The 113,051-nt window shown below is 73.2% G+C and carries 102 protein-coding genes, 1 pseudogene and 1 riboswitch (2 of these 104 running past the window's edge); of the genes and pseudogenes, 31 read left to right on the forward strand and 72 right to left on the reverse strand.

The genetic code is table 11. The features are described from left to right. Positions 1-2,351: the 5' portion of an SseB family protein gene (locus ACSNOA_RS00655; RefSeq protein WP_436655120.1), read on the reverse strand. It extends 931 nt beyond the left edge of the window; only the first 2,351 of its 3,282 coding nucleotides appear in the window; its start codon is at positions 2,349-2,351; its stop codon lies beyond the left edge, outside the window. A 152-nt stretch (positions 2,352-2,503) separates the two neighbouring features. Here ACSNOA_RS00655 and mycP point away from each other — a divergent pair, with 152 nt between their 5' ends. Next, positions 2,504-3,847 (forward strand): type VII secretion-associated serine protease mycosin, encoded by a 1,344-nt coding sequence (gene mycP, locus ACSNOA_RS00660; protein WP_436655122.1) that lies wholly within the window; start codon positions 2,504-2,506, stop codon positions 3,845-3,847. A 95-nt stretch (positions 3,848-3,942) separates the two neighbouring features. Here the strand turns inward: mycP and ACSNOA_RS00665 are convergent, their stop codons facing one another. Together ACSNOA_RS00665 and ACSNOA_RS00670 are read right to left on the reverse strand one after the other, a co-directional pair. Then, the gene (locus tag ACSNOA_RS00665; protein ID WP_436655124.1) at positions 3,943-4,236 is read right to left on the reverse strand and encodes a WXG100 family type VII secretion target; all 294 of its coding nucleotides are present in this window, start codon (positions 4,234-4,236) and stop codon (positions 3,943-3,945) included. Between the two features lie 30 nt (positions 4,237-4,266). Then, complete coding sequence (locus ACSNOA_RS00670; RefSeq protein ID WP_436656162.1) at positions 4,267-4,587, reverse strand: WXG100 family type VII secretion target; 321 nt, start codon at positions 4,585-4,587, stop codon at positions 4,267-4,269. A 247-nt stretch (positions 4,588-4,834) separates the two neighbouring features. Here ACSNOA_RS00670 and eccE point away from each other — a divergent pair. The 4 genes and pseudogenes from eccE to rarD all read left to right on the forward strand — a co-directional run bounded on the left by eccE (position 4,835) and on the right by rarD (position 8,657). Then, positions 4,835-6,659 (forward strand): annotated as a pseudogene (gene eccE, locus ACSNOA_RS00675) (type VII secretion protein EccE). Positions 6,660-6,761: 102 nt separating this feature from the next. Continuing rightward, positions 6,762-7,148: a phage holin family protein gene (locus tag ACSNOA_RS00680; RefSeq protein WP_436655126.1), complete on the forward strand. Its 387-nt coding sequence runs from the start codon at positions 6,762-6,764 to the stop codon at positions 7,146-7,148. An 88-nt stretch (positions 7,149-7,236) separates the two neighbouring features. Further along, positions 7,237-7,734: a GNAT family N-acetyltransferase gene (locus tag ACSNOA_RS00685; protein ID WP_436655128.1), complete on the forward strand. Its 498-nt coding sequence runs from the start codon at positions 7,237-7,239 to the stop codon at positions 7,732-7,734. Further along, on the forward strand, positions 7,731-8,657 hold the full coding sequence (gene rarD, locus ACSNOA_RS00690; RefSeq protein ID WP_436655130.1) for an EamA family transporter RarD: 927 nt from the start codon (positions 7,731-7,733) through the stop codon (positions 8,655-8,657). Before ACSNOA_RS00685 ends, rarD begins: the two co-directional genes overlap by 4 nt. Before the next feature lie 12 nt (positions 8,658-8,669). Here rarD and ACSNOA_RS00695 read toward each other — a convergent pair whose 3' ends face one another. Beyond that, positions 8,670-9,359 (reverse strand): anti-sigma factor family protein, encoded by a 690-nt coding sequence (locus tag ACSNOA_RS00695; protein ID WP_436655132.1) that lies wholly within the window; start codon positions 9,357-9,359, stop codon positions 8,670-8,672. Further along, positions 9,356-9,871: a sigma-70 family RNA polymerase sigma factor gene (locus ACSNOA_RS00700; RefSeq protein WP_436656164.1), complete on the reverse strand. Its 516-nt coding sequence runs from the start codon at positions 9,869-9,871 to the stop codon at positions 9,356-9,358. Before ACSNOA_RS00700 ends, ACSNOA_RS00695 begins: the two co-directional genes overlap by 4 nt. 245 nt (positions 9,872-10,116) lie before the next feature. On the opposite strand from ACSNOA_RS00700, the gene ACSNOA_RS00705 reads away from it, so the two are divergent. After that, on the forward strand, positions 10,117-12,243 hold the full coding sequence (locus ACSNOA_RS00705; protein WP_436655134.1) for a PhoX family protein: 2,127 nt from the start codon (positions 10,117-10,119) through the stop codon (positions 12,241-12,243). A gap of 80 nt (positions 12,244-12,323) precedes the next feature. Here the strand turns inward: ACSNOA_RS00705 and ACSNOA_RS00710 are convergent, their stop codons facing one another. Next, positions 12,324-13,106: an IclR family transcriptional regulator gene (locus ACSNOA_RS00710; protein WP_436655136.1), complete on the reverse strand. Its 783-nt coding sequence runs from the start codon at positions 13,104-13,106 to the stop codon at positions 12,324-12,326. A gap of 154 nt (positions 13,107-13,260) precedes the next feature. On the opposite strand from ACSNOA_RS00710, the gene ACSNOA_RS00715 reads away from it, so the two are divergent. After that, positions 13,261-14,442 carry an MFS transporter gene (locus tag ACSNOA_RS00715; protein WP_436655137.1) on the forward strand — a complete coding sequence of 394 codons (1,182 nt, stop codon included), beginning with the start codon at positions 13,261-13,263 and terminating at the stop codon, positions 14,440-14,442. A 141-nt stretch (positions 14,443-14,583) separates the two neighbouring features. On the opposite strand, the gene ACSNOA_RS00720 is transcribed toward ACSNOA_RS00715, so the two are convergent. The 25 genes from ACSNOA_RS00720 to paaA form a co-directional block, all read right to left on the reverse strand. Further along, entirely contained in the window at positions 14,584-15,657 is a 1,074-nt protein-coding gene (locus ACSNOA_RS00720) for a polyprenyl synthetase family protein (RefSeq protein ID WP_436655139.1), read from the reverse strand. 143 nt (positions 15,658-15,800) lie between these two features. Further along, positions 15,801-17,354, reverse strand: coding sequence for an NADH-quinone oxidoreductase subunit NuoN (gene nuoN / locus ACSNOA_RS00725; protein ID WP_436655141.1), 1,554 nt, complete (start codon positions 17,352-17,354; stop codon positions 15,801-15,803). 61 nt (positions 17,355-17,415) lie between these two features. Further along, entirely contained in the window at positions 17,416-18,951 is a 1,536-nt protein-coding gene (locus ACSNOA_RS00730) for an NADH-quinone oxidoreductase subunit M (protein ID WP_436655143.1), read from the reverse strand. Between the two features lie 64 nt (positions 18,952-19,015). Next, positions 19,016-20,974: an NADH-quinone oxidoreductase subunit L gene (gene nuoL, locus ACSNOA_RS00735; RefSeq protein WP_436655145.1), complete on the reverse strand. Its 1,959-nt coding sequence runs from the start codon at positions 20,972-20,974 to the stop codon at positions 19,016-19,018. 12 nt (positions 20,975-20,986) lie between these two features. After that, complete coding sequence (gene nuoK, locus ACSNOA_RS00740; RefSeq protein ID WP_436655147.1) at positions 20,987-21,286, reverse strand: NADH-quinone oxidoreductase subunit NuoK; 300 nt, start codon at positions 21,284-21,286, stop codon at positions 20,987-20,989. A gap of 57 nt (positions 21,287-21,343) precedes the next feature. Continuing rightward, complete coding sequence (locus tag ACSNOA_RS00745) at positions 21,344-22,114, reverse strand: NADH-quinone oxidoreductase subunit J (RefSeq protein ID WP_436655149.1); 771 nt, start codon at positions 22,112-22,114, stop codon at positions 21,344-21,346. Further along, positions 22,111-22,752, reverse strand: a complete 642-nt coding sequence (gene nuoI / locus ACSNOA_RS00750) for an NADH-quinone oxidoreductase subunit NuoI (RefSeq protein ID WP_436655151.1) — start codon at positions 22,750-22,752, stop codon at positions 22,111-22,113. Before nuoI ends, ACSNOA_RS00745 begins: the two co-directional genes overlap by 4 nt. A 1-nt stretch (position 22,753) precedes the next feature. Continuing rightward, on the reverse strand, positions 22,754-24,100 hold the full coding sequence (nuoH, locus tag ACSNOA_RS00755) for an NADH-quinone oxidoreductase subunit NuoH (RefSeq protein WP_436655153.1): 1,347 nt from the start codon (positions 24,098-24,100) through the stop codon (positions 22,754-22,756). Beyond that, positions 24,097-26,577, reverse strand: coding sequence for an NADH-quinone oxidoreductase subunit G (locus tag ACSNOA_RS00760; RefSeq protein ID WP_436655155.1), 2,481 nt, complete (start codon positions 26,575-26,577; stop codon positions 24,097-24,099). The genes nuoH and ACSNOA_RS00760 overlap by 4 nt, the downstream gene beginning before the upstream one ends. Next, the gene (nuoF, locus tag ACSNOA_RS00765) at positions 26,577-27,893 is read right to left on the reverse strand and encodes an NADH-quinone oxidoreductase subunit NuoF (protein WP_436655157.1); all 1,317 of its coding nucleotides are present in this window, start codon (positions 27,891-27,893) and stop codon (positions 26,577-26,579) included. Before nuoF ends, ACSNOA_RS00760 begins: the two co-directional genes overlap by 1 nt. Then, a complete protein-coding gene (gene nuoE, locus ACSNOA_RS00770; RefSeq protein ID WP_436655159.1) occupies positions 27,890-29,071 on the reverse strand; it encodes an NADH-quinone oxidoreductase subunit NuoE in 1,182 nt (393 codons plus the stop codon). The genes nuoF and nuoE overlap by 4 nt, the downstream gene beginning before the upstream one ends. 52 nt (positions 29,072-29,123) lie before the next feature. Next, on the reverse strand, positions 29,124-30,452 hold the full coding sequence (locus ACSNOA_RS00775) for an NADH-quinone oxidoreductase subunit D (protein ID WP_436655161.1): 1,329 nt from the start codon (positions 30,450-30,452) through the stop codon (positions 29,124-29,126). Positions 30,453-30,504: 52 nt separating this feature from the next. Beyond that, the gene (locus ACSNOA_RS00780; protein WP_436655163.1) at positions 30,505-31,242 is read right to left on the reverse strand and encodes an NADH-quinone oxidoreductase subunit C; all 738 of its coding nucleotides are present in this window, start codon (positions 31,240-31,242) and stop codon (positions 30,505-30,507) included. Positions 31,243-31,297: 55 nt separating this feature from the next. Further along, positions 31,298-31,978, reverse strand: a complete 681-nt coding sequence (locus ACSNOA_RS00785) for a NuoB/complex I 20 kDa subunit family protein (RefSeq protein WP_436655165.1) — start codon at positions 31,976-31,978, stop codon at positions 31,298-31,300. 14 nt (positions 31,979-31,992) lie between these two features. After that, positions 31,993-32,358: an NADH-quinone oxidoreductase subunit A gene (locus ACSNOA_RS00790; protein ID WP_436655167.1), complete on the reverse strand. Its 366-nt coding sequence runs from the start codon at positions 32,356-32,358 to the stop codon at positions 31,993-31,995. A gap of 133 nt (positions 32,359-32,491) precedes the next feature. Then, positions 32,492-33,769, reverse strand: coding sequence for a geranylgeranyl reductase family protein (locus ACSNOA_RS00795; RefSeq protein ID WP_436656166.1), 1,278 nt, complete (start codon positions 33,767-33,769; stop codon positions 32,492-32,494). Positions 33,770-33,976: 207 nt separating this feature from the next. Then, positions 33,977-34,201: a hypothetical protein gene (locus ACSNOA_RS00800; RefSeq protein WP_436655169.1), complete on the reverse strand. Its 225-nt coding sequence runs from the start codon at positions 34,199-34,201 to the stop codon at positions 33,977-33,979. An 85-nt stretch (positions 34,202-34,286) separates the two neighbouring features. Next, the gene (locus tag ACSNOA_RS00805; RefSeq protein ID WP_436655171.1) at positions 34,287-34,997 is read right to left on the reverse strand and encodes a demethylmenaquinone methyltransferase; all 711 of its coding nucleotides are present in this window, start codon (positions 34,995-34,997) and stop codon (positions 34,287-34,289) included. A gap of 106 nt (positions 34,998-35,103) precedes the next feature. Further along, on the reverse strand, positions 35,104-36,354 hold the full coding sequence (locus ACSNOA_RS00810) for a cell wall anchor protein (RefSeq protein ID WP_436655173.1): 1,251 nt from the start codon (positions 36,352-36,354) through the stop codon (positions 35,104-35,106). Positions 36,355-36,777: 423 nt separating this feature from the next. Then, positions 36,778-37,968 carry a cyclic dehypoxanthinyl futalosine synthase gene (gene mqnC / locus ACSNOA_RS00815; RefSeq protein WP_436655175.1) on the reverse strand — a complete coding sequence of 397 codons (1,191 nt, stop codon included), beginning with the start codon at positions 37,966-37,968 and terminating at the stop codon, positions 36,778-36,780. A gap of 303 nt (positions 37,969-38,271) precedes the next feature. Beyond that, positions 38,272-39,381 carry a 1,2-phenylacetyl-CoA epoxidase subunit PaaE gene (gene paaE / locus ACSNOA_RS00820; RefSeq protein ID WP_436655177.1) on the reverse strand — a complete coding sequence of 370 codons (1,110 nt, stop codon included), beginning with the start codon at positions 39,379-39,381 and terminating at the stop codon, positions 38,272-38,274. Then, on the reverse strand, positions 39,378-39,854 hold the full coding sequence (gene paaD, locus ACSNOA_RS00825) for a 1,2-phenylacetyl-CoA epoxidase subunit PaaD (RefSeq protein WP_436655179.1): 477 nt from the start codon (positions 39,852-39,854) through the stop codon (positions 39,378-39,380). Before paaD ends, paaE begins: the two co-directional genes overlap by 4 nt. Beyond that, entirely contained in the window at positions 39,848-40,573 is a 726-nt protein-coding gene (gene paaC, locus ACSNOA_RS00830) for a 1,2-phenylacetyl-CoA epoxidase subunit PaaC (RefSeq protein WP_436655181.1), read from the reverse strand. Before paaC ends, paaD begins: the two co-directional genes overlap by 7 nt. After that, on the reverse strand, positions 40,570-40,857 hold the full coding sequence (paaB, locus tag ACSNOA_RS00835; protein WP_167999671.1) for a 1,2-phenylacetyl-CoA epoxidase subunit PaaB: 288 nt from the start codon (positions 40,855-40,857) through the stop codon (positions 40,570-40,572). Before paaB ends, paaC begins: the two co-directional genes overlap by 4 nt. Then, entirely contained in the window at positions 40,854-41,921 is a 1,068-nt protein-coding gene (gene paaA, locus ACSNOA_RS00840) for a 1,2-phenylacetyl-CoA epoxidase subunit PaaA (RefSeq protein ID WP_436655183.1), read from the reverse strand. The genes paaB and paaA overlap by 4 nt, the downstream gene beginning before the upstream one ends. A gap of 372 nt (positions 41,922-42,293) precedes the next feature. On the opposite strand from paaA, the gene ACSNOA_RS00845 reads away from it, so the two are divergent. Both ACSNOA_RS00845 and ACSNOA_RS00850 read left to right on the forward strand, forming a co-directional pair. Beyond that, positions 42,294-43,277, forward strand: coding sequence for a hypothetical protein (locus ACSNOA_RS00845; RefSeq protein WP_436655185.1), 984 nt, complete (start codon positions 42,294-42,296; stop codon positions 43,275-43,277). Next, entirely contained in the window at positions 43,277-44,221 is a 945-nt protein-coding gene (locus ACSNOA_RS00850; RefSeq protein ID WP_436655187.1) for a serine hydrolase, read from the forward strand. Before ACSNOA_RS00845 ends, ACSNOA_RS00850 begins: the two co-directional genes overlap by 1 nt. A 463-nt stretch (positions 44,222-44,684) precedes the next feature. Here the strand turns inward: ACSNOA_RS00850 and ACSNOA_RS00855 are convergent, their stop codons facing one another. Genes ACSNOA_RS00855 through ACSNOA_RS00865 form a run of 3 tightly spaced genes read right to left on the reverse strand, consistent with a single transcriptional unit; the run spans position 44,685 to position 47,481 of the window. Then, a complete protein-coding gene (locus tag ACSNOA_RS00855) occupies positions 44,685-45,539 on the reverse strand; it encodes a menaquinone biosynthetic enzyme MqnA/MqnD family protein (protein ID WP_436655189.1) in 855 nt (284 codons plus the stop codon). Positions 45,540-45,572: 33 nt separating this feature from the next. Beyond that, complete coding sequence (locus tag ACSNOA_RS00860) at positions 45,573-46,859, reverse strand: MFS transporter (RefSeq protein WP_436655192.1); 1,287 nt, start codon at positions 46,857-46,859, stop codon at positions 45,573-45,575. A 40-nt stretch (positions 46,860-46,899) separates the two neighbouring features. After that, positions 46,900-47,481, reverse strand: coding sequence for an ArsR/SmtB family transcription factor (locus ACSNOA_RS00865; RefSeq protein WP_436655194.1), 582 nt, complete (start codon positions 47,479-47,481; stop codon positions 46,900-46,902). A gap of 466 nt (positions 47,482-47,947) precedes the next feature. Here ACSNOA_RS00865 and ACSNOA_RS00870 point away from each other — a divergent pair, with 466 nt between their 5' ends. From ACSNOA_RS00870 to ACSNOA_RS00885, 4 genes are all read left to right on the forward strand, one after another. Further along, on the forward strand, positions 47,948-50,038 hold the full coding sequence (locus ACSNOA_RS00870; protein WP_436655196.1) for a HelD family protein: 2,091 nt from the start codon (positions 47,948-47,950) through the stop codon (positions 50,036-50,038). Between the two features lie 145 nt (positions 50,039-50,183). Continuing rightward, entirely contained in the window at positions 50,184-51,104 is a 921-nt protein-coding gene (locus tag ACSNOA_RS00875; protein ID WP_436655198.1) for an ABC transporter ATP-binding protein, read from the forward strand. Positions 51,105-51,117: 13 nt separating this feature from the next. Next, complete coding sequence (locus tag ACSNOA_RS00880; protein WP_436655200.1) at positions 51,118-51,855, forward strand: ABC transporter permease; 738 nt, start codon at positions 51,118-51,120, stop codon at positions 51,853-51,855. A 95-nt stretch (positions 51,856-51,950) separates the two neighbouring features. After that, on the forward strand, positions 51,951-52,718 hold the full coding sequence (locus ACSNOA_RS00885; RefSeq protein ID WP_436655202.1) for a VOC family protein: 768 nt from the start codon (positions 51,951-51,953) through the stop codon (positions 52,716-52,718). A gap of 9 nt (positions 52,719-52,727) precedes the next feature. Here ACSNOA_RS00885 and ACSNOA_RS00890 read toward each other — a convergent pair whose 3' ends face one another. The 4 genes from ACSNOA_RS00890 to ACSNOA_RS00905 all read right to left on the reverse strand — a co-directional run bounded on the left by ACSNOA_RS00890 (position 52,728) and on the right by ACSNOA_RS00905 (position 57,810). Further along, entirely contained in the window at positions 52,728-53,513 is a 786-nt protein-coding gene (locus ACSNOA_RS00890; protein WP_436655204.1) for an ABC transporter ATP-binding protein, read from the reverse strand. Then, positions 53,510-54,604 (reverse strand): FecCD family ABC transporter permease, encoded by a 1,095-nt coding sequence (locus ACSNOA_RS00895; RefSeq protein ID WP_436655206.1) that lies wholly within the window; start codon positions 54,602-54,604, stop codon positions 53,510-53,512. The genes ACSNOA_RS00890 and ACSNOA_RS00895 overlap by 4 nt, the downstream gene beginning before the upstream one ends. A 28-nt stretch (positions 54,605-54,632) precedes the next feature. After that, positions 54,633-55,568: an ABC transporter substrate-binding protein gene (locus ACSNOA_RS00900; RefSeq protein WP_436655208.1), complete on the reverse strand. Its 936-nt coding sequence runs from the start codon at positions 55,566-55,568 to the stop codon at positions 54,633-54,635. A gap of 81 nt (positions 55,569-55,649) precedes the next feature. Further along, positions 55,650-55,776, reverse strand: a riboswitch (cobalamin riboswitch). Positions 55,777-55,932: 156 nt separating this feature from the next. Continuing rightward, positions 55,933-57,810 carry a M14 family zinc carboxypeptidase gene (locus ACSNOA_RS00905; RefSeq protein ID WP_436655210.1) on the reverse strand — a complete coding sequence of 626 codons (1,878 nt, stop codon included), beginning with the start codon at positions 57,808-57,810 and terminating at the stop codon, positions 55,933-55,935. Between the two features lie 211 nt (positions 57,811-58,021). Here ACSNOA_RS00905 and ACSNOA_RS00910 point away from each other — a divergent pair, with 211 nt between their 5' ends. Continuing rightward, entirely contained in the window at positions 58,022-59,386 is a 1,365-nt protein-coding gene (locus ACSNOA_RS00910; RefSeq protein ID WP_436655212.1) for a C39 family peptidase, read from the forward strand. 68 nt (positions 59,387-59,454) lie between these two features. Here ACSNOA_RS00910 and ACSNOA_RS00915 read toward each other — a convergent pair whose 3' ends face one another. The 3 genes from ACSNOA_RS00915 to mqnE all read right to left on the reverse strand — a co-directional run bounded on the left by ACSNOA_RS00915 (position 59,455) and on the right by mqnE (position 61,531). Beyond that, positions 59,455-59,805 (reverse strand): DUF4229 domain-containing protein, encoded by a 351-nt coding sequence (locus ACSNOA_RS00915; protein WP_436655214.1) that lies wholly within the window; start codon positions 59,803-59,805, stop codon positions 59,455-59,457. A 111-nt stretch (positions 59,806-59,916) separates the two neighbouring features. After that, positions 59,917-60,339 carry a hypothetical protein gene (locus ACSNOA_RS00920; RefSeq protein ID WP_436655216.1) on the reverse strand — a complete coding sequence of 141 codons (423 nt, stop codon included), beginning with the start codon at positions 60,337-60,339 and terminating at the stop codon, positions 59,917-59,919. 22 nt (positions 60,340-60,361) lie between these two features. Beyond that, the gene (gene mqnE, locus ACSNOA_RS00925; RefSeq protein WP_436655218.1) at positions 60,362-61,531 is read right to left on the reverse strand and encodes an aminofutalosine synthase MqnE; all 1,170 of its coding nucleotides are present in this window, start codon (positions 61,529-61,531) and stop codon (positions 60,362-60,364) included. Positions 61,532-61,767: 236 nt separating this feature from the next. Here mqnE and ACSNOA_RS00930 point away from each other — a divergent pair, with 236 nt between their 5' ends. From ACSNOA_RS00930 to ACSNOA_RS00945, 4 genes are all read left to right on the forward strand, one after another. After that, a complete protein-coding gene (locus ACSNOA_RS00930) occupies positions 61,768-63,327 on the forward strand; it encodes an NlpC/P60 family protein (RefSeq protein ID WP_436655220.1) in 1,560 nt (519 codons plus the stop codon). 114 nt (positions 63,328-63,441) lie between these two features. Next, entirely contained in the window at positions 63,442-64,962 is a 1,521-nt protein-coding gene (locus tag ACSNOA_RS00935) for a hypothetical protein (protein WP_436655222.1), read from the forward strand. Positions 64,963-65,323: 361 nt separating this feature from the next. Beyond that, entirely contained in the window at positions 65,324-67,093 is a 1,770-nt protein-coding gene (locus tag ACSNOA_RS00940; protein ID WP_436655224.1) for a DEAD/DEAH box helicase, read from the forward strand. A 107-nt stretch (positions 67,094-67,200) separates the two neighbouring features. After that, positions 67,201-67,821, forward strand: coding sequence for a putative glycolipid-binding domain-containing protein (locus tag ACSNOA_RS00945; RefSeq protein ID WP_436656168.1), 621 nt, complete (start codon positions 67,201-67,203; stop codon positions 67,819-67,821). A 30-nt stretch (positions 67,822-67,851) separates the two neighbouring features. Here ACSNOA_RS00945 and ACSNOA_RS00950 read toward each other — a convergent pair whose 3' ends face one another. The 3 genes from ACSNOA_RS00950 to ACSNOA_RS00960 form a co-directional block, all read right to left on the reverse strand. Next, complete coding sequence (locus tag ACSNOA_RS00950; protein WP_436655226.1) at positions 67,852-68,943, reverse strand: PLP-dependent cysteine synthase family protein; 1,092 nt, start codon at positions 68,941-68,943, stop codon at positions 67,852-67,854. 22 nt (positions 68,944-68,965) lie between these two features. Continuing rightward, the gene (locus ACSNOA_RS00955; RefSeq protein ID WP_436655228.1) at positions 68,966-69,796 is read right to left on the reverse strand and encodes an SDR family oxidoreductase; all 831 of its coding nucleotides are present in this window, start codon (positions 69,794-69,796) and stop codon (positions 68,966-68,968) included. Between the two features lie 146 nt (positions 69,797-69,942). Then, positions 69,943-70,401, reverse strand: a complete 459-nt coding sequence (locus ACSNOA_RS00960) for an Lrp/AsnC family transcriptional regulator (RefSeq protein WP_436655230.1) — start codon at positions 70,399-70,401, stop codon at positions 69,943-69,945. 268 nt (positions 70,402-70,669) lie between these two features. Here ACSNOA_RS00960 and ACSNOA_RS00965 point away from each other — a divergent pair, with 268 nt between their 5' ends. After that, positions 70,670-70,936 (forward strand): BldC family transcriptional regulator, encoded by a 267-nt coding sequence (locus ACSNOA_RS00965; RefSeq protein WP_436655232.1) that lies wholly within the window; start codon positions 70,670-70,672, stop codon positions 70,934-70,936. A 171-nt stretch (positions 70,937-71,107) separates the two neighbouring features. On the opposite strand, the gene ACSNOA_RS00970 is transcribed toward ACSNOA_RS00965, so the two are convergent. From ACSNOA_RS00970 to ACSNOA_RS00985, 4 genes are all read right to left on the reverse strand, one after another. Continuing rightward, complete coding sequence (locus tag ACSNOA_RS00970; RefSeq protein WP_436655234.1) at positions 71,108-71,737, reverse strand: UbiX family flavin prenyltransferase; 630 nt, start codon at positions 71,735-71,737, stop codon at positions 71,108-71,110. Between the two features lie 17 nt (positions 71,738-71,754). Continuing rightward, the gene (mqnP, locus tag ACSNOA_RS00975) at positions 71,755-72,666 is read right to left on the reverse strand and encodes a menaquinone biosynthesis prenyltransferase MqnP (protein WP_436655236.1); all 912 of its coding nucleotides are present in this window, start codon (positions 72,664-72,666) and stop codon (positions 71,755-71,757) included. Beyond that, positions 72,666-74,126: a menaquinone biosynthesis decarboxylase gene (locus ACSNOA_RS00980; RefSeq protein WP_436655238.1), complete on the reverse strand. Its 1,461-nt coding sequence runs from the start codon at positions 74,124-74,126 to the stop codon at positions 72,666-72,668. The genes mqnP and ACSNOA_RS00980 overlap by 1 nt, the downstream gene beginning before the upstream one ends. Before the next feature lie 131 nt (positions 74,127-74,257). Continuing rightward, positions 74,258-74,812, reverse strand: a complete 555-nt coding sequence (locus ACSNOA_RS00985) for a carboxymuconolactone decarboxylase family protein (protein WP_436655240.1) — start codon at positions 74,810-74,812, stop codon at positions 74,258-74,260. A 74-nt stretch (positions 74,813-74,886) separates the two neighbouring features. On the opposite strand from ACSNOA_RS00985, the gene ACSNOA_RS00990 reads away from it, so the two are divergent. Next, positions 74,887-75,363 (forward strand): MarR family winged helix-turn-helix transcriptional regulator, encoded by a 477-nt coding sequence (locus ACSNOA_RS00990; protein WP_436655242.1) that lies wholly within the window; start codon positions 74,887-74,889, stop codon positions 75,361-75,363. 73 nt (positions 75,364-75,436) lie between these two features. Beyond that, complete coding sequence (locus tag ACSNOA_RS00995) at positions 75,437-75,631, forward strand: hypothetical protein (RefSeq protein WP_436655244.1); 195 nt, start codon at positions 75,437-75,439, stop codon at positions 75,629-75,631. 40 nt (positions 75,632-75,671) lie between these two features. Here ACSNOA_RS00995 and ccsB read toward each other — a convergent pair whose 3' ends face one another. The 6 genes from ccsB to hemL are packed head-to-tail and all read right to left on the reverse strand — an operon-like array spanning position 75,672 to position 81,722. After that, positions 75,672-76,664, reverse strand: coding sequence for a c-type cytochrome biogenesis protein CcsB (gene ccsB, locus ACSNOA_RS01000; RefSeq protein ID WP_436655246.1), 993 nt, complete (start codon positions 76,662-76,664; stop codon positions 75,672-75,674). Continuing rightward, positions 76,664-78,316 (reverse strand): cytochrome c biogenesis protein ResB, encoded by a 1,653-nt coding sequence (gene resB / locus ACSNOA_RS01005; RefSeq protein WP_436655248.1) that lies wholly within the window; start codon positions 78,314-78,316, stop codon positions 76,664-76,666. Before resB ends, ccsB begins: the two co-directional genes overlap by 1 nt. Then, positions 78,316-79,158 (reverse strand): cytochrome c biogenesis CcdA family protein, encoded by an 843-nt coding sequence (locus tag ACSNOA_RS01010; protein WP_436655250.1) that lies wholly within the window; start codon positions 79,156-79,158, stop codon positions 78,316-78,318. Before ACSNOA_RS01010 ends, resB begins: the two co-directional genes overlap by 1 nt. Beyond that, a complete protein-coding gene (locus tag ACSNOA_RS01015; RefSeq protein WP_436655252.1) occupies positions 79,158-79,730 on the reverse strand; it encodes a TlpA family protein disulfide reductase in 573 nt (190 codons plus the stop codon). The genes ACSNOA_RS01010 and ACSNOA_RS01015 overlap by 1 nt, the downstream gene beginning before the upstream one ends. A 1-nt stretch (position 79,731) precedes the next feature. Beyond that, a complete protein-coding gene (locus ACSNOA_RS01020; RefSeq protein WP_436655255.1) occupies positions 79,732-80,379 on the reverse strand; it encodes a histidine phosphatase family protein in 648 nt (215 codons plus the stop codon). Positions 80,380-80,384: 5 nt separating this feature from the next. Next, positions 80,385-81,722 carry a glutamate-1-semialdehyde 2,1-aminomutase gene (gene hemL / locus ACSNOA_RS01025; protein WP_436655257.1) on the reverse strand — a complete coding sequence of 446 codons (1,338 nt, stop codon included), beginning with the start codon at positions 81,720-81,722 and terminating at the stop codon, positions 80,385-80,387. Between the two features lie 124 nt (positions 81,723-81,846). Between hemL and ACSNOA_RS01030 the strand changes: the two genes are divergently transcribed. Continuing rightward, the gene (locus ACSNOA_RS01030; protein WP_436655259.1) at positions 81,847-82,182 is read left to right on the forward strand and encodes an STAS domain-containing protein; all 336 of its coding nucleotides are present in this window, start codon (positions 81,847-81,849) and stop codon (positions 82,180-82,182) included. 163 nt (positions 82,183-82,345) lie between these two features. Here the strand turns inward: ACSNOA_RS01030 and ACSNOA_RS01035 are convergent, their stop codons facing one another. Further along, a complete protein-coding gene (locus ACSNOA_RS01035; protein ID WP_436655261.1) occupies positions 82,346-82,900 on the reverse strand; it encodes a response regulator in 555 nt (184 codons plus the stop codon). After that, entirely contained in the window at positions 82,897-87,261 is a 4,365-nt protein-coding gene (locus ACSNOA_RS01040; protein ID WP_436655263.1) for a HAMP domain-containing protein, read from the reverse strand. Before ACSNOA_RS01040 ends, ACSNOA_RS01035 begins: the two co-directional genes overlap by 4 nt. A gap of 228 nt (positions 87,262-87,489) precedes the next feature. Between ACSNOA_RS01040 and ACSNOA_RS01045 the strand changes: the two genes are divergently transcribed. Next, entirely contained in the window at positions 87,490-89,574 is a 2,085-nt protein-coding gene (locus ACSNOA_RS01045) for a SpoIIE family protein phosphatase (protein ID WP_436655265.1), read from the forward strand. Positions 89,575-90,149: 575 nt separating this feature from the next. On the opposite strand, the gene ACSNOA_RS01050 is transcribed toward ACSNOA_RS01045, so the two are convergent. Further along, positions 90,150-91,508 carry an FAD-binding oxidoreductase gene (locus ACSNOA_RS01050; protein WP_436655267.1) on the reverse strand — a complete coding sequence of 453 codons (1,359 nt, stop codon included), beginning with the start codon at positions 91,506-91,508 and terminating at the stop codon, positions 90,150-90,152. 100 nt (positions 91,509-91,608) lie between these two features. Here ACSNOA_RS01050 and ACSNOA_RS01055 point away from each other — a divergent pair, with 100 nt between their 5' ends. After that, complete coding sequence (locus ACSNOA_RS01055) at positions 91,609-93,705, forward strand: S9 family peptidase (RefSeq protein ID WP_436655269.1); 2,097 nt, start codon at positions 91,609-91,611, stop codon at positions 93,703-93,705. Positions 93,706-93,818: 113 nt separating this feature from the next. On the opposite strand, the gene ACSNOA_RS01060 is transcribed toward ACSNOA_RS01055, so the two are convergent. Next, positions 93,819-94,760, reverse strand: coding sequence for a threonine ammonia-lyase (locus tag ACSNOA_RS01060; RefSeq protein WP_436655271.1), 942 nt, complete (start codon positions 94,758-94,760; stop codon positions 93,819-93,821). Between the two features lie 46 nt (positions 94,761-94,806). Between ACSNOA_RS01060 and ACSNOA_RS01065 the strand changes: the two genes are divergently transcribed. Next, the gene (locus ACSNOA_RS01065; RefSeq protein WP_436655273.1) at positions 94,807-94,986 is read left to right on the forward strand and encodes a hypothetical protein; all 180 of its coding nucleotides are present in this window, start codon (positions 94,807-94,809) and stop codon (positions 94,984-94,986) included. Between the two features lie 31 nt (positions 94,987-95,017). Here ACSNOA_RS01065 and ACSNOA_RS01070 read toward each other — a convergent pair whose 3' ends face one another. The 6 genes from ACSNOA_RS01070 to ACSNOA_RS01095 all read right to left on the reverse strand — a co-directional run bounded on the left by ACSNOA_RS01070 (position 95,018) and on the right by ACSNOA_RS01095 (position 101,070). Further along, positions 95,018-97,150, reverse strand: a complete 2,133-nt coding sequence (locus ACSNOA_RS01070; RefSeq protein WP_436655275.1) for a bifunctional polysaccharide deacetylase/glycosyltransferase family 2 protein — start codon at positions 97,148-97,150, stop codon at positions 95,018-95,020. After that, positions 97,150-97,581, reverse strand: a complete 432-nt coding sequence (locus ACSNOA_RS01075; RefSeq protein WP_436655277.1) for a hypothetical protein — start codon at positions 97,579-97,581, stop codon at positions 97,150-97,152. The genes ACSNOA_RS01070 and ACSNOA_RS01075 overlap by 1 nt, the downstream gene beginning before the upstream one ends. Before the next feature lie 112 nt (positions 97,582-97,693). Next, complete coding sequence (locus ACSNOA_RS01080) at positions 97,694-99,208, reverse strand: FtsX-like permease family protein (protein ID WP_436655279.1); 1,515 nt, start codon at positions 99,206-99,208, stop codon at positions 97,694-97,696. Then, positions 99,205-99,903 (reverse strand): ABC transporter ATP-binding protein, encoded by a 699-nt coding sequence (locus ACSNOA_RS01085; RefSeq protein WP_436655281.1) that lies wholly within the window; start codon positions 99,901-99,903, stop codon positions 99,205-99,207. Before ACSNOA_RS01085 ends, ACSNOA_RS01080 begins: the two co-directional genes overlap by 4 nt. Continuing rightward, complete coding sequence (locus ACSNOA_RS01090) at positions 99,900-100,436, reverse strand: PadR family transcriptional regulator (RefSeq protein WP_436655283.1); 537 nt, start codon at positions 100,434-100,436, stop codon at positions 99,900-99,902. The genes ACSNOA_RS01085 and ACSNOA_RS01090 overlap by 4 nt, the downstream gene beginning before the upstream one ends. Positions 100,437-100,497: 61 nt before the next feature. Next, on the reverse strand, positions 100,498-101,070 hold the full coding sequence (locus tag ACSNOA_RS01095; protein ID WP_436655285.1) for a TIGR03086 family metal-binding protein: 573 nt from the start codon (positions 101,068-101,070) through the stop codon (positions 100,498-100,500). 31 nt (positions 101,071-101,101) lie between these two features. Between ACSNOA_RS01095 and ACSNOA_RS01100 the strand changes: the two genes are divergently transcribed. Then, complete coding sequence (locus ACSNOA_RS01100; protein ID WP_436655287.1) at positions 101,102-101,917, forward strand: AraC family transcriptional regulator; 816 nt, start codon at positions 101,102-101,104, stop codon at positions 101,915-101,917. 25 nt (positions 101,918-101,942) lie between these two features. Here ACSNOA_RS01100 and ACSNOA_RS01105 read toward each other — a convergent pair whose 3' ends face one another. The 6 genes from ACSNOA_RS01105 to ACSNOA_RS01130 are packed head-to-tail and all read right to left on the reverse strand — an operon-like array spanning position 101,943 to position 107,543. Further along, on the reverse strand, positions 101,943-103,478 hold the full coding sequence (locus ACSNOA_RS01105) for a SpoIIE family protein phosphatase (RefSeq protein ID WP_436655289.1): 1,536 nt from the start codon (positions 103,476-103,478) through the stop codon (positions 101,943-101,945). A gap of 1 nt (position 103,479) precedes the next feature. Beyond that, positions 103,480-104,841 (reverse strand): sensor histidine kinase, encoded by a 1,362-nt coding sequence (locus ACSNOA_RS01110; protein ID WP_436655291.1) that lies wholly within the window; start codon positions 104,839-104,841, stop codon positions 103,480-103,482. After that, positions 104,838-105,809: a SpoIIE family protein phosphatase gene (locus ACSNOA_RS01115; protein WP_436656170.1), complete on the reverse strand. Its 972-nt coding sequence runs from the start codon at positions 105,807-105,809 to the stop codon at positions 104,838-104,840. The genes ACSNOA_RS01110 and ACSNOA_RS01115 overlap by 4 nt, the downstream gene beginning before the upstream one ends. Positions 105,810-105,847: 38 nt before the next feature. Continuing rightward, positions 105,848-106,267 carry an ATP-binding protein gene (locus tag ACSNOA_RS01120; RefSeq protein WP_436655293.1) on the reverse strand — a complete coding sequence of 140 codons (420 nt, stop codon included), beginning with the start codon at positions 106,265-106,267 and terminating at the stop codon, positions 105,848-105,850. Continuing rightward, on the reverse strand, positions 106,264-106,683 hold the full coding sequence (locus ACSNOA_RS01125) for an STAS domain-containing protein (RefSeq protein ID WP_436655295.1): 420 nt from the start codon (positions 106,681-106,683) through the stop codon (positions 106,264-106,266). The genes ACSNOA_RS01120 and ACSNOA_RS01125 overlap by 4 nt, the downstream gene beginning before the upstream one ends. Further along, entirely contained in the window at positions 106,683-107,543 is an 861-nt protein-coding gene (locus ACSNOA_RS01130) for an STAS domain-containing protein (RefSeq protein ID WP_436655297.1), read from the reverse strand. Before ACSNOA_RS01130 ends, ACSNOA_RS01125 begins: the two co-directional genes overlap by 1 nt. A gap of 168 nt (positions 107,544-107,711) precedes the next feature. Here ACSNOA_RS01130 and ACSNOA_RS01135 point away from each other — a divergent pair, with 168 nt between their 5' ends. Then, positions 107,712-108,068: an STAS domain-containing protein gene (locus ACSNOA_RS01135; RefSeq protein WP_120328034.1), complete on the forward strand. Its 357-nt coding sequence runs from the start codon at positions 107,712-107,714 to the stop codon at positions 108,066-108,068. Positions 108,069-108,078: 10 nt separating this feature from the next. On the opposite strand, the gene ACSNOA_RS01140 is transcribed toward ACSNOA_RS01135, so the two are convergent. Beyond that, a complete protein-coding gene (locus ACSNOA_RS01140; protein WP_436655299.1) occupies positions 108,079-109,374 on the reverse strand; it encodes an MFS transporter in 1,296 nt (431 codons plus the stop codon). Between the two features lie 50 nt (positions 109,375-109,424). On the opposite strand from ACSNOA_RS01140, the gene ACSNOA_RS01145 reads away from it, so the two are divergent. The 4 genes from ACSNOA_RS01145 to ACSNOA_RS01160 all read left to right on the forward strand — a co-directional run bounded on the left by ACSNOA_RS01145 (position 109,425) and on the right by ACSNOA_RS01160 (position 111,390). Next, complete coding sequence (locus ACSNOA_RS01145; protein ID WP_436655301.1) at positions 109,425-110,108, forward strand: FadR/GntR family transcriptional regulator; 684 nt, start codon at positions 109,425-109,427, stop codon at positions 110,106-110,108. A 38-nt stretch (positions 110,109-110,146) separates the two neighbouring features. Continuing rightward, positions 110,147-110,620 (forward strand): large conductance mechanosensitive channel protein MscL, encoded by a 474-nt coding sequence (gene mscL, locus ACSNOA_RS01150; protein ID WP_436655303.1) that lies wholly within the window; start codon positions 110,147-110,149, stop codon positions 110,618-110,620. Positions 110,621-110,701: 81 nt separating this feature from the next. Continuing rightward, on the forward strand, positions 110,702-110,953 hold the full coding sequence (locus tag ACSNOA_RS01155; RefSeq protein WP_436655305.1) for a hypothetical protein: 252 nt from the start codon (positions 110,702-110,704) through the stop codon (positions 110,951-110,953). A 65-nt stretch (positions 110,954-111,018) separates the two neighbouring features. After that, complete coding sequence (locus ACSNOA_RS01160) at positions 111,019-111,390, forward strand: hypothetical protein (RefSeq protein WP_436655307.1); 372 nt, start codon at positions 111,019-111,021, stop codon at positions 111,388-111,390. A gap of 788 nt (positions 111,391-112,178) precedes the next feature. On the opposite strand, the gene ACSNOA_RS01165 is transcribed toward ACSNOA_RS01160, so the two are convergent. Next, positions 112,179-113,051 carry the 3' portion of a benzoate/H(+) symporter BenE family transporter gene (locus ACSNOA_RS01165; RefSeq protein WP_436655309.1) on the reverse strand. The gene runs 423 nt beyond the window's last position, so 873 of the gene's 1,296 nt are visible here — the last part of the coding sequence; its start codon lies off the right edge, out of view; the stop codon is at positions 112,179-112,181.

Raw genomic sequence — 113,051 nt, forward strand, 5'->3', positions numbered from 1 at the left:
AGGTCCTCCTCGACCACGTTGGCCGGCTGGAAGTCCGCCGCCGGATCCTCCGGGCGGACCCCGGCCTCGGGGCCGCTGCCGGCTCTGGCGGTCCAGGCGCCCGTGGCACCGGCCACGCCGGGCGTCCCGGTCTCCGTGCCGGCCACCCAGGAGCCGGCCGCGCCAGGCGTCCCGGTCCCCGTGCCGGCCACCCAGGAGCCGGCGGCACCGGCCGTCGGGGTCTCCGTGCCGCCGGCCACCGGAGCGTCCGCGCCGCAGGCCGCCCGGTCATCGGTGGTGTCGGCCGCGTGCGGCTCGGCGGCTGCCGCCGGCTCGGCGGGCGTGCCGTCGTCGCCGCCGGAGGACGGCTCGAAGAAGTTGGCCGCCGGTCCCCCGGGAACGGTCGACCCGTCCGGCATGTCGGCGGTGTCTCGCGTCCGGCTCGATCGCGGCGTCCAGAGATCGGTCGCGTCGCTCGCCGTCTCCGCGCCGCGCCCAGCACCGGTGGATCCGGCCGGGGCGTCGCCGGCGGTGGCCGTGCCACCCGCTCCGGAGCCGCCCCACGGATCGGCGCCGGCCGGTGCTCCCCCGGCGTCGGTCGCACCGCCCGCCCGCAGGTCACGCCACGGATCCGCGCCGGGCTCCGCGGCCGCGCCGCCCGCGCGCAGGTCACGCCACCGATCCGCGCCGGCGTCGGTGGTCGCGCCACCCGCGGGATCGCCCCAGGAATCCGCGCCGGCACGTCCGTTTCCGGGCGGGGCATCGGCCGCCGTGGGCTCCGCGCCGAACCGGCCGGATGTCGCTGCGCCGAACCTGCCGGGCGCCGCGGACCCCGCCGCGCCGAGCGGGCCGGGTGCGGGCGCGTCCTCCGCCGGGTCGGTGAGGTCCCGCGACTCGACGATGGTGCCCTCGATGACGATGGGCGTGAAGCCTCGGCGGGGCGCCGGCGGCGCGGACACCGGCTCCGCGATGGACGGTGGCAGCTCCTCGACGGGATCCAGGTCCTCGGCTCGCGTACGGCGATCGCCAAGCGGCGGCTGGGTCGTGTCGGCAGCCGCGCCGGGACCGGGTGAACCGCCCGACGAGCCGGTCAGACCGAACGGGCGCGTGGGCTCGTCGGCATCGGGGGTGGGACGACGTCTCGGCAGCGGTTGCGTGGTCTCCGCGCCGGAAGCCGGGAACGCGCCCGGCCACGCGTCGTCGACCGGCGGCCGCGGCGCGGGAGTGGGCTCCCGGTCGGGCGCGAAGAACGCCTGCGTCGGCTCGGAGTCCTGACCCCGCCGCGGGAACGGCTGGCCGCTCCGACCGAACCGGGAGGGCGGCGTGGCCCGGTCGGCCGGCCGCAGCGGTGACCGGAAGGACGCCCCGCGCCCGGACGCCGGTTCGAAGAACGAGCGGCGGGCGGGGTCGCCGGACTCACCCGCGGCACGGGACGCGTCGCCTCCGGCCATCGTCCTGCCGTTTCCGGTGGTGGCCCGCGCCGCGTCCTCGCTCGCCCCGGTACGGACCGACGACGGCCGCCCGGTGGTGGGCCCGGGCCCGACGCGCGGCGCGTCCGGCGGGGCGAACGGTGGCGGCGGGGACCAGCCGGGACGCCCCTGCTCCGCGCCGGCGGCCCGGCCGAGGTCGTTCGGGTCACGCCCGGCGGCCGGGCGGGCCGGGTCGGCGGGCGGCGGCGGCCAGCCGCTCGGCGTCGCCTCGCCGGGCCAGCGGTTCGGGTTGCTCTGGCCGGGGCGGAGCGGCAGCGCGGCCGGCGCCGGAGCGGGCGCCGGCACCCGGGACGCCGGGCCGGTCGCGTCGGGCGCGAGCGGCGTCTTGGCGGCGGGGTCGACACCGTGGAACGGGGCCCGGCCGGACAGCCCGGCCGCCGGCGGGCCGGTCTCCGGGCGGCCGGCGGCCGGCGACGCGTCTCGACCGGCTCCGCTGGCGCGAGCGCGGGCCAGCGACTCGGCACGTTCCAGGCGGGCGCGCGCGCCCAGCGTGCGACCGGGCAGCCGCACGTCGCCTCGGGAGAGCTGAGCCACGAACCAGGCCGGCAGGTAGCCCTCGACGGGCAGGCCCGGGTTGACGGCGAGCCACCACTCAGGATTCGGCCAGGCGGCGGCGAGGTCGGCGTAGGGGAGGCGGCGGTTGCTGCCCGCGTGCTCGCCGAGGCACGTCCGCAGCGCGGTGGCGGAGGTGAACGCGAGCACGTGGGTGCGGCCGCCGCTCGTCCAGGTGCCCCATCCGGCGGGCGCCTGCGCGGTGGCCTGCGTGACCGGGAGAAGGAGGTCGGTGCGGGCCAGGATGCGGAAGTATCGCTCCTGGTCCTGGGCGCGTAATGCGTCCCGCATCGCCGCCTCGGCCTCCGTGGCCGGCTCCCATTCGGTCACGGCCACCTCTCCTCCCGAGAACAGGCCACAGGCATCGCCTACAACCTACAAGGTAGTAACAAGATCACAATGGCACCCCGGCGGCGCCCCGCCGGTGCGCCGTCGAGGCGATAGCATCCCGTCCCGGAGCCGACACGATACGGAGGCTGTCGATGTCCCGGCCGACGACGCGGCCGTTCCTGGCGGCTCTGAGCGCCGTGGTGCTGGCCGGCGCACCTGCCCCGCTCCCAGCGCCGACCGGGATGGGCACGGCGACCGACCCCGGCGTGCCGGCCCGGGTCACGGCGCTCGGCGGGGTCGCAGCACCGGCCACGTCCGGAACGGCGGGCGGGCCGGTCGGCGTGCCGGCGCGACGCCCCGTCCTGTCGGCCCGGAACGCCCGGGCGACGCCCGGCTGTTCCAGCGTGCCGGCCCAAGCCCGGACCGTCACGGCGACGCCCTGGCCGCAACAGCGGTACGCCCCCGAACGGCTGGCGCCGCTCGCCACCGGGGCTGGTGTGACGGTGGCGGTCGTCGACTCCGGAGTCGACCGGAAGCATCCGCAGCTCGTCGGGCGGGTGCGCGACGGCACGGACCTGCTGGACGACGGCGGTGACGGCACCCGGGACTGCGCCGGCCACGGCACCGGCGTGGCGAGCATCATCGCCGCGGCGGCGCGACCGGGCGTCGCATTCCGCGGTCTGGCGCCGGACGCCCGGATCCTGCCGGTGCGGGTCAGCGAGCAGCAGGTGGTGGAGGGCCGGGAGTCGGGGCGTACCGTCGGCGCCGCCGAATTCGCCCGGGCCATCCGGTGGGCGGTGGACGAGGGCGCCGACGTGCTGAACCTCTCCGTCGTGCTCTACGCGGACGACCCGGCCGTACGAGCCGCGGTCGACTACGCCGTGACGCGGGACGTCGTGGTGGTGGCCGCCGCCGGCAACCTGTACGAGAGCGGGAATCCCCGCCCCTACCCGGCCGCGTACGACGGGGTGCTCGGTGTCGGTGCGATCACCGCGGCGGGCACCCGGGCTCCCTTCTCCCAGACCGGCCCGTACGTCGATCTGGTGGCCCCCGGCAGCGACGTGCTCATGGCCGCGCCCGGTCAGGGTCACCAGCGCGCCGAGGGGACCAGCTACGCCACGCCCTTCGTCGCCGCCACCGCGGCGCTGCTGCGGCAGTACCGCCCCGAGCTGACGGCCGCCCAGGTGGCCGAGCGCATCACGGCCAGCGCCGACCCGGCGCCGGGCGGCGGGTACGGGGCGGGCGTGCTCAACCCCTACCGCGCGGTCACCGAGACCACCGGCGGCGCGACCGGCCGAACCCGCCCGGTGGCCGCCCTCGCCGACGAGCGGGCCGACCCGGCGCGGCTGGCGCAGCGGGCCCGGCGGACGGCCGCCCGGGACCGCGCGTTCGTCGTGGCGGCGGCTGCCGGTGGCGTCGTCGTCGTGGTCACGCTTGTCGCGCTGGTGCTGCCGCGAGGTGCCCGCCGGCGCTGGCGGCCGGGCGACGCCGACTGACCCGGCGGCGACGCCGGCCCGGGACAGGTCGGCGCCGCCGTCGGCGTGGCTCGCCGCAGGGCCCGGTCGCGGCCGTGCGTCCCGCGGCCGCGCGGTCACTGGAACAGGCCGACGTTCTTCTTCTCGGTGTCGAGATAGTCGGCCGCGGAGTCGTCCACCGCGAGCTTGATGTCGCGCAACATGGCCTGCAGGTCCTGCGAGGCGGCACGCCACCGCGACTGCCGCTGCTCGTACGCCTGCCGGGCCTCGCCCGTCCAGCCGGCCACCAGCGGCGCGGCGTCGCGTTCCAGTTGGCCGAGCTGCGAGTCGAGCGTGTTCAACGCCTTCTGGATGTCCGCGCCGGCCTGTTGCAGCGCGGCGAAGTTGACGACCAGTACACCGTGGTCCACCTGCGGAATCCCTCCCCTGGATCGGATCGGTCAGAGCGGAAGCTGGATGCCGCCGCGGTTGGTGCCGGAGACGCGGCTGGCCGCCTCCGTGTCGGAGGCGTCGTACTGCCTCCCGGCGGTGCGGATCGCGCCGGCGGTCTCCCGCAGGGCTCGTTGCAGGGCCGCCTGGTCCTGGGCCCACTGCTGCTTGACCTGCTCGAAGGACCGCCCGCCGGCGCCGCGCCAGGCCTGCTGCAACACCTCCAGCTCGGCCATCAGGCTGCTGAGCATCGACTGCAGCGACCCGTCGACCTGCTCGAACTTCGCGGCGGTCTGCTGCATCACCGCGGCTTCTGCCTGGGTCTGGGACACTCCGGACCTCACCTCGTCTCCTCGATCGTGGCTGGCCGTCGGCGCGCCCGTCCTGCGGGACGCGCCGCTCACGCCCCCGAACGTCGCGCACCTCGGGGCGCGGGGGTCAGCGGAACTCGTGGCTGACGGTAGCCGTCCGGTAGCTCTTCTGCTACCCCGGTCCGTTTCCCTGTGGACAACGCCGCCACCATCGATCGCCTACGATGTGCGGCGGTGACGTGGCGGCGAGTGACGGCGGGGAGACGCGATGACGGCGACGAGCACCGTCGACCCGCCCCGTCCGGTCCCCGGTGACGCTCAGGCGGGCGGTCACGCCGGCCGCATCGCGCGCACCGCGGCGCCGCCGTCGCGGCTCGTCGCGGCCCGCCGGCCGGCCCGCGTCCGGGCCGGTCAGGTCGTCACCGCGCAGGTCGCGGTGGCGCTGCCCGTCGCCGCCGCCGGCCGGGGCGCCGGGTCGCTGGCGTGCGCCCTGCTGGCGGCCGCGCCGCTGCTGACCCTGGCGTGGGGACGTGTGCGGGGGCCGGTGGCTCTTCGAGTGGTCGGGGACCGCGCTGGCGCACCTCACCCGCCGCCGCGCCCTGCCGGCGGGCGCGGGGGACGCGGCGCTGCTCGACCTGGTCGACCCGGGGGCCGTGGTCCGCTCCGCGGACCTCGCGGGCGGGCCGGCCGCCGTGCTGGACGACGCGACCGGCGTCACCGCCCTGCTCGAGGTCGGCGATCCGGGTGAGCTGATCGGTGACACCCTCCGCACGCTGCCCGCCCCGGCGACGCTGCTGGCGGCGGGCACGCCGGACGGCCCACCGGTGCGTGTCCAGCTCGTGCTCTCCGTCTCGCCCGCGCCCGCCGCCGCGGTGGGCGGTGCGGTGGGCACGTCGTACCGGCAGCTGACCGACGGCCGGCTGGCCGCGTGGGAGCGGGCGGTCCTCGCGGTCCGGGTGCTACGGGTCGACGGCTGGTCGCCGGAGGAGCTGCGCCGGGTCCTCGCCGGCACGCTGCGCCGGATCGTCCGGCGCCTGCGGCCGCTCGGCGTACGCCCGCTCGGTGTGGCGGCGACACTGCGCGTGCTCGCCGAGCTGGCCCACCACGACGCCGCGCCGCTGCGGGAACACTGGGCGAGCATGCGTTCCGGAGGGCTGGTCCAGGCCACCTTCGCGCTGGGCCTGCGCGGCGACGGCGCGCGCCGGCTCCTGCCCCGGCTGCTCACGCTGCCCACGACCGCCACGACGGTGGCGCTCTGCGCGGGCCCCGGCACCGGCGCCCTGCCGACCGTGCGCCTCGCGGCCGGCTCGCCCGGGGCCCTGTCGCTGGCGGCCCGGGCGCTGCACGCACTGGTCGACGGGCTGGGCGGGGAGGTCCACCGGCTGGACGGCGCCCACGCGCACGGTCTCGCCGCGACGCTGCCGCTGGCGCTCGTGGGGCCGCAGCCCGGCGGTCAGGTGGCGGCGGAGGCACCGGAGCTGCGCCTCGGCGGCGCCGGGTTGATGCTCGGTACGAACCGGCACGGCGCCGCGCTGAGCGTCCGCCTGTTCCGGCCGGAGGGCACCCGGTCGCTGCTGGTCGGCGGGGTGCGCCTCGCCCAGCTGGTGATGCTGCGGGCCATGGCGCTCGGCGCCGAGGTGGTGGTGCGGACCGCCCGGCCCCGCGCCTGGGAGCCGTTCGTCCGGGGGGTGGGGGCGCCCGGCGGGACGCTACCGCTGCTTCCTCCGGGCCGACCGCTGCCGGAGGTGGCGGCCACACCGCTGCGTCCGCTGCTGGTCGTGGTCGACGTGGGCCCGGTCCGGGCCGACGCGGAGCCGGGCCCGCCCTGGGTGTCGACCCTCGTCGTCCGCGACGAGCTGACCCCGTCCGACGTGGACGCGCTGAGCCGCGCCGACCTCGCGGTGCTGCAACCTCTGGCCGCCCGGGAGGCCGCGCTCGCCGGCGCCGCACTGGGGCTCGGTGACTCCGCGGAGTGGCTGACCCGGGTCCGGGACGACATGGCGGCCGTCGTCAACCGGCGGGCGCTGCGGTGGGCGCTACTCGCCCTCACCCCCGTGGAGGCGCAGCTCGTCGGCCGCCCGTCCCGCCACTGACGGTCAGGGACGGGCGCCTGCGGGTGACCCGCCGCGAACACCGGCGTATCCGTCGACTGGCACGGGTTCCGTCGCTCGACCGGTCGTGGCACGATCCCCGGAATGGATTTCCTGAAGGGCCTGCTGATCCGGCTCGTCACCACGGCGATCGCCTTCTGGTTGGCCACTCTGATCATTCCGGGCATCCGCCTGGAGTCCGATTCGACCGTCCAGACGGTCATCACGCTGATCCTCGTGGCCGCCATCTTCGGTGTGGTCAACGCGGTGCTCCAGCCCATCATCAAGACCGTGGGCTGCGGCCTGTACCTGCTGACCCTCGGCCTCATCGCGCTCGTGGTCAACGGGCTGCTCTTCCTGCTCACGAGCTGGATCGCCGGCGAGGCCGGGCTACCGTTCCACGTGGACGGGTTCTGGCCGGCCGCCGTGCTCGGCGCGCTCTTCGTCGGCATCGTCACCTGGGTGCTCGGCGCGATCCTCGACCGCGACTGACCGCACCCGCATGGGCCGGCGCCGGCCGACGACCAACATCCGGGAATTGGTCGGCGCGGTCCGCGGGTCGCGGGACTAGCGTGGCGACGTGTTCACCGTGACCCGCGCCGACGGCTACCTGCTCACCACCGATCCCGGCCGGCTCGACCTGGCCCGTGTGCACCACTGGTTGAGCACCGACGCGTACTGGGCGATCGGGCGGGAGCGGGAAACGGTGGAGCACTCCTTCGCGGGCTCGATCCCGTTCGGCGTCTACCGCCCGGGAGACGGCCGCCAGGTAGCGGTCGCCCGGGTGGTCACCGACCGGGCAACCTTTGCGTGGCTGTGCGACGTCTACGTCGACCCGGCCGAGCGGGGGCGCGGGCTCGGCACCTGGCTCGCCGCGTCCGTCCGCGACCACCTCGCCGACCTGGGCGTACGCCGGATCGTGCTGGCCACGAACGACGCGCACGGGGTGTACGCGAAGGTCGGCTTCACGCCGGTGCATCCGGAGCGGTGGATGGAGCTCGACGAGCGTCCCGGCCGGGTGACGCCCGTCACCGGAAAGGAACAAAGCCCCGGAACACCCCTTACGGTGGAGGCGTGACACCGCTCCGTCTGGGATATTTGTACGGCTTCGGCGCGTACCTGCTCTGGGGTTTCTTCCCGATCTACCTCAAGCTGCTGCGGCCGGCCGGACCGCTGGAGATCCTGGCCCACCGGATCGTCTGGTCGGTGGCCTTCGTGGCGCTGCTGCTCGCCGCGATGCGCAACGTCGGTTTCCTGCGGGCGCTCGCCCGCCGTCCCCGGGCGCTGGCCGGGATCGCGGTCGCCGCCGCGCTCATCGCCGTCAACTGGGGCACCTACATCTACGGTGTCAACTCGGACCGGGTGGTGGAGACGGCGCTCGGCTACTTCATCAACCCGCTGGTCGTCGTGCTGCTCGGGGTGACGGTGCTGCGCGAGCGGCTCCGGCCCGCGCAGTGGGCGGCGCTGGGCGTCGGCGGTCTCGCCGTCGCGGTGCTCACCATCGACTACGGACGGCTGCCGTACCTGGCGTTGACCCTCGCGCTCAGCTTCGGCGGATACGGCCTGGTCAAGAAGCGGCTCGCGCTGCCCGCCGCGGAGGGACTCTTCGTCGAGTCGGCGGTGCTCGCGCTGCCCGCGCTGGGCTACCTCGGCTGGCTCGCGGCCGACGGCGACGCCACCTTCGGTCACGTCTCGGCCGGGCACACCGCCCTGCTGGTGCTGGCCGGTGCGGCCACCGCGATCCCGCTGCTGCTCTTCGCGGGCGCCGCCAACCGGCTGCCGCTCACCAGTCTCGGCATGATCCAGTACCTGGCGCCGATCCTCCAGCTCGGCTGCGGCGTGCTCCTCTTCCACGAGCCGATGCCGCCGGCCCGGCTGGCCGGGTTCGCGCTGGTCTGGCTCGCGCTGATCGTCTTCACGGCGGACGCCGTGCGTCACACCCGCCGCACCCGGGCCGCCGCCCGCAGCCAGAGCCCCGACCCGGCCCTGGCCACGCACTGAGCCGCGCCCCCTTCAGGGGACGTCGTAGCTCAGGACGGGCGTGCCGTCGGCGCGCAGCAGCTCCAGGCGGACCAGTTCCGCGTCGGTGAACCGGGTCGCGCCGGTGAACCGGACGTCGTCGCCGGGCGCGGCCAGCCAGGAGCCGATCTGCTCGGTGGCGCCGTCCGGGCCGTGCGCCACCAGCCGGAAGGTGTACGCCTTGCGGTAGCCGGTGCGCGACTCGTACCCGCAGTGCATGGTCACCTCGGTGCCCCAGTCGGTGCCGGTGAGCCCGATCTCGGCGTGCACCGGCACCGTGCCGGCGACCGGACGCATGGCGACCATCCGCACGGACTCGGCGGGCGGGCTGGCCTCCCGCGGCAGCACGACCGCCGAGCCGACGCCCACCACCAGGGCGAGTCCCGCCGCGGCGAGAGCGGTGAGCGCGTACCGGCGGCGGCCCGCCGAGCGCTCGCGGCGTCGGCGGTCGCGGGCCGCGTCGAGCAGCGTGGGCAGTGCGGGACCGGACGTGGGCACGAGGAACTGCTCCAGCCCGGCCGGGTCGAGCCGGCCGAGCAGCCCGGGCAGCACGGCGATCTCGGCGACCGCCTCGCGGCACTCGGCGCAGCCGGCGAGGTGCCGCTCGTACGCGGCCCGCTCGGCGGGGGCGAGCGCGCCCAGCACGTACGCGCCGTCGTCGTGCGCGAACTCGCACCGGGTCATCCCGTCACCCCCATCTCCGCCAGGACCAACCGTAGTGAGCGCAGCGCGTAGTGCGTCCGTGACTTGACGGTGCCCGGTGGCACCCCCAACCGGGACGCCGCCTCGGTCACCGACCGTCCCTGGTAGAAGCACTCGATGAGCACCTCGCGGTGGGTCGGGCTGAGCCGGTTCAGCGCCTCGGCGACCGTCCACGCCTCGACCGCCCGCTCGGCCTCGTCCACCACCTCCGGCGGCTCTGGCAGCTCGTCGGTGAACACCTCGCCCACTCGCGTCGACCGCCGCCGCCAGGCGTCGATGGCCAGGTTGCGGGCGGTCGTAAAGAGCCACGCGCGGACGGAGCCGCGCCGCGGGTCGAGCGCCTCGGGGTGCCGCCAGGCCCGCAGGAGGGTCTCCTGCACGAGGTCCTCGGCGCGCTGCCGGTCGCCGTTGACCAGCCGCAGGGCGTGCGCGTACAGCGCCTCCGCGTGCTCGTCGTGCAGCGCGCGGAGCAGTTGGGCGTCGTGGTCGGTGATGGCGCTCTCCTCGCTTTCGGCGCGAGTCCGGCGGTGCGTTCGCCGATGAATACGTGCGGTCACCCCGATCGGTTCAGCCCGAGGTCAGCCGGGGTTTCCAATCGACCGTTCGGACGAGGTGTTCACGCCTGGTTCACATCGACGCCGACGATCGCTCACCACGTGCTCCTAGCGTCCGGCGGGTACGCACGCGCCGGGACCATCGTCCCGCGTGCCACCGGATTCCCGTCAGGAAGGCATCCCCCATGAGCGACCGTCCCCGGCTGCTCCCGCTGCTGAGCGCCACCCGGCACGGCAGCCGTGACGCCATGACCTGTCTCTACCGCTGCGGCAACGCCTGCGACCACCCGGTCCCGAACACCTCGGACAATGCGTACTTCGGCGACGTGGTGGACGCGGAGGTCTCGCGGCGCGGCGTCGTCCGGGCCGGTGCGGTCGGCGCGCTCGTGCTCGGCTTCGGAGGCGCGGCGGCCGGCGCGCTGGCCGGTGCGGCCCCCGCCTCGGCCGCCCCCGCGACGCCGGTGGTGCCCGAGGCCGCCGGGTTCGGGCGCCCGACGCGGGGCGTCGGCAACGGCGCGCTGACCTTCAAGCCGATCCCGCCGAACAAGCTCGACACGCTCGTGGTGCCGAACGGGTACGACCACGCCGTCGTCATCAAGTGGGGCGACCCGGTCGTGCCGGGCGCGCCGGAGTTCGACCTGCACAGGCAGACCGCCGCCGCGCAGTCGAAGCAGTTCGGCTACAACAACGACTTCGTCGGCGTGCTGCCGCTCGACAAGCAGGGTCGGCGGGCGCTGCTCGTGGTCAACCACGAGTACACCAACGAGGACCTCATGTTTCCCGGCTTCCCGGGCCTGGACAACCTCTCGGTGGAGCAGCTCCGGGTCGCGATGGCCGCGCACGGCATGTCGGTCGTGGAGCTGGAGCGGGTCGACGGCACGGGCCAGTGGCGGCCCGTCGGCAACGGCCGGCGGCCGTACAACCGGCGGGTCACCGCCCTCGCCACCAAGTTCGACCTGACCGGCCCGGCGGCCGGCTCGGCCTGGTTGAAGACCGCGGCCGACCCCAAGGGCCGCACGGTCGTCGGCACGCTGAACAACTGCTCCGGCGGCGTGACCCCGTGGGGCACCGTGCTCTCCGGCGAGGAGAACTTCAACCAGTACTTCGTCGGCGCGGACGGCGCACCGGCGGACCTGAAGCCGAAGCTGGAGCGCTACGGCATCCCCACCACGACCCGCTACCCGAGCGGCAGCCGCAGGTGGGAGCGGGCGGACGAGCGCTTCGACCTGGCCAAGCACCCCAACGAGGCGCACCGCTTCGGCTGGGTCGTGGAGATCGACCCATTCGACCCGGAGAGCCGCCCGCGCAAGCACACGGCGCTGGGCCGGCTCAAGCACGAGGGCGCGAACGTCATCGTCGCGGAGGACGGCCACGTGGTCGCGTACATGGGCGACGACGAGCGGTTCGACTACCTGTACAAGTTCGTGTCGGACAAGAAGTTCATAAAGGGCAACTCCTGGACGGCCCGCAAGCACAACCTCACGCTGCTGGAGTCCGGCACCCTCTACGTCGCGAAGCTTGACCAGACGAGCGCCGGGGAGATCGACGGCTCGGGCACGCTCCCCTCGGACGGGGCGTTCAACGGCCGCGGCCGCTGGATCAAGCTGGTGAGCGGCAACCGCTCGTACGTCGAGGGCATGACCGCCGCGGACGTGCTCACCTTCACCCGGCTGGCCGGCGACAAGGTCGGCGCCACCAAGATGGACCGGCCCGAGGACGTCGAGCCGAGCCAGCTCACCGGCAAGGTGTACGTGGCCCTGACCAACAACACCGACCGGGGCAAGGCCGGGAAGGCCGCCGCCGACGAGGCGAACCCGCGCAACGGCAACAAGCACGGGCAGATCCTCGAGCTGGTGGAGGACCGCCGCGACCACACCGCCGACGCGTTCACCTGGTCGCTGCCGATCGTCTGCGGCGACCCCACCGACCCGTCGACCTACTTCGGCGGGTACGACAAGACCAGGGTCTCCCCGATCTCCTGCCCGGACAACGTCGCGTTCGACGCCACCGGCAACCTCTGGATCTCCACCGACGGCAACGCGCTGGGCAGCAACGACGGCCTGTTCGCGACCGCCCTCGAGGGCCCGGAGCGGGGTCACCTCAAGCAGTTCCTGACGGTGCCGCTCGGCGCCGAGACCTGCGGCCCGTTCATCACCGGCGACAACCGCTCGGTCTTCGTGGCCGTGCAGCACCCGGGTGAGATCACCGGTGCCTCGGTCGAGCAGCCCGCCTCCACCTGGCCCGACGGCGACTTCGCCAAGCCGGGCGTGGTGGTCACCTGGCGTCTCGACGGCGGCCCGGTCGGCAGCTGACGTTCCTCCGGCGGTTCGACGCTGGACCGCCGCCGCGGGGCCCTCTCCCATCCGGGGGGAGGGCCCCGCGGCGTACGGGCTCAGTGGTCGGCCGCGATGCTGTCGGCGACCGCCCGGGCCGCCGTGAGCAGCTTGGCCCGGACGACGCGGGCCGAGGTCATCATCTCGCTGGCCGGCAGCGCGCAGGCGAGCACCACGCGGCGCTCCATGTCCTTGTCGGGGCTGACAAGCACGGCGGCGCAGGCCACCCCCTGCCGGAACTGCCCCAGCTCCAGCTGCATGCCACGCCGGTCGCCGGCGGCCAGGTCGGCCTCGAACGTCTCGGGGCTCGTGAGCGTGGCGCTCGTGAACGGGCGCATGCCGTACTCCCGCAGGTAGCGGAAGCGTTGCTCGGCCGTGAGCGTGGCGAGCAGGCTCTTGCCGAGCGCCGTCGCGTGTGCCCCCTCGTCGAAGCCGGGGACCAGGTCCTCCAGGTACGGCGAGCGGGGGCCCTCGGCGACCGCGGTGACCGCCACCTGGCCGCCGACGAACCGGCCGAGGTAGTGGCTGTAGCCGGTGTCGGTGGCGGCCCGTCGCAGGCTCTCCCCGACCGCGGGCGGCCCGCGGAACGCGGTCACCAGCTCCCGGTAACGGTCGGCGACCTCCAGTCCCACGATGTACGTGCCGTCCTCACGGCGGATCACGTAGCCCTCGTACGCCAGCGTGCGCACCAGGTGGTAGGTGGTGGCGACGGTCAGCTCGCACCGCCGGGCGATCTGCTTGACGGTGAGCCCCTTCGGGGCACGACCGACCGACTCGAGCACTCGTAAGGCGCGGGAGACGCTGCGGATCAGATCCGAAGGTTCCGCCAGGGGGTCGCGCACAACCACCTCCGCCGCCGGGGACTTACACCATATGAAATCCAGAGCCGGTCCGAAACGCCTGTTCGGGTCGAGGATGCCAGATCGTCCTCGACGGTTCGTGCACCGACGGACACGATCCGTGCTCCACCGGCGGCTGGCGTAGGTTTGCGGAACGATGACCGACACCGCCACCACCCCCGCCGCCGACACCACCCGCGCGCGACCGGTGCGCGCCAGCGCGAGCGCCATCGCCGTCACGATCGCCTGCGTCCTGCCGGTGTTCCTGGTCGGTGGTCTCGCCGTCCAGCTCGGCGACGACCTCGGCTTCTCCCCCGCCGGGCTCGGCCTCGCCGTGTCGCTCTACTTCGGCGTGGGCGCCCTGGCCTCGGTGCCGTCCGGCGCCCTCGCCGAGCGGTACGGTCCGGCTGTCGTGGCCCGCGCCGGCGTCCTGCTCTCCGCCGCCTGCCTCCTCGCCGTGGCCGGGCTGGCCCGCTCGTACCCCGTCCTGCTCGGGCTGCTCGCGGCCGGCGGCGTCGCGAACGCCCTCGGCCAGCTCGCGAGCAACGCCGCCCTGGCCCGGCACGTGCCGCCGCACCGGCAGGGGCTCTCGTTCGGGGTCAAGCAGGCGGCCATCCCGGTGTCCACGCTGCTCGCCGGCGCCGCAGTGCCGACCATCGCCCTCACCGCCGGGTGGCGCTGGGCGTTCGTGGCCGCCGCCGGCGCGGCGCTGGCCACGCTGCCCGCCGTACCGCGGCGCGAGGCCCGGCCGGCGCGCCGGGCGGGGGGCTCGCGGGCCAGCCGGGGCACCGGTCCGCTGGTCGTCATCGGCGTGGCCGCGACGCTGGCCGCGGGCGCCGCCAACGCGTTGGGCACCTTCGTGGTCGACGCGGCCGTGGGACGGGGGCTCGCGCCGGGGCTGGCCGGCCTCACGCTGACCCTCGGCAGCGCCGTCTGCGTGCTGGCGCGGGTCGGTTCCGGGTGGCTCGCCGACCGGCGGTCCGGCGGGCACGTGGCCGTCATCGCCGGAATGCTGCTGGTCGGCGCGGCCGGGCTCGGGCTGCTCGCGGTGGCCGGGCCGGTGCCCCTGGTGGCCGGCGTGGTGCTCGGTTTCGGTCTCGGCTGGGCCTGGCCGGGGCTCATGAACTTCGCGGTGGTCCGGCTGCACCCGCAGGCCCCGGCCGCCGCCACCTCGATCACCCAGACCGGGGTGTACGCCGGCGGCTGCCTCGGCCCGCTCGGCCTCGGCACGGTCGCCGCGCGGGCCGGCTACCCGGCGATGTGGACGACGGCGGCACTCTCGATGCTCCTGGCCGCCGCCCTCATGCTGACCGGCAGCCGCCTCCTGACCCGCCCCTGACCGGCGTCCCTCCGGTCTGACCTGCGCCGACCCCGGCGTCGACCCTCTTGATCAAGAGGTTTGCGTCAGCGCAGGGCGGATTCCTGACGCAAACCTCTTGATCATCAGGCGGAGCCCCCCCGGGGGGTGGAGCGGGGTGGGTTAGCTGGTGCGGTCGGCGATGTAGTCGCAGAGGGATTCCAGCGCGCGGCGCGCCGGGTTCGGCGGCAGCGGCGCCAGCTGGGAGCGGGCCTCCTCGGCGTAGCTGCGGACGGTCTCCCGCGCCCGCTTGAGGGCCGGGCTCTCCCGCAGCAGACCGAGCGCCTCGGCGTGCAGGTCGTCGTCGGTCACGGCGCCCGCCGCGAGGATCTCGCGCAGCCGTACGGACGCCGCGTCGGAGTCGTCACCGGCCTGGGCGTAGAGCACCGGCAGGGTCGGCACGCCCTCGCGCAGGTCGGTGCCGGGCGTCTTGCCCGACTGGGCCGACTCGCTGGCGATGTCCAGCAGGTCGTCGGAGAGCTGGAACGCGACGCCGATCGTCTCGCCGTAGCCCTGCAGCGCCTCGACGTGCTCCGGCGACGCGCCGCCGAACATGCCGCCGAACCGTGCCGACGTGGCGATCAGCGAGCCGGTCTTGCCGGCGATCACCTGGAGGTAGTGCGCCACCGGGTCCTCGCCGGGACGCGGGCCGACGGTCTCGGCGATCTGGCCGTGCACCAGCCGGGAGAACGTGCGCGCCTGCAGGCGTACGGCTTCGGTGCCGAGGTCGGCCGCGATGTCGGCGGCCCGCGCGAAGAGGTAGTCACCGACCAGGATGGCCACCGAGTTGGTCCACCGGGAGTTGGCGCTCGGGGCGCCCCGGCGGACGGCCGCCTCGTCCATGACGTCGTCGTGGTAGAGCGTCGCCAGGTGGGTGAGCTCCATCACCACGGCGGCGGGCACGACCTGGGCGTTCGTCGGGTCGCCGAACTGCGCGCCGAGGGCCACCAGCAGCGGCCGGAACCGCTTGCCACCGGCCTCGACGAGATGCCGGGCGGCCTCGGTGACGAGCGGGTCGGCGCTGGCCACGCTGCCGCGCAGCTCGACCTCGACCCCGTCGAGGACGGCCAGCACGGAGGCTTCGAGGCGGGGATCGGCGAGGTAGAGACCGAGCGCCTCGAACTGACCCGTGTGCTGCCGGCTCCGACGGCCGCCGGAGCCGGTGGCACCTGTACGTTCGCCAGCAGGATTCACCACGCCTCAACCATGCCACACCCGTTCGACCTGCCCCGGGCGGGGGATACGTGCCGGCCACCGCCGACACGCTCCGATCGAGCGGGGCGGATACGCCGGAGGGCCGGCACGCCCAAGGCGTACCGGCCCCCGTCGACCCGGAACCGTCATCTGACGAATTCGGCGGCTCCCGTCGCCAGGTCCAGCAGCGGGGCCGGGGCCACACCGAGGACCAGGGTGGCCACCACCCCGATCATCAGCGCGGCCGAGGTGAGCGCGCCCGGCACGGCCACGGTCGGCGTCGACTCGCCCGGCTCCGACAGCCACATCATCACCACGACCCGCAGGTACGGGAAGGCCAGCACCATGCTGGTCAGCACACCGGCGACCACCAGCCATGCCCGACCCTCGGCCAGCGCCGGGCCGAACACCGCGAACTTGCTGGTGAAGCCGCTGGTCAGCGGGATGCCGGCGAAGGCCAGCAGGATGAACGTGAACAGCGAGGCGTAGAACGGCGACCGCCGGCCCAGCCCCGCCCAGCGGGACAGGTGCGTGGCCTCCCCGTCGCCGTCCCGGACGAGGGTCACCACGGCGAACGCGGCGAGCACCGAGAAGCCGTACGCCACGAGGTAGAACATCGTGCCGGAGAGCCCGTCCTGCGACGGGGCGAGCACGCCCACGAGCAGGTAGCCGGCGTTCGCGATCGACGAGTACGCCAGCAGCCGCTTGATGTCGGTCTGGGTGACCGCCAGCACCGCGCCGACGAGCATGGTGAGCACCGCCACGACGCCGAGCACCGGGGTGAAATCCCAGCTCGCGCCGGCGAAGGCCACGTGGAAGACGCGGAGCAGGGCGCCGAACGCGGCGACCTTCGTGCACGCCGCCATGAAGCCGGTGATCGGCGTGGGAGCGCCCTGGTAGACGTCCGGCGTCCACACGTGGAACGGCGCCGCGGCCGCCTTGAACAGCAGGCCGATGGCGAGCAGCGCCATCCCGGCGAACAGCAGCACCCGACTGGCCGGCGACTCGCCGACCGCCGCGTTGATGGTGGCGAAGTCGACCCCGGCCGACCGGCCCGGGACACCGGAGGTGAAACCGTAGATCAGCGCCACGCCGAACAGGAAGAACGCCGAGGCGTACGCCCCGAGCATGAAGTACTTCAGGGCCGCCTCCTGGCTGAGCAGCCGCCGGCGGCGGGCCAGCGCGCAGAGCAGGTACAGCGGCAGCGAGAAGACCTCGAGCGCGATGAACATGGTGAGCAGGTCGTTCGCCGCCACGAAGATCAGCATGCCGCCGATCGCGAACGTGGCCAGCGGGTAGACCTCGGTGGCGCCGCCCGCGCTCTCGGCCTGCCGCCGGTCGTCGACCGACTCGGCGGTGACCGCGGCCTGGGCGACGAACGCCCCGCCGCGCTCCACCGCGCGCTCGCCGATGAGCAGCAGCGCCATCGCGGCCAGCACCAGGATCGCGCCCTGGAGGAAGAGCGTGGGACCGTCCACGGCGATCGCCGAGCCGGCGGTCAGCAGCCGGTCGTCGGCGTTGAGCACCACCATGGTGAGCGCCACGAGCACCGCGAGCAGCGCCAGCGAGAGCTGGACGAGGTGGCGCGAACGCCGCGGCACGAAGGCCTCGACGAGCACCCCGATCAGCGCGGCGCCCAACATGATGAGGATGGGCGCGAGCGCCGCGTAGTCGATCGACGGCAGCTTGAGCTCACTCACTGTACCGACCTTCCGTTCGCGACTGCGGGGCTCACTCGCTCCGCTCGTTCACTCCTCGCGCTCACCGGCTGGCCTCCTGGACTGTGGTGCCCACCGACGGGGCGGGGTCGGTCTTGCCCATGTCGTCCATGGTCGCCTGGACGGCGGGGTTGATCACGTCGGTGACCGGCTTCGGGTAGAAGCCGAGCAGCACGATCAGCGCGATCAGTGGCGCGACCACGACCTTCTCGCGCAGGTTCAGGTCACGGCGCATCCCGTCGACCTCGGTGAGCGCCGGGTTGACCGTGCCCTGGGTGGTGCGCTGCACCATCCACAGCACGTACGCGGCGGCCAGGATGATGCCCACGGTGGCGATCACGGCGACCGGCTTGTTCACCGTGAAGGAGCCGATCAGCACCAGGAACTCGGAGACGAACGGCGCGGTGCCGGGCAGCGCCAGGGAGGCGAGACCGGCGAAGAAGAGCACGCCCGCCAGCACCGGGACCAGCTTGCCGGCCCCGCCGAAGTCGGTGATGAGCGCCGAGCCGCGCCGCGCGATCAGCATGCCCACCACCAGGAACAGCAGGCCGGTGGCGAGGCCGTGGTTGACCATGTAGAGAACGGCCCCGGTGCCGGCCTGGGTGGTGAAGGCGAAGATGCCGACGCCGATGAAGCCGAAGTGCGCGATCGAGGTGTACGACACCAGCCGCTTCAGGTCGTTCTGGCCGACCGCCAGCAGCGCGGCGTAGATGATGCCGATGAGCCCGAGCGCCAGCGCCCACGGCGCGAACCACTTGGCCGCGTCCGGGAACAGCGGCAGGCAGTACCGCAGGATGCCGAACGTGCCCACCTTGTCGAGCACGCCCACGAGCAGCGCGGCCGCGCCGGCCGGCGCCGCGCCACCGGCGTCCGGCAGCCAGGTGTGGAACGGGAAGAACGGCGCCTTGATCGCGAAGGCGAGGAAGAAGCCGAGGAAGAGCCAGCGCTCGGTGCCGGTGGAGATGTCCACCTGGGAGAGCGCCTGCCAGTCGAAGGTCTTTCCGCCGACCACCCAGAGGCCGATCACCGCGGCGAGCATGAAGAGCCCGCCCACCAGGGAGTAGAGGAAGAACTTGACAGCCGCGTACTGCCGCTGGTGGCCGCCGTAGCTGCCGATGAGGAAGTACATCGGCACCAGCATGACCTCGAAGAACACGTAGAAGAGGAACACGTCGGCGGCCGCGAAGACGCCGATCATCGTGCACTCGAGGACGAGCAGCAGCGCGAAGTAGACCGGCACCGACCGCTTCGACGACTCGGCGTCGTGCCAGGACGCCAGGATCACGAGCGGCACCAGCACCGCGATCAGCATCAGCATGACCAGCGCGATGCCGTCGGCCGCGAACGTGAAGTGGACGCCCCAGTTCGGGATCCAGGGGTACGACTCGCGGAACTGGAAGCGGTCACCGCCGACCTGGAAGGTGATCCACATCAGCACCGAGAGCACCAGCACGAGCAGCGACCAGACGAACGCCACCTGCTTGGCCAGCTCCGGCCGGTGGCGCGGCACGAGGGCCACCACAAGGGCACCCACCAGCGGCGCCACGGTCAGCACCGAGAGGAACGGGAAGTTGGACATTATGCGGCCTTACCTCCGTCGTCACTGCGTGGTCCGCCGGCGGGGGCGGCCGGGAAGAGGTCGATCACGCCAGCCACCCCGCCTGTACGGCCAGGAACGCCGCCACCACGAGCAGCGCGCCGGTCAGGATCGAGGTCGCGTACGACCGGACGAAGCCGGTCTGCAGCCGCCGGAGCCGGCCCGAGCCTCCGCCGACCGCGGCGGCCATGCCGTTGACCAGCCCGTCGACGCCCCGGTTGTCGAGGAAGACCAGCGCCCGGGTGAGGAAGATGCCCGGCTTCTCGAAGACCGCCTCGTTGAAGGCGTCCGTGTAGAGGTTGCGGCGGGCCGCGGTGACGACCACGCCGGCCGGCTGCGGCGCGGTGGCCGTGCCACCCCGGAACAGGAACCAGGCCAGGCCGGCGCCGAGCACGGTGACCGCCAGCGACAGCGTGGTGATGACTCCGTGCGACAGGACCGCCTCGTGCCCCTCCTCCTGACCGCCCAGGCCTGCGGTGGCCTCCAGCCAGTCCGGCACGGAGGTGGAGAGCAGGAAGCCCGCCCCGACCGAGCCGATCGCCAGCAGGATCAGCGGGATGGTCATGAGGGCCGGCGACTCGTGCGGGTGCTCGATGTCCTCCGTCCACCGCTTCGGCCCGTGGAAGGTCAGCACGAAGAGGCGGGTCATGTAGAACGCGGTGAGCCCGGCGCCGACCAGCGCGGCCCCGCCGAAGATCCAGGCCGTCCAGTCGTCCCGCTCGAACGCGGCCACGATGATCGGCTCCTTCGAGAAGAAGCCGGAGAACGGGAACATGCCGATGATGGCGAGCCAGCCCATCATGAACGTGAGCCAGGTGACCTTCATGTACTTCGAGAGCCCGCCGAAGCGGCGGATGTCGACCTGGTCGTGCATGCCGTGCATGACCGAGCCGGCGCCGAGGAACATGTTGGCCTTGAAGAAGCCGTGGGCCAGCAGGTGCACGATGGCCAGCGCGTACGCCGCCCCGCCGAGGCCGACGCCGAGGAACATGTAGCCGATCTGGCTCACCGTAGACCAGGCGAGGACGCGCTTGATGTCGTCCTTGGCCGCGCCGATGATGCAGCCGATCAGCAGGGTCAGCGCACCGACGCTGACCACCACGAGCTGGAGCGTCGTGTTGGCCGAGAAGATCGGGTTCGACCGGGCGATCAGATAGACGCCCGCGGTGACCATGGTGGCCGCGTGGATGAGCGCCGACACGGGAGTCGGGCCCTCCATCGCGTCCGGCAGCCACGCCTGGAGCGGGAACTGGCCCGACTTGCCGGTCGCGCCGAGCAGCAGGAGCAGGCCGAGCACCAGCACGGTGGCCTCGGTGAGCCCGCCGACGCCGGAGAAGACCTCGTCGTACTGGGTGGTGCCGAGCGTCGCGAACATGATGAAGATCGCGATGGCCAGGCCGGCGTCACCGACCCGGTTCATGAGGAACGCCTTCTTGCCGGCCGTGGCGGCGCTCGGCCGCTCGTACCAGAAGGAGATCAGCAGGTACGACGCCAGACCGACGCCCTCCCAGCCGACGTAGAGCATCACGTAGTTGTTGCCGAGCACCAGCAGCAGCATGGCGGCGACGAACAGGTTGAAGTAGGCGAAGAACCGCCGACGACCCCCGTCGTGCGCCATGTACTCGACCGCGTACAGGTGGATCAGGAAACCCACCCCGGTGATCAGCAGGACGAAGACGGCGGCCAGCGGGTCGAAGAGCAGCCCGAAGTCCACCCGCAGGCCGCCGACCGCGATGAAGTCCCACAGGCTCAGCTCGACGGACTTGTTCTCCAGCCCCCGGAGCGAAAAGAACGAGGTGAGGCCGAGCACGAACGACGCGCCGATCGCGGCCACCCCGAGCCAGTGCCCCCAGCGGTCGGCCCGCCGGCCGAGCAGCAGCAGGATCGCCGCGCTGACCAGCGGGATCGCCACCAGCAGCCAGACGCTGCCGAGCAGCCCGTCCGCCGCCGCGTAGGTGACGGCCCCCGCCGGCTCCGCCGGGGCGTTCGTCAGAATCTCTCCCACCGCAGGCCCCTCTTAGTACTTGAGCAGGTTGGCGTCGTCGACGCTCGCCGAACGCCGGGTCCGGAAGATCGCCATGATGATGGCGAGCCCGACCACGACCTCGGCCGCGGCCACCACCATCACGAAGAACGCCATGATCTGGCCGTTGAGGTCACCGTTGATCCGGCTGAAGGTGACCAGCGCCAGGTTGGCCGCGTTGAGCATCAGCTCGACGCACATGAACAGCACGATCGCGTTGCGACGGATGAGCACCCCGGACGCGCCGATGGTGAACAGCACCGCCGCGAGGACGAGGTAGTAGTCAGGAGTCATGCTCAGCCAACCTTTCGTTCGCGACTGCGGGACTCCGCTTCGCTGCACTCCTCGCGCTCACTTGTCCGTCCCCTTCGGGGAGATTTCCTGCGCGGTCAGCTCGCGGACCGGCAGGATCTCGGGAGTGCTGCGCTCGGTGAGCCGGCCGTCCGGCAGCCGGGCGGGCGTGGCCACCGAACTGGAGGTGGCAAAGACGCCCGGGCCGGGCTTCGGGCCGGGGTAGTTCCCGGGCTGGAAGCGGGCCCGCATGGTGGCGGGCTGGTCGAGCTTGTCCTGCTTGCGCCGCTCGATGTGCGCCAGCACCATCGCGCCGACGGCCGCCGTGATCAGCAGCGCCGAGGTGAGCTCGAAGGCGAAGACGTACTTGGTGAACAACAGCCGGGCGATGCCCTGGACGTTCCCCTCGGCGTTGGCCTGGTCGAGGCCGGCCGCCGTGGTGCCCTCCAGCGCGCGGTAGATGCCGCCGCCGACGAGGCCGGCGAAGCCGAGGCCGAGCAGCACGGCGGCGGCCCGCTGGCCGCGCAGCGTCTCGATCAGCGAGTCGGACGCGTCCCGGCCGACCAGCATCAGCACGAACAGGAACAGCATCATGATGGCGCCGGTGTAGACGATGATCTGCACCATGCCGATGAACGGCCCGGCCTGGAGCACGTAGAACACGCCCAGGCAGAGCATGGTGAGCACCAGCCAGAGGGCCGAGTGCACGGCGTTGCGGGCGGCCACCATCCCGATCGCGCCGATCAGCGCGAGCGGGGCCAGGATCCAGAAGGTGACCTGTTCGCCGCCGGACACCCCGCCCGCCGCGGCCAGCACGGTCTGCGTGGTCATGCTCCGTCCCCCTTGCCGGCCGCGGCCCGCTGCGCGTGCTGCTCGGCGCCGGGGAAGGTCACGCCGGGGTGCTCCTCCACCTGGTACCGGCCCGGGCTGTTGGCCGCGTGCTCCGCGCCGGCCGAGGTGCCCGGGTTGGTGAGCGCGCCGACGTAGTAGTCCTTCTCGCTGTCACCCAGCCGCATCGGGTGCGGCGGCTGCTCCATGCCCGGCAGCAGCGGCGCGAGCAGCTGCTCCTTCGTGAAGATCAGGTCCTGCCGGCTGTCGCGGGCCAGCTCGTACTCGTTGCTCATGGTGAGCGAACGGGTCGGGCAGGCCTCGATGCAGAGCCCGCAGAAGATGCACCGCGCGTAGTTGATCTGGTAGGTGCTGGCGTACCGCTCACCCGGCGAGAAGCGCTGCTCGTCGGTGTTGTCGCCGCCCTCGACGTAGATCGCGTCCGCCGGGCAGGCCCAGGCGCACAGCTCGCAGCCGATGCACTTCTCCAGCCCGTCCGGGTGCCGGTTGAGGATGTGCCGCCCGTGGTAGCGCGGCGCCGAAACCGGCGGCTTGAACGGGTAGTCGGTGGTGACGACCTTCCTGAACATGTGCGAGAAGGTGACCCCGAAGCCCTTGAACGTTCCGGTGATCGCGCCCACGTCACACCTCCCTGGAGTCCGAGCCGGCGGCGATGTTGGCCGGCTCCCGCTCGGCGACCACGCGCGTGATGCGCGGGCTCGGTGGAACCTGAAGGTCCATCGGCGGCAGCGGGAAGCTGCCGTGCGGACGGTTGTTGACCTGCTCCTGGAGGGTCGGCTTCGGCTCCGGCCGGCGGCTCGGCCAGAACAGCGTGGCGATCAGCAGCAGGCCGGCCGGGACGCCGACCGCGATCAGCTTGCCCCGGGTGTCCCAGTCCTCGATCGAGCGCAGGCCGCTCAGCACGAGGATCCAGACCAGGTTGATCGGCAGCAGGACCTTCCAGCCGAACCGCATGAACTGGTCGTACCGCAGCCGGGGCAGCGTGCCGCGCAGCCAGACGAAGACGAAGACCAGCACGATCACCTTGGCGAAGAACCAGAGCATCGGCCACCAACCGGAGTTGGCGCCCTCCCAGAGGGTGATCGGCCAGGGCGCCCGCCAGCCGCCGAGGAACAGCGTCGTGGTGACCGCGGACATGGTCACCATGGACACGTACTCGGAGAGCATGAAGAGCGCGAACTTCAGCGAGCTGTACTCGGTCATGAAGCCCGCCACCAGCTCGGACTCGGCCTCGGGCAGGTCGAACGGCGCCCGGTTGGTCTCACCGACGATGGCGATGAAGAAGATGACGAAGCTCGGCAGCAGCAGGATGGCGTACCAGCCGGGCGTCGGGATCGCCGTGCCGAACACGGTGATCCGGGTGCCGTCGCCCTGCGCGGCGACGATCCCGCTGGTGCTCATCGTGCCGGCCGTCATGAAGACCGCCACGATGCTCAGCCCCATGGCGACCTCGTACGAGATCATCTGGGCGCTGGAGCGGAGACCGCCCAGCAGCGGGTAGGTCGAGCCGGACGCCCAACCGCCGAGCACGATGCCGTAGATGCCCATCGACGAGCAGGCGAGCAGCACCAGCACCGCCACCGGCACGTCGGTGACCTGCAGCGGCGTGTGGTGGCCGAAGATGCTCACCATCGGACCGAACGGCACCACCGACAGGGCGGTGACCGCGCAGATCACCGAGATGGTCGGGGCGAAGAAGTAGACCACCTTGTCGGCGGTGCGCGGGAGGATGTCCTCCTTGAAGGCCATCTTCAGACCGTCGGCCAGGGTCTGCAGCAGACCCAGCGGGCCGACCTGGTTGGGGCCGGGCCGCACCGCCATGCGGCCCACGACCCGGCGCTCGAACCAGACGCCGAGCAGCGTGGCGAGCACGGCGAGGACGAAGGCGAAGAGCACCTTGCCGACCACCAGCCACCACGGGTCCTTTCCGAAGTCGGCCAGCGTCGGGTCCTGGGCCAGGTAGATCACTGGACACCCCCAGTGTTGAGGAGCGGGCCAGGGCGTCCGGCGGCGTCGGCGGCCACCGGAGCAGCCGAGATCCGCACCACCGTGCCGGAGGTCGCGCCGAGGCTGCGCCGGACGGTCGAACCGGGCGAGTTGGTCGGCAGCCAGACGACGCCGTCCGGCATCTCGGTGATGGCCGCGGGCAGGGTGACCGCGCCGCGGTCGGTGCCCACCGTCACCGGGTCGCCGTCGGCGACACCGAGCGCCTCGGCCGTCCCCTTGCCCAGCCGGACCACCGGCGGGCGGGCCGTCCCGCCGAGGTGCTCGTCGCCGTCGGTGAGGCTGCCCAGGTCGATGAGCTGGTGCCAGGTCGACAGCACCGCCTCGCCGGCGCCCGGCTGCGGGGCCGCGGCCGGCTCGACGGCGGGAGCGGCCGGACGGGTCGTCCGGGTGGGCGGCAGCGCGCCCAGCTCACGGCGGACGCTCAGCACGTCGGCGGTGCCGAGCCGCACGTCGAGCTGCGCGGCGAGCGCGTCCAGCACCCGGCCGTCGGTCATCGCGCCGGTCGTCAGCACCGCCTCGAAGGTGCGCAGCCGCCCCTCCCAGTCCAGGAAGCTGCCGGCCTTCTCGACCACCGGGGCGATCGGGAAGACCACGTCCGCCCGGCGGGCGACCGCGCTGTTGCGCAGCTCGATGCTCACCAGGAACGGGACGGTGTCCAGTGCCTTCTCGGCGAGCCGGGGATCGGCCAGGTCGGCCGGGTCGACGCCCGCCACGACCAGCGCGCCGAGCTGACCGGCGGCGGCCGCCGCGACGATGCCGTCGGTGTCCCGGCCGGCCTGGCTCGGGATCACCCCGGCCGCGATGTCCCACGCCTCGCCCAGCTCGGCGCGGGCGGCCGGCTCGGTGACCAGGCGGCCGCCGGGCAGCAGGTTCGGCAGGCAGCCGGCGTCGACGGCGCCGCGGTCACCCGCGCGCCGCGGCACCCAGGCCAGCTTCGCCCCCGTACGCCGGGCCACGTCCGCGGCGGCGGAGAGGCCGCCCGGCACCTCGGCGAGGCGCTCCCCGACGATGAGGATGGCGCCCTCGGCGCTCAGCGCCTCGGCGACCGTGGCGTGCTCGGCCAGCACGCTCGCCTCCTCGCCCGGCACGACCCGGGCCAGCTTCGCGCCCAGCTTCTCGAGGCCGCGGGTGGCGAACGGGGCGATCGCGTACACGGTGAGGGTCTTCTTCAGGTACGCCTTGCGAAGGCGCAGGAAGAGGATCGGGCACTCCTCCTCCGGCTCCAGCCCGACCAGCACGACCGCCGGCGCCTTCTCGACGTCCGCGTACGTCACGCCGGTGACCCCGGCCACCGTGCTGGCCAGGAAGTCGGACTCCTCGCGGGAGACCGGCCGGGCCCGGAAGTCGATGTCGTTGGTGTTGAGGGCGACGCGGGCGAACTTCGCGTATGCGTAGGCGTCCTCCACGGTCAGCCGGCCGCCGGTGAGCACCGCGGCGCCCTGCCCGCTGTCCCGGGCGGCCCGCAGCCCCTCGGCAGCCGTGGTGAGCGCCTCGCTCCAGGACGCCTCCCGCAGCTCACCGGTGCTCCGGTCGCGGACCAGCGGCGTGGTGAGCCGGTCGAAGGCGCGGGTGTACTGGAAGCCCCACCGCCCCTTGTCGCAGTTCCACTCCTCGTTCACGGCGGGCTCGTCACCGGCCAGCCGGCGCAGCACCTTGCCCCGCCGCCAGTCGGTGCGCTGCGCGCAGCCGGCCGAGCAGTGCTCGCAGACGCTCGGGCTGGAGACCAGGTCGAACGGGCGGGCCCGGAACCGGTACTGGGCGCCGGTCAGCGCGCCGACCGGGCAGATCTGCACGGTGTTGCCGGAGAAGTAGGAGTTGAACGGGACGTCACCCGCGTCGCCCTCCTCGCCGTACGCGTCGTCCCGGTAGATGTTGATCTCCTCGGCGGACGACCGGCCCATCAGGTCGATGAACTTGTCGCCGGCGATCTCCTCGGAGAACCGGGTGCAGCGCTGGCAGAGCACGCACCGCTCCCGGTCCAGCAGCACCTGGCTGCTGATCGGCAGCGGCTTGGGGTACTCCCGCTTGTGCTCGTGGAACCGGGAGTCGGTCCGCCCGGTGGACATGGCCTGGTTCTGCAGCGGGCACTCGCCGCCCTTGTCGCACATCGGGCAGTCGAGCGGGTGGTTGAGGAGCAGCAGCTCCATCACCCCCTCCTGCGCCTTCTTGGCGACCGGGGAGGTGAGCTGCGTGCGGACCACCATGCCGTCGGCGACCGCCTGGGTGCAGGAGGCGACCGGCTTGCGCTGCCCCTCCACCTCGACGAGGCACTGGCGGCACGCGCCGGCCGGGGCCAGCAGCGGGTGGTCGCAGAACCGGGGGATCTCGATGCCCATCTGCTCGGCGACCCGGATCAGCAGAGTCCCCTTCGGGGCGCTGACCTCGATGCCGTCGATGGTGAGCGTGACGGTTTCGGTCTTCTTGGCTACGTCGGTCATCAGTGCGCCCCCACCAGGGTCTTCTCCGACAGCTTCGGCGCGGTGCGCCCCTCGATGTAGTCGAGGTAGTCCTGCTTGAAGTACTGCAGCGAGGAGGTCACCGGGCTGGTCGCGCCGTCGCCCAGGCCGCAGAACGACCGGCCCAGGACGTTGTCGCAGGTGTCGAGCAGGGTGTCCAGGTCCTCGTAGGTGCCCTGGCCGGAGAGGATCCGCCGGTACACCCGGACCATCCAGTAGTTGCCCTCCCGGCACGGGGTGCACTTGCCGCACGACTCGTGGTGGTAGAACTCCAGCCAGCGGTAGGTCGCGTAGACCGGGCAGTCCTGGTCGGAGAAGATCTGGGTGGCCGTGGTGCCGAGGATCGAGCCCGCGGCGGCCACCGACTCGAAGTCGAGCGGCACGTCCAGGTGCTCGGCCGTGAGCAGCGGGGTCGACGAGCCGCCCGGGGTCCAGAACTTCAGGTTGTGGCCGGGCTGCATCCCACCGGCCAGCTCGATCAGCTCCCGCAGCGTGATGCCCAACGAGCACTCGTACTGGCCCGGGTTCGCGATCCGGCCGGACAACGAGTAGATCATCGGCCCGGAGGACTTCTCCGTGCCCATCGTCTTCCACCAGGCCGCGCCGCCCAGCACGATGTACGGCACGCTCGCGATGGTGCCCACGTTGTTGACCACCGTGGGGCTCGCGTACAGGCCGTGGGTCGCCGGGAAGGGCGGGCGGAGCCGCGGCTGGCCGCGGAAGCCCTCCAGCGAGTCCAGCAGCGCGGTCTCCTCGCCGCAGATGTACGCCCCGGCGCCCGAGTGCACCACCAGGTCCAAGTCGAAGCCGGAGCCGAGGATGTTGCGGCCGAGGTAACCCTTGGCGTACGCCTCCTGCACCGCGTTGCGCAGCCGCCGGGCCGCGTGCACGGCCTCGCCGCGGATGTAGATGTACGCGCGGTTGGCCCGGATCGCGTACGAGGCGATGATGACGCCTTCGACCAGCGAGTGCGGGTCGTGCGTCATGAGCGGCAGGTCCTTGCAGGTGCCCGGCTCGCCCTCGTCGGCGTTGACGACGAGGTAGTGCGGCTTGCCGTCGCCCTGCGGGATGAACCCCCACTTGAGACCCGTCGGGAAGCCGGCGCCGCCACGGCCGCGCAGCCCGGAGTCCTTGACGAGCTGGATCAGGTCGTCCGGGTGGGCCTTGAGCGCCTTGCGCAGCGCCGCGTAGCCGTCGAGCTTCTCGTAGGTGCCGATCCGCCAGGCGTCCGCCGAGAGCCAGCGCTTGGTGAGCACCGGGGTGAGCTTGGCCAGCGTCTCCGGCCGAGGAGTGGTCACTTCTGGACCCCCGTTTCGTTCGCGCCCGCCGGGCCCGCGCCGTTGGCGCCCGCCCCGGCCTCCGCTTCCTTGAGGTTGCGCTCCTGCGCGCCGGCCTCGTCGCCGGCGGGCTTGCCGTCGCCGGCCGGCGGGTTCGCGGCCGCGCCGGCGGCCTCCGCCTCCTGCGCGTCGCGGGGCGCGGGCGGCACGGCGTCCGACGGCACCTTCGTGCCGGGCGCGTCCGGCACGGCCGTCGCGGCGTCCGGCTGCCGGGTCTCGGCGGTACGCACCTGCGGCGACTTGTCGTCCGGGGCCTTCACGTCCGGCGCGGTGCTGCCGGTGACCTCCTCCGGCCGGGCCGGCTCGACACCGGCCGGCGTGCCCGTCGGTGCGGACGCGCCGTCGCCGCCCTTCACCGGGGCGTCGGGGGCCTGCTTCGCGGCGGCGTCGGCCTTCGCCTTCTCGGCCGCCTCCGCCTTGGCCTTCGCCTCGGCGGCGGCCCTGTCGGCCTCCGCCTTGCTCCGGATCGGGGTGTTGGGGTCGAAGCCCGGCACCGAGATGTTGTGCTGCTGCGCGAGGAGCAGGCCGCGGAGGCTCGGCTCGCCCGGCCCGCCGTCGGCGACGGCGCCCTCCCGCTCGTCGGCGAAGCCGGCGAGCTGGACGGCCATCTCCTTGAGGGTGCAGAGCCGGGCCCCGCGGGTCGGCATCGGCCGGCCACCGGCGCGCAGCTCGTCCACCACGCCGACGGCGGCCTGCGGGTCGACGTTGTCGAAGAAGTCGTAGTTGACCGTCATGACCGGGCCGTAGTCGCACGCCGCGAGGCACTCGGCGTGCTCAAGGGTGATCTTCCCGTCGGCGGTGGTCTCGTCGTGCCCGACGCCGAGGTGCTCGGCGAGGGTGTCGTAGACCTCCTGACCGCCGAGCACGTTGCACATCGTGTTGGTGCAGACGCTGACCAGGAAGTCGCCGGTCGGCTTGCGCTTGTACATGGTGTAGAAGGTGGCCACGGCGCCGACCTGCGCCTTGTTCAGCCCCAGCACCTCGGCGCAGAACTCGACCCCGGCCGGGGAGACGTAACCCTCCTCGGACTGCACGAGGTGCAGCAGCGGCAGCAGCGCCGAGCGGGACCGGTCCGCCGGGTAACGGGCGATGATCTCCCGTGCCCGGGCGCGCGTCTCGTCACTGAAAGTCGTCGTCATCAGAGCCGCCTTCCATTCGCGACTGCGGGGCTCGCAAGCTCACTCCTCGCGCTCACCGGTCACAACCACCCATCACGGGGTCCAGCGAGGCGCCGCCGGCGATGACGTCGGCGATCAGGCCGCCCTCGGCCATGGCCGGGAGTGCCTGGAGGTTGATGAAGCTCGGCTCCCGGTAGTGCACCCGGTAGGGGCGGGTGCCGCCGTCGGAGACCGCGTGCACGCCCAGCTCGCCGCGCGGGGACTCGATGCCGACGTACACCTGGCCCGGCGGGACCCGGAAGCCCTCGGTGACCAGCTTGAAGTGGTGGATCAGCGACTCCATCGACTGACCCATGATCTTGGCGACGTGCTCCAGCGAGTTGCCCATGCCGTCGATGCCGATGGCCAGCTGGGCCGGCCAGGCGATCTTCCGGTCGGCCACCATGACGGGGCCGGGCTTGCCGAGGCGGTCGAGCGCCTGCTCGACGAGCTTCAGCGACTCGCGGATCTCGGCGAGCCGGACCAGGTAGCGGCCCCACACGTCGCCGTCGGTGTGCGTGGGGACGTCGAACTCGTACGTCTCGTAGCCGCAGTACGGCATGGTCTTGCGCAGGTCCCACGCGAGGCCCGCGGACCGCAGCACCGGGCCGGTCACGCCGAGCGCCAAGCACCCGGTCACGTCGAGCACGGCCACGTTCTTGGTCCGCTCGATCCAGATCGGCTGGCCGGAGAGGAGGTCCTCGTACTCCTTGAGCCGCTTCGGCATCAGGGCAAGGAACTCACGGATCTTGACGATCGCGTCGTCCGGCACGTCCTGCGCCACGCCGCCCGGGCGGACGTACGCGTGGTTCATCCGCAGGCCGGTGATCAGCTCGAAGATCTCGAGGATGAACTCCCGCTCGCGGAAGCCGTACAGCATCATGTTGATCGCGCCGAGCTCCATGCCTGTGGTGGCGAGCCAGACCAGGTGCGAGGAGATCCGGTTCAGCTCCATCATGAGCACCCGGATCGTGGTGGCCCGCTCGGTCACCTCGTCGGTGATGCCGAGCAGCTTCTCCACGGCCAGCGAGTACGCGGTCTCGTTGAACAGCGGCGAGAGGTAGTCCATCCGGGTCACGAACGTGCTGCCCTGGACCCAGTTGCGGTACTCGAGGTTCTTCTCGATGCCGGTGTGCAGGTAGCCGATGACCGAGCGGGCCTCGCGGACCGTCTCGCCCTCCAGCTCCAGGATCAGCCGCAGCACGCCGTGGGTGGACGGGTGCTGCGGACCCATGTTGACGACGATCCGCTCGTCGTTGATCGGGTCGGTGCCGGAGACGACCGTGTCCCAGTCGCCACCCGTGACGGTGAAGACCTTGCCCTCGGTGGTCTCGCGCTCGGTCGCGTAGTTGGACGTCGTCACTGTGCCGGCCCTCCGTTCACGACTGCGGGGCTCGCAAGCTCACTCCTCGCGCTCACTGGTAGGACCTCCTACGGTCCGGCGGGGGGATTTCCGCACCCTTGTACTCGACGGGCACGCCGCCGAGCGGGTAGTCCTTGCGCTGCGGGTGCCCCTCCCAGTCGTCCGGCATGAGGATCCGGGTCAGGTTGGGGTGGCCGTCGAAGACGATCCCGAACATGTCGTACGTCTCGCGCTCCTGCCAGTCGGCGGTCGGGTAGACGGCCGTGACGCTGGGCAGGTGCGGGGCCTCGGCGGAGACCGCGACCTCGAGGCGCACGCGGCGGCGGTACGTCATCGACGTGAGGTGGTAGACGACGTGCAGCCGGCGCTCCTCCGCGCCCAGGTAGTCCACGCCGGACAGCGAGGAGCACAGCTCGAACCGGAGCGCGAGGTCGTCGCGCATCACCTGGCAGACCTCGGCGATCCGCTCCGGACGGATGTGCAGGGTCAGCTCCCCGCGGTCGACCACGACCTTCTCGATGGCGTCGGCGAACCCCGGGTACGCCTCCTCCAGCGCGTCGTAGACCTCGTCGAAGTAGCTCCCGAACGGCCGGGCCGCCGCCTCGATCGGCCGGCGCTGCCGGACGAGACCGCCGTAGCCGGAGACGTCGCCGGAACCCTGGTTGCCGAACATGCCTCGCCCGGCCGGGCTCGACGGCGGGTACTCGGCGGGCGCGGTGCTGCTGGCCCCGGCCGGGGTCACCGGAACCGCGACGCCGCCGTCGTTCGGCTTGTCGTGAGGTGCGGTCATCGTGCCCGACCTCCGTTCGCGACTGCGGGGCTGCGCTCCGCTGCACTCCTCGCGCTCACTTCTTCATGCCCCCGTACTGCTGAAGATGGTTCTGGGCCTTCATCCAGTTCTCGATCCGCAACTGCTCCTCGCGGCCCTCGCGGACGGCCTTCGTCCACTCGGCCCGCCGGGCCTTGTCGCTGCGGTACGACGACGGCATCGAGCCGTAGGGGACGACCGGAACGTCGCCGCGCTCCTTGCGCGCCTCGTGCATCTTGCGCCCGGTCGGCCCGAGCGGCTCGTGCATGATCTTCTCGCGGAGCTTCAGCACCGCGTCGATGAGCATCTCCGGACGGGGCGGGCAGCCGGGCAGGTACATGTCGACCGGCACGATGTGGTCGACGCCCTGCACGATCGCGTAGTTGTTGAACATGCCACCGCTGCTGGCGCAGACGCCCATCGAGATGACCCAGCGCGGCTCGGCCATCTGGTCGTAGATCTGGCGCAGCACCGGAGCCATCTTCTGGCTGACCCGGCCCGCGACGATCATCAGGTCCGCCTGGCGGGGCGAGGCCCGGAAGACCTCCATGCCCCAGCGGCCCATGTCGTAGTGCGGACCACCGGCCGCCATCATCTCGATGGCGCAGCAGGCCAGGCCGAAGGTGGCGCCCCAGACGGACGACTTCCGGGACCAGTTGACCAGCTTCTCCACCGAGGTGAGCAGGACGCCGGCGGGGAGCTTCTCCTCGATGCCCATCTGACGTTCCTTCCTCAGTCCCAGTCCAGGCCGCCGCGCCGCCACACGTAGGCGTACGCGACGAAGACCGCGACGATGAACAGGACCATCTCCACGAACCCGAAGATCGGCAGTGCGTCGAACGAGACCGCCCAGGGGTACAGGAAGATGATCTCGATGTCGAAGACGATGAAGAGCATCGCCGTCAGGTAGAACTTGATCGGGAACCGCCCGCCGCCGACCGGCTGGGGGCTGGGCTCGATGCCGCACTCGTACGCCTCGAGTTTGGCCTTGTTGTAACGCCGGGGACCGGCGAAGCGGGCACCGGCCACGGAGAACAGCGCGAACGCCGCGGCGAGGGCGAACAGCCCGATGATGGGTGCGTAAGGCGAGAGCGACATCTTCTTCTCCTGCTCGTCCTTCCCTGCCCTCGTGCTTGACGAAAATCACACTATTCACGTCCCCCGCGGTGGCTGCCGCCGGGGGCGGGTCTGTCGGTCGGTCCGCTCCCGTCACCGGTCGCGGGCCACGTGCTCACACGGCTGGCGCCACCTTCGTCATCGCGTTGATGACCCGGTCCATCGCGTCCCCGCCGCGCGGGTCGGTCAGGTTGGCCAGCAGCTTGAGCACAAAGCGCATGAGCGTCGGGTGCGGCATGCCGTGCTTGGTCGCCATCCGCATGACCTCGGGACGGCCGATCAGCTTCACGAAGATCCCGCCGAGCCGGTAGTAGCCACCGAACCGCGCCTTCAGCTCGGCCGGGTACGCCTGCAGCGCCCGCTCCCGCTCGGGGCCGGCCGGCCGGGCCAGCGCCTGCACGGCGATCTCGGCGGCCAGCTCGCCCGACTCCATGGCGTACGCGATGCCCTCGCCGTTGAACGGGTTGACCATGCCGCCCGAGTCGCCGACCAGCAGCACGCCGCGGGTGTAGTGCGGGACCCGGTTGAAGCCCATGGGCAGCGCGGCGCCGAGGATCGGGCCGTCGGCGTTCGTCTCGTCGGTCATCCCCCAGTCCGCCGGGGTGTTGGCGAGCCAGTCGGTGAGCAGCCGCCGGTAGTTGGTCTTGCCGAAGGCGGACGACGAGTTGAGGACGCCGAGGCCGACGTTCACCCGGCCGTCGCCGAGCCCGAAGATCCAGCCGTACCCGGGCAGCAGGTTGTCGCCGCCCTCCTTGCTGCGCAGCTCGAGCCAGGACTCCAGGTAGTCGTCGTCGTGCTTGGCCGGTGAGTGGTAGTAGCGCCGCACGGCCACGCCGATCGGCCGGTCCTCCCGCTTCGTGAGGCCGAGCGCGAGCGGGAAGCGGCCGGACACGCCGTCGGCGGCGACGACCAGCGGGGCGTGGAAGCTCGCGGGGGACTTCTCCGGCCCGACCTCGGCCTGGACGCCGGTCACCCGGTCGTCCGCGTCGAGCACCGGCCCGGTGACGTTCACGCCGGTGCGCAGCACGGCGCCGGCCGCGACGGCCCGCTCGGCGAGCAACTGGTCGAAGTCCATGCGGGTGCGGACCAGGCCGTAGTTGGGGAAGCTCGCGAGGTCGGGCCAGTCCAGCTCCAGGCGGACGCCACCACCGATGACGCGCAGCCCCCGGTTGTGCAGCCAGCCCGCCTCGGGCGAGGTGTCCACGCCCATCCGGACGAGCTGACGCACGGCGCGCGGGGTCAGCCCGTCGCCGCAGACCTTCTCCCGCGGGAACTCGGTCTTCTCCAGCAGCAACACCCGCAGCCCGTGCCGCGCAAGGTGGTACGCCGTCGCCGAGCCACCGGGACCGGCGCCCACGACGATCACGTCGGCGTCGTGCTCCACCGCGGTCATCCGCGCCTCCTCCCGCATGCTCGTGAAATGCTTCACAAGCCAGACGCTGGGAGTCTATGACCGACGTCTCAAGGGTGCCCGACCAGGGGGGCCTAAGTTGCGCATGTGACGCTTGGGGGCCTGTTCGGGGCGCTTGGTGTCAGGCGCCTGCGGGCGCTTGTGTCAGGCGTGCGGGCGCTTGTGTCAGTCGCGTGCGGACGCTCGGCGTCAGGCCCGGCTCGGGGCGTCGAGGCCCGCGTCGACACGGATCGTCTCGGGCAGGTGTTCGCGCAGCGCGCCGCCGGCCGCGCGGTCCAGCGCCGCGAGCACCTCGGCGACGACCTGACGGACGTCGGCGGGATCGGCGCCGGCCAGCTCCCGCAGCTGCGCGATGAGTTCGGCCGCGTCGTCGTCGGTGGCGTCCACCCGGTCCGCCGGCTCTCGTCCCGTCATGGGGGCGAGCCTACGGCGCAAAGTGGACTAAGAACGGAAATTCACGAAATAGGGTGGGTCGGTACTCGGCGAGCTCGCGCCATCCTCACTCACGGACCGCCCGGTGCAGGGCCACGACCCCACCGGTGAGGTTCCGCCAGGCGACACTCCGCCAGCCCGCCGCGCCGATCCGCCCCGCGAGCGCCGGCTGGTCGGGCCAGGCCCGGATCGACTCGGCGAGATAGACGTACGCCTCCGGGTTGCTGGAGACCGCCCGGGCCACGACCGGCAGCGAGCGCATGAGGTACGACAGGTAGACCGTGCGGAACGCCGGGTTGACCGGGGTGCTGAACTCGCACACCACGAGCCGGCCGCCCGGCCGGGTGACCCGGGCCAGTTCCCGCAGCGCCGCGTCCGGGTCGGTCACGTTGCGCAGCGCGAAGGAGATGGTGACCGCGTCGAAACTGGCGTCGGCGAACGGCAGCCGCAGCGCGTCCCCGGCCAGCAGCGGCACCCTCGGGCGGCTGCGTTTGCCGGCGTACAGCATCCCGAGCGACAGGTCGGCGCCGACCGCGTACGCCCCCGACTGGGCCAGCTCCTCCGTGGAGACCCCCGTGCCCGCACCCACGTCGAGCACCCGCTCGCCGGGCCTCAGGCCGAGGGCGGCTCGGGTGGCCCGCCGCCAGGGGCGGTCCTGCCCGAAGGAGAGCACGGTGTTCGTCAGGTCGTAACGCGCCGCCACGCCATCGAACATCGCGGCGACCTCGTGCGGCTGCTTGTCCAGGCTGGCGCGCTGGCCCTGCGGGGTGCGACTCACCCCTCCACTCTGCCAGCCGTCCGCCGCCCGACAGGCGGTGGGGGACGTCGACACAGATTGAGGGGGCGGGACGGCCGACGCCGTCTCGCCCCCTCACCAGATTTGCTCAGTCGGTCGACTGCTCGTCGCCCGGCGCCACCAGCACGACCTTGCGCCGCCGCGACACCAGCAACAGCGCGCCGCCGGCCAGCAGGACGGCCGCGCCGATGCCGCCGATCAGGCCGACCTGCACGCCGGTCACCGGGAGGCCCCCCTCACCGGCGCCGCCACCGCCCGCGCCCGGGGTGGCCGACGCGGTCGGGGTCGCCGTGCCACCGGGAGTCGGCGTCGCGGTCGGCGTCCCCGTGGGCGTGGGGGTGGGGGTGGGCGAAGGCTGCGCCGACAGGTCCACGAAGACGTCGAACTGGGCGATGTTGTCGCCCGGGTCGACCTCGGTGAAAGCCTTGCGCTGCGCGCCGCTGGCGATCCGCGGCGCCTGCTTCGCCGGCCCGTCGGCGCTCTCGAGCCCGGCGGCCCAGACGAAGCCCGGGCGGAGCACCGGCTCGGTGACGTCCGCGCCGATCGTCACACGCACGTCGTCGGTGTAGTACTGCCCCGGCGACAGCACCGCGCCGGGGTCCTCGCAGTACGCCTCGGCCGGACCGTCTTGGAGTTCCGGGTCGGCCTCGACGCAGCTCACCGGCAGGTGGGCGAACGTCACGCCAGGCGGCAGAGTGATGCCGTACGCGATACCGGTCGCCTTGCGGCTGCCGTCGTTGTAGATCGCCCAGTCGAGCGGCACGGTCTCGCCGCGCGGGACCGGCTTCAGATCCGGCTCGTCGATGACCCCACCGTTGACGACGACGTTGGCCTGCACGTCCTGCACCCAGGTCGTCAGGTCGTAACCGCGCTTCGCGACGGTGATGGCGTGGTCGACCGAACGACGCTTGGCGTTGGCCGCGCTGATCGTGACCTTCATCGTGCCGGCCTCGCCGCGCTGTCCCTTGGCGAAGACCGGGATGCCGAAGTCCTCCGTGGTGCCGGCGGCCAGGTCGCCGAGGAGGCAGGTGAAGCTCTTCTTCTTCGCCTCGCAGCCGTCGGGCACGACGACACCGACCAGGTCGAGGTCGAGGTCCTTCGTGTTGACCGTGACGGTCACGGCCTCGGCGTCGACACCGCTGGTGTTGCCGACCTGGAACTTGAACGGCTTGGCCGTGGCCTGCTTGACGCCCTTGGCCAGCTCGTAGCTCAACGGGGTCAACGCCAGCTCCGCCTGGTCCTCCGCGTGCGCCGGGCCGGCCACCGTGGTCAGGCCGACGGTCGCGAGCAGGGCCACGGCGCCGGCGCGGGCGAGGGTGGAGCGGTGGAACGGTCTCATCGGTCCCCCGGGGTAGGGAAAGGAAGAATGCGTTCACGGACCGGCCGGACGTTAGCGGAGGTCGATGACCCGGCGCCAGCGGCGGGCGTGAGTTTCGTCCCTTCGTACCGGACCGTATGGACAGTGCGGGCGGGATGGTTGCCCATCCCGCCCGTACTGCCCTGCGTTATGTGAACGGCCCTCATGGGCCGATGGAGGACGTCGCCGGACCGTCAGCCGCGTCGGGAGGTCACGAGGAGCCCGGACGCCGCGCGACCAGCACCATCACACCACCCGCGGCCGGCACCGCGACCCCGATCGGCCCGGATCGCAGAAGGCGATCGGTCAGCGGAGCTCCCGCGCGGACGGACGACGAGCCGGCAATCTAGCGGCCGGCGCTCACGCGCGACAACCCCCGTACGGTCACCGGGTGCCGCGACCGGTTCAGTTCGCCTCGACGAGCGGCAGCGAACGGCCGACGCCGCCGTTCGGGAGCGCGATCGAGGAGAAGTGCGACACCACCCGCTCGTCGGTCGGGTCGTCCTCCGGCGTCCAGTGCACGGCGAGCCGGTTGTAGAGGGTGTCCCGCTGGGCCGGGATCCGGCCGGCCGTGCGGATCATCCCGATCAGCTCGTGCAGGTTGGACCGGTGGCGGGCGCCCGCCGAGGAGATGACGTTCTCCTCCAGCATGATCGATCCGAGGTCGTCCACACCCATGTGCAGGGCGAGCTGGCCCACGTCCTTGCCGGTGGTCAGCCAGGACGCCTGCAGGTGCGGCACGGTCTCGAAGAAGAGCCGGGCCACCGCGATCAGCCGCAGGTACTCCATCGTGGTCGCCTGGGTGCGCCCCTTGAGGTGGTTGTTCTCCGGCTGGTACGTCCACGGGATGAAGGCCCGGAAGCCGGCTGTGCGGTCCTGCACGTCGCGGATCATCCGCAGGTGCTCGATCCGCTCGGCGTTGGTCTCGCCGGTGCCCATCATCATCGTGACGGTCGACTCGACGCCCTGCCGGTGCGCCAGCTCCATGACCTCCAGCCACCGCTCGCCGGACTCCTTGAGCGGGGCGATGGCCCGGCGCGGCCGCTCGGGCAGCATCTCGGCGCCGGCCCCGGCGATCGAGTCCAGGCCGGCCGCCTTGATCCGGGCGATGGCCTCGTCGAGGCTCACGCCCGAGACCTTCGCCATGTGCAGGATCTCGCTCGGGCCGATGGAGTGGATGGCGAGCTGGGGGTAGGCCTTCTTCACCGAGGAGAACAGCTCCTCGTAGTACTCGACGCCGTAGTCGGGGTGGTGCCCACCCTGGAGCATCACCTGGGTGGCGCCCAGCTCGACCGCCTCGCCGCAGCGGCGCAGGATCTCCTCGGTCGGGTGCGTCCAGCCCTCGCGGTGCTTCGGCGCCCGGTAGAAGGCGCAGAACTTGCACGCCGTCACGCAGACGTTCGTGTAGTTGATGTTGCGGTCGATCAGGTACGTGACGATGTTGTCCGGGTAGCGGCGGCGGCGTACCGCGTCGGCCGCCTCGCCCAGCGCGTGGAAGGGCGCCTCGGTGTAGAGCAGCAGGGCCTCCTCGGGCGTGATCCGCCCGCCGTCCGCGCCGCGCTGCAGGATGTCGTCGATCTCCCGGCTCACCGTCACGCCTCCGAGCCTACGTCGCCCGGCCGCCGGCGGTGGCGCGTGGCCACCCGGGTGTGACGTCGGCGGCCGGCACCGGAGGCGTCCAGCCGGAGGACGCCGACGCCGTCAGTCCAGGCCCGGGCTGGCAACCGGCAGCCCGACCGCCTTCGCGGCGTCGATCTCGACGCGGTACAGCCGGGACAGGGCTGCCGGGGACACCCACCAACGCCTGCGGTGCCGAGCGCCGGAGCGCCCGCGGCACCTCGAACTCCACCAGAGCGGAGGCGACCAGCGACCGGCTGTCCCGGTCGTTCGTTCTACACGTCACGCGTCGTAGTCGACGACGAGCTTGTCCGTGGTCGGGCTGGACTGGCAGGTGAGGACGTAGCCCGCCGCCACCTCGTCCGGCTCCAGCGCGTAGTTGCGGGCCATGGTGACCTCGCCCTCCACCACCTTCGCCCTGCAGGTCGAGCACACGCCGCCCTTGCAGGCGTACGGCAGCTCGCCGCGGACCTTGAGCGCGGCGTCGAGCACCCGCTCGTCCCGCCGCATCGTGAAGCTCGTCGACCGGCCGTCGAGCAGGATCGTCACGTCGGCGCCGGCCCCGGTGTCCTCGGTCGCCCGGCGCGGCGGCTCGGGCGGCGCGTCGACGTGGAAGAGCTCGGTGTGCACCGCCCCCTCCGGCAGGCCGCGCGCGCCGAGCACCTCACGGACGTCCAGCACCATGCCGTACGGGCCGCAGAGGAACCACTCCTCGATGTGCTCCCCCGGCACGATGGTGTCGAGCAGCCGGGTCAGCCGGTCGGCGTCGATCCGCCCCGAGAGCAGCGGCGACTCGCCCTGCTCCCGGGAGAGCACGTGCACGAGGTGCAGCCGGGCCGGGTACCGGTCCTTCAGGTCGGCCAGCTCCTCGGCGAACATCACCGTGTTGGCCCGCCGGTTGCCGTACACCAGGGTGAAGGTGCTGGCCGGCTCGACGGCCAGCGCGGTCGCGACCAGCGCGAGCACCGGGGTGATGCCGGACCCGGCGACCACCGCGCCGTAGTGGCGGGCCCGGGCCGGGTCGAAGGCCGTCGTGAAGTGCCCGAGCGGCGGCAGCACCTCGACGGTGTCGCCGTCGCGCAGCGCGCCGCAGGCGAACGCGGAGAAGGCGCCGCCGGGCACCTCCCGCACGCCGATCCGCAGCCGGCCGTGCCGGGCCAGCTCGTCCGGGGTGGAGCAGATGGAGTACGACCGGCGCACGTCCGCGCCGTCCTCGCCGACGCGGCGGACGGTGAGGTGCTGCCCGGCGCGGAACGCGAACGTCTCCCGCAGGTCGTCGGGCACCGCGAACGTGATGGCCACCGCGTCGTCGGTGAGCCGGTCGACGGCGGCGACGGGCAGCGGGTGGAAGATCGGCCGGCGACGGACCGGCCGCTTGATGGTGACTGTCACAGCGCCTTCAGGTGGTCGAAGGGTTCGGAGCAGGAGCGGCACCGCCAGAGCGCCTTGCACGCGGTGGAGCCGAACCGGCTGAGCCGCTCCGTCTCCGGCGAGCCGCACCGCGGGCAGCGCACGGTGAGGGTCAGCGGCACGGCGCCGGGCGCGCGGACGGGCGTCGGCGGGGCGATGCCCGCGTCCGCGAGCTTGGCCCGCCCGGACTCGGAGATCCAGTCCGTGCTCCAGGCCGGGTGGTGGACGGTGCGGACCTCGGCGTCCGGATGGCCGACCGCGGCCAGCGCCCGGCGGATGTCGGCGCGGATCACGTCCATGGCCGGGCAGCCCGTGTAGGTGGGGGTGATGGTCACGACGACCCGGCCGCTCGCCGGATCCTCGTCGACCGCCCGCAGGATGCCCAGCTCGTCGATGGTGAGCACCCGGATCTCCGGGTCCACCACGGCGGCGACGGCCTCCCGGGGATTCACCACGTCGCTCCGGGGTGGGCGCGGTGCAGCACCTGCATCTCGGCCAGCAGGTACGACAGGTGCTCGGTGTGCACACCGTCCCGGCCGCCGCCGGGCGCCCAGCCCGTCTCGGGGCGGGTGAGCGTGGCCTCGTCGAGCACGCTCGCCACCGTGGCGTCGAACTCCGCCCGCAGCGTCGCCGGGTCGACCGGCGCGGCCGGGTCGGGCGCGAAGAGCTCGGCCGTGTACGGCCACACCTGGTCGACCGCCGCCTGCATCCGCCGGTGCGACTCCTCGGTGCCGTCACCGAGCCGCCGCACCCAGAGCGAGCTGTGGTCCAGGTGGTACGCCGACTCCTTACGCGCCTTGGCGCCGATGGCGGCCAGCCGCTCGTCGGCGCAGCCGGCCAACGCCGTGTAGAGCGGCAGTTGGTACGCCGACAGGAACAGCAGCTTCGCCATGGTCACGGCGAAGTCGCCGTTGGGCAGCTCGACCAGGAGACAGTTCCGGAACTCGCGGTCGTCGCGCAGGTACGCGAGCGCGTCCTCGTCCCGGCCCGCGCCCTCCAGCTCACCCGCGTACGTGAGCAGCAGCCGGGCCGCGCCGAGCTGGTCGAGGGCGATGTTCGCCAGGGCGATGTCCTCCTCCATCTCCGGCGCGCGCGTGGTCCACTCGGCGAGCCGCTGGGCTGCGACGAGCGCGTCGTCGCCGATCCGGAGCGTGAACTCGTACGGCCCGTTCACAGGTGCGCCACCCCGTCCGGCACCTCGTAGAAGGTCGGGTGGCGGTAGACCTTGTCGGCCGCCGGGTCGAAGAAGGCGTCCTTCTCGTCCGGGCTGGACGCCGTGATCGCGCTGGCCGGCACCACCCAGATGGAGACGCCCTCCTGGCGGCGGGTGTAGAGGTCCCGGGCGTTGCGCAGGGCCAGTTCGGCGTCGGGGGCGTGCAGGCTCCCGACGTGCGTGTGCGACAACCCGCGCCGCGCCCGGACGAAGACCTCCCACAGCGGAGTGTGTTCCGTGCTCACGCTGCCACCTTCTCCCTCTGCTCCGCCCGCTTGGCGGCGTACGCCGCGGCGGCCTCCCGCACCCAGGCGCCCTCGGCGTGGGCGCGGCGCCGGTGCTCCATCCGCTGCCGGTTGCACGGCCCGTCGCCGGAGATCACCCGCATCAGCTCGTCGTAGTCGGGCTGGGTGTAGTCGTACGCCTGCCGCTCCTCGTTCCAGCGCAGGTCCGGGTCGGGGATGGTGAGGCCGAGCACCTCGGCCTGCTGCACGCACATGTCGACGAAGCGCTGGCGCAGCTCGTCGTTGGAGAAGCGCTTGATCTTCCAGGCCATGGACTGCGCGGAGTGCGTGGACTCGCCGTCCGGCGGCCCGAACATGGCGAGCGACGGGTACCACCAGCGGTCGACGGCGTCCTGCGCCATCGCCTTCTGCGCGGGGGTGCCGTGCGACAGCGTGTGCAGGATCTCGTAGCCCTGCCGCTGGTGGAACGACTCCTCCTTGCAGACCCGGATCATGGCTCGGGCGTACGGCCCGTACGAGCAGCGGCACAGCGGGACCTGGTTGACGATCGCCGCGCCGTCGACCAGCCAGCCGATGGCGCCGACGTCCGCCCATGTGAGCGTGGGGTAGTTGAAGATCGAGCTGTACTTCTGCCGGCCGCTGAGCAGAAGGTCGACGAGCTCGTCGCGGCTCGCCCCGAGGGTCTCGGCGGCCGCGTAGAGGTAGAGGCCGTGGCCCGCCTCGTCCTGGACCTTGGCGAGCAGGATCGCCTTGCGCTTGAGCGAGGGCGCCCGGCTGATCCAGTTGCCCTCCGGTTGCATGCCGATGATCTCGGAGTGGGCGTGCTGGGCGATCTGCCGGATCAGCGTCTTGCGGTACGCCTCCGGCATCCAGTCGCGCGGCTCGATCTTCTGGTCGGCCTCGACGACCCCGGCGAAGTATCCCGCCAGGTCGTCGTCCGGCGCGGGCCCGCCGCGGCGCTGTCGGGCCGCCGCCTCCCGCAGTGCGGCCTCCGCCGCCTCGACCTCGCCGAGCAGGCCGCCGCCGGGTGCCTCCTCCGGGGCGCCGAAGTCGTTGCCATACATGAGGTCAAGTGTTACAGCTTGCACCCCAAGAAACCAGAGGGTGTAACAGGAATGCGACGTCGCCTTCCATACCGGATCGCCGATTCGCCGCGCTCGGCCCCTCCCGGGGCTGGTATGACCTGAGTCACGACACAAAGATGAATGGGACCAGAAGCCGCATAACGGTTCGATATCCCGCCTTCATGGCAACTTGCCAGCAGGTGGGTTCTGGCGTACGCCCCATCCGGACGTAGACTTTCCGCGTCACACCGATCGGCTGCCAACGATCGCCGCCACCACTCGGGCCGTCGACCCCCGGCCCTGGCGTCGAGCCGGTCCGTTCCTGGCAAGAAGCCGGTCCCCCCGGCCCTGACATCTGGAGTTCACCCACTCATGCGTTCCCGCGTGACCATGGTGCTCGCCGTCGTGGCGGTCGTCCTCGGTGGCGTCCTGCTCGTCCCCACCGCGTACGCCCGGCTCTCCGCCGGTGGCGACGCGGAGAGCAGCGGCGGCGGCGGCGGAAGCGTCGCCGCGCCCGCACCCACCCCGCCGCCACCGCCCACCCTGGCCGCAGGCCCGGTCTCGGTGAACTTCAACGGTGAGTTCTTCTCGTGGGCTCTTCTGGACCGCAAGACCGGCGCGATCTCCGGGGCGAAGAACATGGCCTCGACCAGCTCGACCGAGTCGATGATCAAGGCCTGGATCGTGAGCGACTACCTGCGCCAGCTTCGCGACAGGGAGCCGCCCGCCGAGATGCTGAAGCTGGCCAGCAAGGCCATCCGGGACAGCAACGACGACGCGGCCAACGCGGTCAACACGGCGGCCGGCGGCTCGTACAAGATCTACCCCAACGGCCAGCCGAGCCCGGTGATCAAGCGTGCCATCACGATCTGCGGCCTCACCGACACCAAGCGCGGCAACGTGCCGAAGTACGAGGGCTTCTGGAGCTTCACCCGGATGTCCCCCCGGGACGCGGTCCGGCTCGGCGACTGCATTGCCGATGGCAAGGCGGCCGGCCCGAAGTGGACCAAGTGGGTGCTGGACGAGATGAGCAAGGTCCGCGGCAGCGTGAAGGACCAGCACGACACGTACGGCGGCGGCAAGTGGGGCATCGTCGACGGCCTGCCGGCGTCGATCAAGGCGCAGGGACCGGTCAGCATCAAGAACGGGTGGACCCCGCTCGCGTACGACGGCAACTGGCACGTCAACTGCCTCGCCGTCACGGGCAAGTGGAGCCTCGCCGTGATGATGCGCTACCCGGTGAAGAACGGGCTTTCCTACGGGGCGAAGGTCTGCGCGAGCGTGGCCACCCAGTTGGTGACCCCGCAGCCGGGCGCCGCGCTCAAGGTGCCGCAGCAGCCGGTCGGCAAGCTCTGATGGCCGGAAAACGCCGCAACGGCGAGGCCTCGCCGCTTCGCCTGATCGCCGTGGCCGTGGTCCTCATCGGGCTGGTCCTCGTGTCCCTGCGCCTGGTGCCCGGGTCGCCGTTCGGCTCCGATGCCGCGGCGAAGTGGGGCGCGGGCGGTGGCGCCGGCCAGGAGGACAGGTCCACGACCGCTCCCGGCGACCGCAGCAGCCGGCCCTCGGCGCGGCCCAGCCCCAGCCCGTCACTCGAGCCGCTGCCCTTCGTGGCGAAGGACCTCGACCTGGACATCGAGGGGTGGTACAGCTGGTCCGTGCTGGACCGGCGCACTGGCAAGATTATCGGCTCGAAGAACATGGACGAGACGAGCACCACCGCCTCGCTGATCAAGTCCTGGATCGTCGCCGACTACCTGCGCCGCGCCGACGAGAACGGCCAGACGCCGAGCGACGCCAAGCTGGCCGACGCCACCCGGATCATCCGGGACAGCGACAACACGCGGGCCGAGCAGTTCTACGACAACGTGGGCCGCTCCGCCTCGATCAAGCGGCTCATCTCGATGTGCGGCCTCACCGACAGCAGCGTCGCGCCCGACGGCGGCTGGAGCCGCACTGCCCTCTCGCCCCGCGACACCGCCCGCATGGGCAACTGCATCGCCGAGGGCAAGGCAGCCGGCCCGACGTGGACGAAGTGGCTGCTCAACGAGATGCGCCTGGTGCGGGGCGCGGGCGACTTCGGCATCCGGAAGGCGTTCCCGGCCGCCGAGCAGAAGAAGATCGCCATCAAGAACGGGTGGATCGACCGGACCAAGGAGCAGGAGATGCACATCAACTGCCTGGCCATCGGCGACACCTGGACGATGGGCGTGATGGTCCGCTACCCGATCGACATGGGCTACGACTACGGCATGAAGAACTGCCAGAAGATCACCGAGGCCCTGCTCCGGCCCGGGGTCTGATCCGGCCCGGGGTCTGATCCGGCCCGGGGTCTGATCCTGGCCGGCGGCCGTTCAGCCGCTCGATGGCGCGGCGCCAGATCGGCGATGTGGCGGGGTCCGGGGCGTGGGGACACCGCCATTCCGGCGAACCGGTGTGGATCTTTCCCGCACTCGGCCCCGGCAAGTCCAGCCGCCGCGCCCAACCGGCTGCTCGAGGTCTCCGCGACCGTGCCTCCTCCCGGCGCCGGTCGCCGGGACGTACCAGTCGCTTGATCGACTCGGTTTCGTTGAAGTCGCGGTGTCCGATAGCGAGGGATACCGCGACTTCAGGGAACCCGAGTCGATCAAGCCGATGCCGAGCCCGGAAGGGCTCGGCCGGCGGCGACTGTGGCTGGTCTACCGACGGCGGATGGGCCGGGCTGGGCCGGCCCACGCCGGCGGGCCCGGCCGGGGCGGGCTCAGCCGGCGGGCCCGGCCGGGCGGCTCAGCCGGCGAAGAACTCCGGGCCACCGTCCGGCAGGGCCGGGGCCTCGCCGAGGGCGGCCGCCCGGCGGGCGAACTCCCGCAGGCCGGCGACCTGCCGCTCGCCGAGGGAGAAGTCCAGGGTCCGGAAGTACGTGGCGAGCGTCGCGGCGTCGAACGGCTCCCACCGGGCACCCGCCTCGGCCACCTGGTCCAGCTCGGCGAGGGAGAGGTCGCGCGAGCGCAGGAACGCCTCGTGCACCTCCTTCACGACGCCGGGATGGGCGGCGGCGAAGTCGCGGCGTACCGCCCAGACGGCGAAGACCATCGGCAGACCGGTCCAGTCCCGCCACGCCTGCCCCAGGTCGGTGACCTCGAGGCCCTGGCGCGGCGCCTCGTACAGGGCGCGCAGCGCCACGTCGCCGATGACCACCGCGGCGTCCGCCTCCAGCAGCATCTGGCTCAGCTCCGGCGGGCAGCGGAAGTACTCCGGGTTCACCCCGTACCGCTCCTTGAGCAGCAGCTGCGCGAGCAGCACCCCGGTCCGCGAGGTCGAGCCGAGCGCGACCCGGGCGTGGTCCAGCTCGGTCAGCGGCCGGGTGGAGACGATGTTGACCGAGAGCACCGGTCCGTCGCTGCCCACCGCCAGGTCCGGCAGGAGCAGCAGCTCGTCGGCGTGCCGCAGGTACTCGAGCTGCGAGATCGGCCCGATGTCCAGATCGCCGGCCACGAGCGCGGAGTTCAGCCGGTCCGGCGTGTCCTTGTGCAGGTCCACGTCGATCAGCGCTCCGGATCGCATCAGCCCCCAGTAGATCGGGAGGCAGTTCAGGAACTGGATGTGCCCGACCCGAGGGCGGGCGATGCGATCAGCAGCCATGCCCCGACCGTATCCCCGCCCGCGGGTGCCGGCTCAGCGGCCCGGTGTGGGAGTGGCCAACCCCGCATCCGGAGCCCGCGTCGTCCCCCGCTCGGCCGGGCCCGGCGTGGCAGCCCGCTCCGCGGCCACCCCACGGCGGACGGGCAGCGCCAGCACGGCGACGGCAACCAGCCCCGCGACCCCGGCGGCGGCGACCAGCGGTCGGGGGTCGACCAGTTCGAGCAGGAAACCGCCGAGCAGGTAGCCCACCATCGACGCGCCCTGCACCGCCGCCCCGTACACGGCGAAGGCACGACCGCGGGCCGCCTCCGGCACCCGGCGGGCCAGCAGCACGTTGCCGAACACGTTGTTGCCGCCGTTGCAGATGCCGCCGAGCAGCCAGATCGGCACCAGCAGGAGCGCGGACGGCACGGCCGCCGAGACGAGCACGGCGAGGCAGCACCCGCCCAGCAGGGTGAGGCCCCACCCGGCCAGCGGGCCGTCGCGGTGGAAGCGCGCCACCGCTCGTACGAAGATCCATCCGCCGACCAGGACGCCCAGCGTCCAGGCGCCGGTGACCAGCCCGTACATGGTCGTGGTGCTGTGCAACGTCTCGCGGATGAAGAACACCTCCACCACGTTGATGGCGCCCACCGCGCCCACCACGCCCGCCACGGCCGTGACCGTGGCGAACAGCAGCGGGTCGCCGCGCAGCCGCCACGCGGGCGCCGGCGTGTGGGTGCTCGCCGCCGGCTCGACCGTCCGGCGGCCACCCCGCCGGGTACGGATCAGCAGCCCGGCAGCCACCAGGGCGAGGTAGCTGGCCGCGTCGACGAGCAGCGGGAGCCGGGCTCCGAAGGTGCCGACCAGCACCCCGGCGAGCGCGGGCCCGGCGAGCGCGCCGAGCGTGCCGGCCGACTGGTGCAGCGCGCTGGCCCGGGGCAGGTCCGCCGGCCGGACCATGGCGGGGACCAGCGCGGTGAGCACCGGCTGCGTCACGGCCAGGCCCGCCGCGAGCAGTCCCACGAGGACGATGACGAGCGCCGGGGAGGTGGCGTACGCCAGCGCGAGGCAGATGGCGGCCTGGAGCACGCCCGCCACGACGAGCAGCGTCCGGCTGTCGACGCGGTCGGCGAGCCGCCCGGTCAGCGGGGCCAGCGCCACGAGCGGCAGCGTGGCGGCCAGCAGCAGGCCGGAGACGGCCAGCCCGCCCGCGCCGGCGCTCTGCAGGGCGAGCGTCAGGGCACTCGCCGCGAGGAAGTCCCCGCAGCTGGAGACGCCCCGACTGACGGTGACGAGCCAGACGTCCGACCAGCGCGACGGAGCAGGTGTGAAGGACATGTTTCGAAAATAATCCTTCACACTTGTCCAGGGCAACCCCTCACTCCAGGGGCAGCGCCTTGAGGTGGATGGAGACGGTGCGCGCGCCCGGGGGCGGGTCCACCCGCGTCCGCTTGCGGTACGGCTCGATCAGCCGGTCCATCGCCTCGTTCAGCTCGGTCAGCTCCTCCGCCGTCAGCAGGAGTTGGCTGTCCGAGAGCCGGGCGGCGTCGTACCACTCGGCGGGCTCGTCGGGCGCGCGCCGCAGCCAGTCCCGGCTGCGCTCCATCTCACGGGCCAGCCACGCCTCGACCAGCGCCCGCTCCGCCGCCCTCGCTTCGGGTTCCGCGCCCCGCCCCGCGTCGACCGTCCAGCCCGAACCGACCGCCCGCCAGATCCGCTCCCGGGCGTCGCCCCGGGTCGGCGCCGGCTCGACGAGGCCGGCCTTGGCCAGCTCCCGCAGGTGGTAGCTCGTGGCGCTCGGCGACTGGCCGACGATCTCGGCGCACTCGGTGGCCGTCGCACCCTGCGGAAGCGAACTCAGATATTCCATGATCGTGAGTCGGGCCGGATGAGCCAGCGCCCGCATCACCTGCGGGTCGCTGATCCTCACCCCACGCCGCTCGGCACGCGGCTCGGTCATCCCCCCATGATCCCGTCCCCCACCCCACCCCGTCACCCACCCCACGCCCGCGCCCCACGCCACCCCGCCTCGCCCCGCCCCGCGCCGCGCCCGCGCCGCGCCCGCGCCTCGCCCCGCCTCGCCCACCTCACCTCACCTCACCTCGCCTCGCCTCGCCTCGGCGATCTTGCACTTGTGGCCCTCGATATGACCGGCTCGCCCGTTTCGCCTGGGCCGAAAGTGCAAGATCGCGGGAAGGGGGGCGGGGCGCGGGGGGGGGCGGGCGGGGTGGGCGCGGGGGGCGAGCGGGAGCGGCGCGCGGGGGCTGTGGAAATGCCGTCGCGGCGGACGGCGCCGGGGCGTAGGGTGGACGACCGCGCGCGTCGCCGCGCCATCCTGCCTACGGGCACAGCCGACACCGCGTCGACGGAGCGCCGGGCGGCCCAGGTCAACCGATCACACGAAACGCACCGGAAGGTCGCCTCGGATGACCCTTGCTGCCCACACCTCACACGATCCCGGCGAACCGGTCGCGCTCGACGCGGAACTCGCCGCCGAACGCGCCCACCTCGAATCGTCCCGGGCCGCCCTGCGCGTGATGCGCGAGCGCGCCCAGGCCCTCTTCGCGACCGGCGACAAGGTCGCCGGTGACGCCTACACCGCCGAGCAACTGGGTCGCCACATGGCGCGGCGGGTCAAGGAGCTGGCCGACGACCCGACCACGCCCCTCTTCTTCGGCCGGCTCGACTTCGGCGACGCCGACCCGGACCACGCGGGCCGCCGGTACCACGTCGGGCGGCGGCACGTCACCGACGAGGCCGGTGAGCCCATGGTGCTGGACTGGCGGGCACCGATCTCCCGGTCGTTCTACCGGGCCAGCGCACGGGACCCGCAGGGTGTCGCGGTACGCCGCCGGTTCGGGTTCAGCGCCGGGGTCCTGACCAGCTTCGAGGACGAGCACCTGGACCGCGGCGAGGAACTGGGCACCACGAGCCGCATCCTGACCGCCGAGATCGAGCGCCCCCGCGTCGGGCCGATGCGGGACATCGTCGCCACCATCCAGCCGGAGCAGGACGAGCTGGTCCGTGCCGACCTCGCGGACTCGATCTGCGTACAGGGGGCGCCGGGCACCGGTAAGACGGCCGTCGGGCTGCACCGGGCCGCGTTCCTGCTCTACCTGCACCGGGAGCGCCTGCGCAGGGCCGGCGTGCTGATCGTCGGGCCGAACCGCGCGTTCCTGTCGTACATCGCGGCCGTGCTGCCGGCCCTCGGCGAGGTCGAGGTCGAGCAGGCCACCGTCGAGGACCTGGTCGCCCGGGTGCCGGTACGCGCCGTCGACGACCCGGCCACCGCCACGCTGAAGCACGACGTGCGGATGGCCGAGGTGCTGCGCCGCGCGCTCGAGGCGCACATCGGCGAACCGACCGAGCCGATCACCGTGTCCGACGGCTCGTTCCGCTGGCGCATCGGCCTGGAGCCGCTGCACCGGGTCGTCGAGGAGACCCGCCGGGAGGGTCTGCCGTACGGCGTCGGCCGGGAGCGGGTCCGGGCGCGGGTGGTGAGCCTGCTGCAACGGCAGGCCGAGGCGCGCCGCGCCGAGTCGCCGAGCGACGCCTGGCTGCGCCGGATGGCGAAGTGCCGGCCGGTGACCGACTTCCTCGACGCCGTCTGGCCGGCGCTCACCCCGGAGGGGCTGGTGCACACGCTGCTGAGCGACCCGGCGGTGCTGGCCGCGGCGGCCGACGGGCTGCTCAGCGCCGAGGAGCAGGCATTGCTCCGGGGGGCCGCCGGTGCAGCGGGCCGGGGCGCGACCGGCACGAAGCTCGGCCGTACGCCGAAGGCCACCCGGTGGACGGCGGCCGACGCGGTGCTCGTCGACGAGGCGTACGGGCTCGTCGAGCGGCCGGCCGGGTTCGGCCACGTGGTGATCGACGAGGCGCAGGACCTCTCCGCCATGCAGTGCCGGGCCATCGCGCGTCGCAGCGAGCACGGGTCCATCACCCTCCTCGGCGACCTCGCCCAGGGCACCGCGCCGTGGGCGGCCACCGACTGGCGGAAGACCCTGGCCCACCTGGGCAAGCCGGACGCCGCCGTGGTCCCGCTGACCGTCGGCTTCCGGGTGCCCGCCGCGGTGGTGGCGTTCGCCAACCGGCTGCTGCCCGCGCTCGCCGTCGACGTACCGCCGGCCGAGTCACTGCGCCACGACGGCGGCCTGGACGTGCGTACGGTGACCGACCTGACCGCCGCGACGGTGGCCGAGGTCCGCGCGGCGCTCGCGCACGACGGCTCGGTCGGTGTGATCGCGGCGGACGACGCGGTGGAGGGGCTGCGCGCGGCGCTCGCCGCCGCCGGGGTCGAGACCGCGACGGCCGACGACGTGGCCGCCGCGGCGCGTGTCACCGTGGTCCCGGCGACGCTGGTCAAGGGCCTGGAATACGACCACGTCGTGGTGGTCGAGCCGGCCGCCATCGTGGCCGCCGAGCCGCGCGGCCTGCACCGGCTCTACGTGGTGCTCACCCGGGCGGTGTCGCGCCTCGCCGTGCTGCACACGGCGCCGCTGCCCGCGCCGCTCGCCTGACTCTCCACCCCGGACGACCGCCCGGCCGGACCGACCGGGCGGTCACCGTCGTCGGCCGCTGCGTGGGACCACCGGGATTGGCACGGTGTCCTACCGTGGTCCCGGCACCACCGTTGCCGGCAGCCACTCCCCCAAAGGAGCAGCCATGATCCTCGCGCGTGCCGTCGAGGCCAGCCGCCGGTACGGCGACGTCCTCGCCCTCGACCGGGTCGACCTGGAGGTGCGGGCCGGTGAGCTGGTCGGCCTGCTCGGGCCGAACGGCGCCGGCAAGAGCACGCTCATGAACCTGCTCGTCGGGCTGCGCCGCCCCACCTCGGGCCGGGTCGAGCTGTTCGACGGCGACCCGCGTGACCCGGCGTCCCGCCGCGCGATCGGCGTCACCCCGCAGGAGACCGGCCTGCCCGGCACGCTGCGGGTCGGCGAGGTCGTCGACTTCGTCTCCGCCCACTACGCCGACCCGGTCCCCCGGGCCGAGCTGCTCGACCGGTTCGGCCTGGCCGACCAGGCCCGCCGGCAGACCGGCGGCCTCTCCGGCGGTCAGCGTCGGCGGCTCGCGGTGGCGCTTGCCTTCGTGGGCCGGCCCCGGCTCGTGCTGCTCGACGAGCCGACCACGGGCCTGGACGTGGAGGCGCGCCACACGCTCTGGGAGGCGATCCGCGCCTTCCACGCCGACGGCGGGACGGTGCTGCTGAGCAGCCACTACCTGGAGGAGGTCGAGGCGCTCGCCGAGCGGGTCGTGGTGATCGGGCAGGGTCGGGTGCTCGCCGACGACACGGTGGACGCGATCCGGGCCGTGGTGGGCGTCCGCCGGGTCAGTCTCGTGGCCGACGACCTGCCCGCGCTGCCCGGTGTGGTGCGCACCGAGCGGGTCGACGGGCGTACGCACCTGCTCACCACCGACGCCGACCAGCTCGTCCGGGACCTGGTCGGGGCCGGCGTGCCCTTCGCCGACCTGGAGGTGCGCCCCACGTCGCTGGAGGAGGCGTTCCTCGCCATCACGGCGGAGGGGCAGCCGCTCGGCGCCGGCGACACCCTCGCCGCCGCCGGCCGACCGACCACCGCCTGAGAAGGGGACGCCCGTGCAGCTCGCCCTGGTCCACACCCGCTACCAGTTGCTGGAGATCATCCGGATTCCGATCGCCGTCGTGGGCAGCGCGTTCTTCCCGGCCGCCGCGATGCTCTTCTTCGTGGTGCCCTTCGCGGGCAAGGACCCGGTCGGCGCCACGTTCGCCACCGCCGCGATGGTGACGTTCTCGGTGATGAGCGCCAACATCTTCCAGTACGGCATCGGGGTCGCCGAGGATCGCGACCAGCCCTGGAACCCGTACACCCGGACCCTGCCGGCCGGGCCGGCGCCCCGGTTCGCCGGTCGGGTGCTGGCCGGCCTCGTGCTCACGTACCTCTCGCTGGTTCCCGTGGTGGTCATCGGCGCGACGCTGACCGCCGCGACGATCACCCCGGCCGCGTTCGTCCTGGCCGCCGCCACCGTCGCCGTGGTGTCGGTGCCATTCACGCTCATGGGGCTCGCCATCGGATACGCGCTGCCGAGCAAGGCGGCCATCGTGGTCGCGCAGATCGTCTTCTTCCCGCTCGCGTTCGGCGGCGGCCTGCTCTCCGCCCCGGACGAGGCGCCCGGGTTCATCGAGGTGGTCGCGCCCTACCTGCCCACCCGCGGCGCCGTCGAGCTCATGTGGGCGGCCGTGGGCGACTACCCGGTGCGGCCGCTCTCGCTCGCCATGCTGGTCGTCTGGATCGTGGTGCTCGCGACGGTCGCCGCCTGGGCGTACCGGCGCGACGAGGGCCGCCGCTTTAGCTGACGATTAGTCCGTTTTTACCTCGTACGTCGACGGGTCGGTGCCAGGATTCCGGCAGGGGGCCGGATCGTGGCCACCCCCGACCGAGAGGGGTCGACGTGACCGTCCCGCCCGGTACGCCCTGCTGGGCCGACCTGGCCACCCCGAACCTCGACGACGCCCGACGCTTCTATCCGGAGCTGTTCGGCTGGACGGGTCGGGTGGCCGCGGAACCGGAGGCGGGCGGCTACACGGTCTTCCTGCTGGGCGGGCGCGCGGTGGCCGGCGCCGGCCCGCCGGCCATCCCCGACCAGGTGCCGATCTGGTCGACGTACATGGCGACCGACGACGCCGACCTGGTCGCCAGCCGGGTCGAGCGGGCCGGCGGGCAGGTCGTGGTGCCGCCGTTCGAGGTCTTCGACAGGGGACGGATGGCGGTCTTCGCCGACCCGGCGGGCGCCTCGTTCAGCGTGTGGCAGCCGATGGGCATGGCCGGCGGCGAGGTGTTCAACGTCCCGGGGGCCATGGGCTGGAACGAGCTGGTCACCCCCGACCCGGAGGGGGCCAAGGTCTTCTACGAGCTGGTCTTCGGTTGGCAGCCGGACGACCAGGCCGTCGGGTCGATGACCTACACGGGCTGGCGGTTGGGCGCCCAGATCGTGGCCGGGATGATGCCTCCGCTCGCCGACGACTTCCCGGACGACCTGCCGGCCTACTGGACGGTCTACTTCGCGGTGGAGGACGCGGACGCGACGGCGGCCCGCGCCGCCGCGCTGGGCGGGACCATCCTCGTGCCGCCCCGGAACGTGCCGGCGGGCCGGTTCGCCGCCCTCCGTGACCCGCAGGGCGCCCTCTTCTCGGTGATCGACATGGGCGCCGCCGAGTAGAGCGCGGGGTCAGCGGGTGCGGCGGACCGGGACTACCAGCGGACCGTGCTCGCCGTCGACGACCCGGACGCTGGCCCGGTAGTGCTCGGCGAGCAGCCCCTCGGTGAGCACCTCCCGGGGCGTCCCGGCGGCGGCCACCCGGCCGGCGGCCAGCAGCACCATGCGGTCGGCGTACTCGCCCGCGATGGAGAGGTCGTGCATGGTGGCGAGCACGGTCAGCCCGTGCTCGCGGCGCAGCTGGTCGACGAGGTCCAGCACCTCCTGCTGATGGCCGATGTCGAGCGCGCTGGTCGGCTCGTCGAGCAGCAGCAGCGTGGCGCCCTGGGCGAGCGCCCGCGCGAGGAACACCCGCTGCCGCTCGCCACCGGAGAGGGTGGCCAGCTCCCGCCGGGAGAAGCCGGCAAGGTCGAGCCGGTCCAGCACCTCGTGCACGACCGCCAGGTCGGCGGCCGACTCCCGGCCCAGTGGCGGAATGTACGGGGTCCGCCCGAGCAGCACGTAGTCCAGCACGGACATGCCGGCCGGCACCACCGGGGACTGCGCGACCGTGGCCACCACCCGCGCCCGCTCCCGGCGGGGCAGCGAGCCGATCGGCGTACCGAAGAGGGTGACGGCGCCCGGCGCGGGCAGCAGGCCGCCGACGGCGCGCAGCAGCGTCGACTTGCCGGCGCCGTTCGGGCCGATCACGGTGACCCACTCGCCGGCCGTCACGGTGAGGTCGACACCGGCCAGGATCGGCGTACCGCCGAGCGCGACGCGCAGGTCGCGCACCTCGACGGCGGGCGCGGCGCTCACGTGAGCACCCGCCGCGCGGTGCGCAGGACGAGGATGAAGAACGGGCCGCCGAGCAGCGCCGTCACCACGCCGATGGGGATCTCCGCGGGGGCGGCGGCGGTGCGCGCCACGACATCGGTGAGCGCCAGGAACGCGGCGCCGAAGAGCAGGGACAGCGGCAGGATCACCCGGTAGCTGCCGCCGGCGAGCAGCCGTACGGTGTGCGGCACGATGATGCCCACGAAACCGATGAGCCCGGTAGCGGAGACCGCGGCGGCCGTGCCCAGCGAGGCGGCGGCGATCAGCAGGTAGCGGGAGCGCTGCGGGTGCAGGCCGAGGCTGGCCGCCTCGTCGTCGCCGACGGACAGCACGTCCAGTTCCCGGCCGTGCAGCAGTACGACGACGGCGGTGAGGACGGCGTACGGCAGGACCAGCAGCACGTCGTGCCAGCCGGCCGTGGCCAGCCGACCGAGCAGCCAGGAGTACACCGCCTGGATGCTGTCGGAGTGGCGTTGCAGCAGGTAGGTCTGCCCGGCGGAGAGGAACGCGGAGACCGCGACCCCGGCGAGGATGAGCATCGCCGGTGAGCGTCCTCGGCCGCCCGCCGCGCCCAGCGCGTAGGTCATGGCGACCGCGCCGAGCGAGCCGACGAACGCGGCGAGCGGGATGGTCACCGGCAGCCCGGTGAGGGCGCCTTCGGTGCCGGCGCCGCCGAGGGCGATCACGGCGGTCACGGCCAGGCCCGCGCCGGCGGCGACGCCCAGCAGGTACGGGTCGGCGAGCGGGTTGCGGAAGACGCCCTGGTAACAGCCACCGGCCAGCGCCAGCAGGCCACCGACCAGCAGGCCGAGCACCACGCGCGGGAGTCGCAGCTCGACCACGATGGCGACCTCCCGCTCGCTGAGCCCGCTGTCCAGGTGGACGCCGGGCAGCAGGTTGAGCAGCTCGGCGGCCACACTGCCGGGTGGAAGGGTGACCGGGCCGAGCGACACCCCGACCACGAGCGCGACGAGCACGGCGGCCACGCCGCCGACCAGCCAGAGCGGGCGCAGGCCGGCCGGGCGGGACGCGGGGAGCGTCCCGGCCGGCCGGGCCTGCGCCGGCGGTCGCACGGGAAGGAGCCTGGTCACCGACGGTCCGTCACGCGGGCACCTTCGCGACCGCGTCCACGATGGCCCGCAGCAGGTCGACCACGCGCGGCCCCCAGCGGGAGGCGATGTCGTCGTCCAGCGCCACGACCTGGTTGTTCTTCACGGCGCTGATCCCGGACCAGCCGCTGCGGGCCTTGACCGTTTCGGCGCTCTGCTGGCAGCACTTCGTGTCGGCCAGGAAGACGAAGTCCGGGTCGGCCTTGACGATGACCTCCTGCGAGAGCTGCGGGTAGCCGCCGTTCTTCCCCTCGGTGTCCGCCGCGTCGGCGATGTTCTCCAAACCGGCCAGCGCGTAGAGCGAGCCGATGAAGGTCTTGCTGGTCGCGCTGTACAGCTCGGGGCCCAGCTCGTGGTAGTAGGTGAGCTTCTCGGGCCGCTGCGGCAGGTCCTTCACGAGCTTGGCGATGTCGTCGCGCATCCGCCGGGTCACGTCGGCCGCCTCAGTGGGGTGGCCGGTGAGCGTGCCCAGGTCGGTGATCTGCTGGTACGAGTCGTCCAACGTCTTCGCCGCGGGCGTGAGGTACACGGGGATCTTCAGCTTGCCGAGCTGGTCCACGATCTTGTTGCGGTCGTCGGAGATCACCACGAGGTCGGGGTTCTTGGCGGCGATCGCCTCGGCGTTCGGCTGGAAGCCGGAGAGGTCGCTCTTCGGCGCCTCGGCCGGGTAGTTCGAGTTGTCGTCGACCGCCACGACCTGCGGACCGGCGCCGATCGCGAAGAGCATCTCCGTCGCGCTCGGCGACAGCGCGACGATCTTCTCGGGGCGCTTGTCGAGGGTGACGGCGCCGACGGTGGCCGGGAAGGCCGCCGCCGAGGAGCCGCTGCCGGCCGAGGGTGTGTCGCCGGCCTTGTCGGCGCAGGCGCCGAGGGCGAGCGCGGCGACCGCGAGGGTCGCGGCGAACAGCCGGGGGGTGCGTCTGGACATCGGTCCTCCTGTCGGTCGAGGAGCGTGGTGCTTCGCCGACAGGAACACTGCGCCCGTCCGCGAGGCGCCCTTCCTCGAGAGCGCGGGTCGCGACCGACCGCAGGCGACCTGGCTCGTCCCCGCCGACGAGGCGGTGGGGCATCACAGTTGCGGGACAGCGCCGGGATCACACCGGCTTCGCTGCGGAACGATCGGTAAGACGGTAGCGCACCACCTGGCCGGGACCGAGCGACGAAAGAGCCCATCGAGCGCCGACGATGATCCGGCCCGCGGCGGCGCGGGCCGGATCACTCGTTGCTGCCGGTATGTCCGGTCCAGGCGGGTGGCGGGGCCCCGCTGGGGGGCGGGACGGGGCCCCACCCGCTCAGGAGGAGGTGATGGTGACGTTGTCCACAGCCGCCTCGACGAGGCTGGCGCCGGAGGCGTCCGCCGCCTGCACGAGGATCCGGACCGACTGCCCGGCGTACGGGGTGAGGTTGAGGTTCGACACCGTCCAGGCGCCGTTGCGGTTGGTGGCCGCGCCGGCCTGGTTGAGCAGCGTGGTGGTGCCCCCGCCGTGCACGACGCTGACCCGGAAGTAGTCGGCCGAGGACGCGTTCGAGCCGTGCGCCAGGTACCAGGCCAGCGAGAGCGTGAGCGTGCCGCTCGCCGGCAGCGTCACCGCCGGCGACTGTGCCGTCGTCACGCCGCCGTCGAGGTCGTAGTCGCCCGCCGCGGCGCCGGCCAGCCGGCCGGTCACGAGGTCGTTGCTGCCGCCGTACGGGGTGAGCTGCTTCGCCCCGCTGGACGTGGTCGCCTGGGCCGCACCCCGCTCGAACGCCCCGAGGGTGGCCGTGTCGGTGCCGGACGGGTTGACGGTCCACCCGGTCGCCGTCTCGAAGGTGTCCGACCAGACCGTGGCGCCGCCGCCACCACCGCCGCAGTACTGCGCCTGCTTGCCGATCGCCCGGTACGGGCAGTCGGCGTACTCGCTGAGCATGAGCACCGCCTCCCGGTTGCGGGAGGTCTGCGCGGGGATCACCTCGTCGGGCGGGTAGAAGCCGCCGCCGCTGGCCGAGCCCGGGTACATCTCGAAGGTGTACGCCCAGATGCCGTGCGCCGCCCACATCCAGTCGATGCTGGTCCCGTCGGCGATGTAGAGGTCGCTGGACTGTTCCGGGGTGTAGCCGTTGGTGGCCGCCATCTGCTGGCCGATGGTGGCGAAGGTGTTGTACTGGTCGGCGCTCATCCCGGTCGGCGTGTTGGCGGTCGTGTAGCCGAAGGGCCAGAGCACGAGCTGCGAGTACGTGTGGAAGTCGATGTTGGCCTTGATCTGCTGGACGCCACCGACCACCCGGCTGTTCACGAAGTTGCGCAGCGCCTGCGTCTCCGTCGCCGAGAAGGCCGACGGGCCGCGGTAGGTCTCCGACGAGGTGGAGCCGGACGAGCCGCCGCAGCAGCCCCACTGGTAGCCCCAGTTCCGGTTGAGGTCGGTGCCGACGTTCGACGAGCCGCTGTTCGGCTGCCGGTTCTTCCGCCAGGACCGGTACGACCCGGTGGCGATGTCGTACTCGCTGCCGTCGGGGTTCACCGTCGGCACGATCCAGATCTCCCGGCCGTTGACGATGTTGGTGATCCGGGAGTCGCTGCCGTAGCCGTCCGTGAAGAGGTTCAGCAGGTAGATCGCCATCTCCACGGTGAGGTGCTCGCGGGCGTGCTGCTGGGCGTTGATGAGGATCTCCGGCTCGTTCTCGTCGGTGCCCACGTTGTCGGAGATCTTCACGGCCATGAGGTCGCGGCCCTCGTACGAGCTGCCGATGCTGAGCTTGCGGGCGATGCTCGGGTGGTCCGAGACGACCTGGTTGACCACGGCGGTCAGCTCGGCGTAGCCGTGGTAGTTCGAGTCGGCGGGCGGGAACGCGTAGGTGCCCACGTCGCCCGCGGCGTCCGGGCTGGACGGCGGCGCGGCGACCCGCTCCAGCCGGTATCCGAGCCGGGCGATGGCCGCGGCCTCGACCGGGGTGGCCGAGACGTGCAGCACGCCGTGCTCGGCGTAATCGATGGCGGCGCCGGTGCGGGCCACCGCGTTGCGGTCGGCGAGCGTACGGGGACTCAGGACGCGGTACTCGGCGGCGGCCGACGCGCCGGGTTCCGGGGCCGGCCGTGCGGAGACCGGCCCGGTGGCGACGGTGACGAGCCCCAGCCCGGCCGCGAGGGCCAGGGCGAGGGTGCGACGGAGACGGACGGGTGTGCGGAGGGCCATGGACAACCTCCTCGGGGGGCGGGAGATCCCGCTCGGTGGAGGACACTCCACCACCCGTCACATGGTCATATCAATATGGATCGCTGTCTTCTCCATGCCAGGCGGATCATCATGCCGGCAAGGATTTTCCATCCATGTAGATATGGCGAAACTTCTCTCCGAGCGAGAGACTGACCGGCAAACGCCCCACCTCCAGACCTGCGGAGCATCCATGGCCAGATCACGCCTGAGCGTGGCCGCCCTCGCCGGCGTCACCGCGCTCACCCTCCTCACCACCGCGCTACCCGCGAACGCGGCCGCGCCGGTCGCGGCCGACCGGGCCGCCACCGCCCGGTCCGTCCAGCACGACGAGCAGATCACCTTCCAGGAGTGGTCGCGGTACCCGGACTGGCGCCGGGGCAGCCACGACGGCACCCGCGCGCTCCCCGGCGCCCGACCCGGCCTCACGCTGGCCCGGCCCATCGGCACCACCGACTACACCGACCCGCACACCGGGGTCACCCGCACCTGGGAGTACGCCAGATGGACCTCGCCGGTCACCGCGGTCGGCTTCGACGCGACGGAGCTGGTCGCGTCGTGGAACGCCGAGACCCCCGCGGGCACCTGGATCCAGGTCGAACTCCAGGGCACCTACAACAACGGCACCATGACCAAGTGGTACGTGATGGGCCGCTGGGCGTCCGGTGACGCCGACATCAAGCGCACCAGCGTCAACCGGCAGGGCGACCCGTGGTCGACGATCCTGACCGACACCTTCAGCATCGACGACGCGAGCGTCGGGGTGCTGCTGCGGTCGTACCAGCTGCGGGTGACCCTCTACCGCGCGCCCGGGCAGGCCGCCGCGCCCGTGGTGCACATGGTCGGCGCCATGAGTTCGAACGTGCCGGACCGGTTCACCGTCACGCCGAGCGCCGGGCACATCGCGTGGGGCGTCGAGCTGCCGGTGCCGCGCTACTCGCAGAACGTCCACGCCGGGCACTACCCGGAGTACGACGGCGGCGGCGAGGCCTGGTGCTCGCCGACGTCCACCGAGATGGTCGTCGAGTACTGGGGACGGCAGCCCTCGGCCGCGGACACCGCCTGGGTGGACCCGACCTACCCGGACCCGACGGTCAACCACGCGGCGCGGATGACGTACGACTACGCCTACGACGGCGCGGGCAACTGGCCGTTCAACACCGCGTACGCGGCCAGCTTCCCCGGGCTCGAGGGGCGGGTCACCCGGCTGCACTCCCTCGACGAGGTGGAACGCTTCATCGCCGCCGGCATCCCGGTGGTGACCAGCCAGTCCTTCCTCGCCAGCGAGCTGGACGGCGCGAACTACGGCACCTCCGGGCACCTGTTCGTGATCGTCGGCTTCACCGCCGAGGGGGACGTCATCGTCAACGACCCCGCCTCGTCGAGCAACGACGTCGTGCGCAACGTCTACCAGCGCGAGCAGTTCGAGCAGATCTGGCTGCGCACCAAGCGCATCAACGCGAGCGGCGGGGTCTCGGGCGGCTCCGGCGGTGTCGCGTACCTCATCAAGCCGGTCAACAAGCCGTGGCCGCACGTGCCCGGCTCGACCAACTGGTGAGCTGAACGACACGACGCCCCGGCCGTCGGGAAGACGGCCGGGGCGTCGTCGTGCGTGGGGGCAGAGCGTCAGCGCGGGGCGTCGGAATCGCGCGGGGCCTCGCCCCCGCCGGCCCGGTCGCCGCCGGCCCGGTCGCCGCCGGCCCGGTCCTCGCCGGCCCGGTCCTCGGCGGCCTGGTCCTCGCCGGCCAGCGCCGAGCGCAGGCGCTCCTTCTCGGCGCGACGCCGCTGCGCGGCACCGGCCATCTCCTCGGCCATCTCGTCCCGCCAGCCCTTGAGCAGGAAGAAGGAGAGCGCCGCGGAGAACACCAGCGCCAGCATCAGCTTCAGGAACACGTTCATGTCGATCAGCCAGAGGGCCGCCAGCACGAGGACGAACAGCCCGAGCCGCCCCAGCGTGTACTTGACCGCCGCGCTCACCTGCACCACTCCGTTCTCGGACCACCGGTCGGTCCGGCGCGCCCCTCACCACCTGCCCGGCGGGCCTTGCAGCCGCCGGGCAGGACGTTCCAGCCCGTTCGGCGGGACATCTCAGCCCGTCCGCCGGGCCAGCCAGCGGACGCCGGGAAACCACACCATTGCGTACACCACCGTGAGGGCGGCCGCCGCCAACGCTCCCGTCAACAGCGACGGTAGGCCCGCGGCCAGGCCGGCCACCAGCAGCCCGGTGACCACGGCGACCGCGGCGGCGAACAGCGCCGCCACCACCCGGGCCGCGCCGAACTCCCAGGCCCGGAAATCCTCCCAGAAGAGCCACGCCGGAAGGATCACCGCGAGCCAGCCGTTCGACCGCCCGAAGTCGCCCGCCCCGAACGAGGCGAACGCCCAGTCGAACAGCACCACGGCGAGGACGCCGATCACCCAGCCGGCGAGGCTCACCCCGAGCAGGTCGCCCAGGAAACGCACCCGCCCGTCGGCGTCGCGCCGGGGAAAGCCGCTCTGCTGCTCCGTCATCGCCTGAAAGGGTACGTGGCCGTCAGGCCCACACCTGCTGCGGCTCGGCGCGCCGCTCCGCCAGGGACGGCGCCGGGTCGTACTCGCGGACGACGGTGTAGCGCGTGTCCCGCTCGACGGGGCGGAAGCCGGCGTCCCAGATCAGGTGCAGCAGGTCCTCGCGGTGCATGGTGCTGGGCGTGCCGTACGAGTCGGCGTCGTGCGTGATCTTGTATTCGACGACCGAGCCGTCCAGGTCGTCCGCGCCGAAGTTCAGCGAGAGCTGGGCTACCGAGAGGCCGTGCATCACCCAGAAGCACTTGACGTGCGGCACGTTGTCGAAGAGCAGCCGGGACACCGCGAAGGTCTTCAGCGACTCGGCCGGCGAGGCCATCGTGGTGCGCGCCTGGATGCGGTTACGGATCTTGCCGTCCGCCGAGTCGACGAAGTCGTGCTGGTAGCGCAGCGGGATGAACACCGCGAAGCCACCCGTCTCGTCCTGCAGCTCGCGCAGGCGCAGCACATGGTCGACCCGGTGCCGCGGCTCCTCGATGTGGCCGTACAGCATGGTCGCCGGGGTCTTCATGCCCTTGCGGTGAGCCAGCGCGTGGATGCGCGACCAGTCCTCCCAGTGGCACTCGTGGTCGACGATGTGCTGGCGGACCTCCCAGTCGAAGATCTCCGCGCCGCCGCCGGTCAGCGACTCCAGGCCGGCGTCCATCAGCTCGTCGAGGATCTCGTCGGCGCTCAGCCCACTGATCTTCTCGAACCACTGCACCTCGGTCGCCGTGAAGCACTTGAGCTTGACGTTCGGCAGCGCCGCCTTCAGCTCGCGCAGCACCTTCGGGTAGTAGCGCCAGGGCAGCGTGGGGTGCAGGCCGTTGACGATGTGCAGCTCGGTGAGCTGCTCGTCCTCCATCTCCTTCGCCTTGCGCACCGCCTCGTCGATCCGCATCGTGTAGGCGTCCTTCTCGCCCGGCTTGCGCTGGAACGAGCAGTACGCGCACGACGCGGAGCACACGTTGGTCAGGTTGAGGTGCCGGTTGACGTTGAACATCACCCGGTCGCCGTTGAGCTCCGTGCGGCGGTGGTGTGCCAGGCGGCCCAGCCAGGCCAGGTCGTCGCTCTCGTACAGCGCGATCCCGTCCTCCCGGCTCAGCCGTTCACCGGCGTACACCTTCGCTTCGAGCTCGCGTTTGAGTCCGGCGTCCATGGCACGTCCCTTCCACCTGCGGTCCCGGTCGAGCGTACGTCGGACGGCCGACGCCGCCGCCGGCACGTCCACGGCCGCGACCCGGTTCACCACATTCTCAGCCAGCCGTTACCCGGCCACGCATCGACAACGTTGCCCCGGCTGAGGTAAGACAGGGTGGGGGACGACACACTGGTAGCGTCCCCCGGGCCGCGTCCACCGGGCGCGGCGACTGCACGGCCAGGGCGGGGAGCGGAATGGTCTACAGCGGGCGCGGGCGACGGCATCGACGACGGAGTCCGGTGATCTCCCCGGTGCTGCGTCCGAAGCTCTGGGCCGCTCTGCTCGGCGCCATCGCCGCCGCGGTGATGGCCACGCCGGTGTACGCCGATCCCGCACCGCCGGCCGCCGTGCCGGACAGCGGCGCCCGGCCCACCGTCACCGGCACGCTCACGCTGCCGGGCGTGCCCGTCACCGGCGTCACGCCGACGCCGGGCGTCCCGGTCGGCAACCTGGGCAACGGTCCGCTGGCCAGCCAGATCTACGCGGCCGAGACCCAGATCGGCCTGCTCGGCGACACGCTGCTCGAGCTACGCCAGAAACGCACCGAGGCGGAAGCCCAGCTCGGAAAGGCCGACCAGAGCCTCAAGGTCGCCCAGGACGCGCTGGTCCGCGCGCAGGAGCAGGCCGACCGGGCCGCCGCCGACGAGATCAAGGCCGCCGCCGCGCTGCCGCCCGGCGAGCTGGCCGACGACATCCAGGGGCTGAGCCGGCTCCAGCGGATCACGCGCGGCCAGAAGGTCGAGGGCTTCACCACGGCCGCGGCCGGTGAGCTGTCCCGCGCCCGCACCGCCGAGCAGGCCGCCTACAAGGCGTACGCGGAGGCCGAGACGGCGCTCCGCACGGCGCGGGAGCAGTTCGACGCCGGTGAGAAGGCGCTGCACGCCGAGGAGGCGAAGCTTCTCGAGCTGCGCCGGAACAACGCGGCGCAGCTCGTCGAGATCGAGCGTCAGCAGGAGGCCGCCGAACAGCGGCTCGGCGCCGGCTACGTGCAGGGGCAGAGCGCCAACGGTCTGGCCGCCCACCCGCGGGCGATGGCCGCCGTCAACTACGCCCTCGCCCAGCTCGGCGACCCGTACCTCTGGGCGGCCGAGGGCCCCGACCGGTTCGACTGCTCCGGTCTCATGTGGGCGGCCTACCGGTCCAAGGGCGCCGACTACTTCGATCTCCCGCGCGTCTCCCGCGACCAGTACTACGCGACCCGCTCCCGCACCGTGGACCGCAGCGCGCTCCTCCCCGGTGACCTGCTCTTCTTCGCATCGGGCAGCAGCTGGACGTCGATCCACCACGTCGGGATGTACATCGGCAACGGCAAGATGGTCCACGCCCCGACCACGGGCGACGTCGTCAAGATCTCTACGGTGTCCTGGTCCCGGCTTTACGCCGCCACCCGCGTCGTCGGGGCGGTGCCGGGGCCCGTGACGACCCCCAGCGTTCCCCCGAAGCCCACGGGCTCGCCGACCCCGAAGCCGACGCAGAGCACGAAGCCCCCGACGAAGCCCCCGACGAAGCCGCCGTCGAAGCCCCCGACCACCCCACCCACCACGCCGACGGACCCTCCGCCGACCACGCCGACGGACCCTCCGCCGACCACGCCGACGGACCCGCCGCCGAGCAGCTCGGCACCGCCGTCCGACCCGCCGCCCAGCAGCCCGAGCACGTCGCCGACGAAGGCGTCCCCCTCGGCCACCAGCAGTGCGGAGGTGACCAAGACCCCGTCGGCGAGCGGCTCGGCGAGCGTGAGCGCCGGCAACTGAGCCGCAAGCGTGCACTCCGGCTGTGCCGCCGGGGCGGAATGTGGCACCGTGACACCCAGGCACGCCCGGCCCGCGGCCGGGTAGGGGTGTGACGGCGTGGTGCGGAGGGCGGACATGGCCGAGCAGAAGGTTCCGGCGGAGACGGTCGACTCCGACAGCACGCCCGTCGACCGACCGGACACCGCCCAGGCCACGGACACCGCCGGAGCCACGGGCGAGCCGCCCGCCACGGATGTCGCCGAGCCCGACGTCGCCGCGAAGGGAGCGCCCCCGGAAGCGGTGGACGCCGACGGATCCGGCGGTGAGGCGGCGTCCGACCGGCAGGCCACGAACGCCGAGGCGACCGGCGCCGAGGCGGAAAACGCCGACGAACCGGGCATCAGACCCCGTCCCGACGTGGCGGCGGGTTCGGGCGGTGGCGCGTCCGGCCTGCCGAGCCAGCGGGACGGCTCGGCCGCCCCGGCCCGGGCCAGCGCGTCCGTCCCCGGAGCGGCCCCCGTCACGGCCGACGAGGCGGCCGCCGGCGCCCGCGCGAGCACCACCGCCCACCGCGCCGCCAGCGCACCCGTCGCCCGGGCCAGCGTCACCGTGCCCGGCCCCAGCCGGGCGACCGCCGACGAGCTGGCCGCCCGGGCCAGCGTCGCCGTGTCGAGCACGAGCCGGGCGACCGCCGACGAGGCGCAGGCCGCTGCGACGCGGTCCGGCGCGCCGGCCGTCTACCGGTCCGGCCCGGTGGACCGCGACCCGCCGGAGCCCGCACAGCCCCCGGAGCCGGCGCAGCCGCCGAAGCCTCCCGTACCGGAACCGGAGCCCGCCCCCGCGCCCACGCCTCCCGTGCCGGGGCCCACCCCGCCGTCACCCGCGCCGCCGGTGCCCGAGCCGACTCCGCCGACGCCCGGCCCGTACCCGCGTCCCACCCCGCCCCCGGGTCCCGGGCCGCGCCCCACGCCGCCTCCCGGCCCGGTGCCGCCCCCACCGGGCCCCCCGGCACCGCCGCCGGGTCCACCGGTACCGCCGCCCCCGCCGCCTCCCGGCCCGATGCCGGCGCCGCCGTTCCCCCCGCCCCCCGCGACGCCGTTCTCGTCGGCCGCCACGTCGTTCGGGCCGCCGTCCGCCCGCACGGCCGCACCCGTCTCCGGCCCGCCGGCACGCGACTCCGCCGACGCGTCGGCGCGGCCCGAGCCCACGCTGCCGGGGTGGGCGCAGGCGGCCCGTCCCGAATCGGCCTCGGGTGGCGCTCCGGGTGGAGGCACGGTCGGCGGCACCCGGGCGGGCGCCTCGCACACCAGCGCTTTACCTGCTGCCCCGACGACCGGCGGAACGCCCGCCCCGGCAACGACCGGCCGGTACGGCGGCAGCCCGGAGCCGGCCGGCACGGTCTACGGCGCGAATCCGGACGGCCCGGGCTTCGCGACCGTCGCCCTGCCGAACCCGGTGGAGACCTCCGGCTCGCTGACCGGGCACATCCTCGCCCAAGGGTGGTCCGAGACCCCCGCCGCCGAGCGGTCCCGCACGGCCCGCGTGATGATCGTGTTGGCCGCCTCCCTCGGCCTGCTCGTGGTGATCAGCGTGCTGCTCGTCCTCCTCGCCGACGACGCCGTGAGCGGCCTGGTCGGCAAAGTGCTCGACAGCTGACCCGCTCACCCAGCCGACCCCGCCCAGCCCACCCCGCCCAGCCCACCCCGCCGACCCCCGGCCCCAGCCGCGGCCGGGGGTCGCCTCGGTGATCAAGAGATTTGCGTCGGAATTCGGGGCCGGATCGACGCAAACCTCTTGATCACCGGGCTGAGCCGGGCGGGGGCGGGCCGGGGCGGGTGGTGAGGCCGCACACTACGGCGCGCGGCCGGATGGCGGCGCGCCGCAATCGCCGTACACTGGTAACGATCATTGACCTGGCGCGCCTCCCGCGCGCCCATGGGCGGTCTTGCGGGCGATTCCCGCGGCGTTGCGCCGCGGCGGGCCATCGCGAAGATGCGCCCCGCTTGAAAGGCACTTCTTGACCATCTCTGCTGACCCCAGCACGTTTCCGTCCGCCTTCGACCCCGCCCCGGAGCACGGCGCCCCGGCCCCGGAGCAGCAGCCCGACGCCGCGCCGGCCGCCGACACGCGGGACTTCGCCGACCTCGGCCTGCCCCAGCCGCTGGTCCGCGCCCTCGCCCGGCAGGGCATCACCAGCCCGTTCGAGATCCAGCGCGCCACCGTGCCGGACGCGCTCGCCGGGCGGGACGTGCTCGGCCGGGGGCAGACCGGCTCCGGCAAGACCCTCGCGTTCGGCCTGCCGCTGCTCGCCCGCGTCGCGGCCGGCGAGCGGGCCCGCCCCCTGCGCCCGCGCGCGCTGGTCCTGGTCCCGACCCGGGAGCTGGCCATGCAGGTCAACGACGCCCTGTTGCCGCTCGGCAAGGCGGTGGGCGTGTTCCTCAAGACCGCCGTCGGCGGGGTGCCGTACGACCGGCAGATCGACGCGCTGCGCCGCGGCGTGGAGGTCGTGGTGGCCACGCCGGGCCGGCTCGCCGACCTGATCGAGCGGGGCGTGTGCCACCTCGACGACGTCGAGACGACCGTGCTCGACGAGGCCGACCAGATGGCCGACATGGGCTTCCTGCCCGAGGTCACCGAGCTTCTCGCGAAGACGCCGGCCGGCGGGCAGCGGCTGCTGTTCTCGGCCACTCTGGACGGTGACGTGGACGCCCTCGTGAAGCGTTTCATGACCGATCCGGTCACGCACTCCACCGCCCCGCCGACCGCCGCGGTCTCCACCATGGACCACCACATGCTGCTCATCCCGCCGCAGGACAAGTTCCCCGTGGTGGCGTCGATCGCGGCCCGCGACGGCCGGACGATGGTCTTCGCCCGCACCCAGCTCGGCGTGGACCGGCTGGTCAACCAGCTCGCCGCGGTGGGCGTACGGGCGGGTGGGCTGCACGGGGGCAAGACGCAGCGGATGCGTACGCGCACCCTCGCCGAGTTCCGCGAGGGCCGGACGAACGTGCTGGTCGCCACCGACGTGGCGGCCCGCGGCATCCACGTCGACGGTGTCTCGCTGGTGCTGCACGTCGACCCGCCGAAGGACCCGAAGGACTACCTGCACCGCGCCGGGCGTACGGCACGCGCCGGTGAGTCCGGCGCGGTGGCCACGCTGGTGCTGCCGAAGCAGCGCCGGACCACGCTGGCCATGCTGGAGAAGGCGGGCGTCGAGCCGGCGGAGACCCGTGTGCGGGCCGGTGACCCGGCGCTCGCCGAGCTGACCGGCGCCCGCGAGCCGAGCGGCGTCCCGGTGCGGGACGAGCCGGAGGCGCCCCGCCGGCACGGCGACCGGGCCGGCGGCCCCCGCCGCTTCGGCGACCGGGCCGAGCGCCGCTACGGCGACCGCGGCCCCGGCGAGCGTGGCACGGGCGAGCGCCGCTTCGGCGACCGCGACCGCGCCCACGGCGAGCGGCGTTTCGGCGAGCGGGACGACCGGCGGTACGGCGACCGGCCGGCCGGCGACCGGCGGTACGGCGACCGCCCGCGCGGCGAGCGCGTCGACGGCCGGGACGACCGTCCCGGGTACCGGCCGGCGGACCGCCCGCACGGCGAGCGGCGCTTCGGCCAGCACGACGAGCGCCGCCACGGTGACCGCCCGAGCGGCGAGCGGCGGTACGCAGACCGGGACGGGCGCGGCGCTGACGGGCGCGACCGGCGGGTGGGCTTCCGCACGGAGGGTCGCGGTCGCGACGACCGGCCGCGCGACGAGCGTTTCGGCCGTGCCCCGGCCCGTACCCGCTGAGGCACGACGAGAGATCTTGGTAGGTTCCGGTCCTTCCGGGGTCCGTTTCCTACCAAGATCTCCAGCCGTTGTCGGTTCGGTCGCGTAACGTCCGGCTCATGCCGAGCATGCCGAAGTCGCTCTTCTGGACCAGGACCGACACCGCCGGCGCCGAGCACGCCCTCCTCGACGACAGTCAGGGGTTGGCGGCCCGGGGCACCCTGCTCGCCGTCGACCCGATCCCGTGGACGGGTCGCTACCAGGTCACCACCACACCGGACTGGACCACCACGCGCGTCGAGGTGGAGGTGGAGGGGTCCGGCTGGCTGCGCAGCGTACGGCTGGAACGGGCCGCCGACCGGTGGCGGGTGACCACCGCCGAGCAGGGCGACCTGGACGCGGCGCTCGCGGCGGCCGGGCAGCGACCGGCGGGGCTGCCCGGCACCGACGACCCGGACCGGCTCGGCGAGGCGCTCGACGTCGACCTCGGCGGCTCCCCGTTGTTCAACGCGCTGCCGGTGCACCGGCTCGGTCTCGCGGCTCGGCCGGCCGACACGGCGTACCGGATCACGGTGGCCTGGGTGCTGGTGCCGAGCCTCGTGGTCGTGCCCGCGGAGCAGATCTACACGTCGTTGGGGTCGGGCCGGGTCCGCTTCAGCACCGACACCTTCTCGGCCGACATCGACCTGGACGCCGAGGGGTACGTGGTGCGCTATCCCGGGCTCGCCGAGCGGCCCGCGTCCCGCTGAGCCCGGCCGACGGCCGCTGAGCCCGGCCGCTCAGGCTGGCCAGGCGCCGCTGCTGAGGAAGCGGTCGATGCTGGCCAGGTGCGGGGTGAGGTCGAGGCCCTGCGCGCTCACCCAGTCGTCGGCGTAGTACGTGTCGGCGTAGCGGTCGCCCGCGTCGCAGATGAGGGTGACCACCGAGCCGGTGCGGCCCTCGGCGAGCATCTCGGCGATCAGGCCGAAGGCGCCCCACAGGTTGGTGCCGGTCGAGCCGCCCACCCGCCGCCCGAGCAGCGTCGACGCGGCCCGCATGGCGGCCAGCGAGGCGGCGTCTGGCACCTGCACCATCCGGTCCACGACGGACGGCAGGAAGGACGCCTCGACGGCCGGTCGGCCGATCCCCTCGATCCGGGAGCCCTTTCCGGTGCGGTACGACCAGTCGGCGGCGACCCAGGCGGGGTAGAACGCCGAGTTCTCCGGGTCGACCACGCAGAGTTTCGTGGGTAGCCGGCGGTAGCGGGCGTACCGGCCGATGGTGGCGCCGGTGCCGCCGGTGCCGGCGCCCACGACGATCCAGGCGGGCACGGGGTGCCGCTCCCGGGCGAGCTGGGAGTGGATCGACTCGGCGATGTTGTTGTTGCCCCGCCAGTCGGTGGCCCGCTCGGCGTAGGTGAACTGGTCCATGAAGTGCCCACCGAGGTCGGCGGCGAGCCGCCGGGCCTCGACGGCGACCCGGGCGGGGTCGTCGACGAGGTGGCAGCGCCCGTCCTGGAACTCGATCTTGGCAACCTTCTCGGCGGAGGTGGAGGCGGGCATCACGGCGATGAACGGCAGCCCCAGCATCCGCGCGAAGTACGCCTCGGAGACCGCCGTCGAGCCGGAGGACGCCTCGACGATGGTCGTGCGTGACCCGATCCAGCCGTTGCAGAGCCCGTAGAGGAAGAGCGAGCGGGCGAGCCGATGCTTCAGCGACCCGGTGGGGTGCACCGACTCGTCCTTGAGGTAGAGGTCGATCCCCCACTCTCCCGGCAGCGGGAAGGGCAGCAGGTGGGTGTCGGCCGAGCGGTTGGCGTCCGCCTCCACGGCCCCGATCGCGTCGGTCACCCACGTACGGCTGGCCTCGTCGCACCGGTCCAGGTGGGTCACGCCGGAAACGTAACAGGCCGGGTCACGTTCCGTCGGCTTCCGCGCGACGCCGTTGCCGGCGCTGCCCGGCCCGCCCCACGGCGCGCACCACCGGGGTCAGCGCGAGCGCGAGCCGGGGCGCCGCGTCCAGCAACCGGACCTGCGCACCACGCCACCGCGGCATGGTGACCACCGGGCGGGGCCGGCGGGCCAGCCGGGCCGCCCGCGCCGCGACGCGCTCCGCGCTGAGCATCGAGCCCGTGAAGGAGGCCAGCGCGCCGGGGTCGTCCAGCCGGTCGTGCAGCATCGGCGTCCAGATCCCGTCCGGGCACAGGCACGACACGTGTACGTCCCGGTGGCCGGCCATCCGCAGGTCGGCCAGCGTGCCGAGGCTGAACGCGAGCAGCGCGTGCTTGCTGGCCGCGTAGACCGTCTCGCCGGGCGCCGCCACGAGCCCGGCCAGCGAGACGACGTTGAGCACGTGCCCGCGGCCCCGGGCGCGCATGAGGGCCAGAGCGGCGAGGGTGCCGTTCATGGCGCCGAGCGCGTTGACCTCGATCAGCCGACGCCGGGTCGACGCGTCCTGCTTCCAGGCCGGGCCGGTGACGAGGATCCCGGCGTTGTTCACCCAGAGGCCGAGGCCGCCGCCACGCTCGGCCGCCGCGGCGGCCACCTCGGCACAGCCCGTCTCGTCGCGTACGTCGAGCGGCCGGGACCAGCCGCCCAGCGGGGCGGCCGCGGCGGCGACGGCGCGTGCGTCCAGGTCGGTGAGCAGGACCGGCCAGCCGTCGGCGTGCAGTGCGGCGGCGACGGCCCGGCCCAGGCCGCCCGCGGCGCCGGTCACGACGGCCGCGCCGCGCGCTGGCGAGATCATCGGCGCAACGTACCGCCGGCGGCGGGGACGGCGCCAGGGTCGACCGATCCACTCCGTTCCGCCGATCCGGCGGTGTCGCGCGGTGCCGGATGCCGCGACGTCGCGATCCGGTGTCGATCAAGCCCCGGCCACCCGGCGGCCGGCGGTCAGGCCTGCGGCGCGGGGAGCGGTTGCGGCCGGTTCTCCCACTTCGTGGAGAGCGCGATCCCGGTGCGGGTGGAGGCCACCCCGGGGGTCCGGTTCAGCCGTACGATGAGCTGCTCCAGCTCGGCGATGGTGCCGACGCGGGCCTTGAGCAGGAACGACTCGACCCCGGCCATGAAGTAGCAGGACTCGATCTCGGGCATGGCCCGGAACGCCCCGAGGACGTCGTCGGTGTCGGCGCCGGAGTCCTCGACGATGCCGATCAACGCCGTGACACCGAGCCCCACCGCCTCCGGCGCGACGTCGGCCCGGTAGCCCCGCAGGACGCCGCCGGCCTCCAGCTTGCCGACCCGCTCGTGCACGGCGGGCGCGGAGAGGCCGACCTGGCGGGCCAGTTCGGCGTACGAGAGGCGGGCGTTGCTTCGCAGCAGCTCCACGATGCTGAGGTCGATGGCGTCCACGGACTGTGACCCTAGCCCCTCGGCCGTAACGGCCGGACTCCGGCATCCGTTGCACATGACAGCAGGTGACAGTTCGCGTACACAGAGTCAAGGGAGCGCGACGCCGGTACCATTGACTAACTTCCCACTCAGTGCGTTTTTCGCGTTTGGCGGACAGGCCAGGTCGCTGGTGCTGTAATTGCCATACGTCCCTCATGACGGCTCTGGGCTCGCACCGGCCGGGGGCAGTGTGTTCAGCCGGGGGCTTCGTCGACGCGAGGAGGGGGCTGTGGACACTGGAGATCGCCTGCTGACACCGGGTGAGGTCGCCGCGCTGTTTCGGGTGGACCCGAAGACTGTGACGCGTTGGGCGGCGGCGGGTCGGATCGGCAGCATCCGGACTCCAGGCGGGCATCGCCGGTTTCGGGAATCCGAGGTGCGGGCCCTGCTGGAGGGGGAGGGCATGCTGGACGAGACCGACGACATGGGAAGACCACGAAACACCGGCCCGGCGGCCTCGACCGGCCCCGGTCCGGCAAACGCCGGCATGTACTGAGGTCCACGGACCGGGCCGGAGCGTCCGGTCCGCGTCCCGGCCGCCGGCATGCGGCCGGTTTCCTCAGCGCGGCCGGTTTCCTCGGCGCTGCCGGCTACCTCAGCGCGGCCGGCTTCCTCGGCGCGGCCGGCTACCTCAGCGCGGCCGGTTTCCTCGGCGCGGCCGGTTTCCTCAGGCTCGGTCCGTGCCGAGCGCGCCCGACCACCGCCGGAACAGCGTGTGCGGCACATCGAGAGCGTCCAGCACCTTGCCGGCGACGAAGTCGACGAGTTGCTGGGCCGTCGCCGACGCGCCGGCGCCGTAGAAGCCCGGGCTCGCCGGCAGCACGACCGCGCCGGCGTCGTGCAACGCGATCAGGTGCTCGAGATGGCTGCGGGTCACCGGCGTCTCCCGGGGCACCAACACCACCGGCCGCCGTTCCTTCAGGTTGACCTCCGCGGCCCGTTGCAGCAGGTCCTTGGAGAGCCCGATGGCGATGCCGGCGCATGCCGCCGTGCTCGCCGGCACCACCACCATGCCGCGCGCCCGGTAGGAGCCGCTGCTCGGCCCCGCCGCGAGGTCACCGGCCGGCCAGTGCCGCACGTCGGCGCCGGTCACGTCCCGGCCGAGCCAGGCGGCCAGGTCCTCAATCCAGTGCGCGTCCCGGAACGGGCGGCCGGTCTCGTCGAGCAGGGTGAGCCGGGCGGCCCGGGACACCACGAGGTCCACCGGTTCCCCGGCGTCGAGCAGCCCGCGTACGACGGCCGCCGCGTACGGCGTGCCGGACGCGCCGGAGACCCCGACCACCCACGGTTCGCGCATGGCGTCCAGCCTCCCGGTCAGGCCCGCAGGCCGAGCCGGATCACCAGGTCGAGCAGGGCGAAGGCGAAGAGGGCGATGCCCACGAAGCCGTTGGCCGTGAAGAACGCCCGGTTGACCTTGCTGAGGTCGGTGGGGCTGACCACGAGGTGCTGGTACGCGAAGGCGACCGCCGTGAGCGCCAGCCCGATCCACCAGAGCCAGCCGAAGCCGACCAGCGCGCCGAACCACCCGAAGAGCCCGAAGGTCACCACGTGCGCGACCGTCGAGGCGTGCAGCGCGAAGCGCGGGCCGTACCGGGCGGGGACGCTGTGCACGCCGATCCGCCGGTCGACGTCAACGTCCTGGCATGCGTAGATGAGGTCGAAGCCGCCGATCCACAGGCCGACGGCCGCGCCGAGCAGCCAGGCCGGCCCGGAGCCGTCGAGCGTGCCGGTGACCGCCAGCCAGGCGCCCACCGGCCCGACCGCCTGGGCGATCGCGAGGATCGCGTGCGGCCAGTTCGTGAACCGCTTGCCGTACGGGTAGACGACCAGCGGCACCACGGCGAGCGGGGCGAGCGCCAGGCAGAGCGGGTTGAGCAGCGCGGCGGCGGCCAGGAAGACCACGATCGCGACGAGCGCACCGGTCCACGCCGTCCGTACGCTCACCGCCCCGGTGACCAGCTCCCGCCCGGCGGTACGCGGGTTCCGGGCGTCGATCCGCCGGTCGAGGATCCGGTTCGCGGCCATCGCGAACGTCCGCGCGCCGACCATGGCGACGGTGATGAGCAGCAGGTCGAGCCAGCGCACGTGGCCGCCGTTGAGCTGCATGGCGGTGAGCGCGGACAGGTACGCGAAGGGCAGCGCGAAGACCGAGTGCTCGATGGTGACCAGCCGGAGGAAGGACTTCACCCGGCCCGGCCGTTCCGCCGGCGCGTCGAGAACCGCCATCAGATCCCGTACTCCTTCCAGCGCTTGTCGACCAGCGAGACCACCTCGGGCGCCATCCGCATCTCCTCCGGCCAGCCCCGGGTGTAGCCCTCCTCGGGCAGCTTGCGGGTCGCGTCGATGCCCGCCTTGCCGCCCCAAAACTGCTGGTACGACGAGTGGTCGAGGTGGTCGACGGGCCCCTCGGTGAGGAGCAGGTCCCGGGCGTAGTCGACGTTGCCGAAGGCCCGGAAGGCGACCTCGTTGTAGTCGTGCACGTCGCAGTCCTCGTCGACGATCACGATCAGCTTGGTGAGCGACATCAGGTGCGCGCCCCAGATCGCGTTCATCACCTTCTGCGCGTGCTTGGGGTAGCGCTTGCGGATCGACACGATGGCGCAGTTGTGGAAGACGCCGGCGGCCGGGAGGTCGTAGTCGACGATGTCCGGGATCAGCATCTTGAGCAGCGGCTGGAAGATCCGCTCGGTGGCCTTGCCGAGGCCGTGGTCCTCCTGCGGCGGCTTCGACGTGATGATCGAGTGGTAGACCGGGTTCCGCTGCATGGTCATCGCCTCGACGTGCAGCACCGGGAACGGCTCGACGGGCGTGTAGAAGCCGGTGTGGTCGCCGAACGGGCCCTCCGGCATCCGCTCGCCGGGCTCGAGGTAGCCCTCGAGCACCACCTGGGCGTGCGCCGGCACCTGGAGCGGCACGGTGAGGCAGTCCACCATTTCGACCCGCTCGCCGCGCAGGAAGCCCGCGAACAGGTACTCGTCGATGTCGCTGGGCAGCGGCGCCGAGGCGGCGTACGACACCACGGGGTCGCAGCCGATCGCCACGGCGACGGGCAGCCGCTGGCCGAGCCGTTCGGCCACCGCGTGGTGGGCCGTGGAGTCCTTGTGGATCTGCCAGTGCATGCCGAGGGTGTTGTGCGTGTGCTGCTGGAGGCGGTAGAGGCCGAGGTTGCGCTTGCCGGTCTCCGGGTGCTTCGTGTGGGTGAGCCCGAAGTTATGGAAGATCCCGCCGTCGCCCGGCCAGACCTGGAGGCCGGGCAGCCGGTTCAGGTCGACGTCGTCGCCGCGGTAGACCACCTGCTGGCAGGGCGCGGTCTTGACCTTGCGGGGCGGCAGCGACTTGAGCTGCATGACCTTGCCGAGCCCCTCGCGGATGCCCGACCAGCCGACCGGCAGCTCCGGCTTGATCAGCTCGCCGATCCGGGCGCCCACCTCGTCGAGCGACTCGACGCCGAGCGCCATGGCCATCCGCTTCTCGGTGCCGAACAGGTTGATGGCGACCGGCATCTCACCACGGGTCGGCCGCTCGAAGAGCAGCGCCGGGCCGCCCGCGCGGACCGTCCGGGTGACGACCTCGCTGATCTCCAGGGTCGGGTCCACGGGGACGGTCACCCGCCGCAGTTCGCCCGCGCGTTCGAGCGCCGCGACGAAGTCCTTGAGATCGGTGTACGGGAAGCCGTGAGCCGCCATGTCCGCCAGTCTCCCGCACCGGCGCTCCGGGCACCCCAGCCGGGTGGGGTGATGTCGTCGACCCGTGTGCGTTCCGCCACAGCACGCCTGATCGGCCCGGGCCGGGCGCCGAGCGCCCCGGGCCGGCGTCGTCAGGCGGCCGGTTCCCAGGAGTACGGGGCCAGGTGCGGGTCGAGCGGGGCGCGGGTGAGCCGGTTGGCGAAGGTGGAGATGGTGTACGTGCCGACGCCGAGCACCACGTCCAGGGCGTGCCGGGGCAGGTAGCCGGCGGCCAGGAAGGCGGTCAGGTCCTCCTCGGGCACGGCGCCCCGCTCGTCGAGCACGGCGAGCGTGAAGCGCCGCAGCGCCTCCAGCCGGTCGTCGGGCAGGGGCGTGCCGGCGCGCAGCGCGGCGATCAGCTCGGGTGCGGCGCCGTGCCGGGTCAGGGTGGCGGTGTGCATGGCGACGCAGAGGTGGCACTCGTTGCGGGTGGCCACCGTCAGCACGACGACCTCCCGCTCGACCGGGTCGAGGGCGCAGCTCTCGAAGATGCCGTTGACGGTGAGGAACCCCTTGAGCAGTTCCGGGGACTCGGCCAGGAGGCCGACGGCGGCGGGTAGCTGGCCGAGCTTCCGGCGCACCCCTTCCATCGTGGGTCGCGCGGCGGCGGGGGCGGTGTCGGTGGTGTGCGGGGTGAACACGGGCATGGCAAGCCCCTTCGTCCGACCGTGACGTAGGATCGTCAACGTGGTTGACGAAATAGTAAATGTGGTTGTCGAACGTGGCAACGGCTGATCCCGACCGACCCGGCTTCCTGCTGCCCCTGCTGTTGCTGGCGGGCTTCCGTACGCTCATCGACGACCTGCACGCCGAGCTGGCCCGGCAGGGCCACCCGGAGATGCGACCGCTGCACGGCTTCGTGCTCCAGGCCGTCGGCCCGGACGGCACCACGGCCGGCGAGCTGGGCCAGCGCCTGGGCGTCTCGAAGCAGGCCGCCGGCAAGACGGTGGACCGGCTGGTCGCCCTCGGCTACCTGGAGCGCGCCGACGACCCGCGTGACGCCCGGCGCAAGCTGGTCCGCATGACCGAGCGCGGGTACGACGGGCTGCGCCGCTCGGCCGTCATCTTCGACCAGCTCCGGCAGCGGTGGACGGCCACGCTCGGGCCGGAACGGGTCGCCGCCATCGAGGACGACCTGCGCACCGTCACGCCCGCGAACTGGTTCCGCCTCGACGTGCCCGGGTTCTTCGGCGCCTGACGTCGGTTGGTCGGCGCGCGACAATTGTCACCGGCCCTGGCGTCCGACGTTCCCTGGGCGGAGCCTGAGAGGCATGTCGGACGTGTACGTCGTTGGGGATCCGGACGGGCTGTCGCCGCTGCTCACCGAACTGCGCGACGCGGTCGCGCGGGAGCTGCACGCCCAGCTCGCGCTGCGCGCGGAACGCATCGAGCTGGCCGACGTGCCGGAGGCGGCCTACCAGGTCACGCTGCGGATCGACGAGCTGCTCAGCCAACGCCGCGTGTAGAACCACAGTTCTTAGAACCGTAGTTCTACAGATTGTGGCGTCAGCTCAGGCCGCCGTACGAGTGCAGGCCCGTGAAGAAGATGTTCACGCCGAACAGGTTCATGAGCATGGTGAGGAAGCCGAGCACGGCGACCCAGGTCGCCACGTTCCGCTTGACGCTCGGCGTGGCCCGGGCGTGCAGGTAGCCGGCGTAGACCACCCACGAGATGAACGCCCAGGTCTCCTTCGGGTCCCAGCCCCACGGCCGGCCCCAGGCCGCCTCGGCCCAGATCGCGCCCGCGATCACCGCGAAGGTGAAGATCGGGAACGAGAAGGCGTGCAGCACGAAGGTCAGCCGCTCCAGCGCAGCCGCCGCGGGCAGCCGCTTGGCCAGGGTGTACGGGAAGCTCGTCCGCCCGGCCTCGTAGCCGCGGCGCATGAGGAACGCCACGGCGGGCACCACGCCGAGCAGGAAGATGCCCGACGAGAAGACGATCGTCGAGACGTGGATGACGAACCAGTACGAGTTGAGCGCCGGCACGAGCGGCACCACCGGCACGTAGAGCACCAGCTCGGCGGTGGCCACCAGAAGCACCATCACGAGGGTGAGGAACAGCCCCAGCTTGCGCAGGGACGGCCGCTTCGCGAGCACCACGAGCCAGGCCGCCACGCCGATGAAGGTCACCGTGAGCACGAACTCGTACATGTTGCCCCACGGCATGCGGTCGGCCGCGACCCCGCGGGTGACCAGCGCGACGAGGTGCAGCAGCGCGGCGACCACCGTGGCGCCGACGGCGACGCGTCCGGCCAGCCGGGCCCGGCCGGCGGTGCGGCCGGCCGCGGTGGTCACCGGCGGCGTCGGACCGGCCGGCGCGGCGATCGTCCCGCCGGGCGCGCCCGCGCCGGCTCCCACGAGTTCCCGTTCCCGGACGGGCGCCGCGGCGGCGGCCCGGACCCGGACGTTGCCGAGCGCGTACTCGACCGCGTGGCTGATCATCGCGACCAGGTACGCCAGGATCGCGAACGTCACCAGCTGGTCGGAGAGTGCGGACATCACTCGGTCCCTTCCCGGTCGCTCCGGTCGCGATCCGTGCCGCCCCGCTCGTCCGGCCGCCCGTCACCGCTCACCGCGGCGGCGAGCTGCGTGAACTCGTCGGCGAACCCTGGATAGTCGGTGCGCGGCAACCCACCGGCCTCGACCAAACTACTACCGCTCGTCGGAGTTTGTGCCGTGGGGTCCGCGGATTCCGCAGGCGTCACCCGGAAGAACACGCGGCGGCGACGGCCGAAGAGTGACCCCATGAGCCCCACGAGCAGGAACCCACAGCTCACGAGCAGCAGGTCCGAGCCGGGGTCGTGCCGCACCGACAGGGTGACGTACGGCCGGGTGCCGAGGAACTCGACGGTGGTGCCGTCGTCGAGCTTCCAGCTCTCACCCGGCTTGAGCACCTTGTCGCCGACCTGCTTCACCTTGCCCGTACGGATCTGCCGCTGGTCCAGCTCGTAGACCGAGCCGGGGATGCCGGCGTCCAGCCCGAGGTTGCCGCGGTAGGCGACCAGGTTGAGCAGCGGGTTGCGCTCGGTCGGGTAGTCCGAGCGCACGTACGGCGGGGAGTCCGGCGCCGTCGGCAGGTAGAGCCCCGTGAAAGCCACCTGGAGGTCCGGGTCCCGCTTGCGCGTCTTCGGGTCGACGTTGGCGTCCGGGAACGCGGCCATCCCCTCGCCCGTGAGCCCCATGTCGCCGGTCGTGAGGAACGGCAGGTTGCTGACCTGGCTGCGCCCGTACCGGTCGGTGTAGCGGATGACCGGGGCGTACCCGTGGCCGAGCAGGTAGACGCTGGAGCCGTCCAACCGCAGCGGCGCGTTCACCGAGAAGTCCGCGGTCCGGTTGGCCTTGCCGGCCTCCTCCACGGTCACCGTGGCGTTGAACGACTTCGGCTGCCCGGACTCGAGGAACTGGGCGTCGAACCGGTCCAGGGTCAGGCAGAAGGGGGGCAGGTCGGCGCTGTCGACGCGCGGGCCGAGTTTCGCCTCGGCGTACTGCTGGCGGGTGTTGCAGAACGCGTTCTCGCCGCCGGCCACGAGGAGCCGGTTGCCGCTCCAGCCGTACCAGTGCCCGAGCGCCACGCCGGCCAGCACGAGCACCAGCGTGGAATGGAAGATCAGGTTCCCGGTCTCCTTGAGGTAGCCCTTCTCGGCGGAGACCTCGTCGCCCCGGACCGTCACCCGCCACCGCCGCCGGCGCAGCACCTCGGCGATCGCCGCGGCGCCACCGGGCGGGCCGGTGAGCACCGTGTGCTGCGGCAGCCGGTCCAGCCGCTTCGGGGCGGCCGGCGGCTGCGCCCGCAGCGCCCGGACGTGGTCGCGCAGGCGCGGCGTGATGCAGCCGATCAGCGAGGTGAACAGCAGCAGGTAGATGGCGGAGAACCAGACCGAGCCGAAGACGTCGAACCCGCCGATCCGGTCCAGCCGGGGAGCCAGGTCGGGGTGCTCGGTGAAGTAGTCGGTGACCTTCTCCGGGCTGATGTTGCGCTGCGGCAGCACCGAGCCGGGGATGGCCGCGACCGCCAGCAGGAAGAGCAGCACCAGGGCCGTACGCATGCTGGTGAGCTGCCGCCAGGAGTTGCGCAGCAGGGCCAGCACCCGGTTGGGCCGGCGGCGGGGCGCCTCGGCCTGCGGGGCCGGCCGCTCGTCCACGACGGTCATCAGATGCTCACCTCACCCACCCCGACGGTGGTCTGCAGCCAGATCACGACGTTCGTCCACCCGCCCGTCACCAACGCGAGCCCGATCACGATCAGCAGGGCGCCGCCGACGCGGGTGACCCAGCGGCTGTTGCGGCGGATGGCGCGGAAGACCCCGAGCAGGCGCTGGAAGCCCAGCCCGAAGACGACGAACGGTACCCCCAGCCCGAGGCAGTACGCCACGGCGAGCACCACGGCCCGGTCGATCTGCCCGCCCACGGCGGCCATGCCGATCACCGCGCTCAACGTGGGCCCCACGCACGGCACCCAACTGAGCGCGAACACCGCGCCGAAGACGGGCGCGCCGAGCAGGCCGGCGGCCGGCAGCCGGTGGATGCGGAACTCGCGCTCCATCCCGGGGACCAGGCCCACGAAGGCCAGCCCCAGCACGATGATCAGCGCGCCGATGACGATCTCCAGCGTCCGCTCGTAGGCGAAGAAGACCTTGCCCACGCTGGCGAAGAGGATCGCCGTGGCGGTGAAGACGACGGTGAAGCCGGCGATGAAGAGCAGCGTCCCGGCGAGCACCCGGCCCTTCACGGCCGCCGTGACACGCCCCGCCTTCTCCTGGCGTACGGCGACGGCCACGCCGCCGCCCGGGCCGACCGGGGCCCCGCCCGTGGGGTTGCCGCGCTCCCGGCCCTCCAGGTCGGCGCCGGCCAGCCCGGTGACGTACGACAGGTAGCCGGGGACCAGGGGCAGCACGCACGGGGACAGGAAGCTCACGAGGCCGGCGAGGGCCGCCGCGCCGATGGCGAGCAGCAGCGGGCCGGAGAGGGCGACCTGCCGGAACGTCTCGCCCATCAGCGGGAACCGGACGAGGACCGCTCGGCGGCGATCCGCTCGACGATGGGTTGCAGGCCCTCCTGCTTGACCGCGGCGCGAATGACCACGGCGACCCGGCCCTCCCGGTCGAGCACCACGGTGGCGGGGATGGTGTTCGGCGGGATGTCCAGGGCGAGCGCGAGCCGGCTCGGCGGGTCGAAGAGGCTCGGATAGGTCACCCGGCCCTCCTCGAAGGCGAGCGCCTTGTCCCTGCTGTCCTGGATGTTGATGCCGAGGAACGTCACCCCGGAGCCCTTGGTCGCCTGGTAGGTGGCCTCCAGGTCGTCCGCCTCGGCACGGCACGGCGCGCACCAGGAGCCCCAGAAGTTGACGACGACCACTTGACCGCGCGCCTGCGAGACGTCGTAGCCGCCGCCCGTGAGCAGGTCACCGGAGATCTTCGGGGGCGCCGACCGCTCGTCCGGCGCGCACTCGATGACGCCGTCGGAGGTGGTGGCGCAGGCCTTCTCCTGGCTCTGCGACGTGCAGCCCGCCAGCGCCACCGCGGCGACGGTGGCGAGCAGACCGGCGGTCCACCTCCGGGCGCGCATATCAGGCCCCCTTGGCCGTCCGGGCTGTCGGCGACATGGCCACCAGGTGGGCGGCGGGCTCGCTGTAGCCGATGCCGACCACCTTCGCACCGTCGAAGTGGAAGGAGGTGAGACTGGCCAGGCCGCACTGCCGCCGGCGCGGGTCGTGCCAGAGCCGCTTGCGCTCGACGTACCGGCGCAGCGTCCAGATCGGCAACTGGTGCGAGACCAGCACCGCCTCGCGCCCCTCGGCGGCGATCCGCGCGGCGTGCAGCGCCGCGAACATCCGCTCGGCGATCGCCCGGTACGCCTCACCCCAGGACGGCGTGACCGGGTCCCGCAGCACCCACCAGTTGCGCGGGTCGCGGAACGAGCCGTCGCCGGGCGAGACGCGCTTGCCCTCGAACCAGTTGGCGCTCTCGATCAGCCGCTCGTCCACCCCGACGGGCAGGCCGAACTGCGCGGCGATCGGCTCGGCGGTCTGCTGGGCGCGCTCGAGCGGACTGGCGACCACGTGCACCACCTCGCGGTCGGCGAGCCCCTGCGCGGCGGCCTTCGCCATCTGCACACCGAGTTCGGAGAGGCGGAACCCGGGCAGCCGCCCGTAAAGGATCTTGTCCGGGTTGTACACCTCGCCGTGCCGCAGCACGTGGACCACCGTCTTGCTCACCGCGCCTACCCCCCGTGACCAGCCGCTGCCGCTGCCCGCGCCGCCGTCGGCAACGCGGCGGCGATCTGCTCCAGGGCGGCGTCGTCCAGCGCCGCCGAGACGAACCAGGACTCGAACGCGCTCGGCGGCAGGTAGACGCCGGCGGCGAGCATCGCGTGGAAGAACGCCTTGAACGCCGGCACCTGCTGCGTGCGGGCGCTGTCGTAGTCCACCACGTCGGCGTCGGTGAAGAAGATCGAGAACATGTTGCCCGCGTACGACAGCCGGTGCGGCACCCCCGCGGCGGCCAGCGCGTCCGACGCCAGCTTGCCCACGGCGGCGGCCGTGTCGTCGAGCCGCCGGTACAGCGCGTCGTCGGCCAGCCGCAGCGTGGCCAGGCCGGCGGCGCAGGCCAGCGGGTTACCGGACAGCGTGCCGGCCTGGTAGACCGGGCCGGCCGGGGCGAGCCGGGCCATGACCTCCGCGCGCCCGCCGAACGCCGCGGCGGGCAGGCCGCCACCCATGACCTTGCCGTACGTCCACAGGTCCGCGTCGGATGCGTCGAGGCCGTGCCAACCCGAGCGGGACACCCGGAACCCGGTCATCACCTCGTCGACGATGAGCAGCGCGCCGTGCGCGTGCGCGATCCGCGCCAGCTCCTGGTTGAAGCCGCCACGGGGCGCGACGACGCCCATGTTGCCGGCGGCCGCCTCGGTGATGATCGCGGCGATGTGCTGCCCCTCGGCCGCGAACGCCTCCTCCACCGCACGCAGGTCGTTGTACGGCAGCACGATCGTCTCGCTCGCGGCGGCGCCCGTGACGCCCGGCGAGTCGGGCAGGCCGAGCGTGGCCACGCCCGAACCCGCGGCGGCGAGCAGCGCGTCCACGTGGCCGTGGTAGCAGCCCGCGAACTTCACGATCTTGGAGCGGCCGGTGAAGCCCCGGGCCAGCCGGATCGCCGACATGGTGGCCTCGGTGCCGGAGTTGACGAGCCGGACCTGCTCGACCGGGGTGCGGTCGACGATCTCGGCGGCCAGCTCCACCTCGCCCGGGGTCGGCGTGCCGAAGCTCGTGCCCCGCGCGGCGGCGGCCTGCACGGCTTCCACCACCTGCGGATGGGCGTGACCGAGGATCAGCGGGCCCCAGGAGCAGACCAGGTCGACGTAGCGCCGGTCGTCGGCGTCGTAGAGCCAGGGGCCCTCGCCGCGGACCATGAAGCGGGGGGTGCCGCCGACCGCGCGGAAGGCGCGCACGGGCGAGTTCACCCCGCCCGGCACGAGAGCGCGGGCGCGGTCGAACAGGGCCTCGGAGGCCGGCGCGTCGGCCGGGTAGCGGCCGGATCCGGCGGAAAAGGTATCGGTCACGATGCCGCCATTGTGTCAGCGGGGACGGGCGAACCGGCAGGCACCCCGGCTCCGGGTAACCCGGCTCACCCGGGGCTGCGCTCCTCGGCGGGCCGGGGCGGCTGGATCGCGTTAGGCTGACCGGGTGGATCGTGCCGAACTGTCCATCACGCTACACCGGACGGGCGAGGAAGCCGTGCTGCGCCTGGCCGGCGAGATCGACATGCTCACGGCCGCCCAGCTCTCGACCGTCGTCAACGAGGTGCTCACCGACCCGCCGCCGCGGATCGTGCTCGACCTCGGCGGGGTCACCTTCTGCGACTCGCAGGGGTTGGGCACTCTCGTCGTGCTGAGCCGTAAGGCGAGCCACGCCCAGAGTCTCCTGATCCTCACCCACGTGGGTGAATTCCTGCTCCGCGTCCTGGACATCACGGGCCTGCGCTCCGCCCTGATGATCCGCAACGACCAGCCCGCAAGCTGACGCCCGCGCGGGCCCTCGCGTGCGGTGGCCCGCCCTCGCGCGGCGATCATGAAGTTGTTGCCTCCTGGCGCCCGATTTGTCGGCAACAACTTCATGATCAGCGGGACGGACCCGGCCGGGAGGCCCGCCCGGGGCCGGGGGGTGGGGGCCGGGGGTGGGTCGGTCAGGACGGGGTGCCCCAGCGGGCCTGTTCCAGGAGTTCCACGGCCCGGTCGCGGCCGGACGGGTCGTCGCCGCGCAGCAGGGTCGTGGCCTCGTCCACCGCGTCGGTGAGCATCCGCCACTGGGCGTCGCGCTCGCGCACCAGGTCCGACTGGGCGGCCAACTGCCGGGTCTTCACCCACAGCTCCACGAAGACGGAGACCTTGGCCCGCAGCACCCACGGGTCGAACGGCTTCGTGAGGTAGTCGACGGCGCCGACCTGGTAGCCACGCAGCGCCAACTGGGCGTCCCGGTCGGCAGCGGTGAGGAAGATGATCGGCACGTGCCGGGTCCGCTCCCGGCGCTTGATGTGACCGGCCGTCTCGAAGCCGTCCATGTCCGGCATCTGGGCGTCGAGCAGGATCACCGCGAAGTCGTCCACCAGCAACTGCTTGAGCGCCGCCTCGCCGCTCTCCACGGCCACCGCCTGGACCGGCAGGCCCTGGAGGATCGCCTCCAGGGCCATCAGGTTCTCCCGACGGTCGTCCACGAGCAGCGCCTTGGCCATCTGGGTCACGAGTTCTCCTCGATCCGGGTGCCGCTCATCCAGGACGACATCAGCTCGATCAGCTCGTCCAGGTCGACCGGCTTCGTGATGTAGTCGCTGCCCCCGGCGGCCAGCGCGGACTCGCGGTCACCCGGCATGGCCTTCGCCGTCAGGAAGACGATGGGCAGGTCCGCGAAGCGGTGGTTACGCCGGATCTGGCGGGTCGTCTCGTACCCGTCCTGGTCCGGCATCATGGCGTCCATCAGGACGATGTCCACCTCCGGGTGCTCGGCGAGCAGGCGGACGCCGTCCGCCCCGTTGTCCGAGTACAACACGGTCATCCCGTGCAGTTCCAACGCGCTGGTGAGGGCGAACACGTTCCGCACGTCGTCGTCGACGATCAGCACGGTCGCCCCGTCGAGCTGGCGGCTGGTCGGCGCGGCCGGCGGCTCGGGCAGCTCCAGCGGCGGCATGAGCAGCGACGACGGCAGGCCCGCCCGGGCCGGCGACGGCGGCAGCGGCGCGACCACCGCGTCCGGCGCGAGCACGTCCGGTACGAACAGCGTGAACGTCGAACCCTGACCGGGCGCCGAGCTGACGGTGATGGTGCCGCCGAGGAGCCGCGCCAGGTCCCGGCTGATCGACAGGCCGAGACCCGTGCCGCCGTACCGCCGGCTCGTGGTGCCGTCGGCCTGCTGGAACGCCTCGAAGATGATCGACAGCTTGTCGTCGGAGATGCCGATGCCCGTGTCTATCACGGTGAACGCGATCACCTGCTGGGCGTTGGTGAGCGTGGGCACGTCGAAGACCGCGCTCTCGGCCGCCGGGGCGATCCGCAACGTCACCGCCCCGTTGTCGGTGAACTTCACCGCGTTGGAGAGCAGGTTGCGCAGGATCTGCTGCAACCGCTGCGCGTCGGTGACCACCGACGCCGGCAGGTCCTTGCTGATCCGCACCTGGAAGTCGAGGCCCTTGTCCTCGGCCTGCGGCGCGAACGCCTGCTCCACGTACCCGCGGATCTCGGCGAACCGGACCTCCGTGGGCTCGACGTCCATCCGCCCCGCCTCGATTTTGGACAGGTCGAGGATGTCGTCGATCAGCGAGAGCAGGTCGGACCCGGCGCTGTGGATCGTCCGGGCGAACTCGATCTGCTTCGGCGTGAGGTTCTGCTCCGAGTTCTCGGCCAGCAGCCGGGCCAGCAGGAGCAGCGAGTTCAGCGGCGTACGCAACTCGTGGCTCATGTTGGCGAGGAACTCCGACTTGTACGCCGAGGCTCGGGTGAGCTGCTGCGCCTTCTCCTCGAGGCCGAGGCGGGCCAGCTCGATCTCCCGGTTCTTCGTCTCGATGTTGCCCTTCTGCTCGGAGAGCAGGGTGGCCTTCTCCTCCAACTCGGCGTTGGTCCGCTGCAGCTCCGCCGACTGCTCCTGAAGCTCGTGCGCCAGCCGCTGCGACTGGGCCAGCAGTTCCTCCGTACGCCGGTTGGCCTGGATCGTGTTGACGGCGATGCCGATGGTGAGCACCAGCCGCTCCAGGAACGACAGGTGCAGCTCGCTGAAGGGGACGACGCTCGCGAACTCGATCACCCCGAGCAGCTCGCCCTCGAACAGGACGGGAAGCACCACGAGGTCGGCCGGGGGCGTGTCGGCCAGGCCCGAGCGGAGCGTGAGCGTCCGGTCCGGCGTGGCGCTGACGCGGATCGTCCGGCGGGAGAGGGCGGTCTGGCCGACGAGTCCCTCGCCGGGGCCGAACGTGACGTCGCGCCCGCGCGCCACGTACCCGTAGGAGGACGTGAGCCGCAGCCGCATGCTCCCCTCGGAGGTGTCCGCCAGGAAGAACGCGCCGAGCTGGGCGTCGACCAGCGGGGTGACCTCCGTCATGATCATGCGGCAGACCTCGCCGAGGTCCCGCTGGCCCTGGAGCAGGCCGCTGATCCGCGCGAGGTTGGAGTCCAGCCAGCCCTGCTCGGCGTTCTTCTTGGTCGTCTCCCGGAGGGTAACGATCATCTGGTTGATGTTGTCCTTCAGGTCGGCGATCTCGCCCTGCGCCTTGACGTTGATCCGCTGGGTCAGGTCACCGCGGGTCACCGACGTGGAGACCTGGGCGATCGCCCGCAGCTGGGTGGTCAGGGTGGACGCCAGCTGGTTGACGTTCTCGGTGAGGTCGCGCCACGTGCCGGAGACGCCCTTCACCTGCGCCTGACCACCGAGCTTGCCCTCGATGCCGACCTCGAAGCCGACGCGGGTGACCTCGTCGGCGAACGAGGAGAGCTGGTCCACCATCGTGTTGATGGTGTTCTTCAGCTCCAGGATCTCGCCCTGGGCGTCGACGGTGATCTTCTGCGACAGGTCGCCCTTCGCGACGGCCGTCGTGACCGAGGCGATGTTGCGCACCTGGGCCGTCAGGTTCGAGGCCATCGAGTTCACGTTGTCCGTGAGGTCCCGCCACGTGCCGGAGACCCCCTTCACCTGGGCCTGGCCGCCGAGCTTGCCCTCGGTGCCCACCTCGCGGGCCACCCGGGTCACCTCGTCGGCGAACGACGACAGCTGGTCCACCATCGTGTTCACCGTCGACTTCAGCTCCAGGATCTCGCCCTGCGCGTCGACCGTAATCTTCTGCGACAGGTCGCCCTTCGCGACCGCCGTGGAGACCTGGGCGATGTTGCGCACCTGGGCCGTCAGGTTCGAGGCCATCGAGTTCACGTTGTCCGTGAGGTCCCGCCACGTACCGGCGACCCCGCGTACCTGGGCCTGACCGCCCAGCTTGCCCTCGGTGCCCACCTCGCGGGCCACCCGCGTCACCTCGTCGGCGAACGACGACAGCTGGTCCACCATCGTGTTCACCGTCGACTTCAGCTCCAGAATCTCCCCCCGGGCGTCCACCGTGATCTTCTGCGACAGGTCACCCTTAGCGACCGCCGTCGTGACCGAGGCGATGTTGCGCACCTGGCTCGTGAGGTTCGACGCCATCGAGTTCACGTTGTCGGTCAGGTCCCGCCACGTACCGCTGACGCCCTTGACCTGGGCCTGACCGCCCAGCTTGCCCTCGGTGCCCACCTCGCGGGCCACCCGCGTCACCTCGTCGGCGAACGACGAGAGCTGGTCCACCATCGTGTTCACGGTGTTCTTCAGCTCCAGAATCTCGCCCTGGGCGTCCACCGTGATCTTCTGCGACAGGTCACCCTTCGCGACCGCCGTGGAGACCTGGGAGATGTTCCGGACCTGGCTGGTCAGGTTGCCAGCGAGCTGGTTCACGTTCTCCGTGAGGTCCCGCCAGGTGCCGGAGACGCCACGCACCTGGGCCTGGCCGCCCAGCTTCCCCTCGATGCCCACCTCGCGGGCCACCCGCGTCACCTCGTCGGCGAACGACGACAGCTGGTCCACCATCGTGTTGACGGTGTCCTTGAGTTCGAGGATCTCGCCCTGGGCGGCGACCGTGATCTTCTGCGACAGGTCGCCCCGCGCCACCGCGGTCGAGACCTGGGCGATGTTGCGCACCTGGGCCGTGAGGTTCGACGCCATCGAGTTGACGCTGTCGGTCAGGTCCTTCCAGGTGCCCGCGACGTTCGGCACCTCCGCCTGGCCACCCAGCTTGCCCTCGGTGCCCACCTCGCGGGCCACCCGCGTGACCTGTTCGGCGAAGAGCCGCAGCGTGTCGGTGAGCGAGTTCATGGTGTCGGCCAGCTCGGCGACCTCGCCCCGCGCCCCGACCGTGATCTTCTGGGAGAGGTCACCCTTGGCGACGGCCCGCGCCACCTGGGAGATCGACCGCACCTGGCCGGTCAGGTTCGAGGCCATGGTGTTCACCGAGTCGGTGAGGTCCTTCCAGGTGCCGGCCACGCCCCGCACGTCGGCCTGGCCACCCAGCTTGCCCTCGGTGCCCACCTCGCGGGCCACCCGCGTCACCTCGTCGGCGAACGACGACAGCTGGTCCACCATCGTGTTCACCGTGCGCCCGATGCGCAGGTACTCACCGCGCAGCGGCCGCCCGTCGATCTCCAACGCCATGTGCTGCGAGAGGTCGCCGTCGGCCACCGCCACGATGACCCGGGCGATCTCGGTGGTCGGCCGGCCGAGGTCGTCGATGAGCGAGTTGACCGCCCGGTTCCCTTCGGCCCACGAGCCGTCCAGCCCCTCCTCGTCCAGCCGCTCGGTGAGCCGGCCGTCCCGACCCACCACCCGGCTGATCCGGCGCAGGTCGAGGTACTGCCGCTCCTGGAGTGACGCGACCTCGTTGAACGCGTCCGCGACCTCCCCGGCCCGCCCCGCGCGCCGGGGCAGCCGCACCTTGAGGTCGCCGCGGCGGACCCGCCGCAGCGCCTCGGTCAGTTCATCGAGGAGCGCCTCGTTGTCGGGCGCGGACGGATCCGCCACCGCCTGCTTCGCCGTGGTCATTCTTCCTCGTCTCAGCTCGGGGGCCACCGGCTCGTGCCGACTGCCGGCCATCCAATATTGTGCCCGCGGTCCCGCCGATGCCAGGCCGCGCGACCGTCCGCCACGCCCTCAATCGGAACGAACGGCGACGGACGGTACAGGCGGTCGCAGACCGGGCGGCCCGACGCGGGACGCGGTAGGGCCGGGACCGGCTTGGCACCCGCCGGGTTGGCGGTGGAGGATACGAGGGTGTCGGCGGAGACGAGGCCCGCGACGGCCGGGGGCCCGGACGGGCACGTCCGGCGCGTCCGCCTACCCGCCGACCGGCGTACGCCCGCGGCGGCCCGCGCCCTCGTCCGCTCGGTGCTGGCCGAGGCGCACCTGGACGAGCTGCTCAACGAGGCGTTGCTGCTCACCACGGAACTCACCACCAACGCCGTGGAGCACGCCGGCACCGAACTGGACATCGAGGTCGTCGCGGACGGCGTCGGCCTGACCGTCACCGTCTCCGACTTCGCCTCCGGGCCCGTCGAGGAGCTGATCGTCGGCGTACGCAACGAGGCCAGCGAGATCACCGAGGTCGCCGAGCGGGGCCGTGGCCTGCTGCTCGTCGACCACTTCTCGAGCCGCTGGGGCACCACGTACCTGCCCAGCGGCAAGGGCGTCTGGTTCCGCCTCGACCGGTCGGGCGCCACCGGCGCGACGCCCTCGGAGACCGGCGTCGCCCGCGGCACGCCCGGCGCCACGGCGGGCGGCGCCCACGAGTCGGGCTCCGGCTCCGCGCCGAGCGCCGCGGCGGTGAGCGAGCTGATGCAGATCAGCCCCGACCCGTACGCCGACGACCCGTTGCCGGACTTCGCCGCCAACCTCCTGGGCCGGGTCGCCGAGATGGTCGGCGCGGCCGGCGGCCTCATCCGGCTGGACCGGGGTGACGGCACCGGCCCGCAGGTGCTCGCCCGCTACGGCCGGCAGCCCCGCGCCGGCAACGAGCTCCTCCACGTGTCGCTGAGCGTGCACCGCCCGTACAGCGGTGAGCTGGAGCTGGACGCCGCGCCGTCCGCGTACGCCCGGCCGCTGGCCGTGCTGGCCGCCGAGCGGCTGTCGCTGCACCTGGAGAACGACCGGCTGCGCCGGGCCGACGTCCGGCGGCAGGCCTGGCTGACGTTCCTGGCCGAGGCGAGCGAACTGCTCGCCCAGTCGCTCGACGTCGAGTTGACCATGGCGCTCGTCCCGCAGCTCGTGGTGCCGCGGCTCGGGCAGTGGTGCGCCGTGCACACCGCCGACGAGTGGGGGCGGCTGCGGCTCGCGGCGGCCAGCCACGCCGACGAGTCGATGCTGCCGCAGCTGCACAAGGTGCTCGCCGAGACCGGGCCCGACTCGATCCAGGCCCGGCTGCGCGAGGCCTCCCGCAGCGCCGCGCAGGTGCCGCTCGGCGGGCCCATGGAGGGCTTCGCCGTCCCGCTGATCGCCCGGGGTCAGCGGCTCGGCACCCTCGCCGTGGGCCGGCACCAGCGACACCGGCACGACCCGGACGAGGTCGCCGTGCTGGAGGACGTGGCACGCCGGGCCGCGCTCGCCATCGAGAACGCCCGGATCCACGCCGAGCGGCGCCGGGTGGCGCAGACGCTCCAGCAGTCGCTGCTGCCGCCCGTGCTGCCCGTCGTGGACGGGATCGGCTTCGCCGCCGAGTACGTCCCCACCGGAGGCGACGCCGAGGTGGGCGGCGACTTCTACGACGTCGTGCCGCTGCCGGACGGTCGGTGGCTCGTGGTGATCGGCGACGTCTCGGGCAAGGGTGTGCAGGCGGCGGCGGTCACCGGGCTGGTCCGCGACGTGATCCGGGTGCTCGTGGGCGACGGCAAGCCGCTGCCGGAGGTGCTGACCCGGCTCAACGAGACGCTGGTCGAGCGGGGCGGCGGCCGGTACTGCACGCTTGCGCTCGCGGCCGTCGGCCCCGGCGACGGCGACCGGTTGGACGTCTCCCTGCACCTCGCCGGGCACGACCGGCCGGTGCTGCTCCGCAGCGCGGGCGGAGGCGGGTTCGTCGGCACCGGAGGCACGGCGCTCGGCCTGCTCGACACCATCGCCACGCCCACCGCCGACGTGCCGCTCGCACCCGGCGACGCGCTCGTGTTCTACACCGACGGGGTCACCGAACGCCGGCGCGGCCGCGAGTTGTTCGGCACCGACCGGCTCCGCGAGGCCGCCGCGCCGCTGGCCGGCTACTCGGCCGACGTGATAGCCGCGCGGCTGCGGACCACCGCGCTGGGCTTCTCGGTCGAGGCGCCCCGCGACGACATCGCGATCCTCGTGCTGCGCAACGACGCGACCTGACACCCGGTCGGCGGCGTTGCCGGGGCGGCGGCGATCTCACGGCGACGCTTTCGTGGCCGCCCTCCCGTGGCCGGCCCGGAGCGGCGGCGCTCTCGTGGCGAGATCGAGTTCGGCTTCGGCGCTCGTGCGGCTTGATCGACTCGACTTCCTGGAAACTGCGGTGTCCTACCGGGTCCGACACCGCGACTTCAAGGATCTGGTGTTGATCAGACCGTCGCAAGGAAGGGTGGCGGCCCAGGTGGGATCATCCGAGCAGGACGGGCCCGATCAGCTACCAACCGACGAGCCGCCTACCGGGACAGATCGCTCAGCCACCGGCCGTAGGATCCCGGCCGGACGCCCCCGGGCGAGCCGGACCTGGCCAACCACCAGCATCGGCGACAACCCAACGAGCCACCGCGGGCCGCGCGAGCCCGCCAGACACCACCGGGCCGAACCCGACCAGCCGCCACCCGACCGGGACGAGCCCGACCAGCCGCCACCCGACCGGGACGAGCCCGGCCAGGCTTGACCGGAGCACGACGGGCCCCACCCCGGCGGGCTGGGTCGGCCGCCGCCCGGGCAGCCCGCGCCCGTCAGCCGCCACCCGGCAGGCGGCCAGGAGCCAGCCGGTGGTGCGGATCGAGGTGTTCCTTGGCGGCCCGCAGCCGGGGCAGCCCGGTCAGCTCGCCCCACAGGTCGACGGCCCGGCGCACCGGCGGCGGCGCGGAGAGGACCACGCAGCGGCCCTTGCGGGCCAGCAACACCCCGCGTACCGCGGCGACGATCGAGGCGACCCGGTCGGCGGGCAGCGTGCCGGGCAGCGCGGCGTGCACCACGCCCAGACCCGCGGAGCCCCGGACGGGGACGGGGCCGCCGGCCGCGTCGCGCAGCGCGTAGACGGCCGCGTGCAGGTCGGTGATCGGCACCTCGATGCGCAGGGCGGTGTCGCCCGGCCCGAACGGGTAGCGCCGCCACCAGGTCGGCGGCGAGTGGGTGACGGTGGCGTCGCCGTCGAGGACCGACACCAGCCGCTCGGCCCGCTCGACGACGTCGGCCGGGCCGCCTTCGAGCAGCACCACGAGGCTGCCCGCCCGCGACGGCACGCGGGACCGGCCGGCCATGGACGGGTGGCGCGCCCGGGCGGCGGCGGTCGGGTCGGTGGGGTCGATGGGCCGGCGCGGCCGTGGCCCCGAGGCGGCGAGGTCCAGCTCGACGGCCGCCGGGTCGAGGTGTGCCGCGAGGACGGACCGCACGAGGTCGTGAACCTCCAGCGGCGTCCACACCGGACGGGAGACCCAGAGCCGCATGGCCGGCACGGGTTGGACCCGCAGCGTGGCGGCGACCAGGACGCCGAGCGCACCCTGCGACCCGCACAGCAGCCGCGCCAGCTCGAGCCCCGGCGCACCTCCGCCGGCGTTCACCAGCTCGCCCTCGGCGGTCAGGTAGCGGACGCCGACGAGCTGGTCGCAGGGGGTGCCGTGCCGGTGCCGCAGCGGGCCGGCCTCGCCGGCGGCGAGCACGCCACCGAGGGTGGCCCCCGGCGACGGGGCGTCGACGGCGAGGCGTTGGCCGGTGCGCTCCAGTGTGGCCTGCACGGCCCGGAGCGGGGTGCCGGCGCCCACCTCGGCCGCCGACGAGCCGACCGGCTCGTGGCCGATCCCGGCGAGCCGGCCGGTGTCGAGCATGATGTCGACCTGTTCCGGCGCCGCGCCCCAGTCGATTTTGGTGCCGGCGCCGCGGGGAACCACGGTGAGGTCGTGCGCGGCCGCCAACCGCAGCACCTCGGCGGCCGCCCGCGGGCCGCCGGGCACCGCGACCCAGCGGGCGGCCCGGCCGGCCACCTCGTCGGCCGGGCCGGCGAAGCGGGCGAAGGGCGGACCGCAGATCTCCGTCAACCGTTGGGTGATCTCGAGGGCTCCGGACCGGTCGATCGAACTCGCTGCAGCCGCCATGCCGGCTATCGTACATGTGTTCTAAAGCCCGTGGTGGCGAGTTCCACGGCGCCGGGTCGCGTGCCCGCGGCGGGCGGCCCCGGGCCGGTAACGTGGCGCCGTGACCACCGACACTTCCCCGCCCACCGCCAAGCGGGTGCCCACCGAGCGCTCCCACCACGGCGACACCGTCGTCGACGAGTACGCCTGGCTCGCCGTCAAGGACGACCCGGAGACGATCGGCTACCTGACGGCGGAGAACGCGTACACCGAGGCGCGCACGGCGCACCTGACCGAGCTGCGCGAGCGGTTGTTCGAGGAGACCCGCCGGCGTACGCAGGAGACCGACCTGTCGGTGCCGAGCCGCAAGGACGGTTACTGGTACTACACCCGCACGGTCGAGGGGCAGCAGTACGGCGTCCACTGCCGGCGGGCGGTCCGCGACGGCGAGACCGAGCCGCCGGTGAGCAGCGACGGCGCGCCGCTGGACGGCGAGGAGGTGCTGCTCGACGGCAACCTGCTGGCCGAGGGGCACGACTTCTTCTCGCTCGGCGCGTTCGACGTGAGCCCCGACGGGCGCTGGCTGGCCTACTCCACCGACTTCTCCGGCGACGAGCGCTTCACCCTGCGGGTCAAGGATCTGACCACGGGCGAACTGCTCCCGGACGAGGTGCCCGGCACCTTCTACGGCACCGCCTGGTCCGGCGACGCGTCGGTGCTCTTCTACGTCACCGTGGACGACGCCTGGCGGCCGTACCGGGTCTGGCGGCACGTCATCGGCTCGCCCGCCGCCGAGGACGTCGTGGTGCACCAGGAGGACGACGAGCGCTTCTGGGTCGGGGTCGAGTTGACCCGCTCGGAGAAGTTCATCGTCATCGACATCCACAGCAAGATCACCAGCGAGGTGCGGGTCATCCCGGCCGGCAACCCGACGGGCGTGCCCGCCGTGGTGGCGCCCCGACGGCAGGGCGTCGAGTACACGGTGGAGCACCACGGCCACCGCTTCCTGATCCTGCACAACGACGGCGCGGAGGACTTCGCGCTCGCGTACACCTCGGCGGACGCGCCGGGCGACTGGGTGCCGCTCATCGCGCACTCCCCCGGCACCCGGCTCGAGGCGGTGGACGCGTTCGAGAACCACCTGGTCGTGTCGCTGCGCACCAACGGGCTGACCGGGCTGCGCGTGCTGCCCATCGGGGGCGGCGACCCGCACGACATCGACTTCCCGGAGCCGCTCTACAGCGTCGGGCTGGACGCCAACCCGGAGTACCGGACCGGGCAGATCCGGTTCCGCTACACCTCGCTCGTGACCCCGGACTCGGTCTACGACTACGACCTCGTGACCCGTCGGATGGTGCTGCGCAAGCGGAAGCCGGTGCTGCCCGGGCCGGACGGACGGCCGTACGACCCGGCCGAGTACGAGCAGCACCGCGACTGGGCGCTCGCCGACGACGGCACCCGGGTGCCCATCTCGCTGGTCTGCCGCAAGGACACGCCGCGGGACGGCTCCGCACCCTGCGAGCTGTACGGCTACGGCTCGTACGAGGCGAGCATGGACCCGTGGTTCTCGGTGGCCCGGCTCTCCCTGCTGGACCGGGGCGTGATCTTCGCGGTGGCGCACACCCGGGGCGGCGGCGAGCTTGGCCGGCGCTGGTACGAGCAGGGCAAGCTGCTGGCCAAGAAGAACACGTTCACGGACTTCGTGGCCTGCGCCCGGCATCTCGTGAAGGCCGGCTGGACGGCCAGCGACCGACTCGTGGCCCGGGGCGCCTCGGCGGGCGGGCTGCTCATGGGCGCGGTGGCCAACATCGCCCCGGACGCCTTCGCCGGGATCGTGGCGCAGGTGCCGTTCGTGGACGCGCTCACCTCGATCCTCGACCCGTCGCTGCCGCTCACCGTCACCGAGTGGGAGGAGTGGGGCAACCCGCTCGACGACCCCGACGTGTACGCGTACATGAAGTCCTACACGCCGTACGAGAACGTCGCGGCGCGGGACTACCCCGCCATCCTCGCGGTGACCAGCCTCAACGACACCCGCGTGCTCTACCACGAGCCGGCGAAGTGGATCGCGCGGCTGCGCGCCACGGCGCCGCAGGGCGACTACCTGCTGAAGATCGAGATGGGCGCCGGCCACGGCGGCCCCAGCGGCCGGTACGACTCCTGGCGCGAGGAGGCGTTCATCAACGCCTGGATCCTCGACCGCCTGGGCCGCGCCTGACCTGCCGGCGGAGGGGCCACGCGGCCCCTCCGCCGGCGGCACCCCGACCGACGCGCGGACGCGCCCGGCGCGGACGCCCGGCACCCCGACCGACGCGCGGACGCGCCCGGCGCTCAGCGGAGCGCGGACGCCAGCACCGCGGGGTCGACGTTGCCGCCGGTGACCACGGCGACGGTACGCCCCGACGGCAGTTCACCGCCGTGGAACAGGCGCGCGGCGGTGGCCACGGCGCCGCTCGGCTCGACCACCAGTCGGGCCTCGCGGACGAGCCGCGCCATGGCCAGCGCGATCTCCTCCTCGGTCACCGTGACGATGCCGTCGAGGCGTTCCCGCAGGTGCGCGAGGGTCAGCTCGGACACCGTGGTCCGCAGTCCGTCCGCGCTGGTCCGGTAGGTGCGCGCGACGTCCCAGACCACCACCTCGCCGGCGGCCAGGGAGTCCCGGGCGTCGGCGGCGAGCGCCGGCTCCACCCCGACGACGGCGGCGGACGGGCGCAGCGCCTTGACCGCCGTGGCGACGCCGGAGGCGAGCCCGCCGCCCCCAACCGGCACGAGGACCACGTCCACGTCGGGCAGGTCGGCGACGATCTCCAGTCCGACCGTCCCCTGGCCCGCGATGATCCGGCGGTCGTCGAACGGCGGCACCAGCGCGGCGCCGGTCTCCGCGACGATCCGCTCCGCCTCGACGAGCCGGCGGGCCGGCGGGACGAGCCGCACGTCGGCCCCGAGCGCGACCATGCGGTCCACCTTGACCTGCGGCGCCCCCTCGGGGACCACGACGGTGCACGGCACACCGGCCGCGCGGGCCGCGTACGCGAGCGCCTGCCCGTGGTTGCCGGACGAGTGGGTCACCACGCCACGGGCGCGGGCCGCCGGGTCGAGCCGGGTCACGGCGTGGGTCGCGCCGCGCAGTTTGAACGACCCCACCGGCTGCAGGCTCTCCGGCTTCACCCACAGCCCGCCGTCCCACGGCGCCGGCAGCAGCGGCGTACGCACCACCGTCCCGGCGACGTCTTCGGCGGCGGCCCGGACATCCTCGATCGAGACCAGATCCATCGCCCCATCCTGCCTCGGCCCCAGATGCGGCACCTAGACTGCGCGGGTGAGCGAGGCCGACGAGCAGCCGGACGCCGGGGACCGGCCGCGCGACGACGAGCCCCGCCGCCGCCCGGCGCTCGTCATCGTCGGCGTCGTGGTGGCCGCCCTGCTCGTGTGCTGCTGCTCGGCGGCGGTCGGCCTGCTGATCTCCTGGTCCGCGGGCCTCTTCCACCCGGGGGCGTGACCACGCCGGTCTGAGCGGTGCGATCCGGTTCTCAGCCGGCCCGGCCTGCGGTCATCAGCGCGGCCGCCTCACCGGTACGGACCATCCGGTGCCAGCGCAGCCGGTTGCCGATGAGAGCGGTGACCACCGACTGGACCACGACGAGGTACATCACCTGGCGGTAGACCACCTGCTGCAACGGCAGCGCCCAGAGCGGGCCGAGGCGCTCCCGGTCCAGGTGCAGCGCGTACCCGGCCGTCAGCGCCTGGAGCAGCAGCAGCCCGAACCACGCCAGCGCGAGCGTCGACCAGGGCAGGAAGAGCAGGCCGTACAGGGCGAACACGTCGACCGCGGGCGCGGTCAGCGGCAGCAGGATCTGGAAGATCGTGAGGTACGGCAGGCTGCGGCGCCCGAGCCTGCCGCCCGCGCCCGACTCGCGCAGCGTGTGCCGGTGCTTCCACATCGCCTGCATCGTGCCGTAGCACCAGCGGTAGCGCTGCCGCCAGAGCTGCCGCAACGTCGACGGCGCCTCGGTCCAGGCGATGGCCGACTCCTCGTACACCACGCGCCAGCCGGCGCGCTGCACCTTCATGGTGAGGTCGGTGTCCTCCGCGAGGGTGTCCGCCGGCACCCCGCCCACGGCGAGCAGCGCCTCGCGGCGGAACGCGCCGATCGCGCCCGGGATGGTCGGCATGCACTCCAGCACGTCGTACATGCGCCGGTCGAGGTTGAACCCGATGACGTACTCGAGATGCTGCCAACGACCGAGCAGGCGGCGCCGGTTCGCCACCTTCGTGTTTCCGGAGATCGCGCCCACGGAACGGTCGGAGAAGCCCTGCACCAGCCGGTACACCGTGTCGGGCTGGAACACCGTGTCCCCGTCCACCAGCACCAGCAGCTCGCCCCGGGCTGCCCGGATACCGGTGTTCAACGCCGCCGGCTTGCCCCCGTTCGCCTGGCGGAGAACGCGCACGCCGCGCAGCCGCAGCCGTTCCACGATGTCGGCCGTGCCGTCGGTCGACCCGTCGTCCACCACGATCACCTCCAGCGCCGGGTACGCGCTCGCCGCCAGCGAGCGGACCGTCGCCGCGATGTTCGCCGCCTCGTTGTACGCCGGCACGATCACCGAGACCGGCGCGCGGACCTCCGGCCGGTGCCCAGCGCGCCGACGGACCCGGCGGACGTGCCGCTGCGCGCAGACGACCTGGACCGCGAGCCGGACCACGCCGAGCACCAGAGCGATTCCCAGCAGCACGTTCATCCCGCCGGCCACCCAGCCCGCGACGGCCTGGGTCCAGCGCAGCGCGGTGCCGCTGAGCCGGGCTCCGGTGCTCGCCGGGACCATCGACGCCGGCGCGCCGATACCCTCCGACACCGTGGTGAACCGGTAACCCTGCCGGGTCAGGTCGGGCAGCAGCCGGTCCAGCGCGGCGACCGTCTGGGCACGGTCACCGCCCCCGTCGTGCATGAGCACCACCCCGCCCTCTGCGCGGGGCGGAGTGGCGGCCTTGACGATCGCGTCGACGCCCGGCCGCTGCCAGTCCCGGGTGTCCCGGTCGGCCAGCACGGCGACGTGGCCGCTGCCGGCCGCGGCGCGCAGCGCGTCGTACCCGGGCCCGCCCAACGCGGACGGCAGGGACGAGAACGGCGGCCGCAGCAGGGTGACCTCACGCCCGGTCGCCCCGGCGACCGCCTTGCGGGTCAGCGACAGCTCCAGATCTCGCCGCCAGGCGGGAACGGCGGCGAGGTCGGAGTGCGTGAAGGTGTGCGAGCCGATCTCGTGCCCCTCGGCGAGGATCCGCCGGACCAGGTCGGGGTGCTCGTTGACCCGCGCGCCGACCACGAAGAAGGTGGCGTGGACGTGGTGCCGCCCCAGCACGTCGAGCACCTGCGGGGTCCAGCGCGGGTCCGGTCCGTCGTCGAAGGTGAGCGCGATGGTCCGGTCCGGCATCGCCCGGGTCACCGGCCGGGGCCCGTCGAGCCGGAGCACCGGTCCGCCGGCGGCGACACTCTTGGGCAGGTCCGCCGCGTGCGGGGCGGAGGTGGCGTCGGCCGGTCCGCTGCCGCCGCCGAGCCGGCTCACCAGGCCGTGCGCGGTCAGCGTGGCGAGCAGCAGGGCCAGGCCCAGCAGGAGCAGGAACCAGTGCGCCCGCGGGTCGCGGCGGGCGGCGTGCCGGGCGTTCATCACTGCGGCTTGCCCGGTGACCTGCTCGGCTTGGGGTTGCCACGCCGCTCGTCACCCTGGCCGGGGCGGTCGGAGCCGGTCGGCCTGGCGGAAGGCGGCCGGACCGGCGTGGTGCGGACGGCGCTCGGGCTCGCCGACCGGGAGGGCGCCGGGGCATGCGAGGTGCTCGGGGTGACAGGCACGGAAGCCGCCGACGGTGAGGCGCCGATGCCGTCCCGGCCGTCGAGGCCCGCCTCGATCGGCTGCGCCGGCCGGGAGTTCGGCCAGCCCGGCACCCGCACGGGGGCCTCGAAGAAGAGGCCGGCCAGGATCAACACGAGACCGGTGAGCAGGCCCAGGCCCATGGCGGTGCCGGCGATCGCCGTGAGCCGACGTCGGCGACCGGTCCGGTCGACGAAAACCGGCGGCGCGTCGCCGAGCTGGTTGTGCATCAGGTGACTCCCACGGACCGAGGCCACCGAGGCCCCTCCGGACTCGGCGGGGAGCCCGACCGTCCGGACCCCGACGTGCACAGCGCCCCCGCCAACCGGTCCGTTACATGCTTCAGGTCGTCCTAAGCTCCTCGACCGCGGTGCTCGCCCGCAGGAAGAGCAGACCGACCGCGACCGTGAGGAGGACCGCGGCCAGGGCGCCGGCCCCGAGCAGCGCCAGGTGCTCCAGCGGCACGTCGGGCACCCGGCGCACCGCCGGCCCGTACTCGATCCGGACGTACTGCTGCCGGGCCACCGGGTCGGCGCAGATCGGGGCACTGGCGTCGCAGACCTCGGTGGAGGTGGTCCCCCGGTCGACCTCGCCGAAGAGCCCTCGGGCCAGGAACGTGCCGACCGTGAGGGCCGCGAGGATCGCGGGGACGGCGGGCAGCACCGACTGCCAGGCGATCGACCGCGCGATCGTGGCCCGGGGCACGCCGGTCGCCACGAGAGCCGCGTACGCCCGCCGCCGGGCCACGATGCCCTCGACCACGGCCACGAGCATCCCCGTTGCGGCGATCACCACGGCCACCGCGACCGCGAGGTCCACCAGGCTCATGGTGGCCAGGTAGAACGGGTCGTCACCCGCGTCGATGCCGGCGAGCCGGTTCTGTTCACGGGTCAGGTGGTCCTGCGTCACGAAGTAGGCCCGCGCGCCGGCCGCCCCGGCACCGAAGATCACGGCGGCCAGCAGGGCGGCGAAGGTCCGGCTGCCGGCCCAGGGATCGGCCATGAGGCGGCCGGCGGCGAGCAGCGCCGCGGGCCGTCGGGCGTACCGATGCAGCAGCCGGCCCGTGTGGTACGAGATCCAGCCGGTGCCCGTCACGGTCCCGACCATGGCGGCCAACCCGCCGCCCCCGAAGAGCAGGAACAGCAGCCACGCGGCCGACCCGCCGGACGAGCCCAGCACCTGTGGACCGGCGGCGAACGCGACGAGACCGGCCACGATCAGCACGCCCGCCGCGGGGCCCGGGCCCCGCTCGCGGGCGGCCCGCCGGGTCACGCCGAGCGGGCTGGTGGCCACCCGACGCAGCATGAGCGCGGTGGCCAGCGCGGCGACCAGCGGCAGCCCGAGCACGACGGCGGCCAGCGCCCCGGGCGGCGGCAACACGTCGGTGGGGAGGGCGAGCTGCCCCCGCCCGTCGGGGCGGTCGAGCAGCTCCCGGGCGCCGAGATGGACTCCGAGGCCGGCGAGCGTGCCGAGGAGGCTGGCGACGCCGGTCTCCAGCATGACGAGCCGGGTCACCTGCCCGGGCGTGGCGCCCGCGAGCCGGAGCGCGGCCAGCCGGCGGTCCCGCGCCGGGGCGCCGAGCCGGGCGCACTGCCCGGCCAGCGCCAACACCGGGACAACGAGCAGCAGCAGCGCGAACGCCGTGCCGCCGCGCAGCCCCGGCTCCCGGAGCAGCGCGTTCGCGTACTGCTCCGCCTCGGCCCGTGGGTCGCCGACCGGTTCCGGAATGGCGAGCACGGTGAGCGCCGCGAGCGCGGCCAGGGTGGCGAGCGCGGCGCTGGACGCGGTGAGCAGCACCCGGGCGGTGTCGGTGCGCGTGCCGGCCAGGGCGAGCCGGACCAGCGCGGCCGGCTTCACCGGTGACCGCCGGCGAGCGGCGTGTCCAGGCCGAGACCACTGTGGTCGACCATGCCGTCGCGGAGGACCACCTCCCGGTCCGCGTACGCGGCGATCCGTGGTTCGTGGGTGACGAGCACGACCGAGGTGCGCTGCTCACGGGCGAGCCGGACGAGCGTGGTGAGCACCTGCTCGCCCGTGAGCGTGTCGAGCGCGCCGGTCGGCTCGTCCGCGAAGAGCACCCGAGGCTCGGTGACCAGCGCCCGGGCCGTGGCGCAGCGTTGCTGCTGCCCGCCGGACATCTCCCCCGGCCGGACGTCGGCCAGCTCCACCACCCCGAACCGCTCCAGCCAGGTCAACGCCGCGGTCCGCGCCTCTCGCCGCCCCGTGCCGGCGAGAAGCAGCGGAAGCGCGACGTTCTCCGCCGCGGTGAGCTCGGCCACGAGCTGCCCGAACTGGAACAGCACGCCGAACTCGGTGCGGCGCAGACGCGAGCGCGCGGCCTCGGACCAGGTGTCGATCCGGTGGCCGCGCCACGTCACCTCGCCGGCGTCCGGGCGCAGGATGCCGGCGAGGCAGTGCAGCAGGGTGGACTTGCCGCAGCCGCTCGGCCCGGTCACCGCGACGATCTCGCCCTCGCCGATGTCGACGGTGACGCCGCGCAACGCGGGCGTCCGCCCGTACGACCTGACCACGCCGCGAGCCTGAAGGGTCATGCGTGCACCTCCCGGTGCCAGTCGGCGACCCGGGCCAGGGTGGTGTGCAGCCACCGCAGGTCGGCGTCGAGGTGAGCGATGGCGAAGTCGGCCGCCACGACGTCGTCGAGGGTGGCCGACGGGGCGTTCTTCACGGCGGTCAGCTCGCGCAGCCGCGCGGTGTGCGCACCGCGCTGGGCGACCAGATAGGACCGGGCGCGGTCCACGTCGGCGACCAGCAACGCCACCACGACCTTGGCGAAGAGGGTGCTGGCCACGTACGGCATCGGGGGCTCGACGGTGGTGAGCCACCGGTCCAGCGCCGCGTGACCGTCCTCGGTGAGCGCGTACGAGGTGCGTTCCGGTCCGCCGTCGCGGTCCTGGCCGGCGGCGGCCACCAGGCCGTCGCGTTCGAGCCGCCCGAGCGTGGCGTAGACCTGGCCGAACGCGAGGGGGCGGGCCCGCGGCAACCGCTCGTCGTGGGCACGCTTGAGCTCGTAGCCGTGCTTGCGGCCGGTGGCGAGCAGCCCGAGCAGGACGTGCGGTGTGGACACCCGGCCACTATTCATTCGATGAATAGTGGCCGTCAAGTGGCGTCGTCCGTCGATTTCCCGTTCAGCGGGCGGCGGGCCAGGCGGGGTGGCGCCCGGTCAGACCGAGCAGGTGGTCCAGGTCGGGCACGGCCGGGTCGGTGGGGACCGGCTCGCCGAAGACGCCCATCTTGCGGGCCGTGGGGCCGAGTTGATCGGCCAGTTCGCGCAGCACGGTGGTCGCCTCGGGCGGCGGGGCGTACGGCTGACCGGTGGCGACGGCGAGGTCCCAGCCGTGCACGACCAGGTCCAGCAGCACCATGCCGCCCACGGTGGTCTGCGGCATGCCCATCCCGGGCGAGACGCCCTCCAGGCTGGCCGGGTCGGCCCAGGCCGTGACGAGCCGCTCGGTCTCGACCTCGAAGCGGTCCCGCCAGGCGTCGGTGAGGAAGTCGGGCTTGTCCGCCCACTCCACCGACCGCTTGACGGCCAGGTCCTGGAAGTTGACCACCACCTGGAAGAGGTGGTTGAGCAGATCGCGTACGGAGTAGTCCTGGCAGGGGGTCGGCAGGGCGAGCTGGTCGTCGGCGATGCCGCGCACCACCGCGACCGTCGGTGCCGCCGCCGTCGCCAGCAGATCGCTAGTCTGAGTGGCCATAGGGCCAGCGTATGAGGGTGGTCTTGAAGAAATGCGACACCAGCCGCGTGGCGACAGCCGGGGAATCCTGGACCCGGGCCGGCTGCGGCGGCAGGTCCGGTTCCGCCGGCACCTCCCGGCACCGGCCCTGCGGCCCTGGGTCGAGCACTACTGGCTCGTCGACTGGGATCTGTCCGAGCCCCTGGAGCAGCATGTCGTGCCGCACCCGGCGGTCAACGTGGTGTTCCAACGCGACGGCGACGGCCCGGAGCGCGGCGAGGTGGCCGGCGTCGGGTTGGCCCTCTTCTCGATCACCCTGGCCGGCACCGGCCGGGTCAGCGGCGTGCAGTTCCGGCCGGGCGGCTTCCACCCGTACTGGCGCGGGTCGGTCGCCGAGCTGACCGGCCGCCGCTGGCCGCTCGCCGACCTCGCCGGCCGCTGGCCGCCGGCGCGCGACCACACCGGCGGCGCCTGCGACGGTACGGACGCCGAGCGCTGCCGCCTCCTGGACAGCCTGCTCACCGGGTGGGGGCCCGAGGCCGACCCGGTGACGGACGAGGTGATCCGGCTCGTCGAGGAGATCCGCACGGACCGCACGGTGCTGCGGGTGGACGCGTTCGCCCGTCGGCACGGGCTCTCGACCCGGCGGTTGCAGCGCCTCTTCCTGAGCCGGGTCGGCGTCGGTCCGAAGTGGGTGATCCGCCGTTACCGGCTCCAGGAGGCCATCGAGCAGGCGGCCGGCGGACCGCCGCCCGACTGGGCCCGGCTCGCCGTCGACCTCGGCTACAGCGACCAGGCGCACCTCGTCCGCGAGTTCACGGCCGTCACCGGCACCTCCCCCGGCGCGTACGCCCGCTCCCTCGCCTGAGCCGCACGGGCGGTCGCGGCGCCGCTCACCTGCGCCGGAGGGCGACCACCGCGACGTCGTCCTGGATCTCGGCCGGAGCGAGTTCCACCAGCAGGCGTTCGCAGAACCGGTCGAGGTCGTCGTCGACCTGCGCGGCCGCGGCGGCCAGCGCGGCCAGCCCGTCGTCGATGGTGGCGTCCCGCCGCTCGATCAGACCGTCGGTGTAGAACACCAGCGTCGCCCCGGGCGGCAGCACGAACTCCAGGTCCTGCGGGCGCTCGGCGCGCACCCCGAGCAGGGGCGCCGGATGCTGGACGTACTCCACCTTGCCGTCGAGGCTGAGCGCCGGCGGCAGGTGGCCGGCGCTGGCCAGCCGGACCCGCCCGGTGGCGGGCTCCATGAGCACCACGCAGATCGTGGCCAGCTCGGCCGGGAGCAGCGTACGCATCAGCTCGTTGACCCGGTGCAGGATCGCGCCGGGCTGGTGCCCCTCCACGGCGTACGCCCGGACCGCGTGCCGCAGCTCGGCCATCACGGTCGCCGCGTGCAGCGAGTGCCCCGCCACGTCGCCGATGGCGAGCAGCAGGTGCCCGTCCAGCATCACGAGCTCGTAGAAGTCGCCGCCCACCTCGGTCCGGGCGCTGGCCGGCTCGTACCGCACCGCGAGGTCCAGGCCGTTGATCTCGGGGATCCGGCGGGGCAGCAGGCTGCGTTGGAGGGTGACGGCGATGCGGTGCTCCTCGTCGAAGGAGCGCTGCGCCTCCACGGCCGCCGCCACGGCCTGGGCGAGCTGCACGAGCACCGGCGTACGGTGCGTCTGCGTGCTCGTGGGCACCACGACGTAGAGCGGCGGCCGGTCCTCGCGCAGCCGGGCCGCGGCCACCGTCACCGTGTCGTCCACCGGCCAGTCGAGCAGTGCCCACCCGGCCGGATCGGTGACCCGCACCGTGGCGCCGATCGGGACGCCGCTGTCGTCGACCACCCACGGCACGATCGCGACGTCCGCGTCCGGGCCCGTCACGACGCCCGCGAGGCAGTCACCGTCCGAGGTCTCCACCACGACCGCAGCGGGGCTCTTGAAGATCCGCGCGGCGCCGGCGGCCGCCTCCTGGATGAGGCGGGTGAACGTCGACGCCGTGTGGACCGCGACGGTCGTGTCGGCCAGCGCGAGCAGCCGCTCGGCGAGGAACTCGGCGCGCTGCCGGGCCTGGTAGTAGCGCAGCACCGCGTTCACGGTGGCGACCAGCTCGTCCGGCTCGATCGGCTCCGCGAGGTACGCGTCCGCGCCCCGCGTCAAGCCCTGGGCGCGGTCCACGACGTCCACCGCGTGCGCCGACACGTGGATCACCGGCATGACCGGGTGAGCGTTCTTGATCCGCTCGCAGACCTCGAAGCCGCTGAGGTCGGGCAGGCGGACGTCGAGCACCACCAGGTCGATCGGGTCGATGTCGACCCGGGCCAGCGCCTCGGCGCCGTTCTGCGCCTCGAGGACGCGGAACCCGGCGCGGGTCAGCCAACTGACCAGCAGGTACCGCTTGGTCTCGTTGTCGTCGACCACCAGCACCGTCGACCGGCCGGGCACGTCAGGCTCCGCCCACGGGCAGGGTGACGGTGAAGGTGCTGCCCCGGCCCGGTTCGCTGGCCAGCTCCAGGCTGCCGCCGAGCAGGGTCACGAGCCGCCGCGCGTACGGCAGGCCGAGGCCCGTCCCACCGACCCGGGTGACGCCCGGCACCTGGTAGAACTCCTCGAAGATCCGCTCGTGCAGCTCCGGCGCGATACCCGGGCCGGTGTCGGTGACCTCGAGCGACCAGGTGTCGCCCTGCCGCTGCGCGCGCAGGCGCACCTCACCGCGTTCGGTGAACTTCAGGCCGTTGTGCAGCAGGTTGCGCAGCACCTGGCCGAGCAGCACCTCGTCGGTGCGCAGCGTCGCGGGGCTCGGCGGCTCCTCCACGACCAGCTCCACCCCGGGACGGGTGGCGAGCGCGCGCAGCGTGCCGCGGAGCTGCCCGAAGACCGGCCGCAGGTCCACGTCGGCCCATTCCGGCTCGATCCGGCCCGACTCGGCCTTCGCGAGATCGAGCAGCTCGTTGACCAGGGCGAGCAGGTCGGCCGCGGACGAGCGGATCAACTCGACCTGCCGAGCCTGCTCCTCGGTGAGCGGGTCGGACGCCGAGTCGGTGAGGAGCCGGCCCAGACCGATGATCGCGGTGACCGGGGCCCGCAGCTCGTGGCTCACGTTGGCCAGGAAGCGACTCTTGGACTCGCTCGCCGCCCGCAGCTGCGCCGACTTCTCGTCCAGCTCGGCGTAGAGCGCCACCACGCCGCGGTTGGTCTCCTCCAGCTCCTCGGAGAGCTGCCCGTAGAGCGCCATCACGCCCCGGTTCGTCTCCTGGAGTTCCTCGTTCAGCACGGCGAGCTCGTCCCGCTGGCTGCGTACCTCGTCGAGCGCCGCGATGAGCTGCTGGTTCTGGGCCGCCAACTCGTCCAGGGCGCTGCCCGGAGCGCTCCGGCCGAGTTCAGCACGAAGCTCGGCGAGCCGCTCCGGGGTCAGCGCCTGCGCGGCGGACGGGACCCGTCGGGACATCCGCACGACCGTATCCCGTCCGGACCCGATCACGCCCAGGCTGTCCACCAGCCGCGCCACCGCGCCGGACTGCGGGTCGTAACGGCCGCCCGGCAGCGGGCGGATCGGGGCGAGATCCACGCGCAGGTGCTGCCGGCCGTCCGCGGCGTCGTCGACGTGGAAGGTCACGTCCGCGCCGCCCGCCGAGCCCAGCAGGTCACGGGCCACCTCGCTGAGCGCGGTGGCCACCCGCACCTGGTCCTGGTGCTCCAGCCCCACGGCGGCGGCGACCTCCCGGCCGCGCTGCCGCAACAGGAAGATGTCGTGCTCGACCCGCAGCGCCATCCGGAGCAGCGGCGGGCGGTCCGGTGGCCCGGTCATGCCCACGCTCTCGCGACCAGCACACAGGCGTCGTCGCGGCGGGTGCCGGCATCGCGCAGCAGCGTCCCCGCGACCACCAGCGGGGACCGCTCGGCGAGCCCCGGGTAGTCGTCGAGCTGCCACCGGTCCACCACGCCGTCGCTGTGCATCACCAGCAGGTCGTCCGCCGCGAACGGGTAGTCGTACTCCCGTACCGTCGGACGCTGGTGCCCCGCGATGCCGGGCAGCGAGACCAGCCCGCGGCGCCGGCCGCCCGGGCCCACGAGCTGCCCGGTGATGTTGCCGAGACCCGCGTAGCGCAGCACCCCGGCCGCCGGATCCGGCTCGGCCACGGCGAGGGCCGCGCCCCGGGTGTGCGACATCGCCCGGTGCAGGTGCTGGACGACCACCGCCGGCGAGCCCGCCGGCGCGTTGTGGAACGCCGTGATCGCCGCGTCGCTGGCGGCGGAGGCCAACGGGCCGTGTCCCAGCCCGTCGGCGACGAGCACCTGACGGCGTCCCTCGGCGACCCGGACGGCGTAGCCGTCGCCGCTGACCGACTCCCCGCCGAGCGGCCGGGTCAGGCCGCCCGCCCAGGGCGTCTCGTCGGGCCCGGACGGCCACACCTGGACCGCGAGGACGGTGCCCCGGCCGGGCAACGAGTAGCCATCGAACCAGCTGGCCTGGCGGACGATCGCGCCGAGGCCGATGCCGAGGGTGCCGACGGTCGAGTGCCCGTCCCGGGAGGAGACGCTGAGGTCCGCCATGCCCGGCCCCGAGTCGACGGCCACCAGCTCCACGCCCGCCTCGCGCTGCCGGCGTACCGGGCGGAGCAGCAGCGCGCCGTCGACGGCGTGCTTCGCCAGGTTGCTGGTCAGCTCGGCGGCGACGATGGCCAGGTCGGCCGTGCGCGTCGCACCCAGTTCGAGCTGCTGGCCGAGCCGCTCGGCGACCCGCCGCACCACGCTGCCCGTGCTGCCCGTCTCCATCCGGAACCAGATCCCGCGGTCACCGACCGCGTCCTCGTTCACCGGGCCCACTTGGTGACGGTCACCCTGGTGCCCCGGCCCGCACCGGTGTCGATGTCGAACTCGTCGACCAGCCGGCGCGCGCCGCTCAGACCCAGCCCCAGGCCGCCGCCGGTGGTGTAGCCGTCGGTGAGCGCCAGGTCCAGGTCGGCGATTCCCGGCCCGGAGTCGGCGAAGACGATCCGTACGCCCCGGCGCAGGCCGTTGTCCACGGTCGTCACCTCGACGGAACCGCCGCCGCCGTACACGAGGGTGTTGCGGGCCAGCTCGCTGGCCGCCGTGACCAGTTTGGTCTGGTCGACGAGCGACAGCTTCGCGGCCACGGCCACCGTCCGCACCAACTGCCGGACGCGTACGACGTCCTCGTCGCTCTCGATCGCCTGCGCCTGCGGGTGGCCCACGTCGACGCCGGCGGTCACGGCGATGCCGTCGTTTCCGCGCCCGTCTCGTCGTCGAACTCGTCGTCCTGCACGAGCTCGTCGGCGCGCGCGATCGCGATCAACTCCATGCCCCGTTCCACGTTGAGCGCCGTCCGGATCCCGTTGAGCGACAGGCCCAGCTCGACCAGGGTGATGGCGACCGCCGGGCGCATACCGACCACGACCGTCTCGGCATCGAGGACCTTGGAGATCGACGCGATGGTGGAGAGCATCCGGCCGACGAACGAGTCGACGATGTCCAGCGCCGTGATGTCGATGATCACGCCGTGGCTGCCCGTCGCCACGATCCGCTCGGCGAGGTCCTCCTGGAGCTGGAGCGCCGTCTGGTCGGACATGTCGAGTTGGATGGAGACCAGCAGGATGTCGCCGATCTTGAGGATCGGCACCCGGTCCATCAGGACTCCCGACGCGGCTGGCGGCGGGACGTCTCGACGCCGTTGAGTCGCAGCACGTGGCGGAGCGCGTCGGCGAGGCTCGCCTTCGTGGCGATGTCACCGAACTCGATGCCGAGAGCCACGATCGTCTGCGCGATCTGGGGCCGGATGCCCGAGATGATGCAGTCGGCGCCCATCAGCCGGGCGGCCACCACGGTCTTGAGGATGTGCTGGGCGACCTGGGTGTCCACCGCCGGGACGCCGGTGATGTCGATGATCGCGTACGGCGAGCTGGTGTCGACCAGGGTCTCCAGCAGCCGCTCCATGACCACCTGGGCCCGGGCCGAGTCGAGCGTGCCGACCAGCGGCACGGCGACAACGCCCTCCCAGAGCTTGACCACCGGCGTGGAGAGCTCGAGCAACTGCTCGGCCTGGTCGGCGATCAGGCTCTCCCGGGTGCGGACGAAGCTCTCGAACGTGAACAGGCCCATCTGGTCGACGAGGCCGGAGAACGCCACGTAGTCCCGGAGCGTGCCCTCGCTCGCCCGGGTCTCCAGCACCTCCAGGAACACGTCCTTCAGGGCGAAGATGCTGATAGCGGTCTCGGTGGCGGAGAAGCCCTGGCGGGCCCGGCCCCGGGACAGCTCGCCCAGGACGGCCCGCAGCTCGGCCGCGTGCTCGGCCTCCAGGTCGACGATCCCCTGCTCGCCCGTGGTGACCAGGGCGCGGCGCAGCTCGTCGAGCTGCCGGCGCAGCTCGGCCTGGCTGAGCCGGCCGCGCAGAGACGCCGCGACGATCTCGGTCCAACGCTGCGTGACCTGCTCGGCATGCTCACCCAGCAGTGCCACGAGCCGGCCGCTCTCCTCGGCGTTCAACGCCATCACCAAACCCCCTCGACCCCGGACCGGGCGGACTCTATCACCGGGGCCTGGCCAACTACTTGCCACAAGGCAACGGAATGACGATGGCCACCGGACCACCACTCCCGTTCTGCGTTCGACCCCGATCGTGGGATACCGTTCCACCGATAACAGCAGGAGGTCTGGCGAATGTCCTTGACGGTGCACACGGAACAACGCGGCGACGTGGTCGTCGTGTCGGTCGCGGGCGAGCTGGACATGGCGACCGCACCCCAGCTGCAGGACCAAATCACCGACCTGCTCGACAAGGGCCGCAACCGCCTGGTGTTCGACCTGGCGGAGGTCTCCTTCTGCGACTCCACGGGGCTGTCGGTGTTCGTACGGGCCAAGAACAGCTGTGACGAGGCGGGCGGCGTGGTCCGGTTGGCCGCCCCGCAGCGGGGGGTGCTGCGCATCCTCGAGGTCAGCGGCCTGGTCGAGGTGCTGCAGACGTACCCGACGGTCGAGCAGGCCGTCGCGGGTGATCCCACCCCGGCGTCCTCCTGACCGTTTCCGCTCACCGCTCGTCCTCGATGTGCCGGGGACGGGCGATCACCATGCCCGCCATCGTCTGCGCGGCGAGCGCGACCGCAAGGAAGCCGATCGGCACGTTCCAGCCCCCGGTCGCCTGGTAGAGGATGCCCACCAGCAGCGGGCCGACCGCCGCGATCAGGTAGCCGGTGCTCTGGGTGAACGCGGAGAGCGCCACCGTTCCCTCCGTCGTCCGGGCCCGCATCCCGATGACCGCCAGCGCCAGCGGGAACGCGCTCTGCCCGATCGCCAGCAGCACCACCCAGAGCAGCGCCCCGCCGTGCGGCGCGAGCACCATCCCGAGGTACGCGAGCGCCATCGCGGCGGAGAGCGTCAGCATCAGCGGGCGCAGTGAGCGGAGCCGGGCGGCGAAGGTCGGCATCAGCAGCGCGATGGGCACACCGAGCGCGGTCACGCCGGCGAGCAGCAGACCGGCCTGCTCCGGCCGGTAACCGGCGTCGCGGAAGAGCTGGGCCAGCCAGCCCATGATCGCGTACGCGCTGAGCGACTGGGTCCCGAAGTAGATCGCCATGGCCCAGCCGAGCCGGGTCCGCGCCGGTCGGATCGGTGGGCGGGCGGGCCCGGTCGCCGTCGCGGTGGCGGCCCGCCGGGCGGTGCCGCCCCGCAGCGCCAGCGGCAGCCACGGCAGTACGGCCACCGTCGCGAGCCCGGCCCACACGGCGAGCCCGGCCCGCCAGGAGCCGAGCAGGTGGGCGATCGGCACGGTCGTGGCGGCCGCGGTCGCCGCCCCGGCCGTGAGGGTCATGGAGTACGCCCCGGTGACGAGCCCGATCCGGTGCGGGAAGTACTGCTTGACCAGCAGCGGCAGCAGGACGTTCGCCACCGCCACCCCGGCGAGCGCCACGGCGCTCGCGGCGAGGAAGACCGCCGTCGAGCCGGTGCCGACCCGGACCAGCTGCCCGGCGGCGAGCAGGACCATCGCCACCACCAGCACCCGGGCGGGCGAGTACCGACGGACGAGCCGGGGGGTGAGCGCGCCGAACACGCCGAAGGCCACGGCGGGCAGGGTGGTGATGACCCCGGCCATCGCCCCGGAGAGCCCCATCCCGTCGCGGACCTCGTCGAGCAGGGCACCGAGGCTGGTGATCGCGGCGCGCAGGTTGAGCGCGACGAGCAGCATCCCGACCAGCACCAGGGCGGTGCCCGTCACCGGACTCGTCGGCGCGTTCGGGCTGCTCGCGGCGCTCGGAGCGGATCCGGTCGCCGGGCCGCCGGCGGGGACGAGTATCGGGTCGGCGGTGCCGGTGGGTGGCGGAGTCATACCGTTGAACCTACAATCATGGGATGAATTTCGGGCCGGTGATGTAACCAGTGCCACGGTCGACCGATTCCCCCTCGGCGCCGCCGCGCGGGCAGCGGATACGCGAGACGATCGCCCAGCTCAGGGAGCGGATCCTGGCCGGCGAGTGGCCGGTCGGGTCCCGGATCCCCACCGAGCCGCAACTGGTCGCCGCGCTCGGCGTGGGGCGCAACACGGTCCGTGAGGCGGTCCGGGCGCTCCAGCACTCGGGCGTGCTCGAGTGCCGGCAGGGCTCCGGGACGTACGTGGTGTCGACCGACGAGCTGGCCCCCGTGGTGGCTCGCCGGATCAGCGACGACCGGATGACCGAGGTGATCGAGGTACGCCGTGCCTTCGAGGTCGAGGCGGCCCGGCTCGCTGCCCTGCGGCGTACGCCGGAGGATCTGGTCGCCCTCGACGACGCGCTGACGGCGCGCGAGGCGGCGTGGCGCGGCGGCCGGGCCGAGGAGTTCGTGGAGGCCGACGTCGCCCTGCACATGACGGTGGTCGCCGCCGCGCACAACCGCATGCTCGCCGATCTGTACGCCTCGGTCGGCACCGCGCTGCGCAGCAGCCTCACCCAGGTCATGGGTGAGGGGATGGCGCCGGAGCAGCACATCGACCACTCCCGGATGGTCGACGCGATCCGGGCCGGCGATCCGGACCGCGCGGCCCGCGAGGCCGGGGCTTTCCTGGAGCCTCCGGCCGGGGCATAGGTTGTCCCGGACGGAAACCGGACAGCACGGGAGTGCGGATGCTCAAGGGCTTCAAAGACTTCATCATGCGCGGAAACGTCGTCGACCTGGCGGTCGGCGTCGTCATCGGTGCCGCGTTCACGGGCGTGGTCACCCAGCTCACCAAGTCGTTCCTGGACCCGCTGATCCGGGTCTTCGTGCTGCTCGTGACCGGCAGCGACAAGGGCATCGCCGGCACGGCGCCGAAGTTCCGCGGCGTCGCATTCGACTGGGTGGCGTTCGTCAACGCCGTGATCACCTTCCTGCTCACGGCGGCGGCCCTCTACTTCCTCGTGGTCTACCCGATGAACCGGCTGGCCGAGCGTCGGCGCCGGGGCGAGGAGCCCCCGCCGAAGGCGCCCAGCGAGGAGGTCAAGCTGCTCACCGAGATCCGGGACGCGCTCGTCGCGGCCGGCCACCGCACGCCCGGTCAGCAGCGCGGCGCGCTCGACGACGTGCTCGGCCGACGGAACGAACCGCCCACGCCGCGCTGAACCCGGCATCGGCACACCGGCCCCTGTGGGATTCCCGCAGGGGCCGCACATTCTCGTACGTGTGTTCGATAGAGTCCGCGCATGGAGCAGCGAAAGCACTGGTGGAACGGGAAATGGGGGCGGCTCGCGCGGCGGGACGTGTTCCTCCGCGTCGACGGCGACCGGTGGCACGTCGAGCAGCGGGCCGGCGGGGCCGAAGGGGTCTCCCGTTTCTACGAGCACGGCAGTGCGGACGAGGCCGAGGAGACGGTCCGGGCGCTGCTCGAGGGCACGGACACCTGGCGCGAGTTGTCGCCCCGCCCGCCGGGCGGCTGGGCACCGCCGGCTCTCTGACCCTCCGGCGGCGGGGCGCGCCGGGGCGGCGTTTAGCGGCGCGCTGCCCCGGGAACCGGCGCTGAATGAAGCAGCAGGGCGACCAGCAGACGACCATCTCCCGGATCACCACCGGCATGCCGGTGATCGATGTCGACGGCACCGAGGTCGGCACGGTGGATCTCGTCCAGCGAGGCGACCCGAACGCGGTGACCGTGCAGGCGCCGACCACCGACCCGGGCAGCAGCCTCGACGAGCTGATCGAGTCGACCGCGGTCGAGGAACCCGACGTGCCGGCCGACGTGGCGGCCCGACTGATGCACGGCGGCTACCTCAAGGTCACCACCGAGCTGAGTGACACGGGCGCGGTCTACGTGCCGGCCGACTGGATCGCCACGGTCACCGACGGCCGCGTACGCCTCGAGGTCCCCGTCGCCAACCTGCCCGAGGAGGAGTGACGCGCCGCGCCGGCGCTCCCGTGCCGGCCGCCCTCTCCGGGCCGGCGCTCCCGCAGGGCAGCGCCTGTCCCTCGGACCGGAGCCGCGATGCAACCTCGGACACTGTCGAGCTGCCCCAGATCTGGGGCAGCCGACCATCGTCCACGCCCCTCGCCAAGGGCCGCCCGCCGAACCGGATGTCTCTCGGCTCCCCGGAGCTGATGTCGTAGACGCCAGCGCGGCGTCGGCCCGTACGCGCTGCGGCTCGGCGGGCGAATCATGGCGATCGGCGCCGCGGGAGAGGACGGCGGCTTCGCGGACGGACGCGCACCCGACCCGGTGGACTCCTAGACAATGCGGAGCGTCCACTGGGGAAGAGCACCGCTCGCGCACCACCCCGCCCGTCCCCCACCGGCACCCCACCCCCGCCCCACCGTGCCGTACCGGCACCCCACCGCGCGCCCCACCCGTGCCGCACCGGCACCCCACCACGCGCCCCACCGCGCGCCCCACCGCGCGCACCACCGCGCGCACCACCCGCACCTTCACCCGTGCCGCACCGGCCACGCACCCCACCGCACCCCACCCGTGCCGCACCAGCACCCCACCGCGCGCCCCACCCGCACCCCACCGCGCCCCATCCGTGCCGCACCCGGCCCCGCGCCCCACCCGCAACCCACCCGTGCCCGCCCCACGGCCACCGCCCCATATCTGGGGCAGCTCGACAGTGCTCGGGGCACTGGACGTGGCCAGGCCTTTCCCCAGCCGTGTCGCCCGGCGGCCCTCTCGGCGTCGATGTCGTCGGCGACTCAGCTCGAAAGCGTCCGTGGCGAGGAGTAGGACGGGGCGGGCTCCGCGGACACCCCAGGCTCCGCGGACACCCCAGGCTCCGCGGACTCGTCAGGCTCCGGGGACTCGTCAGGCTCCGCGGGCGCGGCGGTCCGGCGACGGCGGAAGAGCAGGAGCATCAGGCACCCCGCCATGAGTCCCCAGAACGCGCCGCCCACGCCGACGAGGGTGACCCCGGAGGCGGTGACCACGAACGTGACCACGGCCGCCTCGCGGCCCTCCGGGTCGGCCACCGCCGACGCGAGCGCAGCGGCGAGCGCGCCGAGCAGCGCGAGCCCGGCGACCGCCTCGATGAGCACCGGCGGCGCCGTCGCCACGAGCGCGGTGGCCACCCCGGCGCCGAGCCCGAGCAGGGCGAGTCCGGCTCCGGCGGTCACCGACGCGACCCACCGGCGGTCCGGGTCCGGGTGCGCGTCCGGGCCGGCGGCCAGGGCGGCGGTGATCGCGGCGAGGTTCACCGCGTGCCCGCCGGCCGGCGCCGCCAGCAGGCTCGCCAGGCCGGTGGCCCGCAGGGCGGCGGTGAACGGCGGCCGGTAGCCGTAGCCGACCAGCACCGCCATCCCGGGCACGTTCTGCGCGGCCATCGTGACCAGGAACAGCGGCAACGCGAGCCCTACGAGGGCGGACGCGTTCCAGGCCGGCGCGGTCAGCTCGACCGCCGGGCGCAGCCCCGCCGTGCCCGGGCCGGCGCCGGTCGAGGTCGCCGAAATCGCCACCACGGCGACCACCAGCGCTCCCGGCACCGCCCAGCGGCGGGCGTACCGGTGCAGCAGCAGCCAGGCGACCACCACCGGGCCGGCCAACCGGGGCACCTCGACGAGGGCGCGCACCGG

The organism is Micromonospora sp. URMC 103 (assembly GCF_051386435.1).
Classification (GTDB): domain Bacteria; phylum Actinomycetota; class Actinomycetes; order Mycobacteriales; family Micromonosporaceae; genus Micromonospora.

Excerpts from the sequence above, each read along its gene's own strand:
- mycP (WP_436655122.1), top strand. The coding sequence starts at position 2,504 with ATGTCCCGGCCGACGACGCGGCCGTTCCTGGCGGCTCTGAGCGCCGTG.
- ACSNOA_RS00680 (WP_436655126.1), top strand. The coding sequence starts at position 6,762 with ATGGATTTCCTGAAGGGCCTGCTGATCCGGCTCGTCACCACGGCGATC.
- ACSNOA_RS00695 (WP_436655132.1), bottom strand. The coding sequence starts at position 9,359 with ATGACCCGGTGCGAGTTCGCGCACGACGACGGCGCGTACGTGCTGGGC.
- ACSNOA_RS00705 (WP_436655134.1), top strand. The coding sequence starts at position 10,117 with ATGAGCGACCGTCCCCGGCTGCTCCCGCTGCTGAGCGCCACCCGGCAC.
- ACSNOA_RS00715 (WP_436655137.1), top strand. The coding sequence starts at position 13,261 with ATGACCGACACCGCCACCACCCCCGCCGCCGACACCACCCGCGCGCGA.
- ACSNOA_RS00730 (WP_436655143.1), bottom strand. The coding sequence starts at position 18,951 with ATGTCCAACTTCCCGTTCCTCTCGGTGCTGACCGTGGCGCCGCTGGTG.
- nuoK (WP_436655147.1), bottom strand. The coding sequence starts at position 21,286 with ATGACTCCTGACTACTACCTCGTCCTCGCGGCGGTGCTGTTCACCATC.
- ACSNOA_RS00745 (WP_436655149.1), bottom strand. The coding sequence starts at position 22,114 with ATGACCACGCAGACCGTGCTGGCCGCGGCGGGCGGGGTGTCCGGCGGC.
- ACSNOA_RS00760 (WP_436655155.1), bottom strand. The coding sequence starts at position 26,577 with ATGACCGACGTAGCCAAGAAGACCGAAACCGTCACGCTCACCATCGAC.
- nuoE (WP_436655159.1), bottom strand. The coding sequence starts at position 29,071 with ATGACGACGACTTTCAGTGACGAGACGCGCGCCCGGGCACGGGAGATC.
- ACSNOA_RS00780 (WP_436655163.1), bottom strand. The coding sequence starts at position 31,242 with ATGACCGCACCTCACGACAAGCCGAACGACGGCGGCGTCGCGGTTCCG.
- ACSNOA_RS00785 (WP_436655165.1), bottom strand. The coding sequence starts at position 31,978 with ATGGGCATCGAGGAGAAGCTCCCCGCCGGCGTCCTGCTCACCTCGGTG.
- ACSNOA_RS00790 (WP_436655167.1), bottom strand. The coding sequence starts at position 32,358 with ATGTCGCTCTCGCCTTACGCACCCATCATCGGGCTGTTCGCCCTCGCC.
- ACSNOA_RS00795 (WP_436656166.1), bottom strand. The coding sequence starts at position 33,769 with ATGACCGCGGTGGAGCACGACGCCGACGTGATCGTCGTGGGCGCCGGT.
- ACSNOA_RS00800 (WP_436655169.1), bottom strand. The coding sequence starts at position 34,201 with ATGACGGGACGAGAGCCGGCGGACCGGGTGGACGCCACCGACGACGAC.
- ACSNOA_RS00810 (WP_436655173.1), bottom strand. The coding sequence starts at position 36,354 with ATGAGACCGTTCCACCGCTCCACCCTCGCCCGCGCCGGCGCCGTGGCC.
- paaA (WP_436655183.1), bottom strand. The coding sequence starts at position 41,921 with ATGTATGGCAACGACTTCGGCGCCCCGGAGGAGGCACCCGGCGGCGGC.
- ACSNOA_RS00845 (WP_436655185.1), top strand. The coding sequence starts at position 42,294 with ATGCGTTCCCGCGTGACCATGGTGCTCGCCGTCGTGGCGGTCGTCCTC.
- ACSNOA_RS00850 (WP_436655187.1), top strand. The coding sequence starts at position 43,277 with ATGGCCGGAAAACGCCGCAACGGCGAGGCCTCGCCGCTTCGCCTGATC.
- ACSNOA_RS00855 (WP_436655189.1), bottom strand. The coding sequence starts at position 45,539 with ATGGCTGCTGATCGCATCGCCCGCCCTCGGGTCGGGCACATCCAGTTC.
- ACSNOA_RS00860 (WP_436655192.1), bottom strand. The coding sequence starts at position 46,859 with ATGTCCTTCACACCTGCTCCGTCGCGCTGGTCGGACGTCTGGCTCGTC.
- ACSNOA_RS00865 (WP_436655194.1), bottom strand. The coding sequence starts at position 47,481 with ATGACCGAGCCGCGTGCCGAGCGGCGTGGGGTGAGGATCAGCGACCCG.
- ACSNOA_RS00870 (WP_436655196.1), top strand. The coding sequence starts at position 47,948 with ATGACCCTTGCTGCCCACACCTCACACGATCCCGGCGAACCGGTCGCG.
- ACSNOA_RS00875 (WP_436655198.1), top strand. The coding sequence starts at position 50,184 with ATGATCCTCGCGCGTGCCGTCGAGGCCAGCCGCCGGTACGGCGACGTC.
- ACSNOA_RS00900 (WP_436655208.1), bottom strand. The coding sequence starts at position 55,568 with ATGTCCAGACGCACCCCCCGGCTGTTCGCCGCGACCCTCGCGGTCGCC.
- ACSNOA_RS00905 (WP_436655210.1), bottom strand. The coding sequence starts at position 57,810 with ATGGCCCTCCGCACACCCGTCCGTCTCCGTCGCACCCTCGCCCTGGCC.
- ACSNOA_RS00910 (WP_436655212.1), top strand. The coding sequence starts at position 58,022 with ATGGCCAGATCACGCCTGAGCGTGGCCGCCCTCGCCGGCGTCACCGCG.
- ACSNOA_RS00920 (WP_436655216.1), bottom strand. The coding sequence starts at position 60,339 with ATGACGGAGCAGCAGAGCGGCTTTCCCCGGCGCGACGCCGACGGGCGG.
- mqnE (WP_436655218.1), bottom strand. The coding sequence starts at position 61,531 with ATGGACGCCGGACTCAAACGCGAGCTCGAAGCGAAGGTGTACGCCGGT.
- ACSNOA_RS00930 (WP_436655220.1), top strand. The coding sequence starts at position 61,768 with ATGGTCTACAGCGGGCGCGGGCGACGGCATCGACGACGGAGTCCGGTG.
- ACSNOA_RS00935 (WP_436655222.1), top strand. The coding sequence starts at position 63,442 with ATGGCCGAGCAGAAGGTTCCGGCGGAGACGGTCGACTCCGACAGCACG.
- ACSNOA_RS00945 (WP_436656168.1), top strand. The coding sequence starts at position 67,201 with ATGCCGAAGTCGCTCTTCTGGACCAGGACCGACACCGCCGGCGCCGAG.
- ACSNOA_RS00955 (WP_436655228.1), bottom strand. The coding sequence starts at position 69,796 with ATGATCTCGCCAGCGCGCGGCGCGGCCGTCGTGACCGGCGCCGCGGGC.
- ACSNOA_RS00970 (WP_436655234.1), bottom strand. The coding sequence starts at position 71,737 with ATGCGCGAACCGTGGGTGGTCGGGGTCTCCGGCGCGTCCGGCACGCCG.
- mqnP (WP_436655236.1), bottom strand. The coding sequence starts at position 72,666 with ATGGCGGTTCTCGACGCGCCGGCGGAACGGCCGGGCCGGGTGAAGTCC.
- ACSNOA_RS00980 (WP_436655238.1), bottom strand. The coding sequence starts at position 74,126 with ATGGCGGCTCACGGCTTCCCGTACACCGATCTCAAGGACTTCGTCGCG.
- ACSNOA_RS00985 (WP_436655240.1), bottom strand. The coding sequence starts at position 74,812 with ATGCCCGTGTTCACCCCGCACACCACCGACACCGCCCCCGCCGCCGCG.
- ACSNOA_RS00995 (WP_436655244.1), top strand. The coding sequence starts at position 75,437 with ATGTCGGACGTGTACGTCGTTGGGGATCCGGACGGGCTGTCGCCGCTG.
- ccsB (WP_436655246.1), bottom strand. The coding sequence starts at position 76,664 with ATGTCCGCACTCTCCGACCAGCTGGTGACGTTCGCGATCCTGGCGTAC.
- resB (WP_436655248.1), bottom strand. The coding sequence starts at position 78,316 with ATGACCGTCGTGGACGAGCGGCCGGCCCCGCAGGCCGAGGCGCCCCGC.
- ACSNOA_RS01010 (WP_436655250.1), bottom strand. The coding sequence starts at position 79,158 with ATGGGCGAGACGTTCCGGCAGGTCGCCCTCTCCGGCCCGCTGCTGCTC.
- ACSNOA_RS01015 (WP_436655252.1), bottom strand. The coding sequence starts at position 79,730 with ATGCGCGCCCGGAGGTGGACCGCCGGTCTGCTCGCCACCGTCGCCGCG.
- ACSNOA_RS01040 (WP_436655263.1), bottom strand. The coding sequence starts at position 87,261 with ATGACCACGGCGAAGCAGGCGGTGGCGGATCCGTCCGCGCCCGACAAC.
- ACSNOA_RS01050 (WP_436655267.1), bottom strand. The coding sequence starts at position 91,508 with ATGGCGGCTGCAGCGAGTTCGATCGACCGGTCCGGAGCCCTCGAGATC.
- ACSNOA_RS01060 (WP_436655271.1), bottom strand. The coding sequence starts at position 94,760 with ATGGATCTGGTCTCGATCGAGGATGTCCGGGCCGCCGCCGAAGACGTC.
- ACSNOA_RS01070 (WP_436655275.1), bottom strand. The coding sequence starts at position 97,150 with ATGAACGCCCGGCACGCCGCCCGCCGCGACCCGCGGGCGCACTGGTTC.
- ACSNOA_RS01075 (WP_436655277.1), bottom strand. The coding sequence starts at position 97,581 with ATGCACAACCAGCTCGGCGACGCGCCGCCGGTTTTCGTCGACCGGACC.
- ACSNOA_RS01085 (WP_436655281.1), bottom strand. The coding sequence starts at position 99,903 with ATGACCCTTCAGGCTCGCGGCGTGGTCAGGTCGTACGGGCGGACGCCC.
- ACSNOA_RS01095 (WP_436655285.1), bottom strand. The coding sequence starts at position 101,070 with ATGGCCACTCAGACTAGCGATCTGCTGGCGACGGCGGCGGCACCGACG.
- ACSNOA_RS01100 (WP_436655287.1), top strand. The coding sequence starts at position 101,102 with ATGCGACACCAGCCGCGTGGCGACAGCCGGGGAATCCTGGACCCGGGC.
- ACSNOA_RS01110 (WP_436655291.1), bottom strand. The coding sequence starts at position 104,841 with ATGACCGGGCCACCGGACCGCCCGCCGCTGCTCCGGATGGCGCTGCGG.
- ACSNOA_RS01115 (WP_436656170.1), bottom strand. The coding sequence starts at position 105,809 with ATGGAGACGGGCAGCACGGGCAGCGTGGTGCGGCGGGTCGCCGAGCGG.
- ACSNOA_RS01125 (WP_436655295.1), bottom strand. The coding sequence starts at position 106,683 with ATGGACCGGGTGCCGATCCTCAAGATCGGCGACATCCTGCTGGTCTCC.
- ACSNOA_RS01130 (WP_436655297.1), bottom strand. The coding sequence starts at position 107,543 with ATGGCGTTGAACGCCGAGGAGAGCGGCCGGCTCGTGGCACTGCTGGGT.
- ACSNOA_RS01135 (WP_120328034.1), top strand. The coding sequence starts at position 107,712 with ATGTCCTTGACGGTGCACACGGAACAACGCGGCGACGTGGTCGTCGTG.
- ACSNOA_RS01140 (WP_436655299.1), bottom strand. The coding sequence starts at position 109,374 with ATGACTCCGCCACCCACCGGCACCGCCGACCCGATACTCGTCCCCGCC.
- mscL (WP_436655303.1), top strand. The coding sequence starts at position 110,147 with ATGCTCAAGGGCTTCAAAGACTTCATCATGCGCGGAAACGTCGTCGAC.
- ACSNOA_RS01155 (WP_436655305.1), top strand. The coding sequence starts at position 110,702 with ATGGAGCAGCGAAAGCACTGGTGGAACGGGAAATGGGGGCGGCTCGCG.
- ACSNOA_RS01160 (WP_436655307.1), top strand. The coding sequence starts at position 111,019 with ATGAAGCAGCAGGGCGACCAGCAGACGACCATCTCCCGGATCACCACC.